We start from the raw sequence: 112,650 nt of genomic DNA on the forward strand, positions 1-112,650 counted from the left end.
TGAACAACTCGCCGAACAACACCGGGCTGACCAACCTGCCGCCGGCGATCCCGGCCACCGTCGACTACGACTACAGCGGTAACCCGCTCTTCCCGGAGATCGGCGGCGGCGGCGCCCCGATGGGCGGGCCGGTCTACCGGTACGACCCGGAGAACCCGTCGGAGAGCAAGTGGCCGGCGTACTACGACGGCAAGGCGATGTTCGGTGAGTGGAACCAGAACAAGATGTACGCCTTCCAGGTCACCGAGGACGGCCGGTCGCTGGTGGACATCAACCAGCTGCTCACCGGGATGACCTTCATCCGGCCGATGGACTTCGAGTTCGGCCCCGACGGCGCGCTCTACCTCATCGAGTGGGGCAGCGGCTTCGGCGGCAACAACGACAACTCGGGTGTCTACCGGATCGACTACGTCGCCGGTGACCGGGCGCCGATCGCGGTCGCCAGCGCCGAACCGACCTCCGGCGCCGCCCCGCTGACCGTGACCTTCTCCAGCGAGGGCTCCCGGGACCCGGACGGCGGTCCGATCACGTACGCCTGGACCTTCGGCGACGGCGGCACCTCGACCGCGCCGAACCCGACGCACACCTACGCCGCCGCCGGCAACTACACCGCCCAGCTCACCGTCACCGGTGACACCGGCCGGACGGCGGTGGCGAACGTGCCGGTGACGGTCGGCAACACCGCACCGACGGTGACCATCGAGTTCCCGCCGGACGGCGGCTTCTTCGACTGGGGCGACCAGGTGAAATACACGGTCACCGTCACCGACCCGGAGGACGGGGAGATCGACTGTGACCGGGTGGTCCTGCAGTACTACCTGGGCCACGACGAGCACGCCCACCCGCTGGACGACCAGACCGGGTGCAGCGGCACCGTGCAGACCTCGCTCGACGCCGGGCACGGCGCCGACGCGAACGTCTTCGCGGTCTTCGAGGCCAGCTACACCGACGGCGGCGGGGCCGGCGGCGCCAACCCGCTGACCGGCCGGGCGATCGAGCAGTTGCAGCCGAAGCGGAAGCAGGCGGAATACTACGCGGCCACCGGCCGGGCGGCGGACGGCGTCGGCGGCGGTGACCCGGGCGTGCAGACCCAGGCCACCGAGGACGTCGAGGGCGGCTTCGAGAACATCGGCTGGATCGAGGACGGTGACTACTGGACCTTCGACCCGACCAACCTGACCGGGATCACCGGGGTCCGGTTCCGGGCCTCCTCGGCCGGCGGCGGCGCCCGGATCGAGGTACGGTCCGGCGCGGCCGACGGGCCGGTGCTGGCCACCGCCAGCGTGCCGGACACCGGCGGCTGGCAGACCTTCACCAACGCGTCGGCAGAGCTCAGCACGCCGAGCACGTCAACGGGTCCGCTGTTCTTCGTGGCGCGCAACCCGGTCGGCGCCACCGGCACGGGTGCGATCCTCAACGTCAACTGGGTCGACTTCATCGGCCGGGGCGTCACCGACAACGCGCCGCCGACGGTCTCCGTCACCGCCACCCCGACCAGCGGCACCGCGCCGGTCACGGTGAGCTTCGACGGCACCGCCAGCGACGCCGAGGGCGACGACCCGCTGACGTACGCCTGGGACTTCGGGGACGGCGGCACGGCGACCACCCTGGACGCCGAGCACACCTACACCGCCCCGGGGACCTTCACCGCCACCCTGACCGTCACCGACGCGCGCGGAGCCGCCGCGTACGCCGCCGTGACGGTGAAGGTGCAGGCGCCGAACACCTCGTGCTTCGGGGCCCGCTCGGACGACTTCACCGGCGCCGAGCTGGACAAGTCGCGTTGGTCGACGGTGGTCCGGGAAAACCAGTTGTACGCGGTCCGGGACGGCTCGCTCGTGCTGCCCACCTCGGTCGGCGACCTCTACGGCACCCGCAACGACGCCACGAACATCGTCCTGCAACCGGCGCCGGACGGGAGCTGGCAGGCCACCACCCGGCTCAGCCTGGCGGTGACCGAGAACTACCAGCAGGCCGGCCTGATCGTCTACGGCGACGACGACAACTACGCCAAGCTGGACCTGCTGTACTCCGGGGCACCCCGGATCGAGTTCATCCGGGAGACCGCCGGCACCCCGCGCAACGAGGGGGGCGACTCGACGGCCGCACCGGCCGGCAGCACGATCCACCTGCGGCTGACAAGTGACGGGACGAACCTGACGGCGGCGTACTCGGCCGACGGGCAGGACTTCACCCCGATCGGCCGGCCGGCGGCGCTCGCCGGGATCGAGAACCCGAAGGTCGGGCTCTTCGCGCTCAACGGCGGCAGCACCGCGCCGGTGGTGGACGCCAGCTTCGACTGGTTCCAGATCACCCCCGACGAGCCCGCCGGTGAGGTGACCCCGAACGACGAGTTCACCGGGACCACCCTGGACAAGTGCCGCTGGGACGGGATCGTCCGGGAGGACCCGGCGGCGTACCGGGTCGCCGACGGCGCACTGCACGTCGACGTGCCGAACGGCGACATCTACACCGGCAACAACACCGATCCGACGAACTTCATCCTGCAGGGCGCACCGGAGGGCGACTGGACGATCCGGACGAAGGTCGACGGCAGCCGGCTGGACGAGCAGTACCAGCAGGCCGGGCTGCTCGTCTACGGCGACGACGACAACTACCTGAAGCTCGACTTCGTCGTCGACAACCAGGTGGGCCAGCCGGTGACGCGGCGGATCGAGTTCCGCAGCGAGATCGGCGCGACCGTGCAGGACCCGCAACCACAGGCCGGGAACCTCACCGAGTCGGTGTGGCACCTGCGGCTCTCCAGGGCCGGTGACACCTACACGGCGGCGTACTCGGCCGACGGGACGACCTGGACGGAGCTTCCGCCGCTGACGAACGCCGCCGTGGGTAGCACGCCGCGGATCGGCCTGTTCAGCCTCGGCGCCGCGCAGACCGCCTCGAAGACCGTCTCGTTCGACTACTTCCGGCTCGGCACCGGGCCGGTGGAAGAGGAGGACGAGACGGCGCCGGTGACCACCGCCACCGTGTCGGGGACCCCGACGGCCGGCTGGCACACCGGTCCGGTGACCGTGACCCTCGCCGCCACCGACAACGCCGGTGGGAGCGGAGTGGCCCGCACCGAATACCAGCTCGACGACGCCACGGAGTGGACCGGCTACACCGAGCCGGTGCTGGTCGCCGGGGACGGCACGCACACCCTGCGGTTCCGTTCCGCCGACGAGGCGGGCAACGTCGAGGCGACGAGGTCGGTCGAGGTGAAGATCGACGCCACCGCGCCGGTCAGCACCGCGGCGTTCGCGCCGCCGACCGACGACGGCTGGCACAGCGGCACCATCCCGGTGACGCTGACCTCCACCGACGCCGGTTCCGGGGTCGCCACACTGGAGTGGTCGCTCGACGGCGGCGACTGGGCGGCGTACACCGAGCCGGTGAACGTGACCGGGGACGGGCAGCACGAACTGCTCTACCGGGCCACCGACGCGGCCGGCAACGCCGAGACGCTGAAGTCGGCGATTCTGAAGATCGACGGCACCAAGCCGACGGTGCTGGTCTCCGGGATCGCCGACGGCCAGCTCTACGGCGACAGCCAGGACGTCCGGGTGACCTGGTCGGCCGTCGACCCCACCTCCGGGATCAAGGCGACGGTCGGCACCCTGGACGGTCGCCCCTACCAGTCGAACACCCTGCAGGCGATGTACGAGCTACCGCTCGGCCTGCACGAGTTGACCGTGACCGCGACGGACCGGGCCGGCAACACGACGACCTCGACCGTGCGGTTCTTCGTCACCACCTCGTTCCGGGACATGCAGATGCTGCTGGACCGGTTCAGGGCGACGGGCCGGCTCTCCGCCAAGGCGCACAAGCAGCTGTCGAAGAAACTCGACACGATCCGGGACGCCGAGGCGGACGGCAACGACAACCGGGCGATCAAGCAGCTCGGCGCCTTCAAGGAGCTGGCCTCGGATGCCACGCTGATCGGCGAGGCGGAGATCCGGGACGTGCTGGTGCGGGACGCCGACGCGATGATCGTGCGGCTCGGCGGCACCGCGAGCACCTCCGGGGTCGAGGCCAACGACGGCAGGTCGGTGCAGGGCACCGGCCGGCTGGCCGAGGATCCGACCCGGGTGAGGCGGGGCGGCCGGCTCTAGCCCGGCTCGTGCCGACAGTCAGGTAAGCGCGGGGGCGGTCAACGGCGACCGCCCCCGCACCCGTCCGGCGCTGATCCGCCGGGAAGGAGTCCTCCGATGCGACGTCGACACCGACGCACACCGGTCCGGTCCACTCCGCGTACCGCGGCGGGCCGGCCGCTGGCGCCGCTGCTCACCGCACTCTCCCCCGCCTCCCCTGCCTCCCCTGCCTTCCCCGCCTCCCCTGCCTTCCCCGCCTCGCCCGCCTCCTCCGCCTCCCCTGCCTTCCCCGCCTCGCCCGCCTCCTCCGCCTCCCCTGCCTTCCCCGCCTCGCCCGCCTCCTCCGCCTCCCCTGCCTTCCCCGCCTCGCCCGCCTCCTCCGCCTCCTTCGGGGCCCCGCTGCTCGCGCTGTTCCTCGCCGCCCTTCTCGGCGTCCTGCTCGGCGCCGCGCTCGCCGTCGGGCTGGCACCGGCGGCGCCGGCCGCCGCGCACGGCGAAAAAATCAAGCTCGCGGTCGCCGGCGACGGCGCCACGGGGGTGACCGTGCAGGCCAGCTACGCGGACGGCCATCCGGTCGACAACGGCCTCCGGCTGGTGCTGACCGCCACCGCCGAGGGTGGCCGGACGGTCGGCCCGATCCAGCTCGCCCCGGCCGGCGAGGGTGAGGGCTTCTACAGCACCGGGCCGGTCCTCACACCCGGCCCCTGGCAGGTCACGGTCACCGCGCCAAAGCCGAACCCCGCCGAGGTGCAGGTGGTGGTGCAGGCCCGCACCGCCCAGGCCGCCCCGCCGGTGGTCCCGGTGGCCGCGCCGGACCGCGACGGCGGCACGCCGGTCACCCAACTGTGGTGGGTGGCCGGGGCCGCCCTGACACTCGCCGCCGTCGCCACGCTCGGTGCCCTGCTGGTACGCGCCCGCCGCCGCCCCTGACCCCCGGGGCCACCACCCACCCACCCACGCACCCACCCACCACCCGCCACCACCGCCACCACCACCACCGCCACCACCGCCACCGCCACCACCGCCGCCACCACCGCCACCACCACCACCGCCACCGCCGACGCCGACGCCGCCGACGCCGACGCCGACGCGGGCCGCAGCGTGACCTGTACATCAGAGGCGTTAACCGCCCCGAATAACGCCTCTGATGTACAGGTCGCGGGAGATGATCCGGTGGGCGCGAGCAGGGTTGCACGCGGTAACCCGACATTTAGGAAATCCACCCTGGTGGAACGTCGGCCGGCGGGGCGTCAGTCCGGGGCAGCGGGGGCACGGGTCGGTGCGGCAGGCTGGTCCGATGTCCCGCCCGGCCCGTGTCCCGTCCCGACTGGCGTTCCTACCGTTCTCCGCCCGTGCCGCCGTCGCCGAGGGCCTGATCAGCCGGAGCATGCTGCGCGGGCCGGCCTGGCGCCGACTGCTTCCCGACGTCTACGTGCACCGCGACGGCTACCGGGCGGACGACCACCGGATGTGGTGCGACGCCGTCGGGCTCACCCTTCCGCCGGGCGCGGTCGTCGGCGGGCTCAGCGCCGCCTACCTGTGGGGCGTCCAGCTGGTCGCCCGGGACTCGCCGGTCACGGTGCTGATCCCCGGCAACTCACGACCCCGTGCGCGCCCCCGGGTCCGTTACACCCTCGCCACGCTCTCCGCCGGTGACGTGACCCGGTTCGGTGGGCTACCGGTCACCACACCGCTGCGTACCGCCTTCGACCTCGGCCGGAAGGCGCCACGCACCGAGGCGGTGGTGGCGGTGGACGCGCTGCTCAACCGGCGGCTGGTGAAGCCGGCCGCGCTCAGCGACTATCTCGCCGAGCATCCCGGCTGGCCGGGGGTCGCCCTGTTGCGCGAGGTGCTCGGTCTGGCGGAGCCGCTCAGCGAGTCGCCGATGGAGACCCGCCTGCGGCTTCTCCTCGTCGACGCCGGTTTCCCCGGCCCGACCGTGCAACACGACGTCTGCGACGCACGGGGCCACTTCATCGGACGGGTGGATCTGGCCTATCCACGGCTCCGGATCGCGCTGGAGTACGAGGGCGACCACCACCGTGAGCGGGCCCACTTCCGTCAGGATGTCGCCCGGCTGAACGCCCTGCGCGCCGCCGGCTGGCTCGTCCTCCGTTTCACCGCCGACGATGTCCTGCTCCACCCCGCCCGCACCCTCGCCCTGATCGCCCACGCCATTCAGGAACGGCGCACTCACCTGGACATCAGAGGCGTTACTCGGCGCGCATGACGCCTCTGATGTCCAGGTGACGCGAGGGAGCCTGCGCGACAGTGCAGCCGCGCAGGCGGCGGGGCGGCGGCGGCGGGCGGGTGGGGCGGGGCGGAGTGGGTAGCGGGCGGGGCGGGGTGGGTAGCGGGCGGGGCGGAGTGGGTAGCGGGCGGGGCGGGGCGGGTAGCGGGCGGGGCGGAGTGGGTAGCGGGTGGGGCGGAGTGGGTAGCGGGTGGGGCGGGGCGGAATGGGTAGCGGGCGGGGCGGAGTGGGTAGGGCGGGACGGGCGGAGGTAGGGCGGCGGCGGTCAGAGGATGGCGCGGAGGGCGGCGAGGTCGTCGGGCGCGGGTTGCCACTGCCCCGCCCGTGCGTTGGCGCGTACCTGGTCGGGAGTGGTCGCTCCGGCGATCACCGAGGTCACCGCCGGTTGGGCGGCCAGGCCGCCGATCGCCACCTCCAGCAGGGACAGACCGCGCTCGGCCGCGTACTTCTCCAGGGCCTCGATGGTGTCCCAGGGTGCGGAGGCGAGGCGGGCGGCGTACCGGGGGCTGCTGCCGGCGAGCCGGCTGTCCGACGGCGGTTCCGCACCCCGCTTGTACTTGCCGGTGAGCAGCCCGTCGGCGAGGGGAAAGAACGGCAGCAGGCCGAGGCCGAAGTGCTCGGCGGCCGGCACCACCTCCGCCTCCACGTCGCGGTGCAGCAGGCTGTACTGGTTCTGGGCACTGACGAACGGTGTCAGGCCCCGGGTACGTGCCGTCCAGGCCGCGTCGGCGATCTGCCAGCCGGTGAAGTTGGAGTTGCCGAGGTAGCGGACCGTGCCGGCCCGGACGAGGTCGTCGAGCGCGCTCAGGGTCTCCTCGATCGGCGTACCCGGGTCGGGCTCGTGCATCTGGTAGAGGTCGAGATGGTCGGTGCCGAGCCGGCGCAGGGACGCCTCGACCGCCCGGACGACGTAGCGCCGGGCGCCCCGGGCGCCGTGGTCCGGCCCGTTCATCCCGGACATGCTCATGCCGAACTTGGACGCCAGCACGACGTCGTCCCGCCGGCCGCGCAGTGCGGCGCCGAGCAGTTCCTCGGAGCCACCGTGCGGCTCCCCGTAGATGTCCGCGGTGTCGAAGAAGTTGATGCCGGCGTCGAGGGCCGCGTCGACCACGGCCCGGGTGCCGGCGGCGTCGACCTTCCGGCCGAAGTTGTTGCACCCGATCCCGACGACGGAGACCACGAGTCCGGAGTCGCCCAACCGGCGATAGTTCATCTCAGTCACGAGATCAACCCTATGTCCTCGACACCGACCCGAGACATCCGTTCGAGAAATTGTTTCGGCGTCGATTCACGTACGCCAAACTGATTGGCCGCATGGCGCGTCGCGTGCGTACGTCCCAAACTGCTATATCGTGTCCACGAATACGACGACCGCTGTAATGTTCCCTGCCGTTCACGGTCGCCGAGCAGCTCGTGCCGGAAGGCGGTCCACATGGCGGTTAACAGCCGGTTCGACCGGCCCGGCACCGACGTTTCCGTCGTCCCCGCCCAGGTCAGCAGGGACAGCAACGCACCCGTCGAGGTGACGGTGGTCCTGCCGTGTTACAACGAGCAGGCACACGTGCTGGCGGAGATCGAGCGCATCTGCACGGCAATGGACACCAGCGGCCTGCAATACGAATTACTGGCTATCGACGACGCGTCCACCGATCACACGTTGGAGATCCTGCGTGGGGCCGCCGGACGTTTTCCCCGACTTCGGGTGCTCGCCTTTCATCGCAACGGTGGCTCCGGCACCGCACGCCGGATCGGCACCGAACAGGCGCGCGGCAGGATCGTGGTCTGGACAGACGCGGACATGACCTATCCCAACGAACGGATCCCGGAGTTCGTGCAGCTCCTGCTCCAGGATCCGCACGTCGACCAGGTCGTCGGCGCGCGCACGAGCGAGCAGGGCAGCCACAAGTTCCTCCGGGTCCCGGCGAAGTGGCTCATCCGCAAGATCGCCGAGCGGCTGGCGGGCACCCGCATCCCCGACCTGAACTCCGGGTTGCGTGCCTTCCGCCGGGACGTGTCACTGCCCTACCTCCGGCTGTTGCCCCCCGGGTTCTCCTGTGTCACCACGATCACGATGGCCTTCCTGCACAACCAGCACGACGTGCACTACCTGCCGATCGCCTATGCCCGCCGCTCGGGTTCGTCGAAGTTCCACTTCGTCCGTGACGCCTACCGGTACTTCCTCCAGGTGCTCCGGATGGTGATGTACTTCAACCCGCTCAAGGTGTTGATGCCGCCGTCGCTGCTGCTGCTGACCGTCGGCTCCGGGAAGGTGGTCTACGACCTGGTCGCGCACCCGGTCCGGATCGCCACCAACACCGTGCTGCTGCTCTGTGCCGGGCTGATCGTCGGCGCGGTGGCCCTGCTCGCCGACCTGATCGTCCGGTCCAGGATCGACTGGCCGCCCGGAAACCGCTCGTGACCGAAGCGGTGCCGACCACTGCCACGGGACCGGACACGCCAGCCGGTGCCCGTCCCGCCGGCGCCCGTCCCGCCGTTGCCCTGCCACCCGGTGCCCCGCCGGTTCGAAATCGCGCGCGTGTCGAGCGGGTGGAGCGGAGCGAGCGGCGGGGTCGGGCGGCGGTCGCCATCCTCACCGGCATCGTCGCGGTGACCTGGATCCCGCAGCTCGCCGAGCCGTTCGGCGACAACCACCTGGGCCGGATCATCGGCCGGTACGCGTTGCACCTGCGCAATCTCCAGGAGCACGGCATCCTCGGCTCGCACTTCGGCGCCGACTGGGCACCGTACGCCGCGACACCATACGCACACCATCCGCCGCTGCTCAACCTGCTCACCGCGCTGACCGGTCTGCTTCCCGGCGACGGGGAGTACCAGGTGTGGCTGCCGCCGTACCTGCTCGCCCTCCTCATCGTCCCCGCCGCCGCCGCCCTGCTGCGCGCGATCGGCCTGCGCTGGTCGGCGACGCTGCTGGCGGTCGGCCTGATGGTGGCCACCACCTTCTACTGGGTCTTCAGCCCGCTGATGTTCGACCTGGGGCCGATCCTGGCGCTCTCCGCCACGGTGGTACGCCTGCGCGCCCGTCCGGAGCCGTCCCGCCGCCTCGTCCTCGCCGCCTGCGCCTCCGCGCTGCTCTGCACCCTGGTCTCCTGGCCCGGCGTCGGCCTCGCCGCCATACTCGGGCTGTGGCTGTTCGCCGCCCGCCGGTTCGACCGGGTGACGATCCTGGTCGGCACGAGCATGCTGCTCGGAGTCGCGATCAGTCTGGCCTACGTGGTCGGGGTGACCGGGATGGCCCTGCTCGGCGGGCAGGCCGAGCTGCGCAGTAGCGGTGGCGGCCACACCCTTCGGCAGATCCTGCGCCGGCAGTGGTTCTTCGTCTCCGGCCTGTTGCCGGTCTGGTACCTCGGCGCCCTACCGCTCGGCACGGTCGCCGGACTGCTGGACCGGCGAAGCCGGAGCTACCTGGCGATCGCCGCCGGGTTCACCGCCGTCTGGATCTTCGGGCTGCGCAACGCCGCCTATGTCCACTCGTACTGGTCGTATCCGCTCCTCGTGGTCGGGCTCGTCGGGATGGGCGTGCTGCTGGACCGGGTCATGGACGGGATCGCCCCGCCGCCCGCCCCGCACAGCAAGCTGCTCAGCGACCGGCTCGTGAGCCGGGGCGAGGACCGGGGCGAGGACCGGGGCGAGGGCCGGCGGCGGGTCGGGGTGGCGACGGCCGTGCTGGTGGGGGCGGCGCTCGCGACGTACCTCGGGGTGCTCGTCGCCGGCCCGGACCGACACCGCCTGCTGAGCGAGCCGGCCCAGGCCGGCCGGCTCGTTGCCGGGCATCCGCCGCCACCCGGTCAGCGGTACGCCTGGGTGGCCGGTGACGGCGCGAGCAGTCCCCGCTGGCTCGCCTACTACTGGAACCTGCCGCCACGGCTGCTCACCGCCGCGACGCTGACGAGCGAACCGACCCGCCCGGAGGATCTCGTCCTGGTCGACCTGCGACGGCCCCCGGAGTGGCTGTCCGGGCCGGTCGAGGCCGGTGCCGTGGCGCGGGCCGGGCCGTACGTGCTCGTTCCGGTCTCCGTGCTCGGCGGCGGCCCCACCGGGTCCTGAGCCCGACCGGCCCGCGCCACCGATCCGCAGGTGACGGGCGCGTCGCCGAGCCGGTCAGCGTGTCGCGACGGCGATCAGACCCGGCCCGCGGTCGGGGCGCGCGCGTTGCAGTACGGCGAATGGCGACACCGCCAGCCGGATCGCGCCACCGGCGAGCATTCCGCTCGGTTGCAGGATCCGGCCCGAGAAGGCGGTCCGCTCCCGCGCCGTTTCCGCTCCCATGTCAGGGCCGCCCGATCCGCCGTCGTCACCGGCTTCGGCCCCGCCGCCCGCTCCGGCGTTCCGGTCGGCCCGGTGGCCGGCCCACCGGTCCCGGACGGAATCGAGCAGATAGCCGAGCGGCCAGCCGTAGTGCACGAGGCGCACGGCGGTCGCCCCGGCGCCGAACAGCCGCTCCCGGAGCTGTTCGGCGGAATACCGCCGGTAGTGGCCGACCAGGCTGTCCCAGGCGCCGAACCGCTCTGGACCGGCCGGTACCGAGAGCAGCAGATGACCGCCGGGCCTGACCAGCGCCAGCCACTCGGCCAGCACCGGTTCGTCGTCGGCGATGTGTTCCAGCACCTCGAACGCGCAGACCAGGTCGTAGCCGTCGACCGTCGGCACCTGCCGGTGATCTCCGTTCAGCACCGTCCCGCCCAGCGGGGTGATCCGGGCATGCGCGGTCCGGTAGCTGCGCGCGTCCGGTTCGGCCGCGGTGTAGGTGGCCAGTCGAGCCAGCCGGGCTCCGACCGCACCGAGTCCACAGCCGAGTTCCAGGATGGTGTCCGGCCGGCACTCCGCCACGATCCGGCGTACGACGTGCCAGCGCAGGGCCGCCCGGGGCGGCAGCGGTGGATCGGCCACGGGCGCGGTCATCCGATCCACCAGCCCGGTACGTCTGCCGCCTCGCTCCGGGCGCCACGCGGGTCAGGCGCTGCGCCACGCGCGTCAGGCGCTGCGCCACGCGGTCCGGCTGGGACGCCGGGCGGTTCGGTGGGGGTGCCGGGCGGTTCGGTGGGGGTGCCGGGCGGTTCGGTGGGGGTGCCGGGCGGTTCGGTGGGGGTGCCGGGCGGTTCGGTGGGGGTGCCGGGCGGTTCGGTGGGGGTGCCGGGCGGTTCGGTGGGGGTGCCGGGCGGTTCGGTGGGGGTGCCGGGCGGTTCGGTGGGGGTGCCGGGCGTGGGGATGGCGCCGACACGGTGCCGGACCGGTTCGACGACCGTGGCCGGCCAGAAGTACGCGACCGCCCGGCGCCGGGCGGCCCTGCGAAGACCGGCGACCCGCTCCGGGTCTCCGGCCAACTCGCGCAGCGCGGCGGCAAGCGCGGACGGATCGCCGGCCGGAACGTAGACCGCCGCGTCGCCGAGCGCGCGCCGCTGTGGTCCGGTGTCGGAGGTGACGATCGCACAGCCGGCGGCGGCGCCCTGGAACACCTTTGTCGGGACCACCCGGCCGGCCTTCACCGTCTCGCCGAAGATGCCCAGCGACACCTGGTGCCGGGCGACGAGCGCCGGTAGCTCGACTGCGGGTATCCAGTCGTACCAGGTGACTCTCGGGTTGGCGGCGGCGGCCCGGCGGCAGGCCGCGTGGTCCTGGCCGGTGCCTACCACGGTCACCTCGATCGACTCGTCGGCGGCCAGCGCCGCCAGCGCGGCACCCAGGGTCCCGGTGCCGTGCAGCGGAGTGAAGAGTCCGACGAAGACGACCCGCAGCCGGCGCCGTCCGCCACCGTCGGTCTCGCCGCGGCACTCCGGCTGCCCGGCAGAGCCCGCCGGCCTCTCACCAGAGCGCTCTGACCTCTCGCCCGACCAGCGCTGTCGGGCGGTGCGGGCGCCGGCCGCGAACCACTCCGGTCCGGCGCCGACGGGCACCACCATCCCCCGCTCCCGCGCCGGTGCCGGCAGCACTGCGAGGTGTTCGGCGGTGTCCACGAGCACGACGTCGGCCCGCCGCAGCGCGGTGTCGTCGATCGCCCGCAGCAGCCGTCCCCGGAGCCCTCCGCTCCCACCGCTCCCGGCGAGTCCTCGGTCCCGGGCCGTCCCGGCGGCGGAGACGAGATGGTCGAGCACGATCGGCGTACGCCGGAAGAGCCACCGGGCCAGATGGACGTCGAAGTGCCCGAGATAGCCGACGAGTACGGCGTCGACGGCTCCGGCTCCCGGGCCGGCCCCCGCAGCACCCCGCCCGTGTCGGCGAGTCCGCAACACGAGCAGGGCCCAGCACCGGGCCAACTTGCCGGCGAGCAGCGGAAGCCGCCACGGTTGCCGGAGCATCGCTATCCGGCCGGCGGTGTCCAGGGTCAGCGGCTCGTTCAGCTCGGTCACCTCGTCACCGGCGGACCGAAGCCCCTCGACGAGCACGCCGACCCGGGGATGTCGGCGTGCGTCGTAGCTGCCGAACACCAGCCAGCGCACGCCCAGCAGAGTAACCTGTCGTACGCCTTCGACCACGTTCCGTCGTCACTGCTGGCGCGTCGCGCCACCCGTCGCGTTGCCGGTCACGCTCGACGGCGTACCCTCCGACGGTCGGCGCTCCGCTGCCTCCACCCTCTCCGCTGCCTCCACCCTCTCCGGCGTCGGCTGCCGGGGCACCCGACGGGCGGATCGGGGCAGCCGCCGTGCCGCCCAGTCCGCCGAGATCGCGACGACCGGCAGGAGGAGGTCCACCAGGGTCAGCAGCAGCCGGGACACCACGGTGGCGACCAGCGCGACCGGCTGGGCGACCGCCGGAGCGAGCAGCAGGGGCAGCGCCACCTCCCGGGGGCCGACTCCGGCCGGCGCGACGGCCAGCAGGAACCCGACGGACCAGGAGCCGGCAAAGGCGCCGACCGAGACGAGCAGCAACTCGGGCCCGCCGACGACACCACCACCGCCGCCGCCGACAGCGCCGCCGACACCAACGTCTGCCAGGAGCAGCCAGAGGTGCGTACCGTAGCCGAGCCAGGTCGCTGCCGACCAGCCGACGGCCCCGCCGATGCCGCGCAGGGAGAGCGGCCGGGGCATCGGTTCCCGGCGGGCGAGCCGGAGCAACCCGGCGAGGATGCGATTGAGCAGCGGCGGCCAGAGCAGCAGAAGCAGCGGCGGGATGGCCGGCAGGATCCACCAGTACTGGGTGGTGGCCCGGCCGCCGAGTACCGGCAGGGTGGCGGCGGTGAGCAGCAGGCCGGTGCCGAGGGTGATGAGCATGGCCAGTAGCGCCGCCACCGCCGAGGCCCGCGCCGGGACCCCGTACGCCCGACCGAGCCGGGCCTGGACCAGGATCGGCCAGACCTTGCCGGGCAGGTATTTGGCCAACTGCCCGACGAAAAAGATCCGCGCCGCGCCGAGCGGCGGAAGGTCGGCACCGAAGTCCCGCAGGACCGCCCGCCACCCCAGGCAGCCGCAGAGGCCGCTGGCGGCGGCGGCGAGTCCGGCAAGAAGCAGCCCCAGCGCCGACAACTCGCCCAGTACGGCCGGGAGCTCCTCCCACCGCCCCGCCAACGCCCAGCCGACCAGGGCGAGGAATGCCCCGGTGACCGCGACCTGTGCGGCGCTGCGTGCCAGGCGCGACCGCCCGGACCTCGACAGCCGCCCGGACTTCTGCGACACCACGACACGGACGATACTCGCCGTGACATCATGACCCCGGAAAGCCACGCGGCCGGGCTGCGCCACCTCCGCCGCCACCGTCCCGTCCGCCCCTCCGCCCGCCGGTCCGGCCCCAGGCCGCCTCCCGGACGGGGTCCCGCGTCAGGCCACCTCCCCCAGCCCGGTCCCCTTCGAATCTCCCCAGACCGGTCCCGCTTCAGGCCACGTCCCAGACCGGTTGCGCCGTCTCGACCACCTCGCCGTCGCCCCGGAAGAGCAGGAACCGGTCGAACGACCGCGTGAACCACCGGTCGTGGGTGACCGCGAGCACCGTCCCCTCGAATGCCCGCAGCCCTGCCTCCAGGGCCTCGGCCGAGGCCAGGTCCAGGTTGTCGGTCGGCTCGTCGAGCAGCAGCAGCGTCGCACCGGAGAGTTCCAGCAGCAGCACCAGGAAGCGCGCCTGCTGTCCGCCGGAGAGCGTGCCGAATCGCTGGTCACCCTGCCCGGCCAACTCGTACCGGTTCAGCGCCTTCATCGCGGCGTGCCGGTCCATTCCGGCCCGGTGGTCGTCGCCCCGCCACAGCACCTCGACGAGTGTCCGGTCGAGCAACTCGGGCCGGTCATGGGTCTGCGAGAAGTGGCCGGGCCGGACCCGGGCACCGAGCCGGGCCACACCGCCGTGCCGGACCGGTGCCAGGGCCGACCCACCGTCCACCGGACCGTTGGCGGGATCCGGATCGGTGCCGCCCCGGGCCAGCAGCCGGAGGAAGTGCGACTTTCCCGTGCCGTTCGCGCCGAGGACGGCGACCCGGTCGCCGTACCAGACCTCCAGGTCGAACGGGAAGGTGAGATCCTCCAGCTCGACCTGTTCGCAGACGACGGCCCGCTTGCCGGTGCGCCCGCCGCCCAGCCGCATCCGGATGTCCTGGTCCTTCGGCGGTACGGGTGGCGGCCCGGCCTCCTCGAACTTGCGCAGCCGGGTCTGCGCCGCCTGGTAGCGGGAGGCCATCCCGTCGTTGTACGCCGCCTTCTGCTTGTACATCAGCATCAGCTCGCGGAGCTTCTGGTGCTCCTCGTCCCAGCGGCGGCGCTGCTCCTCCAGCCGGTCGTGCCGGGCGACCCGCGCCTCGTGCCAACTGTCGAAACCACCCGGGTGCACCCAGGCACTGCCACCCTCCACCGCCACCACCCGGTCGGCGGTGCGGGCCAACAGCTCCCGGTCGTGCGAGACGTAGAGCACCGACTTCGCCGACTCCCGCAGCCGCCCCTCCAGCCAGCGCTTGCCCGGCACGTCGAGGAAATTGTCCGGCTCGTCGAGCAGCAGCACCTCGTCGACGCCGCGCAGCAGCAACTCCAGGGCGAACCGCTTCTGCTGGCCGCCGGAGAGGGTCCGCACCGGTCGGGTGCGGGCCTTTTCCCAGGGCAGGTCGAGCACGATCGTCGAGACGGTGTCGAAGAGCACTTCGGCGTCGTATCCCCCGCCCACCTCGCCCCATTCGGTGAGCGCCTCGGCGTACGCCAGTTGCGCCCTGCCGGCCACGCTGCTGAACTTGCCGCGCACCTCGGCGGCGTGCAGCGCCGCCTCGGCCGCCGCCAGCCGCTCCCCCGCCGCGCGCAACTCCGGCGACGAGAGCGAGAGTACGAGGTCGTGCAGCGTCGACTCGTCGCCGATCATGCCGATGAACTGCCGCATCACGCCCAGGCCACCGGATCGGGCGATGGCACCGGTCCGGGTGGGCAGGTCGCCGGCCACCATCTTCAGCAGGGTGGTCTTGCCGGCGCCGTTCGGCCCGACCAGGGCGACCTTGGCACCTTCGCCGACCCGGAACGAGACGTCGGCGAACAACTGCCGGCCGTCCGGCAGGATGTGCCCGACTCCGGCGACGTCCACATAACCCACGTCGGCATCCTGCCGCAGCCACCCCCTCCGGCGACACCGGGTTTCGGCGGCGGCGCACGACAACGGGTTGGCTCTCCGGGCAGGGAAGGACGGCGGGCCGACACCGGGCATGGCGGACGCCGGGGCATGGCGCCTGCGGGGCATGGCGCCTGCGGGCGGGCGCTGCCCGACGCGGGGGCGGCGGGCGGGTCAGCGGGTGACCCGGAGCACCCGGTACCCCTTCTGGCTGGCGCGTCGCTCGACCTGCCAACCGCTCTCGGCGAGCCAGCGCTGGAGCGAGTCGCCGCCGAGATGGCGGGCCACCACCAGCCACGCCACGCCTCCCGGCGCGAGCCTGGGTAGCCAGCGCCGCAGCATGCCGTGCAGTTCCTCCTTGCCGATCCGGATCGGCGGGTTCGACCACAGTTGAGCGAAGGAGAGGTCGTCCGGGACCTCGTCGGGAGCGACCACCCGTACCCGATCGGCGAGGCCGAGACGTCCGGCGTTCTCGGCGGTGAGTGCGCGGGCCCGTGCGTTCACGTCGACCGCCCAGACCGTCGCCGCGCCCGCCCGGTTGGCCAGTACGCAGGTGATCGGACCGTAACCACAACCCAGGTCGAGCAGTACGCCGGAGATGTCCGATTCGGGCAGCTCGGCCTTACGCAGTAGTACGGCAGTTCCCGGATCTAGCCGATCGGCGGAGAAGACCCCGGCCGAAGAGGTCAGCGAGTAGTCGCGCCCGCCGGCGGAGAACACCACCGTACGCCGGTCGGCGCTGGCCACGGGCTCGGTACTGAAGTAGTGGTCTCCGCTCACGGCACGCATTCTCGCCTACCGCGACGGCGCGCCCGGCACCGGCCGCGAAATGGACCCTGCCCGGTTCCGGGCAAATGCCCAGTCTCGCATGAACTCTGGTTCATCTACGGCGGCGCGCCGATGCGGATTTCCGTTACCCTGTGCGACATGGTTTATGGGCGTGGACCTGGACCGGGCGGTGGACCGCCACGGTCCCGACGAGATCCCGCCGATCAGCCTTCGGTCGATCCGGATGTGGCGGCCGGTCCACCTTCGAGGGGGGCCGGCCGACGCCGGTCTGGGGCCGACCGCGCGGAGGCGTCCCCTACGGCGGCGTCCCGGTTCGACGCGTCCAATGCGGAGCTGACCGGCTCTGGCTCGGCGCACGGCTGGCGGGCGGAGGGGCCGGGGCGCTCCACAGACCGTCCGGCTCGCTCGGCCACCACTCCGGACCGCTACCCGGAGTCACCGGGCCGTTATCCCGACGCACCCGGCCGTTATCCCGACGCACCGGAGCGGCACCGGGACGAGCCGGGTGGCCGGCACCTCGAGGGGCCGGCGGGCCGATATGCGGACGGGCCGACCGGTCGATACCCCGGGGCGCCGACCGGTCGCCGGACGGATCGTTCCGGGCACTCCGCACCAGATTCCGACCCGCCCCGTCGGGCCCGACACGGCGCGCCCGAGCCGGACGACGTCGGGCCGGTCTCCGGTTATCCACCGCCGGGCCGGCCGGTCCACGACCGTCCGTCACGGGACCGTAGCAGCCTTGATCGCCTTCCTCCGGCTGGCCGCCCCCATCCGACACGCCCGGCCGAAGGCGGACGCCACCTGGCCCCACCGTCGGACGTTCCGCCCGCCGGTGGCCGCCCCGTGTCCGGGACCGGCGGCAGGCCGGGCATCGGCGAGGGGGCCGTGCCGGGCGACCGGACAGGCCCCGGCGAACGGATGGTTCCGGGCAGCCGGCTGGGCCCCGACGACCGGCCTGGCCCCGACCGCAGACCCGGCCCCGGCGGCCGATCGGGCCCGGACAGCAGGACTGCCCCCGAGATCAGGCCCGGCCCCGGCGGCCGCCCGCCCCGGGCGGGCGGACGATCTGTCGACGGACCACCGCAGCCCGGTACCGAGCCGTTCGGGCCCGTCCGCAACGTGTCGGGCCCGGCATCGCCCGGCATCGCCGATCTCCGCGAGCGGCCCCCGGCCGGCCGGCGTCGCGCCGAACCCGATCCGTCCCCGCCCGACGGCCGCTACCGGCCAGGTTCCGGCGAGGTTCCACTCGCTGGCCCACGGTCGGCCCCGGCACCACGGCAGCGCCGGGCTCCCTCCAGCGATCAGGAGGCCACCCACCCCGATCCGGCCGCGCCCGGCATGCCGCCGCCCACCGGACGGCGCAGGGCGGCCGAGCCGGCCGAGCATCGACCTGACCGAGGCGTCCCGGGCCGGGCGGCGCCGGACCGCACCGGCCCTCGTCGGGGCGACGAGGACCCGGCGGTACGACGCTCGGCCCTTGCCGGCCGCTCCGAAGCCTCCCCCGGCCGCCCCGGCCCCTCCGCCCCTCGGACCGCCGGTGCCCCCGTGCCCCGCAGCGCCGTGCCCGCACCCGCACCTCGCAGCGGCGTCCCCGCACCCCGGACCGGTGTCCGTGGACCCGCCGGAGTCCCCCGCTCCGGTCCACCCTCCGGTCCGGCCTCCGGGCCTGGCGAAGCGCCGATAATGCCGCCGAGGGGCCGACCGGTGGGTCCGGGGCCTGGACGGGATGCCGGCCCTCGGCCTGACGACGAGCCGCGTAGGCCGTCCCAGGCCGGCCCTGCGGCGCAGCGCGCTCCCCTGCCACACGCCGACGCTCCGTCGGGGCCACGCCGCCCCCGGGACGCCGGCAGCCCACCGGATTCGCCAACCGCACCACGTTCCCGACCGGCACCCGGTTCGCCGATCGCACCGCGCCCCGGACCTGCAGCCGGTCCCGCGCGTCCCGGAGCGGCACCCGGTTCGCCGATCGCACCGCGCCCCGGACCTGCAGCCGGTCCCGCGCGTCCCGGAGCGGCACCCGGTTCGCCGATCGCACCACGCTCCGGACCGGCAGCCGCCGCACCACGCTCCGGACCGGCGGCGGGCGCACCGGCCGCGCCGCGCTCCGGACCGGCAGCCGGTCCCGCGCGTCCCGGAGCGGCACCGGGCTCACCGGCCGCGCCGCGTACCGGGCCGGCACAGGACCGGGCACTGCGGCCACCTGCCGGGCCCCGGCCCGGACCCCCCGCCGGCGACCGTCGGTCCGGGCCGCCCGGACCCGCTACGCGTACCGGCCCGGCCCCGGTCTCCCCGGGCCGCACGTCGGCCCCGGACCGGAATCCCGCGCCCGGCGGGACCGCCCCGCCCGCTCCGGCGCCGGCCGCCCCGTCGGCGAAACCGCCCGCGAAATCGCCCGGCGGTTCCGCCACCACCGGCACACCGCCGCCCGGCGATGCCAGCACGCCACTCCGGAGTACGAAACGCACCTGGCAGCTGGTCATCGGCTCGCTCGGCGTACTGCTCATGCTCGGCATCTGCGGGCTCAGTTCCTATTTCTTCGTCGTCGACGAACCGGTGGGGCGGGACGCCCGCCCCGCCGACGGGCTGGGCGCGGCCGCCGCGCCCCGGGACATCAGCTCCCGGGCCGCCGATCCGGCCCCGCTGACGGTCAGGGAACTCTTCCCGTCCGCCAAGGAGGTGCAGGTCGACACCGATCAGTCGGCGTACGAGCTGCTCAAGACCCAGGAATCGGCGGACTGCGACCTGGTCGCCGAGGGCGACATCGCCACGGTCCTGGCGGACGCCGGCTGCAGCCAGTTCGTCCGGGGCACCTTACGGTCCCCGACGGGCCTGTACCTCGCGACCGCCGGGATCGTCAACCTCGCCGACGAGGCGGGAGCGACAGCCGCGCGAGAGAAGATCAAGACGATCGTCGACGCTGGAGAGGGGCGCTTCCGCGGGCTGGCCGCCGGGCGCGGCACCGAGGCCGTCACGCTCGCCTCGGCCCAGGCCGGGTGGCACGTGCGAGGGCACTTCCTGATCTACTGCGTCGTCGCCAAGACCGACGGCAAGACGATCGGGGCCGACGACCTCTTCGCCCGGCAGATCCTCTCCGACATGATCGAGGTGTATCTGCGCGGCAAGGTGCTCGACAAGCGGGCCATCTCCGCCTCGACCACGCCCGGTCCGTCCAGCCCCGCCCAGCCCGGCTGAACACCGGCCGGGCAGGGCCACCCGCGCCTGAGACCGGCCCGATCCCGGCCTCAGGCCGAGGCGGTGAGCCGGAGCCGGCGGGTCCGTAGCGCCCGGCCGGCGTACTCGGCGGGATCGTCGGGATAGCCGACCGCGACCAGGATCAGCCCGTGCGGCGGCGCCACGCTCACCTCGCTGGCCCGCTCCCGGCGCCCGAGCAGGCTGCCCGGCCAGTCGACCGGTCGACGCCCGTCGCCGGCCACCAGCATCGCCCCGACCAGGCTGCGCACCATCGACTGGCAGAACGCGTCGGCCTGCACGGTCGCCACCAGGACGCCGTCCGGGTCGCGCCGCCAGTCCAGCCGGGTCAGCTCCCGCACCGTCGTGGCGTTCTCCTTGCGCCGGCAGTACGCCGCGAAGTCGTGCTCGCCGACCAGCCCGGCGGCGGCCCGGTTCAGCGCCGCCAGGTCGAGCGGGCGTGGCCAGGCGAGCACCTCGTGCCGGCGCAGCGGCTCCGCGCCGTACGGCGCGTCGGTGACCCGGTATTCGTAACGTCGCCAGGTGGCCGAGAACCGGGCGTCGAACCCGGCCGGCACCTCGGCGACGGCCCGGACCCGCACGTCGGGCGGAAGCACCCCGGAGAGCCGGCGCGGCAGCGTCTCCGCCCACTGCCGCCACACCCCGGTCGGCAGGTCGAGGTGGCAGACCTGCCCGCTGGCGTGCACCCCGGCGTCGGTCCGCCCCGCCACGGTCAACCCGGTGACCCGGCCCGACCCGACGATCCTGGTCAGCGCCTCGACCAGCACCCCCGCGACGGTACGCCGCCCCGGCTGGGCGGCCCAGCCGGAGAAGTCGCCGCCGTCGTAGCTGACCTCCAGGCGTACCCGGGTCAGATCCTCATCCACCTCGTGCTCCACGGCCAGCTCCAGATACGCCGCGGCCCGACACCCCCACGGGGATGCCGGGCCCGGCGCCGATCGTCGGTGCTACTTGGTGTCCGCCTCGTCGCTGTCCTCCCGGGCCGCCGGGGTGTCGCCGGAGCGCGACTCCGGCGCCTCGGCGTCCTGGTCGGTGGAGGAGGATGCCTGCGGGGTCTCCTCGTCGGGGGCGAGCGCCTCGACCTTGTCCTGCTGCGCCGCCTTGCGGGCGGCGGCCTTCTTCGCCGGCGCCGCCGGGGCGACGACCAGCTCCTCGACCAGCTCGATGATGGCCATCGGCGCGTTGTCGCCCTTGCGCGGGACGGTCTTCACGATCCGGGTGTAGCCACCGTTGCGGTTGGCGAACCGCGGGGCGATCTGGTCGAAGAGGGTGAAGACCACGTCCTTGTCCCGTACGACGGTCAGCACCCGCCGGCGGGACGCCAGGTCCCCCCGCTTGGCCTTGGTGATGAGCTGCTCCGCGAGCGGGCGGAGCCGCTTGGCCTTGGTCTGGGTGGTGGTGATGCGGCCGTGCTGGAACAGCGCGGTGGCCAGGTTGGCCAGGATCATCCGCTCGTGCGCGGGGCTACCGCCGAGGCGGGGGCCCTTGGTGGGCGTGGGCATTCTTGGTGCTCCTCAGTAGTGGGTGGCCGGATCTCCAGTGGGTGGCCGGAAATCCGGCTAGCCCCGGATCAAAGCTGCTCGGTCTCGCGGTAGTCGTCGGTGTCGTAGTCGGCCTCGCCGAAGGAGTCGACGACGTGCGCCGGGTCGAAGTTGGGCGCCGAGTCCTTCAGCCCCAGCCCCATGCCGGCGAGCTTCATCTTGACCTCGTCGATCGACTTCTGACCGAAGTTGCGGATGTCGAGCAGATCGGCCTCGGTACGCCCGATCAGCTCGCCAACCGTGTTGATGCCCTCGCGCTTGAGGCAGTTGTAGGAGCGGACGGTGAGGTCCAGCTCCTCGATCGGCAGCGCCAGGTCGGCGGCGAGCTGCGCGTCCTGCGGCGACGGGCCGATGTCGATGCCCTCGGCGCTCTCGTCCAGCTCCCGGGCCAGGCCGAAGAGCTCGACCAGGGTGGAGCCGGCGGAGGCGAGCGCCGTCCGCGGCCCGATCGAGGCCTTGGTCTCGACGTCGATGATCAGCCGGTCGAAGTCGGTACGCTGCTCGACCCGGGTCGCCTCGACCCGGTACGTCACCTTGAGCACCGGCGAGTAGATCGAGTCGACCGGGATCCGGCCGATCTCGGCGCCGGCCTGCTTGTTCTGTGCGGCGGTGACGTAGCCGCGGCCCCGCTCGACGGTCAGCTCCATGTCGAGCCGGCCCTTGCCGTTGAGGGTGGCGAGCTTGAGGTCGGCGTTGTGCACGGAGACACCGGCCGGGGGCTGGATGTCACCGGCGGTGACGTCGCCGGGGCCCTGCTTGCGCAGGTACATGCTGACCGGCTCGTCGTGGTCGGAGCTGACGCAGAGCTCCTTGACGTTCATGACGAGCTCGACCACGTCCTCCTTGACGCCGGGGATGGTGGTGAACTCGTGCAGCACGCCGTCGACCTTGATCGAGGTGACCGCCGCGCCCGGGATGGACGACAGCAGGGTCCGCCGGAGCGAGTTGCCCAGGGTGTAGCCGAAACCGGGCTCGAGCGGCTCGATGGTGAACCGGGACCGGGTCTCGCTGATCGACTCCTCGGTGAGGGTCGGCCGCTGGGTGATGAGCATGTTGTTTCCTTTTCGTTCGGGGCACCCGCTATTTGATGCCCAAACTTTCTCCGGTGCCCCGCGCCGGCTCCCGGGCGGTGCGCCCGGAGCCGGCGCGGCAGCGCCGGAAACGCTACTTCGAGTAGAGCTCGACGATCAGCTGCTCCTGGACCTGGGTGTCGATGACGCCCCGGGCCGGAAGCGTGTGGATCAGCACCTTCATCTGGCTGGGGATCGCCTCCAGCCAGGCCGGCACCGTCTTCGAGCCGGCCTCGGCCTGCGCCACGATGAACGGCGTCAGCTCCTTGGACTTGCCCCGGACCTCGACGATGTCGTGCTCCTTGACCCGGTAGGACGGGATGTCGACCTTGCGGCCGTTCACCGTCAGGTGGCCGTGCTTGACGAGCTGCCGCGCGTGGTCACGCGACTTCGCCAGGCCGGCCCGGTAGACGACGTTGTCGAGCCGGGACTCGAGGATCTGCAGGAGGATCTCGCCGGTCTTGCCCTTCTTGGCGACGGCCTCCTCGTAGTAGCCCCGGAACTGCTTCTCCAGCACGCCGTAGACCCGGCGGGCCTTCTGCTTCTCGCGGAGCTGGAGCAGGTATTCGGTCTCCTTGGTGCGGCCCCGGCCGTGCTGCCCGGGCGGGAACGGCCGGGACTCGAACGGGCACTTCGGGCCATCGCACTTGCTGCCCTTGAGGAACAGCTTCATCTTCTCCCGACGGCAACGGCGGCAGTCGGGACCGGTGTAACGAGCCATCTCTTTCGTCTACCTCTCAGACCCGACGACGCTTCGGCGGACGGCACCCGTTGTGCGGCTGCGGCGTGACGTCGGCGATCTGGCCGACCTCCAGGCCGACGGCCTGCAGCGAACGGATGGCGGTCTCCCGGCCGGAGCCGGGACCCTTGACGAACACGTCGACCTTGCGCATGCCGTGCTCCATGGCCCGGCGCGCGGCGGCCTCGGCGGCCAACTGGGCGGCGAACGGAGTCGACTTGCGGGAGCCCTTGAAGCCGACCTGGCCGGCGGAGGCCCACGAGATGACCGCTCCGGTCGGGTCGGTGATGGAGACGATGGTGTTGTTGAACGTGCTCTTGATGTGCGCCTGCCCGTGGGCGACGTTCTTGCGTTCCTTGCGCCGGACCTTCTTGACGGCGGCCCCGGCGCGAGCCTTCGGTGGCATGAGTCTGTGCGCTCCTAGTTGACTTTCCCGGACCGGGGCACGGCTCTGCTTGCAGAACCGGCCGGTCGCCGGACAACTCTCCGGTGCGGGTTGGAGTCCGGCCCATCTCGGCGGGCTCCGACCCGGATTCCGATTGAGTTCCTACTTCTTGCCGGGCTTCTTCTTGCCGGCGACGGTCCGCTTCGGGCCCTTCCGGGTCCGGGCGTTGGTACGGGTCCGCTGGCCACGGACGGGCAGACCCCGGCGGTGCCGGATGCCCTCGTAGCAGCCGATCTCGACCTTGCGGCGGATGTCAGCGGCGACCTCGCGGCGCAGGTCGCCTTCTACCTTGTAGTTGGCCTCGATGTGGTTCCGGAGCTGCAGCAGCTCGTCGTCCGTGAGGTCCTTGGCGCGCTTGTCGGGGGAGATGCCGGTGGCGGCGAGCGTCTCGACCGCCCGGGTCCGACCGACCCCGAAAATGTAGGTGAGCGCGATCTCCAGCCGCTTGTCGCGGGGAAGATCGACGCCGACTAGCCGTGCCATGTGCGGGCGACTCCTCGGATTGCTTCACGGAGGTCTGGACCCGTCCCACCCCGCCTGCCCTGACCTGCGGGCCCCGGCCTCCGACCGGGGGTCGGCCACGACTGCGATCTCGCTGGGCGATCTCGCCGCTCGCGGCTGGGACGAGCTTGTGTTGTTGTACGGGATCTGCGACCCGGACCGGCCGTCGGCGCCACCCGCACGTCACCGGCCGGCGGGCGTGGATCAGCCCTGGCGCTGCTTGTGGCGCGGGTCGGTGCAGATGACCATGACCCGGCCGTGCCGGCGGATCATCCGGCACTTGTTGCAGATCCTCTTGACGCTCGGCTTGACCTTCACGGTTGCCTTACTTCCCATCTCTGCCCGGCAGCGCACTGACGCCGTCGAGTCGTGAGGACGGACACGGACACCCGGCCGTCGTCAGATAGTTCACGTCCTGCCGGACCGGTGGCCGGGCCGGCGACGTTCACTTGTAGCGGTAGACGATGCGCCCTCGGGTCAGGTCGTACGGCGAGAGTTCGACGACGACCCGGTCCTCGGGCAGGATGCGGATGTAGTGCTGCCGCATCTTGCCGCTGATGTGAGCCAGCACCTTGTGACCGTTCGCGAGTTCCACCCGGAACATGGCATTCGGAAGTGGCTCGATCACTCGGCCCTCGATCTCGATGGCTCCGTCTTTTTTCGGCATGTCCTCCGCTGTCCTGACGTCGGTTACTCCGGACGGCTCACAACGCCTTTCCCGGACGGAGACCATCCGAGCCAGCCGCGGCTCCGGCCCCACCGAAGCGCGGGTGGGCATGCCGGAGTGGACGCTGTGCGCCGATCAGCCAGTGTACGCGCGCCCGCACGCCAGCGCCAACCCGGGGACTCCCGGGTTGGCGGATCGGACGAAGGCGACTATATCAGGCGGGCTCCTCCTGGCTGCCCTGCTCGCCCCGGTGACGATCCCGCGTCTCGATCTCGGCCCGCCGCCTCTTCTCGATCTTGGCCTGCCGCTGCTTCTCGATCCTGGCCTGCTGCTTCGCGGCACGCTTGGCGGCCCAACGTTGCGGCTCCCCTGTCGCCAGCCCGCCCACGGTGGAGACCAGCAGCACCGCGCCCCACGGCCCGGCCACCCAGACCGGCCAGAAATAGAGCCAGTCGGTGGCGACGAGCGAAGAGACCGCCCAGATCACCACCACGACCGTGACCACCCCGAAATAGCCGTCCCAGGTGTCGGCCAGCCACCCGCGGGTCGCGCCCGGATACCGCCCGTCCGGGCCGGGTCGGGGCACCGGGGTGCCCGCCTCCGTCGCGGGGACGAGCTCGGACCGGTCGACCGGCACCGTACCCGGCAGGTCGTCGAGGAGCCCGGCGAAGTCCCCGTACGTCTTGGCGGCGTACGCCCGCTGCAGCCGATCCTCGTATTCGGCGAGGTCGAGTCGGCCCTCCTGCACCGCCCGCAACAGCTGCTCGGCCACCGCCGCCCGATCCGAGTCCGCGGCGCGCATCTGGTCCCGCCGGTCCATGCCTACGAGGATGCCACCCCCGCGCCACCAGCCACCAACCGGCTCCGCCGGGGTGCAAGGAAGGGCCCCCGGTTATCGCTTTTTGTATAAGAAGGGCCCCCGCCTAACAACTCTCGTCGGGGAGGGCTAGGAAGAGCGGGCCGGTTCCCGGGCGGTCACCAGGTCGCCGAGCCGGGACCGGCCGCCGTCCGGGGCGGTCAGCACCCAGACGCCGTCGTCCAGCAGCGCCATCGTGTGCTCGACGTGCGCGGCGATCGAGCCGTCCCGGGTGACCACCGTCCAGCCGTCGTCCAGCTCCGTCGTGCGGGGCGAGCCCATGGTGAGCATCGGCTCGATGGCCAGCGCCATCCCCGGCACCAGCCGGGGGCCGCGCCCGGGGCGGCCGTGGTTGAGCACGTGCGGGTCCTGGTGCATCTCGGTGCCGATGCCGTGTCCGCCGTACCCCTCGACGATCCCGTAGCGGCCGGCGGCCCGGACGGCGCGCTCCACCGCGTACGAGATGTCGGTCAGCCGGCCGCGCCCGCTGAGCATGCCGCGGGCCGCGGCCCGGATCCCCGCCCACATCGCGTCCTCGGTGGCCTCCGCCATCCGGAGCAGCTCCGGGCGGACCTCGCCGACCCCGACGGTGATCGCGGCGTCGCCGTGCCAGCCGTCCAGGATCGCGCCGCAGTCGATCGAGATCAGGTCGCCCTCCCGGAGCACCTGGGTCGGCGCCGGGATGGCGTGCACGACCTGCTCGTTGACCGAGGAACAGATCGACGCGGGATAGCCGTGGTAGCCCTTGAACGACGGCGTCCCGCCGGCCTCCCGGATCACCGACTCGGCGATCGCGTCGAGATCGGCGGTGGAGACTCCCGGCGCCACGGCGGCGCGCATCCGCTCCAGAGCCGCCGCGACGACGAGCCCGGCGGCACGCATCAGCTCGACCTGCTCCGGGCTCTTCAGCTGGATGTCCAGCTGGGGACGGCGCATGGTGCCAGCCTATCCGCCGTACGAGCGCAGGGCGTCGATAGCCCGCACCGTGACGTCCTCCACCGGTCCGGTGGCGTCGATGCCGACGAGCTTGCCCTGTGCACCGTAGTAGTCGATCAACGGCGCGGTCTTGCTGGCGTACTCGCGCAGCCGCTCGGCGATCGTCTCCGCCTTGTCGTCGTCCCGCTGGAACAGCTCCCCGCCGCACCGGTCGCAGAGTCCTTCCACCGAGGCGGGGTCGAACTCGATGTGCCAGACCTTGCCGCATCCCCGGCAGGTACGCCTCCCGGAGAGCCGCCGGATCACCTCGTCGTCGTCGACCACCAGCTCCAGCACCAGGTCGAGCGCGGTGCCGAGGTCGGCCAGCAACTTGTCGAGCGCGGCAGCCTGCGGGGTGGTCCGGGGGAAGCCGTCGAGCAGGAACCCCTCGGCCGCGTCCGGCTCGGCGAGCCGGTCCCGGACCATGTTGATCGTCACCTCGTCCGGCACCAGCTTGCCGGCGTCCATGTAGCGCTTGGCCTCGACGCCCAGCGGCGTGCCCTGCGAGACGTTGGCCCGGAAGATGTCACCCGTCGAGATCTTGGGCACGGCGAGGTGGGCGGCGATGAACTCGGCCTGGGTCCCCTTGCCCGCCCCGGGGGGACCGACCAGAACGAGTCGCATCTACCGCAGGAACCCTTCGTAGTTCCGCTGCATGAGCTGGCTCTCGATCTGCTTCACCGTCTCCAGCCCGACGCCGACCATGATCAGCACGGCGGTGCCGCCGAACGGGAAGTTCTGGAACTGCTGGTTGTCCAGCCAGATGAAGAAGAAGTTCGGCAGGACCGCGACAGCACCGAGGTAGAGCGACCCGGGAAGCGTGATCCGGCTCAGGATGAAGTCCAGGTAGTCGGCGGTCGGCTTGCCCGGCCGGATGCCGGGGACGAACCCGCCGTACTTCTTCATGTTGTCCGCTACCTCGGTCGGGTTGAACGTGATCGAGACGTAGAAGTACGTGAAGAAGATGATCAGCAGGAAGTAGATGCTGATGTAGGTGGGGCTGTCCGGCTGGACGAGGTGGTTCTGCACCCAGGTCTGCCAGCTGTTGAGATTGTTCTGGTCGAAGAACTGGAGCAACAGCGACGGCAGGTAGAGCAGCGAGGAGCCGAAGATGACCGGGATCACACCCGCCTGGTTGACCTTCAGCGGGATGTAGGTGGAGGTGCCGCCGTACATCCGCCGGCCGATCATGCGCTTGGCGTACTGCACCGGGATCCGGCGCTGCGCCTGCTCGATGAAGACCACCGCGGTGATGACCACCAGAACCAGCACCAGGACCAGGGTGAACATCGCCCAGCCCTTGTTGTTCTTGATCGTCCAGCCCTCGCTGGGAAGCCGGGCCGCGATCGAGGTGAAGATCAGCACCGACATGCCGTTACCGACGCCCCGGTCGGTGATCAGCTCACCGAGCCACATCACCACGCCGGTGCCGGCGGTCATGGTCAGCACCAGGACGCTCACCGTCAGCCAGGTCGGCAGGCCGGTGCCCTCCGGGATGATCGGGAACTCCTGGCACATCCCGTTGAAGAGCTGACCGGAGCGGGCCAGGGCCACGAACGCCGACGCCTGCAGCACGCCGAGGCCGAGGGTCAGGTAGCGGGTGTACTGCGTGATCTTCGCCTGACCGGCCTGGCCCTCCTTGCGGAGCTGCTCCAGTCGCGGAATGACCACGGTGAGCAGCTGCAGGATGATCGAGGCGGTGATGTAGGGCATGATGCCCAGCGCGAAGACCGAGAGCGAGAGCAGCGCGCCGCCGGAGAAGAGGTTGAGCAGGTTGAAGACCCCGTTGCCCTCACCCGACTCCATGGTCCTGATGCACTGCTGCACGTTGCCGTAGGAGACGCCGGGGCTGGGTAGCGTCGCGCCGAGCCGGTAGACCGCGATGATGCCTAAGGTGAACAGCAGCTTCTTGCGCAGGTCAGGCGTGCGGAACGCACTGAGAAAGGCGGAGAGCAACTTCTTCCTCCTGCGCGAGGCGGGCCGCCGCTGGTGCGTGGCGGGACGGGGTGGTTGTCGGGCGAGTGACCCGAACCCATGGCTGGGTTCGGACTCTAACAGTCCGGCGGGCTTCCGGGCAGATCCACCCCGGAGAGCATTCACCGGTTCCGATATTAACGGGAGGTCCCGGCCCCGCTGGGCCTGGCCCCCCTTGGTAGGTCGTGGCGCCCGCCAGTCTCCTGGACTGAGCGAGCGCCCCGACCACCGTCTCCTACAGCTCGGTCACCGAGCCGCCGGCAGCGGTGATCTTCTCCTTGGCCGACGCGCTGAACGCGTGCGCCGACACCTGGAGGGCGACCCCGCCCAGCTCCCCGGTACCGAGGACCTTCACCGGCTGCCCCTTGCGGACGGCACCGGCCGCGACCAGCTCGGCCGGGCCGACCTGACCGCCCTCCGGGAACAGCTCGGCGAGCCGGTCCAGGTTGACCACCTGGAACACGACCTTGAACTTGTTCTTGAAGCCCTTCAGCTTCGGCAGCCGCATGTGGATGGGCATCTGCCCACCCTCGAACGCCGCCGAGATGTTCTTCCGGGCCTTGGACCCCTTGGTGCCTCGACCGGCGGTCTTCCCCTTCGAGCCCTCACCGCGACCCACCCGGGTCTTCTCGGTCTTGGCTCCGGGTGCCGGACGCAGATGGTGGACCTTGATCGTCATTACTCGACCTCCTCGACCTTCACGAGGTGGCTCACGGTGAAGATCATGCCCCGAATCTCGGGGCGGTCCTCCTTGACCACCACGTCGTTGATCCGCTTGAGACCGAGCGACCGCAGCGACTCGCGCTGGTTGTGCTTGGTCCCGATGCCGGACCGGACCTGGGTCACCTTCAGGCGTGCCATCAGGCCGTCACCCCCGCCTGGGCCGCCAGCATGGCGGCCGGGGCGACGTCCTCGACCGGTAGACCCCGACGCTTCGCGACCGCCTCCGGCGACTCCAGCCCCTTCAGGGCCGCCACCGTGGCGTGCACGATGTTGATCGGGTTGGACGAGCCGAGGCTCTTGGAGAGCACGTCGTGGATGCCGGCGCACTCCAGCACGGCACGCACCGGACCACCGGCGATGACGCCCGTACCGGCGCTGGCCGGCTTGAGCAGCACCACGCCGGCGGCGTCCTCGCCCTGCACCGGGTGCGGGATCGAGGCACCGATCCGCGGCACCTTGAAGAAGTGCTTCTTGGCCTCCTCGACGCCCTTGGCGATCGCCGCGGGCACCTCCTTGGCCTTTCCGTAGCCGACCCCGACCGTGCCGTCGCCGTCGCCGACGATCACCAGGGCGGTGAAGCTGAACCGACGTCCGCCCTTCACGACCTTGGCAACCCGGTTGATCGCGACGACCCGCTCCAGATGCGGCGTCTTCTCGGCGGGCGCGTTTCCGCGGCCGCCCTCACGGCGGTTGTCGCGGCGACCACCCTCGTTGCCACCGGACCCGCCGCCACGGCGCTGTTGACCTGGCATCAGCAGCCTTCCTCTCTTCTCGTGACGGGGTTCAGAACTCGAGCCCGGCTTCGCGGGCCGCGTCGGCCAACGCCGCGATCCGCCCGGCGTACTTGTTGCCACCGCGGTCGAAGACGACCTTGGCGATCCCGGCCGCCCGGGCGCGCTCGGCCACGAGCGCGCCGACCTTGCCGGCCAGGGCGCTCTTGTCGCCCTCGCTGCCCCGGATCGACTCGTCCAGGGTCGACGCGGAGACCAGGGTGTGCCCCTTGCCGTCGTCGACGATCTGCGCGGTGATGTGCCGCAGCGATCGGGTGACCACGAGACGCGGCCGCTCGGCGGTGCCGACGACGGTCTTGCGCACCCGGAAGTGCCGACGCGCCCGCCCGACGGCGCGCTGAGCGGCAACGCCGCGCCGGCGCTTGAGCAGTGTGGCGGTCACTTCTTACCTGCCTTTCTCCCGGCCTCACGGCCGGCGAATGACTTCGCCCTGGCGGTGGCAATCACTTCTTGCCTGCCTTCCCGGCCTTACGGCGAATCACTTCGCCCTGGTACTTGACGCCCTTGCCCTTGTACGGCTCCGGCGGGCGGATCTTCCGGATGTTGGCGGCCACCTCGCCGACCTGCTGCTTGTCGATGCCGGCCACGTGGAACAGGGTGGGCCGCTCGACCGTGAAGGTGATCCCGGTCGGGGCCTTCACCTGCACCGGGTGCGAGAAGCCGAGCGCGAACTCCAGATCGCTGCCCTTGGCGGTGACCCGGTAACCGGTGCCGGCGATCTCCAGGGTCTTGCGGTAGCCCTGCGTCACCCCGACGATCATGTTCGCCACCAGGGTACGGCTCAGGCCGTGCAACTCCTTGGCCTTGCGCTCGTCGTTCGGCCGGTTGACGTGCAGCTGGCCGTCCTCGCCCCGCTCCGCCGTGATCGGCTCGGCCAGGGTGTGCGACAGCTCGCCCTTGGGGCCCTTGACCTTGACGGTCGAGCCGTCGATCGTCACCTCGACACCGGACGGCACCGGGATCGACTTACGTCCAATACGCGACATTATCGATCATTTCCTTCGTTCGCGACTGCGGGGCTCCGCTTCGCTGCACTCCTCGCGCTCACGGCAGTCTCCCGTTACCAGACGAAGGCGAGGACTTCCCCGCCAACGCTCCGCTTGCGAGCCTGCCGGTCGGTCAGCAGTCCCTGGGACGTCGAGATGATCGCCACACCCAGCCCGCCGAGCACCCGCGGGAGCCCGTCCGACTTGGCGTACACCCGGAGACCGGGCTTGGAGACGCGCTTGATGCCGGCCAGGCTCCGCTCCCGGTTCTGGCCGTACTTCAGGTCGACGACCAGTCGCTTGCCGACGGCGCCCTCCTCGGGCTCCTCGACCGACCAGGTCGCGATGTAGCCCTCGGACTTGAGGACCTCGGCGATGTTCGCCTTGATCTTCGAGTAGGGCATCGTCACCCGGTCGTGGTACGCCTGGTTGGCGTTACGCAGACGCGTCAGCATGTCTGCGATCGGGTCGGTCATCGTCATGGATCTCGTCAGCCTTTCTCGCCGGGGTTCCCGGGGCAGTGGCCCGGGCCTACGGCGTTGCGATCCTCGCCCCGGACATCGGCCGGGACGTGGCTGGGCCCAAAGCAGGTGGCGTCGCGGTGCTCGCTCCGCCACCGGCGGATGGGGCGCAGTGTCACCAGGAAGCCTTCGACACGCCGGGCAGCTCGCCCCGGTGGGCCATCTCCCGGATGCACACCCGGCAGAGGCCGAACTTGCGGTAGACCGCCTTCGGCCGACCACACCGCTGGCAGCGGGTGTACGCGCGAACCGAGAACTTCGGCTTCGCGGCGGCCTTGAGAATCAGCGCCTTCTTCGCCATCTCAGTTCTCCTCGTTTCGATCCGTCACGCGGCTCAGCTCTCCTTGAACGGGAAGCCCAGGAGCTTGAGCAGCGCCCGGCCCTCGTCGTCGGTCGTCGCGCTGGTCACCACCGTGATGTCCATGCCCCGTACGCGATCGATCCGGTCCTGGTCGATCTCGTGGAACACCGACTGCTCGGTGAGCCCGAACGTGTAGTTGCCGTGCCCGTCGAGCTTGCGCCCGTCCAGGCCACGGAAGTCGCGGATCCGGGGCAGCGCGATCGAGAGCAGCCGGTCCAGGAACTCCCACATCCGGTCGCCGCGCAGGGTGACCTTGGCGCCGATCGGCATCCCCTCGCGGAGCTTGAACTGCGCGATGGACTTGCGGGCCCGGCGCACCTGCGGCTTCTGGCCGGAGATGGTGGCCAGGTCACGCACGGCGCCGTCGATCAGCTTCGCGTCGCGGGCCGCCTCGCCGACACCCATGTTGACGACGATCTTGACCAGCCCGGGCACCTGCATCGGGTTGCCGTACTGGAACTGCTCGCGCAGCTGCCCCACGATCTCGTCGCGGTAGCGCTGCTTGAGCCGGGGCAGCGTCTTGGTCTCGGTTGCCGTCATCACAGGTCCTTACCGGTGCTGCGCGCGATGCGGATCTTCTGGCCGCCCTCGTCGATCCGGTACCCGACCCGGGTCGGGTTGCCGTCGGAGTCCACGACCATCACGTTCGAGACGTGGATCGGGGCCTCCTGGGTGACGATGCCGCCGGTCTTGGCACCGCGCTGGGTGGTCTGGATGCGGGTGTGCTTCTTGACCCGGTTCACGCCCTCGACCAGGACCTTGTCCTGCCGCGGGTAGGCCGCGATGACCTTGCCCTTGGCACCCTTGTCCTTGCCGGCGATGACGATCACCGTGTCGCCCTTCTTCACCTTCACGGTTACAACACCTCCGGCGCGAGCGAGATGATCTTCATGAACCGCTTGTCCCGCAGCTCCCGGCCGACCGGGCCGAAGATGCGGGTACCCCGCGGGTCGCCACCGTCCTTGATGATCACGGCCGCGTTCTCGTCGAATCGGATGTACGAGCCGTCCGGCCGCCGCTTCTCCTTCGCGGTGCGGACGACGACCGCCTTGACGACGTCGCCCTTCTTCACACCGGCACCGGGGATGGCGTCCTTGACCGTGGCCACGATGACGTCGCCGATGCCCGCGTAGCGCCGACCGGAGCCGCCGAGCACCCGGATGCACAGAATCTCCCGTGCACCCGTGTTGTCGGCGACACGCAGTCGCGACTCCTGCTGAATCACGTCTATCTCCTATGTCTGCCAGTTCTCAGCCGGTGGTCGCTCCGGTCTGCCTTCCCGACCGGAGTCCCGTGCCGGCTGAGCTTGGCGGAACCCTGAGCCTGCGGTACGGCTCCTACTTGGCCTTCTCGAGGATCTCCACGACCCGCCACCGCTTGGTGGCGGAGAGCGGACGGGTCTCCATGAGCAGCACCCGGTCGCCCACGCCGCACGCGTTCTGCTCGTCGTGCGCCTTCAGCTTGCTGGTGCGGCGCATGACCTTGCCGTACAGCGCGTGCTTGACCCGGTCCTCCACCTCGACGACCACGGTCTTTTCCATCTTGTCGCTGACCACGAGGCCCTCGCGGACCTTGCGCTGCGGCCGGGCCTGGGCGGTGGTCGTGTTCTCGTCACTCATGATGCAGTCACCTCAGTCGGCGCGGCCGAAAGCCCAAGCTCGCGCTCACGCATGATCGTGTAGATCCGGGCGATCTCCCGGCGGATGACCTGGAGCCGGCGGTTGTTGTCCAGCTGCCCGGTCGCCCCCTGGACACGGAGGTTGAACAGCTCGGCCTTGGCCTCCCGGAGCCGGCTGACCAGCTCCTCCTCGGAGAGCTCACGCAGCTCGCTGGCCTTCACGCCCGCGGCCATCAGCTTTCACCCACTTCGCGCGTCACAATGCGGCACTTCATCGGGAGCTTGTGGATCGCGCGACGCATCGCCTCTCGCGCGATCTGCTCGTTGGGGAAGGACATCTCGAAGAGCACCCGCCCCGGCTTCACGTTGGCGACCCACCACTCCGGCGAACCCTTACCGGAACCCATCCGGGTCTCGGCCGGCTTCTTGGTCAGGGCCTGGTCCGGAAAGACCGTGATCCAGACCTTGCCGCCACGCTTGATGTGCCGGGTCATCGCGATACGCGCCGACTCGATCTGCCGGTTGGTCACGTACGCGGGCTCGAGCGCCTGGATTCCGAACTCGCCGAACACCACCCGGTTGCCGCCCTTCGACGCGCCGTGGCGGTCGGGGTGGTGCGGCTTGCGGAAGCCCTTCGGGGGCTTGCGCGGCATCAGCATCTGTCAGCCCTCCTGCGCTGAGCTGTCCGTTCCGGCGGAAGCCGCCGGAGTCGCCGCGGCGGAAGCCGGCGCGGCGCTGTCCTTCGTCGCCTCGGCGGGCGTACCGGAGATCTCCGCCTGCGCGGCCCGGCCCGCCTCGGTGCCCCCGGCGGTGGTGCCGGAGGAGCCGGAGCGGCCACGGCGCGGGCGCTCGGGACGGTCGCCCCGCTCCCGGCGCGGACGGGCCGGACCCGTCTCGGCCGGAGCCTCCCGGCCCGGCACGGCGTCACCCTTGTAGATCCAGACCTTCACGCCGATCCGGCCGAAGGTGGTCCGGGCCTCGAAGAAGCCGTACTCGATGTTGGCCCGCAGCGTGTGCAGCGGCACCCGACCCTCGCGGTAGAACTCGGTGCGGCTCATTTCTGCGCCGCCGAGCCGGCCGGAGACCTGCACCCGGATGCCCCGCACGATCGGGTTCTTCATCGCGGACTGCATGGCCTTGCGCATCGCCCGCCGGAAGCTGACCCGGCTGGAGAGCTGCTCCGCCACGCCCTGCGCGACGAGCTGCGCGTCCGACTCCGGGCTCTTCACCTCGAGGATGTTGAGCTGCACCTGCTTGCCGGTGAGCTTCTCCAGCCTGCCGCGGATCTTGTCGGCCTCCGCGCCCTTGCGGCCGATGACGATGCCCGGCCGGGCGGTGTGGATGTCGACCCGCACCCGGTCCCGGGTCCGCTCGATGTCGACCTTGGAGATGCCGGCCCGCTCCAGGCCGCTGGACATCATCCGCCGGATCTTGACGTCCTCGGCGATGTAGTCCTTGTAGAGCTTGTCCGCGTACCAGCGGGACTTCCAGTCGGTCGAGATGCCGAGCCGGAACCCGTGCGGGTGAACCTTCTGACCCATTACTCGGCACCCTCCGTCTTGCTCTGCTTCTCCGCGCCCTCGGTCGTCGGCTCGGCCTCGGTCGGCTCGGCCGACGCCGTCGCCCCGGCCGGAGCCGCCTTCCTGGCCGGTGCGGCCTTCTTCGCCGCGCCCCGCCCGGCCGGCGCCGCCGGCGTCACGGCCTCGACCACGATGGTGATGTGGCAGGTCCGCTTGCGGATCCGGTACGCCCGACCCTGCGCCCGCGGCTGGAACCGCTTCATCGTCGGGCCCTCGTCCACGAACGCCTCGCTGACGAGCAGCGCGTCGGGGTCCAGCCGCTCGTTGTTCTCCGCGTTGGCGATCGCGCTGGCGAGCACCTTGTAAACCTGCTCGCTCGCCGCCTGCGGCGCGAACTGCAGCACCGTGAGCGCCTCCTTCGCGGGCAGACCGCGGACGAGGTTGACCACCCGGCGCGCCTTGGTCGGCGAGATGCGCACGTGTCGCGCAACCGCCCGCGCGCCCGGAAGCACCGGAGCGTCGCCCTTTACTGGCATCGCTGAAACCCCTTGATCCTTAATCCGTGGTCGGCGCTCAGCGCCGGCGGCTCTTCCGGTCGTCCTTCTCGTGACCCTTGAACGTGCGGGTCAGCGCAAACTCACCGAGCTTGTGCCCGACCATCGCCTCGGTGACGAACACCGGGACGTGCTTGCGCCCGTCGTGCACGGCGATCGTGTGCCCGAGCATGTCCGGGATGATCGTCGAGCGGCGCGACCAGGTCTTGATGACGTTCTTCGAGCCCTTCTCGTTCTGCGTCTCCACCTTCTTGAGCAGGTGGTCGTCGATGAACGGGCCCTTCTTCAGGCTGCGAGGCACTTCGTCTCCCTTTCACTCGCGACTGCGGGGCTCGCTGCGCTCACTCCTCGCGCTCGCATGATCTGCCTATTCCCCTCAGCCGCGCTTACGGGTGGCGTAGCGGCGGCGGACGATGAGGCGGTCGCTCGCCTTGCCCTTCTGCCGGGTACGTCCCTCGGGCTTACCCTGCGGGTTCACCGGGTGACGACCGCCGGAGGTCTTGCCCTCACCACCACCGTGCGGGTGGTCGACCGGGTTCATCGCCACACCCCGGACGGTGGGGCGCCGGCCCTTCCAGCGCATCCGGCCGGCCTTGCCCCAGTTGATGTTTGACTGGTCGGCGTTGCCGATCTCGCCGATGGTGGCCCGGCAGCGCACGTCCACCCGCCGGATCTCGCCGGAGGGCATCCGCAGCGTGGCGTACGCCCCCTCCCGGCCCAGCAGCTGGATGCCGACACCGGCCGAGCGGGCCAGCTTGGCGCCACCGCCGGGCCGCAGCTCCACCCCGTGCACGGTCGAACCGACCGGGATGTTGCGCAGCGGCAGGTTGTTGCCCGGCTTGATGTCGGCGCCCGGACCGGACTCGACCCGGTCGCCCTGCTTCAGGTCCTTCGGCGCGATGATGTAGCGCTTCTCGCCGTCGGCGTAGTGCAGCAGCGCGATCCGCGCGGTGCGGTTGGGGTCGTACTCGATGTGCGCGACCTTCGCCGGCACGCCGTCCTTGTCGACCCGCTTGAAGTCGATGAGCCGGTACTGCCGCTTGTGCCCGCCGCCGTGGTGCCGGGTGGTGATCCGGCCGTGGGCGTTGCGCCCGCCCTTCTTCGGCAGCGGGGCCAGCAGCGACTTCTCCGGGGTCGACCGGGTGATCTCGGCGAAGTCGGCGACGCTGGCGCCACGCCGGCCCGGCGTCGTCGGCTTGTACTTACGGATAGCCATTGTCTACACCCCTCAGCTGACCGGGCCGCCGAAGGCCTCGATGCGGTCGCCCTCGGCCAGCTTCACCATCGCCCGCTTGGTGTTCTTGCGCTTGCCGTACCCGGTGCGGGTGCGCTTGCGCTTCCCCTCGCGGTTGGCCGTGTTGACGGTCAGCACGCGGACGTTGAAGATCTGCTGGATAGCGATCTTGATCTGCGTCTTGTTGGCGTCCGGATGCACCAGGAACGTGTACCAGTTCTGGTCGAGAACGCTGTAGCTCTTCTCCGAGACGACCGGCGCGAAGATGATGTCCCGCGGGTCGGCGATGGTGCTCACTTCTCGCTCTCCTCACCCTGCGTCCCACCACGGCCGCCCAGGAACTCGTCCAGGGCCTCCCTGGTGAAGACCACGTCGTCGGCGACCAGCACGTCGTACGTGTTGAGCTGGCCCGCCTCCAGCAGGTGCACCCGGGGCTCGTTGCGCAGCGAGAGCCAGTTCTGCTCGTCGGTGCTGCTGAGCACGACCAGTACCCGCTTGGCCTCGGTCACCCTGCGCAGCACCGCCAGCGCCGCCTTGGTGGACGGCTGTTCGCCGGTGACGAAGGTCTCGACCACGTGGACCCGGCCACCGCGGGCCCGGTCCGACAGGGCACCGCGCAGCGCGGCGGCCTTCATCTTCTTCGGGGTCCGCTGGCGGTAGTCGCGCGGGACCGGCCCGTGCACGACGCCACCGCCGGCGAACTGCGGCGCGCGGATCGAGCCCTGCCGGGCCCGACCGGTGCCCTTCTGCTTGTACGGCTTCTTGCCGCCGCCGGCGACCTCGCCCCGGGTCTTCGTCTTGTGCGTGCCCTGGCGGGCGGCGGCGAGCTGCGCGACCACGACCTGGTGCATCAGCGCGATGTTCGCCTGCACGTCGAAGATCTCGGCGGGCAGCTCGACGGAGCCGGTCTTGGCGCCCTCGGCGTCCAGCACGTCAACGGTGGTCATCAGGCGGCACCACCCTTCGTCGCCTCGGCCTTCGCGGCAGAACGGACCAGCACCAGCGCGCCCTTGGGGCCGGGGATGGCGCCGCGGACCAGCAGCAGGTTGTTCTCCGGGTCCACCGCCTGGACGGTGAGGTTCTGCACCGTGTAGCGCGCCCCACCCATCCGGCCGGCCATCCGGACGCCCTTGAAGACGCGGCCCGGGGTGGCGCAGGCGCCGATCGAGCCCGGCGAGCGGTGCTTGCGCTCGACACCGTGGCTGGCGCGCAGGCCGTGGAAGCCGTGCCGCTTCATGACACCGGCGAAGCCCTTGCCCTTGGTCCGGCCGGTCACGTCGACCCTGACCCCGGGGGCGAAGGTCTCGACGCTGACCTCCTGGCCCAGCTCGTAGTCGGCGGCGTCGGTGGTGCGCAGCTCGACGATGTGCCGGCGCGGCGCCACGTTGGCCTTGGCGTAGTGGCCGGTGATCGGCTTCTTGACCTTCCGGGGGTCGATCGCGCCGTACGCCAGCTGGACCGCGGAGTAGCCGTCCCTGCCAGCGGTGCGGACCTGGGTGACCACGCACGGTCCGGCCTGCACCACGGTCACCGGGACAACCCTGTTGTTGTCCCAGACCTGGGTCATGCCGAGCTTGGCGCCCAGGATGCCCTTCACTTGCCTGTCCATTAGTCCGGTCCCTACAGCTTGATCTCGATGTCGACGCCAGCCGGCAGGTCGAGGCGCATGAGCGAGTCGACCGTCTTGGGGGTCGGGTCGATGATGTCGATCAGACGCTTGTGCGTGCGCATCTCGAAGTGCTCACGCGAGTCCTTGTACTTGTGCGGCGAACGGATCACGCAGAAGCGGTTGATCTCCGTGGGCAGCGGCACCGGGCCCGCGACCTGAGCCCCGGTACGCGTCACCGTCTCAACGATCTTGCGCGCCGAGGAGTCGACCACCTCGTGGTCGTACGCCTTGAGCCGGATGCGGATCTTCTGTCCCGCCATGGTGGCCTCTGTTCCTTCTCTCGCCTTGTCCGTCCCGCCCCGCCCGCTCCAGCGGAGCCGCTCTCCCGGAGGGGAGCGGGATGTGCCATGCCGGGCTCGGGCGCTGCCCAGTTCCCGTGCTGTCCGACCCCCGCGGTCGGGCGTGTCGCACCCCGGGGCCGGACTCCACCCCGGAAGGTCCGAGGCGGTCCCGCCCGTGCGGGAAGTATCGGGGCGCCGAACGTAGATCAACTACCTCCGGACGCCCAGCAAGGGTGGCTGACTGCCGGGCAGCCAGCCACCCTGCCGGTACGCAACCTGACCAGTATGCCGTACTACCGCACGGCAATGCCAATCGGGGTTACCTGAATTACTTGACGATCTTCGTGACGAACCCGGCGCCGACCGTACGGCCACCCTCGCGGATCGCGAACTTGAGGTTCTCCTCCATCGCGATCGGCTGGATGAGCTTGACCGACATCGTGGTGTTGTCACCCGGCATGACCATCTCGGTGCCCTCGGGCAGCGTGACGACGCCGGTGACGTCCGTGGTCCGGAAGTAGAACTGCGGACGGTAGTTCTGGAAGAACGGGGTGTGCCGGCCACCCTCCTCCTTGGAGAGGATGTAGACGGTCGCCTCGAACTCCGTGTGCGGAGTGGTGGTGCCGGGCTTGACGACCACCATGCCGCGCTCGACGTCCTCGCGCTTGATGCCCCGGAGCAGCAGGCCGACGTTCTCGCCCGCGCGGGCCTCGTCGAGCAGCTTGCGGAACATCTCGATGCCGGTGCAGACCGTCTTCTGCGACTTCTCGCGGATGCCGACGAGCTCCACCTCCTCGTTCGGCTTGAGGATGCCGCGCTCGGCGCGACCGGTCACCACGGTGCCCCGGCCGGTGATCGTGAAGACGTCCTCGATCGGCATCAGGAACGGCTTCTCGGTCTCCCGCTCCGGCTGCGGAATGGCGGTGTCGACGGCGCTCATCAGGTCCATGAGCTTGTCGGTCCACTCCGGGTCGCCCTCGAGGGCCTTCAGCGCCGAGACCCGCACGACCGGCAGGTCGTCGCCGGGGTACTCCTGCGCCGAGAGCAGCTCGCGGACCTCGAGCTCGACGAGCTCGAGCAGCTCCTCGTCGTCGACCATGTCGCTCTTGTTCAGCGCCACGACGATGTAGGGAACGCCGACCTGGCGGGCCAGCAGCACGTGCTCGCGGGTCTGCGGCATCGGGCCGTCGGTCGCCGCGACCACCAGGATCGCGCCGTCCATCTGCGCGGCACCGGTGATCATGTTCTTGATGTAGTCGGCGTGACCGGGGCAGTCGACGTGTGCGTAGTGCCGCGCCTCGGTCTGGTACTCGACGTGTGCGATCGAGATCGTGATGCCCCGGGCCTTCTCCTCCGGCGCCTTGTCGATCTCGTCGAACGGCGTGTACGGGTTCAGGTCCGGCATCCTGTCGTGCAGGACCTTGGTAATGGCCGCCGTCAGCGTCGTCTTACCGTGGTCGATGTGACCAATGGTGCCGATGTTGACGTGCGGCTTAGTCCGCTCGAACTTCGCCTTCGCCACTGGTGTCCTCCTGTGGACTTCTTGGTTCGTACGCCCGGCACGCCATGCGGCGCTCAGGACTCTGTCGACAGCCTTTCCGACCGATAACTTCCGGCCGGAAGGTCATGTGGGTCTTGCGGCGGTGAAACCTTCAGGCCCGGTCTCGCAGCCCGGCCCGTGAACGCCGCGGGCGAGATTACCCGCCCACGGCCCTCGCGGTATCACCGGCCCGGCACCGGGTGAGCTCGGCGTTCCCGCCTACTCACCCGTCGCCTTCGCGATGATCTCCTTCGCCACGTTCGCGGGAACCTCGGCGTAGGAGTCGAACTGCATGCTGTAGCTAGCCCGGCCCTGGGTCTTCGACCGCAGGTCGCCGACATAGCCGAACATCTCCGACAGCGGCACCAGGGCGCGGACGACGCGGGCTCCCCCGCGCTCCTCCATCGCCTGGATGATGCCCCGACGGGAGTTGAGGTCGCCGATCACGTCACCCATGTTCTCCTCGGGAGTGGTGACCTCGACCGACATCATCGGTTCGAGCAGCGCCGGGTCGGCCCTGCGGGCCGCGTCCTTGAGCACCATCGAACCGGCGATCTTGAATGCCATCTCGGACGAGTCGACCTCGTGCGCCTGACCGTCGAGCAGCGTGAGCTTCAGACCCACCAGCGGGTAGCCGGCGAGCACGCCGTACTGCATGGCGTCCTGGGCACCGGCGTCGACCGACGGGATGAACTCCTTCGGCACCCGGCCACCGGTGACCGCGTTGGCGAACTCGTAGGTCGGCGAGTCGTTGGTCAGCGGCAGCGGCTCGACGCTCACGATCACCCGGGCGTACTGGCCCGAGCCACCGGTCTGCTTCTTGTGGGTGTACTCGATCTTGTCCACCTTGCGGCGGATGGTCTCGCGGTACGCCACCTGCGGCTTGCCGATGTTCGCCTCGACGTTGAACTCGCGGCGCATCCGGTCGACCAGGATGTCCAGGTGCAGCTCACCCATGCCGGCGATGACCGTCTGGCCGGTCTCCTCGTCGAGGCTGACCCGGAAGGTCGGGTCCTCCTCGGCGAGCCGCTGGATGGCGGTGCCGAGCTTCTCCTGGTCGGACTTGGTCTTCGGCTCGATCGCGACCTGGATGACCGGCTCCGGGAAGGTCATCGACTCCAGGATGACCGGGTTGGCCGGGTCGCAGAGGGTGTCGCCGGTGGTGGTCTGCTTCAGACCCTGCACGGCGATGATGTCGCCAGCCTGGGCGGAGCTGCGCTCCTCCCGCTTGTTGGCGTGCATCTGGTAGATCTTGCCGATCCGCTCCTTGCGGTCCTTGGTGGAGTTGATCACCTGCGAACCGGAGTCGACCTTGCCCGAGTAGACCCGCACGTAGGTCAGCTTGCCCAGGTGCTTGTCCGTCTGGATCTTGAACGCCAGGCCCGAGAACGGCTCGCTGCTGTCCGGCTTGCGCAGCAGCGGGGTCTCGCCGTCGGTGGCGGTGCCCTCGATCGCCGGAATGTCCAGCGGCGACGGCAGGTAGTCCACCACGGCGTCGAGCATCGGCTGGATGCCCTTGTTCTTGAAGGCCGAGCCGCAGAGCACCGGGTTGGCCCGGCCACCGATGGTGGCCCGCCGGATGGCGGCCTTGATCTGGTCGACCGAGAGCTCCCCGCCGTCCAGCGACTCGAGGTAGATCTCGGTGAACTCGTCGTCGACGCTGGAGAGCGTGTCGAGCAGCGTCTCGCGGCCGGCGGCGGCGGCGTCGGCGAGGTCGGCCGGGATCTCCTCGACCGCGTAGTCCTCGCCCTTCTGGGTCTCACCGCGCCAGGTCAGCGCGCGCATCCCGATCAGGTCCACGACACCGATGTGGTCGGCCTCCAGGCCGATCGGGATCTGCAGCACCAGCGGGGTCGCGTTGAGCCGGTCGACCATCATCTGCACGCAGCGGTCGAAGTCCGCCCCGGTCCGGTCGAGCTTGTTGACGAAGCACATCCGGGGGACGTTGTACTTGTCGGCCTGCCGCCAGACGTTCTCGGTCTGCGGCTCCACGCCGGCGACGCCGTCGTAGACGGCGACGGCACCGTCGAGCACCCGCAGCGACCGCTCGACCTCGACCGTGAAGTCGACGTGGCCGGGCGTGTCGATGATCTGGATCGTGTGGCCCTTCCACTCACACTTGGTGGCGGCGGAGGTGATGGTGATCCCCCGCTCCTGTTCCTGCTCCATCCAGTCCATGACGGCGGCGCCCTCGTGGACCTCACCGATCTTGTAGGTGATGCCGGTGTAGAACAGGATCCGCTCGGTGGTAGTGGTCTTACCGGCATCGATGTGCGCCATGATGCCGATGTTGCGTACGTTGGCGAGCGCGTCTGCGGCGGCCACTTCAATCCCTACTTGTCGTCTCGTCGTCTCGATCGGCGTAATCGCGACCGTTGCCGGGTCCCGGTGCGGCGGACCGCACCGGAACCCGAAGGCCGTTACCAGCGGTAGTGCGCGAAGGCCTTGTTGGACTCGGCCATCTTGTGGGTGTCCTCGCGCCGCTTGACGGCGGCGCCGAGACCGTTGCTCGCGTCGAGCAGCTCGTTCATCAGCCGCTCGACCATCGTCTTCTCCCGGCGGGCGCGGGCGTAGGTGACCAGCCAGCGCAGCCCGAGGGTGGTGGCCCGGGGCGGACGGACCTCGACCGGCACCTGGTAGGTGGCGCCACCGACCCGGCGGCTGCGCACCTCCAGCGTCGGCTTCACGTTGTCCATCGCCCGCTTGAGGGTGACCACCGGGTCGGTGCCGGACTTCTCCCGGCAGCCCTCCAGGGCCTCGTAGACGATGCGCTCGGCGAGCTGCCGCTTGCCGCGGAGCAGGATCTTGTTCACCAGCTGGGTGACCAGCGGGGAGTTGTACACCGGGTCCGCGACCAGCGGGCGGCGCGGAGCGGGGCCCTTACGCGGCATGTCAGCTCTTCTCCTTCTTCGCGCCGTAACGGCTGCGGGCCTGCTTGCGGTTGCGGACACCCTGGGTGTCCAGCGAACCGCGGACGATCTTGTAACGCACGCCCGGAAGGTCCTTCACCCGGCCGCCACGGACCAGCACGAGCGAGTGCTCCTGCAGGTTGTGCCCGACGCCGGGGATGTACGCGGTCACCTCGATCTGGCTGCTGAGCTTCACCCGAGCGACCTTGCGCAGCGCGGAGTTCGGCTTCTTGGGGGTGGTGGTGTACACGCGCGTGCACACGCCGCGCCGCTGGGGACTCCCCTTCAGCGCCGGCGTCTTGGTCTTGCTCGTCTTCGCCTGGCGGCCCTTGCGGACCAACTGCTGGATCGTGGGCACCGGGTTTTTCGCTCCCTCCGGCCGCCTGCTCGCGACCGCGCCGTGTGTCTTCAGCCGCCCGCGCGGGCGACTCTCTTACCTTCCGACCAGGGCCGCCTGGCGGCGGTCCCGGCACCCGCGGTCGGGCGTGTCGCTCGATCGCGGTTTCCGCCGTCGTCTCGTCGACGCCGGATTCCAGCTCGCCGGCACGCCGTGGCGTGGCCGACTCGTTTCGACTGTGTCGTGACGGTGCTCGGTTGCCACCCGTGGACTTGCCACCACGCGGACTCGGGCACACGCACGAGTTGCCCGGGCATGCCCGGGCACGAGAGGAAAGAGTACCTACCGTGAGTGGGCACGTCAAAACAGGACTCCGGGATGTCGTCACCGCCCCCGGCCAGGCCCCACATCTCCGCGTCGCTCACGACATGCACTGCCGACATCCAGTGTACCGGCTGATTTCGCAATCGCACGCGTGGCCCCGACAACCGGCAGCCCGCCCCACCCCGGACGCGGGCCCGGCACCCGCCCTGAACAGGACCGACCGCCGCCCCTGGCCACAGGCCGCCCCGCCGGGCACGTCCAGCCCACGCCGCCCATCGCCCCCTGCACGGGGCCGCCGCCCGGCTGCCCGCCGCCGCCGTTCAGACCAGTTGCAGCAGCACCGCCACGGCGAGGGCCAGCACGGTCACCGCCAGCCCGACGGCGGAGCAGGTGATCCCCGCGATCGCCAGGCCACGGCCGGTGAACCGGACCGGCGGCGCGGCACCACCCGGGCCGGTGTCGCCGGCCGCCCGGCGGCTGAACCAGGAGGGCAGCCGCGCCGGGCCGGTCTGCCGGCGGCCCAGCTCGCCGAGGAGCAGACCGGCCAGGCCGAGCACACCGGCCAGCACCGCGAAGGCACCCGCCACCCAGCCGCCCCAGTCCGGCGAACCGAGCAGCCCCAGGCAACCGGCGACGAAGGCGACGAGCACGGAGCCGCTTCCGGCGACCAGCGACGTCACGGCCGGCCCCGAGGTGACCGGGGCCACGTCGAGATAGACCAGGCCGAACGGCGTACCCGGCACCGGGGCCACCCGGGTGGGCGCCCGCAGCGACTCCCGGGGCGGCGCCGGCACCCGGGCCGGGAGACCACCGCCGGCAGCCCCCGGCCCACCCACCGGTCCGGGCATTCCCGGGTACGCGGCCGCCGGCGCCGACGGCACACCCGGCGCTGCGGTCCGCAGCCCGGTCGGCAGCGCGCCTCCGGCGCCGGTGGACACCGCGGCAGGTGCCGGTCCGGCGGCCGGCCCCGCACCGGAAGTCGCACTCACCGGCACCGCAGCACCACCCGGGCTGGCCGGGACGGCAGCCGAACCACTCGGAACGGCACCCGGACCGCCCGGGACGGCACCAGAGCCGCCCGGGACAGCACCCGGACCGCCCGGGACGGAGTCCCGGTGACCGGGCTCGGGGCCGGCCTGCGTGGGCCGGGCCCACTCGCTGGCGGGTCCCCGCGGCTGCGCCGGACCGCTTGCCCAGGGCATCTGCGGGGTGGCTGTCGGCAGCGTGTACGACGGCTCGTGGTAGCGCGGCTCGTGCTCGGCGGGTGGCTCCGGCGTCCGGTCCGCCGCGCGCTCCGCCCCGTCCGGCTGCGCCTGCTCCGTCACGCACTCCCCCTGACGTAACCACCGGGCCGGCATGCCCGGTGGCGGAACCGATCATCGGCCGACCGGGGAATCGCCCGATCGGGGCCCGACACGTCGCGCCAAGGTCAGGTTACCGCCGCGGGGCCGCGCAGCACCGGCCCGGTTACGTCCGGGGGCCACCTCCGGGCTCGCCGACCGGAGCGGCCGGCCACCCTACCGTCGGCCGATCCCCGGGTGTGCCGGACCCGCCACCGGTCGGGCTCAGTCCACCCCCGGCGCGAAGTCCCGGCCGACCGAGCCGTCGGCCAGGGTGACCACCCCGATCACTGTCACCACCACCGCCGCCGTCGCCGCGAGGACGACAGCGGCCCAGGCCATCCACTCGCCACGATCCAACCAGGCGGCGCCGGTCAGGTAGCCGCCCGAGGCGTACGCCTCGCGCCGGGCCTGCCGGGCCAGCAGCATCGCCACGGTCGCCGGCACGACGCCGCCGACCAGTGGACCGGTGAGCAGTGCCACCAGGCCGAGGGCGAAGACGGCCCGCGCCTTGGTGGAGCGCACCGGATCCGGGTCGAGCGGATGGCGCCCGGCCGGACCGGCGACCGGCGTCGTCGTCACGCCGCCAGCCTATCGAACCCGGCGCCCGACGCCGGAAAGGCTGCGGCGCCCCGCCCTCGTCGTCACCGACGGGAGCGGGGCGCCGCGGATGTCGCCTAGCGGTACGACCCGAAGTCGAAGTCGTCCAGCGGCACCGCCTGCCCGCTGGCCGGCCCGAACCCGTAGTCGGTCTCCGGGTAGCCGGTCATCGAGTAGACCTTGGCCTTCGCCTCCTCGGTCGGCTCGACCCGGATGTTGCGGTACTTGCTGATGCCCGTACCGGCCGGGATGAGCTTACCGATGATGACGTTCTCCTTCAGACCGATCAGCGAGTCGCTCCGGGCGTGGATCGCCGCGTCCGTGAGCACCCGGGTGGTCTCCTGGAAGGAGGCCGCCGAGAGCCACGAGTCGGTGGCCAGCGACGCCTTGGTGATGCCCATCAGCACCGGCCGGCCCGCCGCGGGCTCGCCGCCCTCGGAGACGAGCCGGCGGTTCTCCGACTCGAAGAGCGCCCGGTCGACAAGCACGCCCGGCAGGAACTCGGTCGAGCCGGAGTCGATCACCGTCACCCGCTTGAGCATCTGGCGGATGATGATCTCGATGTGCTTGTCGTGGATGAGCACACCCTGCGACCGGTAGACCTCCTGGACCTCCTGGGTCAGGTGGACCTGGACCGCCCGCGGGCCGAGGATCCGCAGCAGCTCGTGCGGGTCGATGGTGCCCTTCGTCAGCTTCTGGCCGACGTCGACGTGCCCACCCTCCTGCACCTGCAGCGGAACCCGCTTGGAGATCTTGTCGTACACGATCTCGTCGCTGCCGTCGTCCGGCACGACGATGATCTTGCGCGACCGCTCGCCGTCCTCGATCCGGACCCGGCCCGGGGTGTCGGCGATCGGCGCCTTGCCCTTCGGGACCCGGGCCTCGAAGATCTCCTGGACCCGGGGCAGACCCTGGGTGATGTCCTCACCCGCGACACCACCGGTGTGGAAGGTCCGCATCGTGAGCTGCGTGCCCGGCTCACCGATCGACTGGGCGGCGATGATGCCGACCGCCTCGCCGACGTCCACGGTCTTGCCCGTCGGCAGCGAACGGCCGTAGCACGCACCGCAGACGCCGAGCTTCGACTCGCAGGTGAGCACGCTGCGCACCCGCACGGTGTCCACCCCGGCCGCCACGATCCGGTCGACCAGGATCGAGTTGAGGTCGGCACCCCGCTCGGCGACCAGGTTGCCGTCCGGCCCCTTGATGTCGTCGGCGAGGGTACGGGCGTGCACGCCGGTCTCGACGTGCTCGTGCGCCATCAGCTTGCCGTCGAACTGGACGGCGATCTGCATCGAGATGGCGCGGTCCGTCCCGCAGTCCTCCTCGCGGATGATCACGTCCTGCGAGACGTCCACCAGACGGCGGGTCAGGTAACCCGAGTCGGCGGTACGCAGCGCGGTGTCCGCCAGACCCTTCCGGGCACCGTGCGTGGAGATGAAGTATTCCAGGACGGAGAGACCCTCCCGGTAGCTGGCCTTGATCGGCCGCGGGATGATCTCACCCTTCGGGTTGGCCACCAGACCACGGATCGCGGCGATCTGGCGGAGCTGGAGCAGGTTACCGCGGGCACCCGAGTTGATCATCTTCCAGAGCGGGTTCTCCTGCGGCAGCGCGGTCTCCATCTCCTTGGCGACCTCGTTGGTCGCCTTGGTCCAGATCTCGATGAGCTCGCCGCGACGCTCCTCGGCGGTCATCAGACCCCGCTGGTACTGCTTGTCGATCTGCTCGGCTTCCTTCTCGTACCGCTCCAGGATGTCCCGCTTGCGCGGCGGCGCGATGACGTCCTCCATGCCGATCGTCACACCGGACCAGGTGGCCCAGTGGAAGCCGGCCTCCTTGAGCCCGTCGAGCGTCGCGGCCAGGGCCACCTTCGGGAACCGCTCGGCGAGATCGTTCACGATCGCGGAGAGCTGCCCCTTGCGGATCTCGTAGTTCACGAACCGGTAGCCCAGCGGCAGGGTCTCGTTGAAGAGCACCCGCCCCAGCGTGGTGTCCACGGTCAGCGGCTCGCCCGGCGTCCAGCCCTCCGGCGCCGTCCACGGCGTCGCACCCGGCCCGTTGTCGACCTCGACGACGCTCCGCAGCCGGATCTTCACCGGGGTCTGCAGGTGCAGCTCGCCGCTGTCGAAGGCCATCCGCGCCTCGGCGTCCGAGCTGAACACCCGGCCCTCACCCTTCTCACCGGGGGTGAGGTGGGTCAGGTGGTAGAGGCCGATGACCATGTCCTGGGTGGGCATGGTGACCGGCTTGCCGTCGGCCGGCTTGAGGATGTTGTTCGACGAGAGCATCAGGATCCGGGCCTCGGCCTGCGCCTCGGCCGACAGCGGCACGTGCACCGCCATCTGGTCGCCGTCGAAGTCCGCGTTGAACGCGGTGCAGACGAGCGGGTGGATCTGGATCGCCTTGCCCTCGACGAGCTGCGGCTCGAACGCCTGGATGCCGAGCCGGTGCAGGGTCGGCGCCCGGTTCAGCAGCACCGGGTGCTCGCCGATGACCTCTTCCAGCACGTCCCAGACGACCGGCCGCTGCCGCTCGACCATCCGCTTCGCGGACTTGATGTTCTGTGCGTGGTTGAGGTCGACAAGCCGCTTCATCACGAAGGGCTTGAACAGCTCCAGCGCCATCTGCTTGGGCAGGCCGCACTGGTGCAGCTTGAGCTGCGGACCCACCACGATCACGGAACGACCGGAGTAGTCGACCCGCTTGCCCAGCAGGTTCTGCCGGAACCGGCCCTGCTTGCCCTTGAGCATGTCCGAGAGCGACTTCAACGGCCGGTTACCCGGCCCGGTGACCGGCCGGCCACGCCGCCCGTTGTCGAAGAGCGCGTCGACGGCCTCCTGGAGCATCCGCTTCTCGTTGTTGACGATGATCTCGGGGGCACCGAGGTCGATCAGTCGCTTGAGGCGGTTGTTCCGGTTGATCACACGGCGGTAGAGGTCGTTCAGGTCCGAGGTCGCGAACCGGCCACCGTCGAGCTGCACCATCGGGCGCAGGTCCGGCGGGATCACCGGTACGCAGTCCAGCACCATGCCGAGCGGCGAGTTGCGGGTGTTCAGGAACGCCGCCACGACCTTGAGCCGCTTGAGCGCCCGGATCTTCCGCTGTCCCTTACCGGTCCGGATGATCTCGCGGAGGTTGTCGGCCTCGGCGTCCAGGTCCATGTTCTGGACCAGCGCCTTGATCGCCTCGGCGCCCATCCCACCGGTGAAGTACTCGCCGAACCGGTCCCGCAGCTCGCGGTAGAGCAGCTCGTCGGTGACGAGCTGCTTCGGCTCCAGCTTGCGGAAGGTGTCCAGCACCTCGTCGAGGCGGTCGATCTCGCGCTGCGCCCGGTCGCGGATCTGGCGCATCTCGCGCTCTCCGCCCTCCTTGACCTTGCGCCGCACGTCCGCCTTGGCACCCTCGGCCTCCAGCTCGGCCAGGTCGGCCTCGAGCTTGGCGGCCCGCTTCTCGATCTCCGAGTCGCGGCTGTTCTCGGCCTGCCGCTTCTCGGCCAGGATCTCGTTCTCCACCGTCGACAGGTCACGGTGCCGCGCCTCGGTGTCCACGCTGGTGACCACGTACGACGCGAAGTAGATGATCTTTTCGAGATCCTTCGGGGCCAGGTCGAGCAGGTAGCCGAGCCGGCTCGGCACACCCTTGAAGTACCAGATGTGCGTCACCGAGGCGGCCAGCTCGATGTGGCCCATCCGCTCGCGCCGCACCTTGGAGCGGGTCACCTCGACACCGCAGCGCTCGCAGATGATGCCCTTGAACCGGACCCGCTTGTACTTACCGCAGTAGCACTCCCAGTCCCGCTGCGGACCGAAGATCTTCTCGCAGAAGAGCCCGTCCTTTTCCGGCTTCAGGGTGCGGTAGTTGATCGTTTCAGGCTTCTTGACCTCGCCGTGCGACCACTGACGGATGTCGTCGGCGGTGGCCAGGCCAATCCGCAACTCGTCGAAGAAGTTGACGTCGAGCACGTTATACGTCCCTCGTGTCGTGTCGTTTTACCACTAGCTCACTGGCCTGGGGGTTCGGGACGGCCCGAGCCGCCCCGAACCCACCACGCACCCTCACACCTCTTCGACCGAGCTCGGCTCGCGCCGGGACAGGTCGATGCCGAGTTCCTCCGCGGCCCGGAAGACCTCGTCGTCGGTCTCGCGCATCTCCAGGGCCACACCGTCGCTGGAGAGCACCTCGACGTTGAGGCACAGCGACTGAAGCTCCTTGAGCAGCACCTTGAAGGACTCCGGGATGCCCGGTTCGGGGATGTTCTCGCCCTTGACGATCGCCTCGTAGACCTTGACCCGGCCGAGGACGTCGTCGGACTTGATCGTCAGCAGCTCCTGCAGGGCGTACGCGGCGCCGTACGCCTGCATCGCCCAGCACTCCATCTCGCCGAACCGCTGGCCACCGAACTGCGCCTTACCACCCAGCGGCTGCTGCGTGATCATCGAGTACGGGCCGGTCGACCGAGCGTGGATCTTGTCGTCGACCAGGTGGTTCAGCTTGAGGATGTAGAGGTAGCCGACCGCGATCGGGTCGGGCAGCGGCTCGCCGGAACGCCCGTCGAAGAGCTGCGCCTTGCCACTCGCGCCGATCAGCTGGTTGCCGTCCCGGTTGGGCAGGGTCGACGAGAGCAGACCGGAGATCTCCTCCTCCTTGACGCCGTCGAAGACCGGCGTCGCCACGTTGGTGTCCGGCTCGGACTCGTGCGCGTCGATCGCCCGCAGCGCCCGCTTCCAGTCGATGTCGTCGCCGTCGACCTGCCAGCCGGTCTTGGCGACCCACCCGAGGTGGGTCTCCAGCACCTGGCCGATGTTCATCCGGCTCGGCACGCCGAGCGGGTTGAGCACGATGTCGACAGGCGTGCCGTCCTCCAGGAACGGCATGTCCTCGACCGGCAGGATCTTGGAGATGACGCCCTTGTTGCCGTGCCGGCCGGCGAGCTTGTCACCGTCCTGGATCTTCCGCTTCTGCGCCACGTAGACCCGGACCAGCTCGTTGACGCCCGGCGGCAGCTCGTCGCCGTCCTCGCGGCTGAAGGTGCGTACGCCGATGACCGTGCCGGTCTCGCCGTGCGGCACCTTCAGCGAGGTGTCCCGGACCTCGCGCGCCTTCTCGCCGAAGATCGCGCGGAGCAGCCGCTCCTCCGGGGTCAGCTCGGTCTCGCCCTTCGGCGTGACCTTGCCGACCAGGATGTCCCCGGTGACGACCTCGGCACCGATCCGGATGATCCCCCGCTCGTCGAGGTCGGCGAGCATCTCCTCGCTGACGTTCGGGATGTCGCGGGTGATCTCCTCCGGACCCAGCTTGGTGTCCCGGGCGTCGACCTCGTGCTCCTCGATGTGGATCGAGGTGAGGACGTCCTGCTGCACGAGGCGCTGCGACAGGATGATCGCGTCCTCGTAGTTGTGGCCCTCCCACGACATGAACGCGACCAGCAGGTTGCGGCCGAGCGCCATCTCACCGTCGTCGGTGCACGGGCCGTCCGCGATGACCTGGCCGGCCTCCACCCGGTCGCCCTCGAAGACGACGGGCTTCTGGTTGACGCAGGAGCCCGCGTTGGAGCGGCGGAACTTGTGCAGCAGGTAGGTGCGCCGGTGGCCGTCGTCCTGGTGCACCGTCACGTAGTCGGCGCAGAGGTCCTCGACCACACCGCCGACCTCGGCGACGACCACGTCACCGGCGTCGACGGCGGCCCGGTACTCCATGCCGGTGCCGACCAGCGGCGACTCGGCCTTGACCAGCGGCACCGCCTGGCGCTGCATGTTCGCGCCCATCAGTGCCCGGTTGGCGTCGTCGTGCTCGAGGAACGGGATCATGGCGGTCGCCACCGACACCATCTGGCGCGGCGAGACGTCCATGTAGTCGACCGCGGTGGGCGCGACGAAGTCGACCTCACCGCCCTTCCGGCGGACCAGGACCCGGCCCTCGGCGAAGGTGCCGTCGCCGCGCAGCGCCGTGTTGGCCTGCGCCTTGACGAACCGGTCCTCCTCGTCGGCGGTCAGGTAGTCGATCTGGTCGGTGACCCGGCCCTCGACCACCTTCCGGTACGGCGTCTCGATGAAGCCGAACGGGTTGACCCGGCCGAAGGTCGACAGGGCGCCGATCAGGCCGATGTTCGGGCCTTCCGGCGTCTCGATCGGGCACATCCGGCCGTAGTGGGACGGGTGCACGTCCCGGACCTCGAAGCCGGCCCGCTCCCGGGACAGACCGCCCGGGCCGAGCGCGCTCAGCCGGCGCCGGTGGGTGAGCCCCGCCAGCGGGTTGGTCTGGTCCATGAACTGGGACAGCTGCGACGTGCCGAAGAACTCCTTGATCGCCGCCACCACCGGGCGGATGTTGATCAGGGTCTGCGGGGTGATCGCCTCGACGTCCTGGGTGGTCATCCGCTCCCGGACCACCCGCTCCATCCGGGAGAGGCCGACCCGAACCTGGTTCTGGATCAGCTCGCCCACCGTACGGAGCCGGCGGTTGCCGAAGTGGTCGATGTCGTCGGCCTCGTAGCCCTCCTCACCGGCGTGCAGCCGGCAGAGGTATTCGACGGTGGCGACGATGTCGTCCTCGGTCAGCGTGCCCCTGTTCATCGGCACGTCGACTTCGAGCTTCTTGTTGAACTTGTATCGGCCGACCTTGGCGACGTCGTACCGCTTCGGGTTGAAGAAGAGGTTGTCGAGCAGGGTCTGGGCGTTCTCCCGGGTGGGGGGCTCGCCCGGCCGGAGCTTGCGGTAGATGTCGAGCAGCGCCTCGTCCACCCCGGCGATGTGGTCCTTCTCCAGGGTGGTCATCATCAGCTCGGACCAGCCGAACCGCTCGCGGATCTGCTCGTTGGTCCAGCCGATCGCCTTGAGCAGGACGGTGACGGCCTGCCGGCGCTTGCGGTCGATGCGGACACCCACGGTGTCGCGCTTGTCGATGTCGAACTCCAGCCAGGCACCCCGGCTCGGGATGACCTTGACGCTGGAGAGGTCGCGGTCGGAGGTCTTGTCCGGCTGCTTGTCGAAGTAGACGCCCGGGGACCGGACGAGCTGACTGACCACCACGCGCTCGGTGCCGTTGATGATGAAGGTGCCCTTCGGCGTCATCATCGGGAAGTCACCCATGAACACCGTCTGGCTCTTGATCTCGCCGGTGGTGTTGTTGGTGAACTCCGCGGTCACGAAGAGCGGTGCGCAGTAGGTCAGGTCCTTCTCCTTGCACTCCTCAATCGAGGCCTTGACCTCGTCGAAGCGGGGCGCGGAGAAGGAGAGCGACATGGTGCCGGAGAAGTCCTCAATGGGACTGATCTCGTCGAGGATTTCAGCGAGACCCGATCGAGCGTGCGGGTCGTCGGCCGACCGGCCCTGCCAAGCCTCGTTGCCGACCAGCCAGTCGAACGACTCGTTCTGGATGGCAAGGAGGTTGGGGACCTCGAGGTGTTCGGTAATCCTGCCGAAGGAGATTCGGCGGGGCGCGAAAGCGCTCGACGTACGGCTGGTCTTCGCAGGGCGGGAAGCTGCCAAGATGCGTCCTTCCGAGGACCGGTGCTGCTAGATGCGGCTGTCACGCGTGCACTCCAATGGCCCCACTCCAAACGCCCAAAACTGGACATTCCGAGCAGGGGTCAAGTCGGAAGGCAGCGCAAACTAGCAGTGTAGCCGAGCGGCTAACCGCTGTCCAGCCCACCACGGCAGGGCGTTGCAGAACGTGTCGCCGGCAGGCTGGCCGGCGCGCGTCGAACGCGCTCACACGTCCCGCACGCATCCCGCTAGGCCTCGTGGTCACCAGCGGCTCGTGGTGCTGCCGCCGCTCTTACCCAGGTGTCGGCCGTCGCAAGCGCGGAAGGTCTCGCTGATGTCAGCGTGCCTGCCGCTTCGTGCCGCGTCAAGGGCTGATGCCCGGGTCGGGCCACGTCTTTGCCCGGCCCGCCATCCGGAGCTGGCCACCCGGACGGGTCCGCGAGGGCCGTCCGAGCCACCAAAGCCCTGATCATCGACGGTCGCAGCCAGTCAGCGAACGGAGACGGGCGGCGATCCGGCGCCGGATCGCCGCCCGTCGACGACGCTGCTGTGCGTCAGCTCACTCGGCCGACGCGGGGAACTACTTGAGGGTGACCTTGGCGCCTTCGCCCTCGAGCTTGGCCTTGGCCTTGTCGGCGGTCTCCTTGTTGGCCTTCTCCAGGACCGCCTTCGGCGCGCCCTCGACGAGGTCCTTGGCCTCCTTCAGGCCCAGGCCGGTCAGCTCGCGCACGACCTTGATGACCTGGATCTTCTTGCCGCCGTCGGCCTCCAGGATGACGTCGAACTCGTCCTGCTCCGGCTCGGCCTCGGCGGCCGGGGCGGCGGGGCCACCGGCGGCGACGGCCACCGGCGCGGCGGCGGTCACGTCGAAGGTGGTCTCGAACTGCTTCACGAACTCGGAGAGCTCGATCAGCGTCATCTCCTTGAACGCGTCGAGCAGCTCTTCGGTGCTGAGCTTCGCCATGATCGGCATTCCTCTCTAAATGATCTTTCGGCAGGGCTCAGCCCTGCGACTCCTTCTCACGCTTGTCCTGCAGGGCAGCCGCCAGGCGGGCGGTCTGCGCCAGCGGCGCCTGGAACAGGGCAGCGGCCTTGCTCAGGCTGCCCTTCATCGCGCCGGCCATCTTGGCCAGCAGCACCTCGCGGGACTCCAGGTCGGCGAGCTTGTTGACCTCGTCGGCGCTGATCGCCCGGCCCTCGAAGACGCCGCCCTTGACGACGAGCTTCGGGTTGACCTTCGCGAACTCCCGCAGACCCTTCGCCGCCTCGACCACGTCACCGGAGACGAAGGTCAGCGCGGTAGGACCGGTGAACAGCTCGTCGAGGCCGGCGATGCCAGCGTCCGCCGCGGCACGCTTGGCCAGCGTGTTCTTCGCCACCTCGTAGGTCGTGTCCCGACCGAGCGAGCGGCGCAGCTGGGTCAGCTGGGCGACCGTCAGACCGCGGTACTCGGTCAGCACGGTGGCTCCGGCGTTGCGGAAGTGCTCGGTGAGCTCGGCGACGGCGGTGGCCTTGTCGGCCCGAACCGGCTTGTCCGCCATGTCCCTCCTCTCTCGTTGCTCCAGGCTGGCCACGGCCGACCGGCCGGCGGGCGCGATCGGACCCCGGGACGGAGATCGGAAGCTCACACCGCAACGAGAAAGCCCCGGCGCAGGGCGCACGGGGCGGGAAAGGGTCATGTGTGCGACACGACCTGCACGCTCACCGTCTCCCCCTGCGCGGGCCGCCCGTCGAGCGGGACCTTCGACCGTGCCGGGGCACGGTGACCAGCGGTCTCTGGGTTATAACGTCGGTCGCACGAACACGACCGCAGTCAAGACTACGCGACCGCGCGGGTGACGACCAAATCACCCCTGGTGTCCCGGGTCACGTCCGGCGGCGGCGCAGCCAGGCGTACCCGGCCAGGGCGGCGGCGCTCCAGAGCAGGGCGTGCCCGGTCAGCAGCGCCACCGACCAGCCGGTCGGGCCGGCGGTGCTGGCCCGGGCGGTGGCGAGTACCGGTGGCGCGATCCAGGGCAGCACCGAGTCCTTCAGCCCGAGGACGTAGCCGCCGACCACCCCACCGACCAGGGCGGCCAGCCCGTGGAGCGGTCTGACCGTCGCGGCCCGGCTGGCCAGCGCGCCCAGCCCGACGGCCACCGGCAGGACCAGCAGGTGCGCCCAGAGCCCGACCGTCAGCCCCAGCCCGAGCGGCAGGTCCCCGGCCCGGTCCGGCCCGGTCACCCCGCCGACCAGCCAGGGCAGGACGAGCGCGACCGGCACCAGGGCCAGCCCGGCCACCCCGGCCGCGAGCAGCCCGCCGGCGAGTTCCGCGCGCCGGCCGGCGGCGACCACGGCGAGCCGGCGCTGGACGTCCGGCTCGGTGTCCAGCAGCAGCTTGGTCTGCCAGGCCAGGACCGGGAAGAGCACCACGGCGGAGACCCCGTACGCCTCGGCCGCCTGCGCCCCGGCGCCACCGTGCAGCACCGTCAACGCCACCAGCCCGGCGATCAGCGGCGGCAGTGCCCGGGCGGTCCGGACGAACCCGGCCAGCCGCATCCGGGCCAGGGCGGTCACGGCGTCCTCCCGTCGACGGCCTCCCCGGCGGCGTCGGGGGCGAGGGCGGGCCTGGGATCGGGATCGGGATCGGGGTCGGGGTCGGGGTCGGCGGGGCGTACCCGGAGCACCTGGTGACCGGCGGCGCGCAGGGCGGCGACGGTCTCCGGGGCCCGGGCGGCCGGCACCGCGATCTCCACCACGGAGGTCCCGGGCCCGGCGGCCGACCGCTCGGCCCCGGCCGACGGCCCGACCGAGACGGTGCCGTCCGCCACCGTCCACCGGGCGGCGTACGGCAGCCGCACCGTCTCACCCCGGTGGTCGCTGACCAGCACGGCGCCGCCGCCGTCGAGCACCTCGGCGACCAGCTCCGGGACGAGTCCCCGGGTCGGCCCGTCCAGCCCCTCCCACGGCTCGTCGAGGACGAGCAGCCCCGGCGGCCGGAGCAGGGCCTGGGCCAGCCCGACCTTCTGGGCCGTGCCCTTGGAGAGCGCGGGCAGCCGCACGTCACGGTAGGGAGCCAGCCCGAGGCGTTCGGTCCAGCCGTCGACCGTACGGGCTGCGGCGGCGGCCGTCAGGCCCCGGACCCGACCCATCCCGGTCAGGTACTGGTCGACGGTGTACGGCTGGTCCGCCGGGAAGCGCTCCGGCACCCAGCCGACCGTGCCGGGCCGGTCCCGTACCGCGCCCCGGGTGGGGGCCAGCACGCCGACGGCCACCTGGAGCAGCGTCGACTTGCCCACACCGTTGCGGCCGAGCACCACCGCGCTCCGGCCGGGGCCGATCTCCAACTCGACGCCCCGGAGCACCCAGGGTGCGCGCGCGCCGTACCGCAGCCAGACCTGATCCAGTCGCACGGATAGGAGGGTGCCACAGCGCCGCTCGGGACGCGGGCAGCCCACCTCGGCCGGGGGCCGGAGATGGACCGGAGCGGGGCGGCGGAAACGCCGACGCGGGGCACCCGGCGGACGGGCGCCCCGCGAACGGACGGGACTGTCGGGTCGGTCGGGGCTCAGGCCGCGTCGGACTCCCGCAGGTTCTTCACCGCGTTGGGGTCGACCGGAACGCCCGGCCCCATGGTGGTGGTGAGGGTGATCTTCTTGAGGTACTTGCCCTTCGCCGCGGACGGCTTGGAGCGGAGCACCTCGTCGAGGACCGCGGCGTAGTTGTCGACCAACTGGGTCTCGGAGAACGAGGCCTTGCCGATGATCAGGTGCAGGTTGGAGTGCTTGTCCACCCGGAAGGTGATCTTGCCGCCCTTGATGTCCGAGACGGCCTTGGTGACGTCCATGGTCACCGTGCCGGTCTTCGGGTTCGGCATGAGACCGCGCGGGCCCAGGATCCGCGCGATCCGGCCGATCTTGGCCATCTGGTCCGGCGTGGCGATCGCCGCGTCGAAGTCGAGCCAGCCCTCCTGGATCCGGGCCACCAGCTCGTCGGTGCCGACCACGTCCGCACCGGCGGCGGTCGCCTCCTCGGCCTTGGCGCCGGCCGCGAAGACGATCACCCGGGCGGTCTTGCCGGTGCCGTGCGGCAGGTTGACCGTGCCCCGGACCATCTGGTCGGCCTTCCGGGGGTCGACACCGAGGCGCATCGCGACCTCGACCGTGGCGTCGAACTTGACCGTGCTGCTCCCCTTGGCCAGGCGTACGGCGTCGACCGGGGTGTAGAGCTTGTCCCGGTCGATGGCCTCGGCGGCCTTACGGTAGTTCTTGCTGCGCTGCATGTCTGGTTACTCCTGTGGTGTCTGGCGGGCCACGGCGCTCCGCGGCCCTCCCACGAACTGGTCGATCGGGGGGTGGGGACCTATTCCTTGACCGTGATGCCCATCGACCGGGCGGTGCCGGCGATGATCTTCTCGGCCTGGTCGAGGTCGTTGGCGTTGAGGTCGGCCATCTTCTTCTCGGCGATCTCACGCAGCTGGGCGCGGGTGACCGAGCCGACCTTCTGGCTCTGCGGGACGCCGGAACCCTTCGGCACGCCGGCGGCCTTGATCAGCAGTCGGGCGGCGGGCGGGGTCTTCAGCACGAAGGTGAAGGTCCGGTCCTCGTACACGCTGATCTCGGCCGGCACGATGTCACCGCGCTGCGACTCGGTCTGCGCGTTGTAGGACTTGCAGAACTCCATGATGTTGACGCCGTGCTGACCCAGCGCCGGACCGACCGGCGGTGCCGGGGTGGCCTGGCCCGCCGGGAGCTGAAGCGTGAACGTCTTGACGAGCTTCTTCTTCGGAGGCATGTCTCTTCCTGGGCTTGAAACTGGGGAACGTGCACCTGACGTCGCCGGTGGGCGCGCACGGTCAAGCGCGCCCACGGTGCGGGCGACGTTCAAGAGTAGCGCAGCGCCGGACCGGGCCGCGCGCCGAGGTGGGCCGGGGGCCACACCGGGCGCGGATCACCGCCGAGGTGGGCCGGGGGCCACACCGGGCGCGGATCACCGCCGAGATGGTGCCGGCGCCGGCTTCGGTCAGATCTTGGCGACCTGGTTGAAGTTCAGCTCGACCGGGGTCTCCCGGCCGAAGATCGACACCAGCACCTTGAGCTTCTGCTGGTCGGCATTGATCTCGCTGATCGTTGCCGGCAGCGACGCGAAGGCGCCGTCGGTCACCGTGACCGAGTCGCCGACCTCGAAGTCGAGCACCTTGACCTCGGGCTTCGCCTTCTTGGTCTCGGTCTCCACCGCCGGGGCGAGCCACTTGAGCACCTCGTCGAGCGAGAGTGGCGCCGGCCGGTCGGCCCGGTCGGTGGAGCCGACGAAGCCGGTGACCCCCGGGGTGTTGCGGACGCAGGAGTATGACTCCGGGGTCAGCTCCATCCGGACCAGGATGTAGCCCGGGAAGACCTTGTTCTGGACCTGGAGGCGCTTGCCGTTCTTGACCTCGACCTCTTCCCGGGTCGGCACCTCGACCTGGTAGATGAACTCCTCCATGTCGAGGCTGGTGATCCGGGTCTCCAGGTTGGTCTTGACCTTGTTCTCGTAGCCGGCGTACGAGTGCACCACATACCAGTCGCCGGGGGCGTAGCGCAGCTTCTGCCGCAGCTCGGCCACCGGGTCGTACTCCACGTCCGGTTCCACGTCCGGCGCCTGGTCGGCACCGAACTCCGGCTCGTTGGCGGCCTCGACCGACTCGTTACCGCTCGCCGTCGCCACCGCGGACTGCTCGTCCGGGGTCTCGGCGGTCTCGTCGTACTCAGGCACGCTCGCTCACTTCCGTCACTATCAGGTGGGGCAGGTGGTCAGCTGGAGCCGCCGAAGACCCACAGCACGCCGCGGGCGAAGGCGTAGTCCAGCCCGGCCACGATCGTCAGCACCACGGCGACGAAGACGACCACCACGGCGGTGTAGGTCAGCAACTCCTTGCGGGTCGGCCAGATGACCTTACGCAGCTCTGCCACGACCTCGCGGATGAACCGGGCGATCCGGCCGAATATTCCGACCCGGCCCTCGGTCCTGGTCTTGGGCCTGCTGTCCGCCGAGTCGGTCCTGGTGCGCTCCCGGGTGGCGGTGCCGCCACGACCGACCGGCTCGTCCGCCTCGTCAGCGTCATCGTCGACAACGTCGTCGATCATCTCGTCGTCGAGACGGCCGTTGTCGTCCTCGTCGCGCCGGTTCTTCTCGGCCACTTCGCCCTCCGTCGCCGGGTGGTTGGTACGCGCGTCGGGGTGGACGCGCGCTGCGCTGGTCACGCCGGCCGGACCCGGGTTTCCGCCCGGGGCGCCGACCGCCTCGACCGGACCCCCGGACGACCGTCCCCCGGAACGGCCCGCGGCCGGCGGAGCGGCCGGGGACGGACCGGGCGGATGCACCACCTCGGCTCGACCCCGCCGATGCCACCAACACGAGCCGGTCGCCACAGGTGATGGCGACGCCGATCCCGGGACCGGTCAGGCCGTAGGCGCAGGGGTGACAGGACTTGAACCTGCAGCCTGCGGTTTTGGAGACCGCTGCTCTGCCAATTGAGCTACACCCCTGTGCGGGCGGCGGACCCACTCAGGCACGCATGCCTGAGCAGAGGCCACTTGCCCCACGGCGGACCAGTGTACGGGTAGAGGCACGACTTTCCCAACCGGTCTCTGTCGGCGTGCGCGTCGCAGCCGGTCCACCCGCGCCGCCGCCGGCACCGCCGGGGCGGGCCGGCAGCCGCTCAGGCCGGGGTACGGATCACGGCCCGGGCCTGCGCCAGCACCTTCTCGCCCTGGCAGGTGGCGGTCAGGTCGAGCCGGGTCAACCCCTCCTCGGGTACGCCCCGGACGGCCGCGCTCACCTCGATCTCGGTCCCCTCGTCGTCGTCCGGCACCACCACCGGCCGGGTGAACCGGACGCTGAACTCGACCACCGCGTCCGGCGCACCGGCCCAGTCGGTGACGGCCCGGCCGACCAGCGCCATGGTGAACATGCCGTGCGCGATCACCCCGGGCAGGCCGACTCCGGTGGCGAACCGGTCGCTCCAGTGGATGGGGTTGAAGTCGCCCGAGGCACCGGCGTAGCGGACCAGGTTCGCGCGGGTGACCCGGAATGTCCGCGGCGTCAGCTCCAGCCCGGCCCGCTCCGCCGTCCCGGCCCGCTCCGCCGTCTCGGTCGTCTCCACCATCTCAGCCCTCTCCGCGTACGACGAGCTTGGTCCAGACGGTGACCACCGGCTCCCCGGCGGCGGTGGTCACCTCGGTGCGGGTGGTCAGGAAGGCGTGCCCGCCCCGGCTGACGATCTCCTCGATGGTGTTGACGCAGACCAGCTCGTCGCCGGCGACCACCGGGCGGGTGTACCGGAACCGCTGGTCGCCGTGGACCACCCGGCTGTAGTCGATGCCGAGGTCGGGATCCTCGACGATCTGCCGGCTGGCGGCCATGGTGATCGTGAACGGATACGTCGGCGGCGCCACCACGTCGCCGTGCCCGAGCGCCCGGGCGGCCTCCGGGTCGTGGTATGCCGGATCGGCGGCACCGATCGCCGTGGCGAACTCTCGGAGCTTCTCGCGCCCCACCTGATAGGGGGCGGTCGGCGGGTAGCTGCGGCCGACGAAGGACGGGTCCAGGGACATGCCGCCGAACCTACACGGCCGGTGCGAGCCGGAGCCGTCGCCGGGAATCGAAGACCGTCCGGGAATCGAAGACCGTCCGGGAATCGAAGACCGTCCGGAAAACGGCGGATCGCCGCCCCGGCGTCGGCGCGGCGGGCTCGAAGCGCGCTCACCCGGGGGCCGGAACGGCGATCTGCGATGTCGTGGGACGTGGTGGAGGTCTGACTCGCGTCGACCCGGATCAGCGGGTCTCGCGGTGCAGGGTGTGCTTGCCGTCCCGGGGGCAGAACTTCTTCAGCTCGATGCGGTCCGGGTCGTTGCGGCGGTTCTTACGCGTGACGTAGTTGCGCTCCTTGCACTCCACACACGCCAAAGTGATCTTGGGACGGACATCGGTCGCCTTGGCCACGGCGGGGCGCCTTCCTCGTTAGCGGGACTCAACTACGACGTACCAGCGTAGACGCCTGCCACGCGGACACGCAAAGTGGGCGCCGATGGCGCCCTGTGTTTCCGGTCTCCGGGTGGGCCCGGTGGCCGAGAGTAGCGGTGGCCGGACTTGAACCGGCGACACAGCGATTATGAGCCGCTTGCTCTGCCATCTGAGCTACACCGCCGTGGTGGGTCCAGCTGAACCCGCTGAGCCCCCTTACGGAATCGAACCGTAGACCTTCTCCTTACCATGGAGACGCTCTGCCGACTGAGCTAAGGGGGCGCGCACGCGATCTTTCCCGGTGGGCGCGCAGGGGTAAGAGTACACGGCGGCGGGCACGAGGTGAAATCAGATCCCCGGTGGTCGTACCGGGACATCCGTCCCGGGCCGTCGGAGCAGCTCAGGGCACCGCCCGCAGCCGGCGTACGTCGGCCGGGCCGGTCTGCAGGTCGGACTCCGTCTGTGCCGCGAACCAGGCCTCCAGGCGCTCGTACGGCAGCGGGCGGCTGAACAGGAAGCCCTGCCCGATCTGGCAGCCGATGTCCTGGAGGAGCTCGAGGGTCAGCTCGCTCTCCACCCCCTCGGCGACGACCGCCAGGCCGAACTGCTGGGAGAGGGTCACCACGGCGTTGACGATCGCCAGGTCCACCGGGTCGGTCGCCATCCCCTGCACGAAGGACCGGTCGACCTTGACCTCGTTGACGGGCAGTCGGCGCAGGTAGGAGAGGGAGGAGTGGCCGGTGCCGAAGTCGTCGACGGAGAGGCGTACCCCGAGGTCGCGGAGCCGGCGCAGCGCGGGCACGGCGCGCTCGGTGCCGTCCAGCACGCCGGCCTCCGGGATCTCCAGGGTGAGCAGTTCCGGGGCGACGCCGTACTCGGCGAGCATCTCCTGCACCTGGGCCGGAAACCGCTGGTCGGCGAGGGTACGCGGGGAGATGTTCACCGAGACCGCGAGCGTGTTGCCGCCGCTGGTCCAGTCGCGGCTGCGCCGCAGCGCCTCGCCGAGCACCAGCCGGGTCAGCTCGGAGAGCTGGCCGGTGTGCTCCGCCACCGCCACGAAGTCCTCCGGGGCCACCGTGCCGTGCGCCGGGTGCACCCACCGGGCCAGGCACTCGACCCCGACGAAGCGCCGGTCGGTCAGCGCGACCTTGGGTTGGTAGTAGACCTCGACCTCGGCGTGGTCGAGCGCCCGTCGCAGGTCCCCGGCGAGGCCGAGCCGACGCGACGAGCGGGACTCCAGCCCGGGGCTGAAGAGCTGGACGCCCTCCGGAGTCGTCTTGGCCCTCGTCACCGCCAGGTCGGCACGTTGCAGCAGGGTCGCCGGGTCGTCGCCGTGGTCGGGATGCACCGCCACCCCGACGACGGTGTCGACGTCGAGGACCAGCGGGTCGAAGAGCATCCGGTCACGGATCTGCTCGCGCAGCTCGGCGGCGAGCTCGAGTGCCGCGTCGACGCTCTCCATCCGCAGGGTCACCACGAACTCGTCGCTGCCGGCCCGGCCCACCAGCGCGGCGGAGGGGGCGGAGGTGCGCAGCCGGTTGGCCACCTCGACGAGCACCCGGTCACCGGCGGCGTGCCCGACGGACTCGTTGACCTGGCGGAGCCCTGCCACGTCGAAGAGGAGCAGCGCGACGACCTCGTTGGGGGCGCGCACCCGGACCGCCTCCTCCAGCGCGCCGGTCACCCGCCGCCGGTTGGGCAGGTTGGTCAACCCGTCGTGGTACGCGTCGTGCCGCAGCCGGTCCACCAGCCGCGAGTTCTCCAGGGCCACCCCCGCGTGCGCCGCGATCGTCTCGAAGATCGGGAGGTCGGCCTCGGCGAAGTGGCCGATGTCGCCGAGCCGGTTCACCACCTCCAGGGTGCCGATGACCGCCTGGCCGGAGCGCAGCGGTGTGACGATGACGTCCTTGAGGCCGGCTTCGCGCAGCGCCTCCCGGATGTCCCGGTCTCCACCCACCCGACCACCGGCGGCGACCGTACGTCCTTCGTCGACCGCCCGCTGCCGGGCGATGACCGGGGTCCGGGAGATGTCGAGCAGCCCGCGCTCGTCGACCCGCGCGGTCAGCAGCACCTCCGGATGCCGGCCCTGGGCCGGAAGCCAGAGGGTGGCGGTCTCGGCCCGCATGATGTCCCGGACCCGGCCGAGCAGCGAGTCGGCCAGGGTGCCGTCCTGGCCGCGCTCGCTCATCGCCTTGGTCAGCTCGTAGACGTCGGCCAGGGTGCGGTGCTGCCGGAAGAACTGCGAGTACGACCGGTAGAGCACCGCCATCGCGGCCGCGAGCGCCAGCAGCAGCAGGGCGGACCACCAGGTGGCCCGGATGCAGAGCATGATGACCAGGCCCACCGCGACGTTGATCGCCGCGGTGATCAGGCCCGGTCCGGAGGAGCGGATCATCTCCCAGCCGGCCGGGCTGCCGTGGATCACGGCGATCAGCGCCGCCACGGCGAAGAGCGTCACCAGGGTGTGGCTGCCGACGGCGGCGAAGAGGATGAACCAGGTCCCCGGCCCGAACCCGCGCATGTCCGGCAGGGCCAGCAGGACCAGGCTGGCCAGCGAACTGGCCGCCGCCGCCTTGGCGACGTTGAACCAGACCTTGGGCGGGGCGAACCGGCGACGCAACTGGGCGATCAACGAACCCAGGGTGAAGACCAGGACGACCGTCAGTGGCGGCAGCAGGAAGAGCGCGAAGAGCAGCGGGATCTCGGTGATGGTGAAGGACATCGACTGGCGCCGGACGACGAAGTAGAGCATCGGCATCTCGGAGAGCAGGACCAGCCCGAGGATCAGGGCGGCCACTCCCCACTCGCCGGCGGGTTCCCTGCTGAGGACACCGAGCGCGACCGTCATGACGACGGCGAAGATTCCGAGCGGGCCGGTGACGAGCCAGGCATGCTCGGGGGACCGACGTGTCGCGGAAGAACCCCTTGGCATACCACTCCCCATCTACGGGAGATCGCTCGTCAACTCCGGGAGGTTGCTCCTTGGCTCCGGGAAACCGCTCCTTGGCCGGGGAGGATCTCCACGGCCTACCGGGGTGATCCCGCTACGACCACTCGAAGCCGAAGGTCTGGAAGGCGCTCCCGGGCGGAAGCTGCTCGCCTTCGTCGGAGTCGCCGTCGTCGGAGTCGCCGTCCTCGGACCAGCCTTCGTCGGACGTCTCGGAGGCGATCACACCGCTGCGCTCCGACCAACCGACCAGGCCCGTGCTCGCGGCAACAGCGCCGACGGCGAGCACGGCGAGCACAAGAAGAGAGCCTACGTAGCGGCCCAGCCTCCATGCAGGCATTGGTTGCTCCCGTCGAGATGGCGAGGTGAAAGCTAGATGTTCCATGATGGTGCCACAGTCCAGGGAACCGGCAAAGCCATCGGAGGGGCGACCAGCCGGGGATCGGCAAAGTCTAACCGTTCGGTAGGTACAACTCCGCCGCCCGGTTGCAAGCGCCCGGCGGGCAAATGACCGACACGATTCACTCAGCGCTCAATACGACTCACCGAACGTACGCGGGCAGGCGCATCAAATGCCGCCGTCGGTAGATATTGCCTAAATCGCTTCAACCGCTGAACAGTGACCATTCCGGACGGATACGGCGGCGGTTGGGCCGCCGAAGGCGCCGGCACGGGCGGCAGCGGCGACATCCCGGGCCGCCTCCGTGGCCAGCCGCGGGTCGGCGGGCGACCGCAGCAGCACCAGCTCGTGGTAGAGCGGCGCGGTGGCGGCGACGAGCAACCTGCGCGGCTCGGCTCCGGCCGGAACCTCGCCCCGCCGCACGGCACGCTCGACGACGACGGCGCAGCGGTCGTACCGGTCGGCCCAGAAGGAGCGGAGCGCCCCGGCCGCGGGCGCCGACCGGAACGACGCCGCGATCAGCGCGGCCGTGACCGGAGGGTGCTCGGTCAACGCGGCGTAGACCTCGGCGTTGAGCGCGCGCAGGTCCCCCTCCAGCGAGCCGGTGTCCGGCGGGCGCCAGTCGTCGGCGGTGGCCTCGGCGAGTACGTCGGCGAGCAGCCCGCCCACGTCGCGCCAGCGCCGGTAGACCGTGGTGCGGTGCACGCCGGAGCGCTCCGCGACGGCGTCGATGCCGAGCCCGTCGTAGCCGTACTCGACGAGCTGGGCCCGGACCGCGTCGAGCACCCGGCGTCGGACCACGGCACTGCGCCCGCCCGGCCGGCGGATCGGCCCGGATCCGGAATCGGTTGTCGAGCCGGGTGACGTCATGGCAGCATGTTACTGCTACATCCGTTGACTTAGTCGTTGGCCCGTGAGGGTCACCGCGGACATGACCGCACGGCACGTCCGCCAGAGCAGAGGCAGGTGCCCGTTCCGATGCTCCGCTGAGCGCCCCGTGTCCGAGAGCCGTCGCCCGACCGACGGCGGCCGACCCGTCGACGCCCGGAGTTGCACCCATGCCCACCCAGCTCAGCCTGCACGCCGTCACCAAGCGCTACGCCGACCGGACCGTGCTCGACGCGGTCAGCTGCGCCCTGGCCGCCGACGAACGCACCGCGATCGTCGGCGAGAACGGCTCCGGAAAATCCACCCTGCTGCGCCTGCTCGCCGGCCGGGAGCGGCCCGACGAGGGACGGGTCACCGTCGTCACCACCGGGGGCCTCGGCTATCTGGGACAGGACGCGCCACTGCCCGGGCACCTGACCGTGCGGCAGGCGATCGACGAGGCCCTGGCCGAGCTGCGCCGGATCGAGGCCCGGCTGCGGGAGCTGGAGCCGCGGCTCGGCGGCGGGGACGAGCGGCTGCTCACCGAGTACGGCGACCTGAGCACCGTCTTCGAGCTGCGCGGCGGGTACGACGCCGACGCCCGGGTCGAGCGGACGCTGCACGCCCTCGGCGTGGCCGGGATCGACCGGAGCCGGCGGCTCGGCGAGCTCTCCGGCGGGGAACAGGCCCGGCTGCACCTGGCGGCGGTGCTGGCCGCCGGCCCGGAGGTGCTGCTGCTGGACGAGCCGACAAACCATCTCGACGACGACTCGCTGACCTGGCTGGAGGAGCACCTGCGCGGACGGCGCGGCAGCACGGTGGTGGTCTCGCACGACCGGGTCTTCCTCGACCGGGTCGCCGACACCCTGGTCGAAGTGGACGGTGACCGGCACACCCTGGTCCGCTACGGCGACGGATACCCCGGATTCCTCGCCGCCAGGGCGGCGGCCCGGCAGCGCCGGGTGCAGGCGCACCTGGACTGGCAGGCCGAGGTCGCCCGGCTGCGGGAGGCGGTGGCGACCACGGCCCGGCAGGTCGCGCCCGGCCGGGAGATGAAGGATCGGAACAAGGCGGCGTACGACCGCAACGGCGGCCGGGTGCAGCAGTCCGTCGCCAGCCGGGTACGCAACGCCGGGCAGCGACTGCGCCGGCTGGCGGAGCGACCCGTGCCGGCGCCGCCGGAGCCGCTCCGCTTCACTCCTCCGCTGGCGGGTGCAGGCGGGTTCGCTCCTCCTCCGGTGGCCGGCGGGTCCGCCTCTCCTCCGGTGGCCGGCGGGTTCGCTCCTCCGGTGGCCGGCGGTCGTGCCGACGGCTCCGGTCGGGTGCTGCTGGCGGCCGACGGGGTGGCGGTCGACGGCCGGCTGCGCCGGACCACGCTGGTGCTGCGGGACGGGGAGCGGCTGCTGGTCAGCGGGGCCAACGGCGCGGGCAAGAGCACCCTGCTGCGGGTGCTCGCCGGTGACCTCGCGCCGGAGTCGGGTCGGGTGGTGCGGCGGGGACGGGTCGGTTACCTGCCCCAGGAGGTCGGCGTCGAGCGGGCCGGGGAGACGCTGCTCGCCGCCTTCGGGCGGGACCGTCCCGGGCCGGTGGAGGAACACGTGGAGCGGTTGGTCGCGCTGGGACTCTTCGACCGGGCGCAGTTCGGCGTACCCGTGGGAGAGCTCTCCACCGGACAGCGGCGACGGCTCGCCCTGGCCCGGCTGGTCGACACGCCGGCCGACGTACTGCTGCTGGACGAGCCGACAAACCACCTGTCGCCGGGCCTGGTCGAGGAGCTGGAGGCGGCCCTCGCGGTGTACCCGGGCGCGGTGGTCGCGGTCAGCCACGACCGCCGGCTGCGCGGGCGGTGGCGCGGCGAGCGGCGGACGATGACCGCCGGAATCCTCGACCCGGCCCCGGTCGGCGTCACGGTCGGCGGCTGATTCCGTCGTGACTTCGTCCGGGGCGGCTTTGGCGCGGCGCGGTGTCGTTCCGGCCGGTCCGCCATTCGACATCTCGGGAAGGGAAAATGACATGACATCGTCGTCTCAGCCGTCGGTCAGGGAGTTTCCGATAGCCGATTCCGCTGCCGGGCCGTACGGAATCGCGGTCGGACCGGACGGGGCGATCTGGGTCACTCTGGTGCATGCCGGCGGAATAGTTCGGATGGCGCCGGACGGGGAAAACCGGCGTTTCCCACTCGACGATTCGGCGAGTGGTCCCTCCGTCATCACGGCGGGCTCGGACGGCGCGCTCTGGTTCACCCGCTTCCGGGACCACCGGATCGGCCGGATCACGCCCTCGGGGCAGGTCACCTCGTATCCGATCCCGTCGCGCGAGGGCGGCCCGTACGGCATCACGGCCGGGTCGGACGGCGCGCTCTGGTTCACCGAGATGAACGCGGACCGGATCGGCAGAATCGGCACCGACGGCAGCATCGAGGAGTACCCGCTGCCGGAGGCCGGGGCGTACCCGTCGGGGATCGTCGCCGGGCCGGACGGCGCGCTCTGGTTCACCCTCAACCAGGCCAACGCGATCGGCCGGCTCGACCTCGGCGGTGAGCTCGCGCTGCACCCACTGCCGACCGCCGGCGCCGGGCCGGTCGGCATCGCGGCCGGCGCCGACGGCGCGGCCTGGTTCGTCGAGATCGCCGCCGGGCAGCTCGGCCGGATCACCCCGGACGGGAAGGTCACCGAGCTGCCGTTGCCGGACCGGGCCGCGCGGCCGCACGCCATCGCCGCTGGGACGGACGGCAGCTACTGGTTCACGGAGTGGGGTGCCAACCGCGTCGGGAGGCTCGGCGCGGACGGCACGATCCGGGAGTACGACCTGCCGACCCCGGCGTCCGAGCCGCACGGGATCACGGTCGGTCCGGACGGGACGGTCTGGGTCGCCCTGGAGACGGGAGCGGTGGCGCGGGTTGCCGGGTGAGGTTGGAGGTGTGTCACGCCGGCTGCCCGGTGCCGGGCGGGCGGTCCGGTGGGGTCAGCGGCGTTGGCTCGCCCGGCGGCGGTCGGCGTCCTCGATCGCGTGCCGCACGGCCAGGCGGACGACCCAGTACAGCGCTCCGAACAGCACCACCGTGACGGCGAGGTAGAGGGTCAACGCGAAGATCAGGGTGGGGAGTTGACCGGTGGAGAACATGCCGAGACGCTAAGCCACCCGGGCCGCCGGCGCCGTCCCGTACCTGTGCGGGCGATGGACGCCACGGCCTACCCTGGCCCGAGTGGCCGGCCGATCGGTGCCGGCGGCGACGTGCCGGTCCGGCGGCGAGCTGGTGGCGAGCGGCCGGTGGCGAGCGGCGCGACGCCGGGGACACGAAGCTTGGTGACGGCACCGCGAGCGCCAGGAGAGAACATCGATGGCAGGTAGGTCGCATCCGATCTTTGCCCGGATGTACGAGCGGATGAGCGTGGCGATGGACCGTGCCGGCGTCGCGGAGCACCGGCAGGCCGTGGTGGCGGGACTGAGCGGCAGGGTCATCGAGGTGGGCGCGGGAAACGGCCGGATGTTCGCGCACTATCCGGGCACGGTCGCCGAGGTGCTGGCGGTCGAGCCGGAGCCACGGCTGCGCGCCTCCGCGACGGACGCGGCGACGGCTGCCGGCGTACCGGTGCGGGTGGTGGACGGGACCGCGGACGCCCTGCCGGGCGCGGACGGTGAGTTCGACGCGGCGGTGGTCGCCCTGGTGCTCTGCACGGTGCCGGACCAGGCCAGTGCGCTGGCGGAGATCCGGCGTGTGCTGCGCCCCGGTGGCGAGCTGCGGTTCTACGAGCACGTGGCGGCCGAGCAGCCCGGCGCGCTGCGCCGGACGCAGCGGATCCTCGACGCGACGGTGTGGCCGTGGGTCTGCGGCGGCTGTCACAGCGGTCGTGACACCGCCGCCGCGATCGCCGAGGCCGGATTCCGGGTGGACGAGCTGCGGCGCTTCCGGTTCCCGGACGGAGGCGTGATCACTCCGGCCACGCCGCACATCCTGGGCAGGGCGACCCGCCCGAGCGAGGAGGCGACCCGATGACCAGCGGCGACGCGGCAACCGGCGGCAGTGCGGCGGGCGGCGGCAGCGCGGCGGGCGGGCAGGTGCCGGTCACCCTCTACACCCGGCCCGGCTGCCCGTACTGCTTCCGGCTGCGGTTCGGGCTGCGGCGGCGCCGGATCGCGTTCAGCGAGGTCAACATCTGGACCGATCCGGAGGCCGCGGCGGCGGTACGGGCGGTGGCCGACGGCAACGAGACGGTGCCGACGGTGCACGTGGCCGGAGAGTGGCTGGTCAACCCGGGAGCCGCGACCGTGGCCCGACTCGCCCGCCGCTGACGCCCGGATCGTTCCTCGCCCCCGGGTGTCCTTCGGTCCGGCACGTCGTCGGCGGGCGGGGCTCCAGCGGCGCGTGACCGCTATCGGTTGCGGGACATCGCCGGGGTCTTGGCGCCGATGAACTCCATGATCGCCTTGTTCACCTCGTCCGCGTGGGTCCACGCGATCCCGTGCGGCGCACCCTTCAGGGTGACGAGTTGGCTGCCCGGCACCATCGGCGCCAGCCGCTGCCCCGTGGCCGGGAAGGGCAGGACGGCGTCCTTGTCACCCTGGATGATCAGCAGCGGTACGTCGATGCGGGGCAGGTCCGGACGGAAGTCGGTGAGCCAGGCGTCGATGCAGTCCAGGGTCGCGATGCCCGACGCGCGGGCGCCGACGTCCCAGTGCGCCCGGAACGCCTCCTCGCTGACCCGCTTACCCTTGTTCTCGTCCCAGTTGAAGAACGACGTCACGAAGCTGGTCAGGTAGGCGAACCGGTCCTCGACAACGGCCTTCTTGAAGCCGTCGAAAAGGCTCTGATCCACCCCTTCGGGGTTGTCCGAGGTCTTGAGCAGGAACGGCGCGAGCGGACTCATCACCACCGCCCGGCTGACCCGTTCCGAGCCGAAGCTGCCGAGGTAGTGGATCACTTCGCCGGTCCCCATCGAGTGACCGATCAGGATGGCGTCCCGCAGGTCCAGCTCGCGCATCAGCACGTCGAGGTCGGCCGCGAAGGTGTCGTAGTCGTACCCGCTGGCGGGCTGGCTGGAGTTGGCGAAACCCCGTCGGTCGTAGGTGATCGTCCGGTACCCGGCGGAGAGCAACGGGCGCAGCTGCTTGTCCCAGGACGATCCCCCGTACGGGTAGCCGGAGATCAACACCACCGGCTGGCCCGACCCGTGGTCCTCGTAGTAGAGGTCGATGGGGGCGGAGTTCTCGTTCCCTACCGTCACGTATGGCATGGTCTCTCCGAATCTTGTCAGGCGAACGCGGCCGCACCGGCTCCATTGAGCGTGTGACAGCGCAGGGGTCGCCCGCAGCCATATCGACCGTCGCGACGGAGGTGGAGTCCCCGGCTCTGGCGTCGGGGGCGCCGACTGTTGTTGAGTGGGAGCTGCTCTCGGGCGTACGCCTGAGCACGCTCGTCGGCCGGGACGAGCCGACCGGAGGGGGTCAGGTGGAGACGTGGCGTCTGCTGGCGGGTGCCGCCATGAGCCTGGTCATGAGCCCTGTTGGCGTCGCCCTGGCCACCAACTTTCGCGGTGTGGCGGAGTGGCATGTGCGGAGATCGATGGGCGCCGCCCTGCCGCTGCGCCGGGTCCCGCCGTGGCGCTGGCTGCCGGAGGTGCCGTACGACAGGCGTCTGGCGCGCTTCGTGCTGCTGGAGCGGGCGATTGGCGTGGCTTTCGCCGTGGTCGGCATCACGATCCTGATCGTCGTCGCCTACAGCGTCCTGGCCGGCCAGCCGTTGCGTGCGGTGAAGTAGTCCGTCTGCCCTCAACCCGCCGTCAGAGCTCTAGCGGGCAGCTCGGGGGCGAGCTTCGGGTCCGCGTTCCACGTCCGGTACAGCTTGAGCTTCCCTTCGTTCAGGCTGAGCACCTCCTCCCAGTCGTCGCGGGCGGCCGGCGCTCTAGCGCGGCGGACGGTGTCCTACCGGGCAAAGGGGATCAAGATCGCGACCGCCTTCACCTTGGGGTCGTCCGCGTCCGTGTACTCACCGCGGTCCCCGCGAGCGAGGAACTCATCGCCCGATATGCCGAGCAGCTTCCGCGCCTGGCGGTCGAACAGCTCGCGACCTAGTGTTCATCGTCCGGTCCGAGTGTCGTGTGCCTTCCCCGAAGAGGGCATCCCCAAGCGGCCGCTGAGCATCGACCACCGTTCATCCTTTGCTCGATGAAGATCACCCAGCGAGCTGCGATGCGGGCATGACGGCGCCGCCGTCCCGGTGAGCAGCGGCACCAGCCATGAGGGGAACCGGCGAGGCTTCAACACGCGGCCAGCTTGACCCGCGCCGGCCGGGCCGGGTCAGGACCATCGTGATCGAGGTCAGCGCCTCCACGATGGATCGCCGGGTCTTGGCCGCCGCCCTGGGCCATTTCATCTTGATGTACGAGCGGCTGTGCGCGTACCAGGTGGTGGCGTTCCTGGATTTGGTCTCCCGCATGGGCCGACCGGTGTCAGTGTCGAACGGCTCCCCCGCGTTGGACGCCTTGACCAACTCCGACCGGAAGGAGTCCGCCAGCGCCTAGCTCTGAACGAGCCACACGGTCCGCCGGCTAAGCCTCGATCCACCGACGCGGTGGCTGGCCCCTTGCCCGGGGCGGCGGTCGGGTCGGAATCGGTCGCTCCGCGGCGGATGACAGCGCTCCGCGGCGGATGACAGCGCATCTTCCGTGAGCCCCAGCCGGTCGCGTGCTCGATGTCGCCATCCTGCGAATCCGCTCAGCGGAAGGCGTCGGCGTTGCGTTCGCACCACGTGCGGAAGGTCGCCGGGGGCCGGCCCGTCAGGTTCTGCACGTCGTCGGAGATGTAGGCGGCCCGGCCCTTGCTGAAGACCGTGTTCAGGTACTCCAGCGCCTGCGCCTGCCCGGCGGGGACGTCGGCGGCGATCTGCGCCTGGGCGAACTCGTGCGGGGTGACGTCCTCGACGTCGACCGAGCGGCCGGTCACCTCGGCGATCGTGGCCAACTGTTCGCGGGCGGTGAGCGCCTCCGGGCCTGTCAGGGTGTAGCCCTTGCCCGCATGCCCGTTCTCGGTGAGGGTGACGGCGGCACACCGGGCGATGTCCTCGGGGTCGATGACCGCTTGGCGGCCGTCCCCGGTGGGAACGACGACCTTGCCGGCGCGGATGCCGTCCAGCCACCACAGGGCGTTCGAGGCGAAGCCGTTGGGGCGCAGGTAGGTGACGTCCAGCCCAGACTCGCGCATGAGATCCTCGCGGGCCGCGAGGGCGCCACCGATGATCGGGTTGTCGCTGATCGGCATCAGCCGTGCGCCGACCGAGGAGAGCAGGATGATGCGGCTGCCACCGGCGTCGCGTACGGCGTCGATCATGATCTGGGTCTGGTCTGTTCCGCCGCCCACCTGCATCAGGAAGACCGCGTCCACGCCCTTGACGGCGTGGGCCACGTCGTCGGGGTTGCTCAGGTCGCCGGCGACGCGCTCGATCGCGACGGGGAGATCTGCCGCCCGGGCCGGGTCGCGGACGAGTACCCGGACGGGGTGGCCCTGGTCGTGCAGCTGGCGTGCGAGCAGGCCGCCGACATTGCCCGTGGCTCCGGTGATCAGATACATGTGAGTCTCCTTCGTATTCGTGGTCTTACCAGGACAGGTCGCCGGCGCGATCGGCGAAGGCGCCGGTCGGGCCGCCGGGCGCGCTCAGCGCGAAGGCGACGATGGCGTCGGTACCGTCGTGCACCGAGTGGCCCGTGTCGCCGCTGAGATCGGTCGCCGTCAGTCCGGGGTCTGCGGCGTTGACGCGGATGTGCGGTAGCAGCCGGGCGAACCGAACGGTCAGCATGTTGATCGCCGCCTTCGACGCCGCGTAGAGCGGTGTGCCCGCCCGCGACTCGATGCGGTCCGGATCGTGGAAGAGCGCGAACGATCCGAGGCCGCTGCTGACGTTGACGATCCGGGGGTCGCCACTCTTGTCGAGCAGCGGCAGGAAGGCGTGGATGAGGCGGACGTAGCCGACGACGTTCGTCTGGACCACATCGCTCATGTCGTCGGCCGTGTAGTCGTGCGGGTCGCGCACCGGGCCGGTGATGCCGGCATTGTTGACCAGCACGTCGAGGTGTCCGTCGGCCTGCTCGACCAGCTCGGCCGCACGCCGGACAGACGCGTCGGAGGTCACGTCGAGCTCCAGGAAATGCGCACCCACGGCGTCGGCCGCGGCCCGACCCCGTTGCTTGTCACGGGCGCCCAGATGGACGCGGAAGCCGGCTTCGACCAGACGCCTGACCGTCTCCAGACCGATGCCCTTGTTGGCGCCGGTGACCAGCGCGACAGGCTGCGTGCTCATTGCGGTCCTTTCTCGTGAAAGCGGCTACGCATTCGAGCCTGGCACGGGTGGGTGGCGGCAGCCTGGCCCACATCGGGCCAGGCAGACAACGCGTTTGGACGCCCACAATGGGTTCATGAGCGAGGCACCTGATCTGGCGGCGCTGCTGCGCTCGTGGCGCGGCCGCCTGCAGCCGACCGATGTCGGGCTGCCCTTCGGGCCGGGCACTCGGCGAACGGCGGGGCTGCGCCGGGAGGAGGTCGCCTGGCTCGCCGGCGTCTCACCGGACTACCTGCAACGCCTCGAACAGGGCCGGGCGCATCCCAGCCTCGTCATCGTGCGGGCGCTGGCCCGGACGCTGCGCCTGTCCGACGCAGAGTACGAGCTGGCCTGCCGGCTGGCCGGGCATGCCGCCGAGTCGGGCACTACGGTGCCGCAGCACATCGGTCCCAGCGTGCGGCGCCTGCTCGACCGGCTCGCCGGCACCCCGATCGCTGTCTTCGACGCGGCCTGGACCCTCATCGAGCACAACGAGCTGTGGGCCGCGCTGACCGGGGACGACTGGCGCGGTCATGACCGCCGGTCGGCCAACATCGTGTGGCGGACGTTCCGCGACGACGAGGGGCGGGTGCGGCACCCGCGCATCGAGGAACACCGGGCGTCGCTCGTGGCCGACCTGCGCACCGTGGCGACGCGCTACCCGGCCGACCGCGAGGTCGGCGACCTGATCGGCGCGCTGCGGAAATCGAGCCCGGACTTCGCGCGCCTGTGGGCGGACTCCACGGTCGCGCACCACCGGAGCGAACGAAAGACCGTCGACCATCCCGATGTCGGCGAGATCGAGGTCGACTGCGACGTGCTGACGGCGCACGGCGCCGACGTACGCATCGTGGTCTACACCGCGGCACCCGGCAGCGAGGCAGCCGAAAAGCTACGGCTCCTCTCCGTCGTCGGCACCGAGACGATGACCCCGCCGACCGGGTGACGATCGCTCGGCCCGGCCATTCAGGCGTCTCGGCCCTCCAGTTCCACGCGCAGCGTCGCGAGCACGGCGTCGATGATGTCGCACAACCGGTGATCGTCGTCGGAGTCGAGCCATTCGGTGACCGACACGTACCTCAGGGTCACCCGTCGTCTCGGCGAGCAGGCTGGCCCGAAGCGGGCCGAGACCGCGGGTGGGAAGCCGTGCCGCACCGCCTGGGCCGGCGTCGCGCGCTTGTGCTGGTCGCGTTCGCGTAGTCCCGGGTCGGATGCCACCATTGCGTGCCGTTGCCGTAGGGCATCCTTGCGGCCTTCGAAGTGCGTGACGAGCTGGTCCGGCGCCGAATCGAGGCGGCGTTGTGGCCCGACCACGACCAGCGAGACGGGCCCCTGAGTCTCTGGAAACCTCTCCGCGCATTCTCCGTGGATGCCCGTTCACCGCCGGACAGCGCCGTTGACGGCTGGACAGACGAAAGCAGCCCTTGACCGGCATTTCGCCTGGTCAAGACCTACTTTCGCACGTGGTGGCGGGTAGAGGATTCGAACCTCTGTAGCTTTCGCGACGGATTTACAGTCCGCTCCCATTGGCCGCTCGGGCAACCCGCCAAGGCGTGCCGCCACGCGTGGCGCGGCAGCGGAAGCAAGGATAGCGGCTACGTTGGGGGATCGTGCAACCGGGTACCGTCGGCATGTCGTACCACCGCCGGGTGCGGCCCGGCACACCTACAGTCGCATACAGCAGGAGCGGAATCATGGCAGCCAACCCGTCGTTCGACATCGTCAGCAAGGTCGACCGGCAGGAGATCGACAACGCCCTCCGGCAGACGGAGAAGGAGCTCTCCACCCGCTTCGACTTCCGGGGCACCGGTGCCGAGATCTCCTGGTCGGGCGAGGAGGGGATCAGCCTCCAGGCCGAGACGGAGGAGCGGGTCAGGGCGGCTCTGGACGTCTTCAAGGAGAAGCTGGTCAAGCGGAACATCTCGCTCAAGTCGCTGGATGCCGGCGAGCCGCGCCAGTCCGGCAAGGCGTACAAGGTCGACTGCAAGGTCATCCAGGGCATCGACTCGGACAAGGCCAAGGCGATCAGCAAGAAGATCCGCGACGAGGGGCCGAAGGGCGTACAGGCGCAGATCCAGGGGGACCAGCTCCGGGTGACGGGCAAGAAGAAGGACGACCTACAGAGCGTGATCTCCCTGCTCAAGGGTGAGGACTTCGGCGTCGCGCTCCAGTTCACCAACTACCGCTGAGACTGGCCGTTTCCCGAACGGACCGCCACAACGCGAGGTTCCCAACCCTCCGGGGTGGTGGCTTCGCCGGCTTCCGGCAGACCTGACGCGGTCCCGGCCATCCCTCTTACGAGGCGGCCGGGGCCGCATCACTCGGCATCGGGCAGCAGCATGGCTACCTGCGTGACCCTCGGGTCGGCATCGTCGCGGTACTCCCCCGCGTACCACCGTCGGGCGAACTCATCGAGATCCATCCCGAGCAGGCGGGTGCACTCGGAGCGGATGCGGTCGTGCTCTTCCTCCGGAATCATCTCCACGACTTCGATGTCGCGGGGATCGCTGACCATGATCGCGTCTCTACTCCTTCTCTGTCGGCGCCACGGCATCCGGGGCCGGCGACACTCTTCTGCACGGTGTGCGGACGGCTGCCTGCCCTGGGTCGTTGCCGCGACGCCAGGGCAGGCAGTCGGGCTGGGGATAACCGGACGCTCTGGGGACAAACACCTGATCACGCGCGCCGCGCGGTAGCGGCCCGCTTCCGCAGGTCCGCCACCCGGCGCAGCCCGGCGACCTGCACGTAGACCTCACGCCGTTCCGTCGCCTCGCCGTTCCGATTCAGGACGTAGCCGGTCAGCCAGCACCAGCCGTAGTACGTCGGCCGGCGGTCCACGCGCAGTACCCGCAGCAGCAGTGCCCGATCCCCCGCGAACTGGACCGAAGCCCGCCCGTCGATCCGAACCAGATCCCCGACGCGCGGCAGCGCGGTCATGGTCTCCGACGCTCCAACGCCGCCCGTACGTCTCCGACCGTGACCGCCGCCGGCAACGTCCCGCCCAGCAACACCCTGACGGCGTGCTCCCGCCGGTGGACCTCGATCGCCCACGACCAGAGCGGGCAGCCGTCCGGCCCGCACCTGCCACACTCCCGCAGCGCGTGACAGCCGAGGACGAGTCGCGCGAAGGCACACTCGACCGGAACCGGCCACTCCACCGCCAGCCAGCGCCGCACCATCCGAACTACCACAGCCGTTCCAGCCCGGGTCGGACGCCGGTCTCCTCCCGCTCGACCCGTCGGCGGACTGCGGCGAGCAGCACGATGCACCCGCCCCTGGGCGCGCACTCCGCGCACCGCCCGCCATCCGCGTGCGCCTCGAAGATCCGCTGGTCCGCCACCTGCTGGTCTGAATCAGTCACCTCACGCCCCTTTCGGCCGTGGCGCCCCGGATCACCGATCACGGAGCGCCACTCTCTACTCCCACCGGTGCCGGCCGAGCCCGCCCTCGCAGGACCAGGCGTCGACCGACCGGACGTGGCTGCGCTCCTCGATCAGATTCCGGCGAGGGAATCAGCCCGTCCCGGACTACAGCGTCGTCCGGACAAAGGCGTGGACAACAGGAGGCGGTCGTCAGCAGACACGTTTGCTGACGGCGCTGACGCCGACCGGTTCAGAGACCGAGCCGGCGTTCCAGCTCCGCCGCCCGGCGGGCCAGCCGTACCGAATGGGTGGCCTCGGCGATGCTCGCCGCCTCGATCACGGCAGCGCCGGCATGGTCGCGGTCTCCGGTCGCCTCGTGTGCCAGTCCCAGGTGTACGAGATAGTCGCCGACCCACTCCGCCCGGCGAGAACCGGGGTCCAGTCCGTCCAGCCCACCCCGCAGGTGCTCGCGCGCCTCGTCGTGTCGACCACCGACCTGGAGCGCCAGGCCGCGTTCCAGCCGAAAGAAGGCAGCGGTGCGGTAGTAGTGCCAGGCGGGAACCGGGCCACGGTACTCGACCGCCTCCTCCGCCAGGTCAGCAGCGATCCGCAACGCCTCGTCGGCGGCCCGGTTCTCGCCGGCCAGCGCAAGACCGCGCGAAAGCTGGTAGTGGTCGTACGCGCGCTGCCCGACGTAGGCCCGGCGGTCCCGCAGTGCGGCCCGGGTGAGCCCGACCAGCGCACCGACGTCGCCGACCAACCATGCTCGGTGTCCCTGATAGCTGAGCAGGGTCGTCAGCATCTCGTAGTCGTCGGTCTCGATCGCCCACCCGCACGCCTGGTCGAGCAGTCGACCGGCCGGCTCCAGCGACCCGGCTGCCAGGTGCAGCCAGGCGGCGAACTGTGCCCACTGCGCGGCCAGGTCGAGTACGTCGTCACGCAGTTCGCCCCGGACCTGACCGAGGGCTGCTCGGACGATGTCGAGATGGCACGTGGTCGGGTCGATGAGTGGGACAGCGCCGATCGCGTCGTCGAGGCGGCGCTGCTGGTCGAGGATGGCGTGCAGGGCGTCGACCGCCGGGGCGTCGATGGTGCGCGGCCTGGCGGCCATCCAGTCGAGGCGCCCGGCGGTGTCCGGGTCCAACGCAGTATCGGTGACCAGCGCCGCCAGGGTGCCACCACTGTGCAGGGCGGCGTCGAGGCGCTCGGCGACGTCGACCCCGCCCGGCTGCTTCCGGCCGCTCTCCAGCTCCCACAGGTAGGTGTGCGAGTAGCACGTGGCGTCCGCCAACTGACGCAGCGACAGGCCGCGCTGTCCGCGCAGGCGGCGCAGTTCGGCACCGAATCTCGGGTCGACGGCCACGGGTCGCGGCATGCGTGCTCCCGGCTAGCAAAGTGGGCTGCGCTCCGCCGGCTGCCAATCCGGTAGGCGCCTCTTTACCACTTCGGACAGTACACGCAACATCCCGGCGAGTGTTCGTACCGTACGGCCGCCGTTACCCCTCGGTGGCGAGGGCCTGCTCCAGGCGTACCTCGGCGTTGGCCTCGGCGCGGGCGATCGAGCCGGTCGGCAGGGCCGCGACCACGGCGGCGGCCGCGACCGCCGCACCGGCGAAGACGAACGCCCACGGTACGCCGACCTGGTCGGCCAGCACTCCGGCCACCGCGCCGCCGGCCGCGCTCGCCGCGACGGCCACGGTGACCACCCAGGTGTACGACTCGTTCAGCATGCTCACCGGGGAGATCCGGCCGACCATGGTGTTCTCCACGGTCAGCGCGGGGCCGATGGTCGCGCCGCCGAGCACCAGGGCGACGCCGAGCGCGATCGGGCCGGGCATCACCGCGAAGACGGCGAAGGTCGCCGCGAGCAGGCCGAGGAACTGTGCGAACTGGCGGGCGGCGTTCCGGGCCGGCTTGCGGGTGCCGAACCAGAGGCCGCCGATTGCGCTGCCCGTCCCCCACATGGCGAGCAGGACGCCGGCCACGCTCTCCGCGTTGGCCGGATCGTGCGCGGAGGCGTACGCCGGCACGGCCACCCCGGCGGCGCCGAACGCGATGCCGAGCCCGGCGACGCAGAAGAGCAGGGCGGGGAAGCCTCCCACCCGCAGCGGGCCGAGGCCCCTGGCGTGGCTCTCCCGCGGATGTGGCCGCCAGCCGCGCATCACCGGGCCGAGTGCCACGACCGTGGTGCCGGCCAGGGTCACCACGGCGGCGCCGAGCAGGGCGGCCCCGGCGTCGGCGAGCAGGACGAAGGCTGCGACCAGCAGCGGGCCGACCACGAAGACGATTTCGAAGAGGGTGGTCTCGGCGGCGAGCGCGGTGTTGCGCAGGGCGTACCGGCCGGAGGCGGGGTCGGTGAGGTCGTTCCAGGCGCCCCGGATGGCGGCGGTCAGCGGCGGGAACGTCGCCCCGGCCACCGCCGCGGCGGTGAGGATCAGTGCCAGGGCGTGGGAGCCGGCGCGGCTGGCGAGCAGCAGGCCGACCAGCGCCACCGGGTGGGCGACGGCGGTGACCAGCAGCACCGGGCTCGGCCCGATCCGGTCGGCGATCCGGCCGGCGACCGGGCTGAGCGCGGCACCGGAGAGCGCGTAGACCCCGCCGGCCACGGCGGCCAGCGAATACCGGCCGGTGACCTGCTCGACGACGAGCAGCAGCGCCAGCGGGGTCATGCCGATGCCGAGCCGGCCGACCAGGCCGGCGACGAGCAGCATCGGTGCACCCGGGATCCGCCACACTCCCAGGTACTGGCGCAGCGCGGTCACGGTCGGAGCTCCCTCACGGGTCGGTGGTGGTGTGTAACGGGTGGACAGCCATCCGACCCTAACCCGGGCCCGGCATCCCGCAGTACCGGATTACCACCGTGCGCCCCCGGTCACGTCCCGCCGCAACACGAGCGCGAGCACACATCACACACAGCAGAGAACCTGCGCCCGATCGGCGTCGATGCCGTGGGCGCAGGTTCTCGGTCAGAGGTGTTAGGAGGGGGCCCTTCTACAACAGAAAGCGATAAGCGGGGGCCCTTCCTTGCACTGCCCTTCCTTGCAGTTACCTGTACTGGACGGGGCCGACGTTGCGGGTGGCCATCTGCTCCAGGCGGCGTACCCGCTCCGCCATGTTCGGGTGGGTGGAGAAGAGGTTCGCCATGCCGCCGCCCTTGAACGGGTTGTCGATCATCAGGTGGGCGGTGCTGGTCAGCCGGTTGTCGGCCGGCAGCGGCATCCGTTGCGTGCCGGCGTGGATCTTCTTGAGCGCGCTGGCCAGTGCCAGCGGGTCCCGGGTCAGCGCGGCACCCGAGGCGTCCGCCTGGAACTCGCGGTTACGGCTGATCGCGAGCTGGATCAGCGAGGCCGCGATCGGGCCGAGCACGATCGTCAGCAGCAGGACCAGCGGGTTCGGCGAGTCCTCGTCGTCCCCGCCGCCCAGCGGGATGAACCAGGCGAAGTACGCCAGCATGGTGATGATGCCGGCGAGGCCGGCCGCCACGCTGGAGATCAGGATGTCCCGGTTGTAGACGTGGGACAGCTCGTGGCCGATGACGCCCCGCAGCTCCCGGTAGTCCAGGATCTGGGTGATCCCCTGGGTCACCGCGACCGCGGCGTTCTTCGGGTTGCGACCGGTGGCGAACGCGTTGGGCTGCATGGTCGGGCTGACGTAGAGCCGGGGCATCGGCTGCCCGGCCTCGGTCGCCAGCTCCCGGACCATCTGGTAGAGCGCGGGGAACTCGGCCTCGCTTACCGGCTTCGCCCGCATGGCGCGCAGCGCGAGCTTGTCGGACCAGAAGTAGCTGACGGCGTTCATGACCAGCGAGAGCAGCACGGCGATCACCAGACCGCCGCTGCCGCCGAGCCAGTAGCCGACGCCGATGATCAGAGCGGTGAGCAGGCCAAGAAGCGCGGCTGTTTTGAGCCCGTTGTGATGGCTATGCACGTTAACTCCTTCGGTGCTACGGGCGGGTTGGGCCCGCTGACCGGTACAACACCGGGGTACCCCGCCAACAATCCGGATATGACTGTGAGTTGGCTGGGAAAGCACCTCAACCCGGTGCGGTAGGCCCCAACCAGCTGCTGGAGCGGTCAACGTCACAGTGCGGCGACGTCCAGGATGAGTTGTGGGGCGAAGCCGACGACGATCGCGACGGCGGTGGCGAGGGCCAGCGCGGCGACAACCGCCCAGGCGGGCCGGATCGGGCCGGGTTCCGGCACCGGGGCCGTGGCGGGGGCGGCCGGGGCACCCGGCTCGGTCGGGGCGACGGGAGCGGCGGCGGCGTCACCGGCCCGGTCGGCGGCCGGCTCCGGGGCGTAGAGGGTGGCGGCGACCCGTACGTAGTAGGCGAGCCCGACCACCGCGTTCAGCGCCACCACCACGGCGAGCCAGCCGGCGCCACCGGCCAGCAGCGACCGGACGACGGTGACCTTGGCGAAGAGCCCGGCCAGTCCGGGTGGCAGCCCGGCCAGCCCGACCAGCGCCAGCACGAACGCCGCACCGACCCACGGCCGGCGCCGGGCCGCGCCCCGGTAGTCGGCGATCTCGCCGCCGTCGGCCGCCGCCGGGCGCAGCGCCACCACCGACCCGAAGGCGGCCAGCTCCAGCACCACGAAGAAGACCGTGTACGCCACCGCGGCGGCGACCGCCGTCCCCAGCGCCTCGGCGCCTCGGCCGGAGGAGAGGGCCAGCGCGCCGAGCGGGGCGACGATGTAGCCGGCCTGGGCCACCGACGACCAGGCCAGCAGCCGCACCATCCGGCGCTGCCGGAGCGCCACCAGGTTGCCGACGGTCATCGTCAGCACCGCCACCGTGGCCAGCAGCGGGCCGGTGATCCGGGCCGGCAGCGCGGTCGCGGTGACCGCCAGCAGCGCGATCACGCCGCCGAGCTTGGAGGCGGTCGACAGGTACGCCGCCACCGGCACCGGCGCGCCGTCGTAGGTGGCCGGCGCCCAGGCGTGGAACGGCACCGCCGCCACCTTGAAGGCGAGCCCGAGCACGACCAGGGCGACCGCGACCACGGTCAGCGGCAGGTTCAGCAGCGCCGGGCCGGCCGGGAAGCCGCCGCCGACCGGGACCGGCCGGGCCGCCTCGGCGGTGAAGACCGCGTCGAGCCGGCTCAGGTGCACCGCCCCGGTGACCGCGTAGAGCAGCGCCGCGCCGAGCAGCGTGATCGCGGTGGCGACCACGCTGACCACGAAGAAGGTCAGCGCCGCCTCGGCACCGGCCACGCTGCGCTGCCTGAGCCCGACCAGGACGTAGAGCGGCAGGGTCAGCGTCTCCAGCGCGACGACCAGGGTGATCAGGTCGCCGGCCGCGCCGAGCACGACGCCGCCGGTCATCGAGCAGGCGAGCAGGAAGCAGTATTCCCCCGGCGGCACCTGCCCGGAGCGCAGCAGCGGCGCGGAGAGCCCCAGCACCCCGAGGGTGAGCAGCGCGAAGAGGCAGCCGACCAGCGCCGCCCTTCCGTTCGCGAGATAGGAGCAGTCGTTGCCGGCGCAGAAGGTCGACCGGGGGCCGGCGGCGCCGACCAGCACCGCGCCGAGGGCGGTGGCGGCGGCGCCGGCCGCGAAGACGGCGACCGTGGCGCCGCGCCGGCCGACCAGCAGGTCGGCCAGGAGCACGAGTACGGCGGTGCCGGCCGCCAGGTACGCCGGCAGCAGCGCCACGTTGTCCACACTCTGGATCACGACGCCCGCCCGTCCACGAGGGTGCCCTTCACCGGATCGCCTCCAGGAGTGCCCCGACCGGCACCTCGGCGAAGTCGAGCACCAGGGTCGGGGCGAGCCCGAGCGCGAGGGCGAGCAGCACCAGGGGCCCCCAGGCGAGCAGCTCGGCACCGGCCAGTCCCGGAGTCAGGGTCAGCACCCGCGGGCTCGCCGGCCCGTGCGTGACCCGGCGCAGCAGCCGCAGCAGGTACGCGGCGGTCAGCGCCCCGCCGAACGCGGCGAGCACCGCCAGCGTGATCCAGAGCGGGCCGCCGACCCGCCAGGCGGCGACTATGGCGAATGACTCGCCCCAGAAGCCGGCGAGGCCGGGGAGTCCGAGCGAGGCGATCGCGGCGAAGCCGAGCAGGCCGGCGAGGCGCGGGGTGCTCTCCCGCAGCCCGCCCAGCTCGGCCAGGGCCCCGGTGTGCGCCCGGTCCTTGACCGCCCCGGCGAGGAAGAAGAGCAGGCCGGTGATGACGCCGTGCGCGATGTTGCCGATCAGCGCCGCCTGGATGCCGGTGGCGGTGAGCGTGGCGATGCCGAGCAGCACGAAACCCATGTGCCCGACGCTGGAATAGGCGATGAGTCGCTTCAGCTCGCTCTGCGCCAGGCAGACCAGCGAGCCGACGATGATCGCCGTCACCGCCAGTGTCCCGAGCACCGGGGCGGCCCACCGGGCGCCCTCCGGCGCCACCCCGACCGCCACCCGGATCAGCCCGTACGTGCCCATCTTCAGCAGCACCCCGGCCAGGATCACGCTGCCGACCGTCGGCGCCTGGGTGTGCGCGTCCGGCAGCCAGGTGTGCAACGGCCAGAGCGGGCTCTTCACCGCGAACGCGATCGCCAGCAGGGTGAAGGCGGCGAGCTGGGTGCCCCGGGACAGCTCCGTGCCGCCGGTCAGCTCGGTCAGGTCGGCGGTGCCGGCGGCGGTGACCACGGTGAAGACGCCGACCAGCAGCAGCACCGAGCCGAAGAGGGTGTAGAGGGCGAACTTCCGGGCCGCGTGCCGCCGCTCCCCGCCGCCCCAGACGGCGATGATCGCGTACATCGGCAGCAGGACGACCTCGAAGAAGAGGAAGAAGAGGACCAGGTCGAGGGCGAGGAAGGTGCCGAGGATGCCGACCTCGACCACCAGCAGCAGGGCGACCAGGGTACGGCCCCGGCCCGGCGCCGGCACCCGCCACCAGGTGTACGCGCAGCAGAGCAGCGTCAGCAGCGCGGTCAGCACCACAAGCGGGTAGGAGACCCCGTCGACGCCGAGCTGGAACCGCAGGTCGAGACCGGGCACCCAGGGCAGGTCGACCTCGTGCCACGGCCAGACCCCGGGCGTGCCGGTCCCGGAGGCCCCGGCGGGGTCGGGCTCGTAGACCACCCAACTGTCGGTGGCGCCGACCGTCAGCAGTGCGGCCACCACCAGGGTCGCCGCCGCGAACGCCGTACCGGTGATCCGGGCGGCCAGGTCGAGGCGGCCCGGCAGCAGGGCGAGCACCGCCGCGCCGACCGCCGGCAGCGCCAGGGTGGCGACCAGACCCGCCCCGCCGAGGGTCACGTCGTCCCCCCGAGGGCCAGGGCGGCGGCGAGACCGAGCAGCAGGGCGCCGCCGAGCACCGCCACCACCGCCCGGGGCACCCCGGCCCGGTGCAGCAGCTCCAGCCCGCCGCCGAGCCCGCCGGTGCCCCGGCCGGTCCCCTCGACCGCCCCGTCCACGACCGTCTCGTCGGCGCGCCGGGCGAGCCGGCCGAGCGCCCGCACCGGGCGTACCACGATGGCGTGCTGGAGATCGTCGAGCCAGAAGGCGCGGGCGAAGGCCGGGCGCAGCGGACCCAGCGCGGTCGCCGGGTCGGCGGCCGGGTCGGCCCGCCAGCGCCACCAGGCGAGCCCGGCCCCGGCCAGCAGCAGCGCGACCGGGATCACCACGAAGCTGTCCAGGTGCGTCTCGTCCAGGGCCAGCGCGGCGCGGAACGGTGCGGCGAGGAGCGCGAGACCGAGCGCGGCGCTCGGCACCGCGAGCAGCAGGATCGGCCAGCGCAGCAGGCCGGGCGGGTCGTGCGGGGCCCCGGCCGGGGTGTGCGCGGGCGAGCCGGCCGGCGCGTCGATCGCGGACGTGCCCCGCTCGGCGGGCGACGAGGGCGAGCCGGCCCGCGCGTCGATCGCGGACGTGCCCCGCTCGGCGGGCGACGGGTCCGGGCTCGCCGGGCTGGCGTGCGCGGCCGGGGTGTCGACCGGGTGCGGCTGGGCGCGGGCGGTGCCGAGGAAGGTGCGCAGCAGCAGCCGGGTGGCGTACCAGGCGGTCAGCCCGACCCCGGCCAGGCCGGCGAGCCAGACCAGCCAGCCGACCCAGGCGGCGGCCGGGCCGGTGTGGTGCCGGGCGGCCTGCTCGGCGACGACCAGGATGCCGTCCTTGCTCCAGAACCCGGCCAGCGGCGGCACCCCGGCCAGCGCGGCGAGCCCGATCGCGGTGCACCAGAAGGTCACCGGCATCGGCCGGCGCAGCCCGCCCATCGCGGACATCAGGTTGCTGCCGACCGCGTGGATCACCGCACCGGCGGCGAGGAAGAGCAGCGCCTTGAAGGCGGCGTGGCTGAGCAGGTGGAAGAGCGCGGCCGGCGGCGAGCCGACCGCCAGCGCCCCGGCCATGTAACCGAGCTGGGAGACCGTCGACCAGGCCAGTACCCGCTTGATGTCGTCCTGTGCGGTGGCGGCGAGCGCGCCGAGCAGCAGGGTCACCGCCGCCATCACGCCGAGCACGGCGAGCGCGGCCGGCGCCCGCTCGAAGAGCGGGAAGAGCCGGGTCACCGCGTAGATCCCGGCCGCCACCATGGTCGCGGCGTGGATCAGCGCGGAGATCGGGGTCGGGCCGGCCATCGCGTCCGGCAGCCAGGTGTGCAGCGGGAACTGGGCGCTCTTCCCGGCCACCCCGGCGAGCAGCAGCAGGCAGGCGGCGGTGAGCGTACCGGGGGTGGAGTCGTGGGCGAGCACGTCGGAGATCCGGAAGCTGCCGGCCCCGACGCCGAGGATCACGATGCCGAGCAGGAAACCGACGTCGCCGACCCGGGTCACCAGGAACGCCTTCACGGCGGCGGCCGGCGCCTCCGGCAGTCGCCGGTCGTGGCCGATGAGGAGATAGGAGCAGATGCCCATCACCTCCCAGCCGACCAGCAGCATGATCAGGTCGCCGGCCACCACCACCAGCAGCATCGCGGCGGTGAAGAGGCTGATCTGGGCGGCGTAGGGGGCGTACCGGTCGTCGTCGTGCAGGTAGCCGACCGAGTAGACCTGCACGGCCAGCGCCACCGCCGCGACCGCGACCGCGACGAGCGCGGCGGCCGGGTCCAGCCGGAGGGTGAGGGTGACGGACAGCCCGCCGACGTCGACCCACTCGGCGGCGGCCTCGGTGCTCCGGCCGTCGAGGGCGACGACCAGCCCGACCGCCGCCGCCAGCGCCACCGCCGCGCCGCCGATGCCGAGCAGCGCCGCGCCGGCCCGGGACCGCTGCGGCAGCAGCAGCCCGACCAGGGCCAACCCGAACGGTACGGCCGGCAGCAGCGCGCCGAGCGTGACAGCGCCGGTCATCGGGGCGCTCCCGGTGCGTCAGGGGCGTCCGGTGCCGGTGGTGCGTCCGGTGCCGGTCGTGCCTCCGGAGTCGCCGCTGCCCGCGTCGCCCGCCCCGGCGCACCCGACCCGACGCGGGCCGGTGCCGCCAGGATCGCCACCGGTCCGGCGTCCGGCACGTGCGAGTCGAGGCGTACGTCGTCGACGGTGACCGTGCCGCGCAGCCGGTAGAGCTGGAGCACGATCGCCAGCCCCACCCCCACCTCGGCGGCGGCGATCACGATGACGAAGAGGGTGAAGACCTGCCCGGTCAGCGGCAGCCCGTCGGCGCTGCCGACGACCGGGGGCGGCTGGCCGAGCGCGGCGTGCAGCGGGGCGGCGTCGGCGGTGACCAGCAGCAGGTTGACCGCGTTCAGCATCAGCTCGACGGCCATCAGCACCAGTACGGCGTTGCGGCGGCGCAGCACCCCGTAGACGCCCAGGCCGAAGAGGAGGGCGGCGACGACGTACGGGATGGCGGGCCTCACAGCCGCCGCCCCGGGAGCCGTACGCTCACCGCGATCGCCCCGACCAGGGCGGAGAGGAGCAGCACCGAGAGCACCTCGAAGGGGAGCACCCAGGAGCGGAAGATCTCCGTGCCGATCCGTTCGGCGGTGCCGGGCGCCGGCAGCTCCACCCTGGACCAGCGGTACGCGTCGACAAGCAGCGCGGCCAGCCCCAGGCCGGTCCCGCCGCCGATCAGCGCGGCCGGCCAGCCGGGCCGGTCGAGGTCGTCGGCGGCGCCGATTGGTGCCCGGGTCAGCATCACCGCGAAGAGCAGCAGCACGACGACCGCCCCGACGTAGATCAGCAACTGCACCCAGGCCACCAGCTCGGCGGTGAGCACCAGATAGAGCCCGGCGACCGCGCCGAGGCAGACCACCAGATAGAGGCCGGCCCGGACGAGGTGCCGGGTGGAGACCACCAGCACACCGGAGCCGACCGCCACCGCCCCGAGGGCCAGCATCAGCACGTCGGCCCCGCTCACGTCGACTCCTCCCCGGTGGCTGGCCGGTCCTCCTCCGTGGCGGGCCGGGTGGGGCGGCGGGTGCGTACCGCCGGACCGGCCGACCGCTCCCCGGCCGGGCCCGCCTCGGCGGCCCTGCGGGCGGCGGTCTCCTCCTTGGCCGGCTCACCCCGCGGGTCGTGCGCGGGCGGTGGCGGCACGGTCGCCATCCACTCCCCGAGGTGCTCCTTGTCGTGCAGCAGGTCCCGGATGTCGTACTCGGCGTATTCGAACTCGGGCGACCAGTAGAGCGCGTCGAAGGGGCAGACCTCGATGCAGATGCCGCAGTACATGCAGAGCGAGAAGTCGATGTCGAAGCGGTCCAGGACGTTGCGCTGGCGCGGCCGGGCCGCCCCCGGCATCGCCACCTCCTCCTTGTGGGAGTCGATGTAGATGCACCAGTCCGGGCACTCCCGGGCGCAGAGCATGCAGACCGTGCAGTTCTCCTCCAGCAGCGCGATCACACCCCGGGATCGCGGCGGCAGCTCCGGGGCGACGTCCGGGTACTGCTGGGTGTGCGAGCGGCGGGTCATGGTCTTGAGGGTGACGGCGAGTCCCTTCGCCAACCCTTCGCCCGGGATGCTCATGCCGGCACTCCGCTGCGCGCACTCATGCGCCATATCCTGCCGTGTCGGCGGTTCCGGCGCGACCACCCCCGGCCAGATGGGCGGTATGGTGGCGTGGGGTGACGCATGCCCGCCATCCGCGAGAGGGAAGCCATGACCGCGGCCTTGAACGATCCGTACCCGCCGGCCGGCGGGTGGACGACGGACGACCTCGACGCCATGCCCGACGACGGCCACCGCCGCGAACTGCTCGACGGAGTCCTGATCATGTCGCCCTCCCCCACCGCCGCGCACCAGACCATCGCCTGGCGGCTCGCCGCCGCGTTGGACGAGGACTGCCCCGAGCAGTACGACGTCACCCAGGCCGTCGAGGTGCGGCTCGACCAGCGCCGGTCGTTCATCCCGGACGTGCTGGTCACCACCGCGCAGGCGGCGGCCCGGCGGACCGCGAGGTATGAGCCGCACGAGGTGGTGCTCGCCATCGAGATCGTCTCGGAGAGCTCGGAGAGCATGGACCGCTTCACCAAGCCCGCCCTCTACGCCAGGGCCGGCATCCCCCACTACTGGCGGATCGAGACCAGGGGCGGGCTGGTCGTGCACACCCACCGGCTGGAGCCGGTCGAGGAGATCTACGTCGAGACGGGCCGGTGGACGACGTTCGTCGACACCGGCGAGCCCTGGCCGATCAATCTCGCGGTGAGCCGCCTGACCCCGCGCCACCTCTAGCAGAGGTCGACGTCACTCGATCGACAATGTCGACACCGGTCGACGTCTCGTCCGGTCGACGTTCCTCTCGGCGCAACGGTCCAGCCGGCTCGGATGATCGGCGAGGTGTGTCGTTCGGGTGTCGGACGGGCCGGCCCGGAGGGCGGGTGCGGCAAAGGCGCGATAGCGGGTGGAATGGTGCCTGTCCCCTCCGCTCCCGGCCCCGTTTCCGGCCCCTTCGCCTCCCGGCCCGGTGGAGTCGGACCGTCGCGGCAACGACGGCCCGACTCCAGCGCGCCGGACGTGCCAGGGTCCGCCGGCCGGGCGGTCAGGCGATCGCCAGCCTGACCCCGGCGGTCAGCACGAGCTGGCCGAGCGCCACCGGCACCAGCACCAGCCAGCAGAGCCGCTGCAACTGGTCCTCCCGTAGCCGGGGATAGGTCACCCGGAACCAGATGATCACGAACGAGACGGCGAATACCTTGAGCAGCGTCCAGAGCCAGCCGAGGTACTCGTCGCCGAACGGCCCCTGCCAGCCGCCGAGGAAGAGCACCGTGGTCAGGGCGGCGATCACCACGATGCCGACGTACTCGGCGAGGAGGAAGAAGGCGAACCGGAGCCCGGTGTACTCCGTCAAGTAGCCGAAGACCAGCTCCGAGTCGGCGATCGGCATGTCGAACGGCGGGCGGCGGATCTCGGCGAGCCCGGCGACGAAGAAGACCACCATCGCCGGTGCCTGCCACGCCAGCCACCACGGCTGCCAGGCTGCCACGATGCCGGGCAGGCTCAGCGTGCCGGCCGCCATCGCCACGCTCGCCGCCGCCAGCACCAGCGGCAGCTCGTAGCCGAGCAACTGGGCCGCGCCCCGGATCCCGCCGAGCAGGCTGTACTTGTTGGCCGACGCCCACGCCGACATCAGCACCGCGACCACGCCGACACCGACCACCGCGAGCACGAAGAACAACCCGATGTCGAGCGGCTGCCCGACCAGGTCGTTCGGGCCGAGCGGGATGACCAGCAGGGCCAGCAGGTACGGCACCAGCGCCACCACCGGGGCGAGCCGGAACACCGCCCGGTCCGCCTCGCGCGGTGTCACGTCCTCCTTCTGCACGAACTTGACGCCGTCGGCGACGAGCTGTGCCCAGCCGTGGAAGGCGCCCGCGTACATCGGGCCGAGCCGGCCCTGCATGTGCGCCATCACCTTGTGCTCGGCCTGGCCGACGATGAGCGGCAGCAGCAGGAACGCGGCGACCACCCCGCCGATCCGGATCAGCAGTTCCAGCCAGAGCGGCATCAGGAACCCCCGCCGTCGCCGCCGTCGTCGGTCGCCTCGGAGTCCGGGGCCGGCGGTGGCCCGGACCCGGGGGCGGCGCGCCGGGCCGGTCGCCCGGACGCCGGAGCCGTACGCCGGGCCGGCGGCCCGGACGCGGGCGCGGCGGAGACCGGTACGGCGGCGGCCACCCCCCATTCTCCCGGTGCCGGTACGCCCGGCGGGCGCATCGGCTGTCGCCGCGCCGTGCCGGCCTCGGACTCGCCCGGCTCCTTCGCCCCCGGCCACGCCTTCGCCACCCGGGAGGCGAGCACGAACTCCTTGCGCAGCGGATGCCCCTCGAACTCCGGCGGCAGCAGCAGCGGCGCCAGGCCGGGATGGCCGGCGAAGTCGATGCCGAACATCTCGTGCGTCTCCCGCTCGTGCCAGGCCGCGCCGGGGAAGACGTCCACCACCGTCCCGACGGTCGCGTCGTCCCGGGGCACCCGGGTGCGGAGCAGCACCCCGTGCCGCCGCGTCGTCGACCAGAGGTGCGCCACCACGTCGAACCCGTCGGCCAGCTCGTCGACGGCGGAGAGCCAGTCGAAGAAGTCGCAGGCCAGCTCGGTGTCGTCCCGGGCGGCGCGGACCGCCTCCCGCCACCTGCCGACCGGCACGTCCACGGTCGCCCGGGCGTACGCCTGGCCACCGGACTGCCCGACGGTCACCCCGGCCCCCGTCGCGGTCTCGGACCCGGAGTCGGACCCGGTCTCGGACCCGGAGTCCGGGTCTCTCTCCGTCGCCGCCTCCACGAGCAGGGTGCGCAACCGGTCGCCGACCTGTTCCGGGGTCATGTCCGCGATCCTAGGGCCATCCCCGGCCGGCCAGGCGGGTCGCCGACCGGTTAATCGGCTTAATCGGCGACTCCCGGCTTATCGCGCACGTCGCGGGGAAGAATCACCGGATGCGTGCGATCACCGTGACCCCGGGCCGGGCGGACTCCCTGCGACTGGTCGAGGACTTCCCGGAGCCGAGCCCCGACGAGGGTTCCGTGCTGGTGGAGGCCGTCGCGGCCGGCATCTGCGGCACCGATCAGGAGATCATCGCCGGCGACTACGGTGAGGCGCCGCCCGGCGCGACCGACCTGGTGATCGGGCACGAGTCCCTCGGCCGGGTCCTCGACGACCCGTCCGGGTCCCTCTCCCCCGGCGACCTGGTGGCCGGGATCGTCCGGCATCCCGACCCGGTGCCCTGCACCAACTGCGCGGTCGGCGAGTGGGACATGTGCCGCAACGGCCGGTACACCGAGCACGGCATCAAGTGCCTGCAGGGCTTCGCCCGGGACCGCTGGCGGGTCTCGCCGAAGTTCGCCGTACGCCTCGACCCGTCCCTGGCCGAGTTGGGCATGCTGCTCGAACCGGCCAGCGTGCTGGCGAAGGCGTGGGAGCACATCGAGCGGATCGGTGCCCGGGCGGCCTGGGAGCCGAAGCGCGTCCTGGTCACCGGGGCCGGGCCGATCGGCCTGCTCGCCTCGCTGCTCGCCGCCCAGCGTGGCTACGAACTGCACGTGCTGAACCGTACGGCCAGTGGCGAGAAGCCCGGCCTGGTGGAGGCGCTCGGCGGCACGTTCCACACCAGCACCGTTCCGGAACTCGGGATGGAGTTCGACATCGTGCTGGAGTGCACCGGTGCCCCCACGGTGGTGCTGGACGCGATGTGCCAGGCGGCACCGAACGGCATCGTCTGCCTGACCGGCGTCTCCTCCGGCCGGCGGATCGACTTCGACGCGGGCGCGCTCAACCGGGAGCTGGTGCTGGAGAACAACGTCGTCTTCGGCACGGTCAACGCCAACCGGCGGCACTGGGAACTCGCCGCCGAGGCGCTGGCCGCCGCCGACCGGGACTGGCTGGCCCGGATGATCACGCGGCGGGTGCCGGTCGACCGGTACGCCGAGGCGTACCACCCGGAGCCCGACGACATCAAGGTGGTGCTGGAGTTCCCGCACTGACCTGCGGGGCGGGTCGGGGCAGCGGAGTTCCGCGGGACGTCGGTCAGCGGCCGGCGGGTGGTGGCGGCACCGGCGGTGCGGTCAGCGACTCGACCGAGCGCCCGGCCGCCGGCACGCCGGCCCGGTCGACCGGCGACGCCAGCTCGTCGGGGCGGGAGACCCCGCCGATGCCGGACTGCTCGGCGGCGATCCTGTCCTGCAACCGCAGGATGCCGTGCAGCAGCGCCTCCGGGCGGGGCGGGCAGCCCGGCACGTAGACGTCGACCGGGATGATCTGGTCGACGCCCTTGGTCACCGAGTAGGAGTCCCAGTACGGCCCGCCGCAGTTGGAGCAGGCGCCGAACGAGATGACGTACTTCGGCTCCGGCATCTGGTCGTAGAGCCGCTTGATCGCCGGGGCCATCTTGTCGGTGACCGTGCCGGAGACCACCATCAGGTCGGCCTGGCGCGGACCGTGCGCGAACGGGATCACGCCGAGCCGGATGAAGTCGTGCCGTCCCATGCTGGTGGCGATGAATTCGATCGCGCAGCAGGCCAGCCCGAAGTTGAAGACCCAGAGCGAGTAGCGCCGGCCCCAGTTGAGCACGAACCGGATCGGCTCACCGAGCACCGCCGGCAACTGCACGACCGCTCCCCTCTCCGGGTGTCCCACCGACAGTGAACCACAGCCCGCGCCGGTCCCAGACGAAGACGTCCTCCCGCTCGTTGCTGTCCCCGGGAACGATGTTGGAGGCGTACGACGAGAAGACGACGTGCTGGCCGTCCCCGCTGACCTGGCCCGGGACGACGCTGCCGTTGCCCTCGACGCCATCGCTGGAGGTGCTGACCCGGATCGTGCGGCGGGTCAGGCGATCGTGCAGGAACATGTCGATATCCCGGTTGGTGTCCCCCGGGACCAGGTTGGTCGCCTCCGAGCTGAACGCGACGTACCGGCCGTCGGCGCTGATGGACGGTTGTCGGCTGGCCGCGTCGGCAGGGGTGCCCGCGAAGGAGACGCTGACCATCCGGGTCGTGCCGGCCCGGCGATCCCGGACGAAGACGTCCGGGAGGTCGTTGACGTCGCCGGGCACCAGGTTCCCGCCGAAGGAGCTGAAGGTCACGTACCGGCCGTCCGCGCTGATCGCCGCGCCGCTGCTGCCAAGCCCGGCCACCGGTCCGATCGCCTCGCGCTCGTCGTCGGTGACGCTGACCCGGCTCGTCGTCCCGGTCCACCGGTCGCGGACGAAGACGTCCGGTGACTCGTTGGTGTCGCCGGGAACGAGGTTCGAGGCGTCCGATTCGAAGACCACGTACCGGCCGTCGGCCGAGAGCGCGCCGCCCCCGCTGGCGTGGTTGCCCTCCGCACCGAGACTCGACACGCTGACCCGGCTCGTGACGCCTCGCCACAGGTCGCGGACGAAGGTGTCCCCGACGCCGTTCGTGTCGCCGGGGACCAGGTTGGAAGCCCAGGAGAGGAAGCTGACGAACCGGCCGGTCGGGCTGATGCTCGAACCGATGGACTCGCCGTCGGCCCGGACGCCCTCGGTGGAGACGTTGACGATCGTGGTGGTGCCGGTCCGCCTGTCGTGCAGGAAGGCGTCGGGTTCGTCGTTGACGTCGCCGGGAACGAGGTTGGAGGCTCTGGAGTTGAAGAGCACGAACCGGCCGTCGGCGCTGAGGACGGGGAGAGTGCTCCAGGCGTTGCCCGCTGTCCCGTCGCTGGCGACGCTCACCAGGCTGGTGGTCGCCGACACCCGGTCGCGTACGAAGACGTCGGTTGTTCCGTTGGTGTCTCCCGGCACCAGGTTCGAGGCCGCCGACGCGAAGGCCACGTATCGGCCGTCTCCGCTGATCACGCCGTCGGATGACGGGCCAACGCCCTGCGCGCCGGGGTCGGTGACGCTGACCCGGCTCGTCGTCGGATGGCCCACCCTGGGGGTCTCCCCGGTGACCACGGGTTGACCGGCCACCACCGCCGCCATGACGAGCGACACCGCGGTATTGATCATTGGACCCGCACCTCCGGCCGATCCACGGCTTTATCTACGTCGATCGCCCAGGCTATGCCGACCGGTCAACCCGCGCACCGGATCACCCCGACGGGGGCAGCATCTTCAACATCTGGTCGATCTGGGCGGTCCGGGACAGCTCGATCCGCCGGGCGAGCTCCCGTACCTCGGGGTGGACGCCGGACGCCTTCTCCATCCGGGCCAGCTCGACGGCGTTGTGCTGGTGCCCGATCAGCAGGTTGAGGAAGTCGGTCTCGAACGCCGCCCCGCTGGTGCGGGAGAGCGTCGAGAGCTGCGCCGGGTCGAGCAGCGGCAACCCGCCGTGGTCGGCGTGCAGGTCGTCGTCCGGATCCGCCGTGGTGGCCCGGTCCCAGCCGCGCAGCCAGGCCCGCATGGTCTGCTGTTCGTCCTCCTGGGTGACGTCGATCGCGGCGGCCAGGATCTTGACCTGCTCGCGCTCCGCCCGCTCGGGCACCAGCCGGACCAGCGCCAGCCCCTGACCGTGCGCGGTCACCATCATCTGCAGGAACATCACGTCGGTCTCGTTGAACGCACCGCTCAGGGTGTCCTGCGCCGGTGTGGCCCGGGGCGACACCGATCCGGTCGGGGCCGGCGCGGGCGCCGCGACCGGGGCGCCGGTCCCGGTCGACCCGGGACCGCAGCCGCCGAGCAGCACCAGGCTCGCGACGATCAGGGTACGGCGATAGCGGCTCATGCCTCCCTCTCCAGGTGCGAGCGGCGCGGGGCGGATCGTCGGCGGATACGACCGGCGGCGGATACGGACCCGCAGGGGGTACGGGTCCGTATCCGCGACGGAGGTGCGTGCCGTCGGAAGTGGGCGGCTGTGCCCACCGGAGCGTCGGTCAGACGCGCTGCCAGAGCGCTGGGACGTTCGGCGGCTCCCAGCCGGCGATGGCGGTGTGCGCCTGGATGCAGCGGTACGTCGCTCCGCCGTAGGTCACCTGGCTGCCGATCTGGTACGTCGTACCGGCCCGCCAGGTGCCGCCGGCCGGGGGCGGCGGGGGCGGGGGCGGCGGCGGGGCGGTGGTGGGCGGCGGGGGCGGCGGCGGGGGCGGCGGCGGGTTGCCTCCCCCGCCACCGATCTGGAGGTCGACGCAGACGTAGAAGGCGTTGGCGGTGTCCGCGATGTTCCAGATGGCCAGCAGCTTCTGCCGGCCACTCCGGCCACCCATGTTGACGTTGTGCGAGACGGTGGCGCCCGGTTGCCGGCCGCCGTCGTTGAAGACGGCGATCCGGGAGCCGCCGATGTAGTACTCCCAGGTGCTGGTGGCGTGCCGGGCGGTCAGCACCCAGTTGAAGTTGACCGACTGTCCGACCGAGGTGGCCGGCCACGGCCGACTGTCGTCGTTGAGGATCGCGAAGTGCCCGATGTTGGCGTGGCAGTTGCGCAGCCCCTTCGGACCCTCCACGCTCTGCGGCTCCCACTGGATCTGGCCGCAGTCGAAGGAGACCGCCCGCTGGGCGCAGAGCGCCTGCCGGCTCGGGGGTGAGGAGATGTAGCCATGTGCCTGGGCGGCCTGCGGGGCCACGAGGAGGGCGGAGACGACGGTCGCCACCGTCGTGACCGCCAGGACCACGGTTCTTCGCATCGTGGGCTCCTTACTTCATCGGGAAGGTCTCCTCAACATAAAGGTAAGATTGTTAACAGTAAATAGGAGACGGCAACATTCGTCGATGGATGCGAGGATCCGGGCAACTCTCGCCGGGCGCGCCCGCCCCGGGTTCGACGGCGGGCGGGCCCGGCGGCGCGGTTACCAGCGGCCAATCACCAGGCGGGGCGCTGGAGCAGGCCGAGAAACTCGCTGAGCAGCCGTTCCCGGAGCGGGACCGGCGCCGCCTCCAGCAGGGTGTTGACCAGCGCCATCCGCTCCAGCGGTCGGCCGGCGGCGGCCGGGTCCAGGCCCAACCCGGCGGCCAGCCCGGCAACCAGGTCCGGGGTGAGCTGCTCCGGTGCCAGCGCGTCGAGGGTGCCCAGCAGCTCGGCCGGCAGCCGCACCGGGCCGGCGAGCCGGGCATCCGTCACCGCCGCCCGCAGGTCGGCGGCGAAGTCCGCCACCCTCGGCGCCACCGAGGCGGTCACCGACAGGTGGATGGTGGCCGGCAGGCCGGCGTACGAGAGCTGGGGCTGGGTGTGCCAGCCGCGCCGGGTCAGCTCGTCGGCGAGGACGAAGAGGTCGAGCCCCGGCTCGGTGCTGGTGAAGCAGACCACCGTCGACTCCGCCTCGGCGACCAGCCGCAGCCCCGGCACGTCGGAGACGGCGGCGGCGAGCCCGCGTACCGCCGACAGGGTCCGCTCGGCCAGGGCGAGGTAACCGGCGTCGCCGAGGTGCCGCAGCGTGGCGTACGCGGCGGCGATCGGCCCACCCGACCGGGTCGAGGAGAGCACCGGGTTCACCAGCGTGTACCCGGGCCAGCCGGCGAAGGCGTAGTACTGCGACCGGCGCAGCCCGGCATCCCGGTGCAGCAGCACCGAGACCCCCTTCGGGGCGTACGCGTACTTGTGCAGGTCCACCGAGATCGAGGTGACCCCCGGCAGCGCGAAGTCGAACGGCGGCACCGGCACACCGAGCCGGCGCAGGTAGGGCAGGGTCCAGCCGCCGAAACAGGCGTCCACGTGGCAGCGCACCCCGGCGGTGGCGGCGACCTCGGCGATCTCGGCGACCGGATCCACCACCCCGTGCGGGTACGACGGCGCCGAACAGGCGACCAGGACCGTCTCCGGGCCGATCGCCGCCGCCACCTCCTCCGGCGCCGGCCGGAACGTCTCCGGTGAGACCGGCACCTGGTCGAGGGCGAGCCCGAGATAGTGGGCCGCCTTGGCGAAGGCGGCGTGCCCGGTGGCCGGCACCACCAGCCGGGGCCGGCCCACCTCGGGCCGGGCGTCCCGGGCCGCCTTGACGGCCAGGATCAGCGACTCGGTACCGCCGCCGGTGACACTGCCGACGACCTCCGGCGCCGCCGTGCCCGGCCCGGCACCGAGCAGCCGGGCGGCCGCACCGACCAGCGCGTTCTCCAGCGCCAGCAGCGAGGGGAAGGCGGTCGGGTCGAGCCCGTTGACGTGCGCCGCCAGCGCGTACGCCGAATTCGCCAGCTCGTCCAGGCCCGGCACCGCCGGGTCGTAGACGTAGGCGAAGAGCCGGCCGCCGTGCGTCGGCAGGTCCGCGGCGCGCAGGTCGCCGAGCTCGGCCAGCACCTTGTCCGCGGGTACGCCCACCGGCGGCAACGCGTCGATCATGGCGGCCACCGTAACAGCCGGAACCGCCCCGTCGACCCCCTCGCGACCTGCCACCACGGCACGATTCCCTGCCGTGGTGCCGGGATCAGCGCTCCCGGACGTAGACGCCGACGCCGGGCAGCGTCTCCGTGATCCCCTTGGCGCGGAGGTTCTGCATGGCCCGGTCGATCACGGGCTCCGTCACGCCGTAGTGCTCGATCAGCTCCCGCCGGCTCGGCAACCTGGCGCCGGGTGAAAACTCGCCCGCCTCGATCCGTTTCTCCAGGTCATCGGCTATTTCCTCATAGCGGTAGCGCGGTGGCACGGTGATCCCTCCGGTCGGCACCTACAGGAAAACACCAAAGGGAAGCCATTGACTACCCAACGCTAGCTATGGGGGCTTCGACAGCAGGCCCCTCCGGTCGGCAAGCCAGGTGGGGCGGAAGGCGGTCCGGCTGCGTGACCAAGGGCTCCGTGGCCGGACCTGCCGTCTCCGACGAAGGGGGACGCATGTGTTCGGCGACGACCTGCCACAGCAGCCCGTACCCCGGTCCGACCCCGGACCCCGGCCCGTGCCGGAGGCCGTCGAGCGGGCCGAGATGCGCAGCGTGCTGCTGCGGCACCTGAGCAACGGCGGCACCTGCCGGTCGTGCGGCAACCCACCGGACCACACCGGGATGTGCTGGGCGGCCAGGGTGGCGTACGAACGACTCAGCAGCGACTGGGGACTGCGGGGCGCGGCGGACCGCGTACCCCCGGCCGGGCCGGCGGAGGTCAGCCGGCCGGCGCCGGGCCGCGCTCCGGATCGCCCGCGGAGGCCGCCGCCAGCCGCTCCGGGGTGAGGTCGTAGCCGCGCATGCTCAGCAGGGCCAGCCCGACCAGCAGGGCGGGGAGCACGCTGAAGCCGACCAGCACCCCGAGCCGGGCGGTGCCGGACTGCGCCGCCGCCGTACCGGTCGACGACGAGACGTAGCCGGAGAGTTGCAGCACCAGGCCGTAGATGCCCGGCCCGAGCGCCAGCCCGAAGGTCTCACCGGCCGTCCAGACCCCGGTGAAGACCCCGGCCTGGCGCCGGCCGGTGCGGGCCGTGTCGTAGGCGATGCAGTCCGGCAGCATCGCCATCCCGAAGACCTGCTGGCCGGCGTAGCCGCAGCCGATCGCCGCGACCACCAGGTAGACCGCCGGGGCCGGCAGCACCGGCGCCGCCACCAGCGCCAGCGCGCCACCGGCGAAGAGCAGCGACGCGTACCCGAAGGCCCGGGGCTTGCCGAGCCGGGCGCCGGCCCGGCTCCAGAGCGGCATCACCAGCAACGCCGGCCCGACGAAGCAGGCGAAGAGCAGCGTCGGCCCGGTCTGCCGGTCCCGCAGCACGTGCTCGGCGAAGTAGTTGACCCCGGCCAGCACGGTCGCGATGCCGGCGGCCTGGACGACGAAGCAGACAAGCAGCAGCCGGAACGGCCGGTTCGCCGCCACCACGGCGAACTGGCGCCGCAGGCTCGGCTCGCTCTCCACCACACCGCCGGTCGGCGCGGCGCGGGTGCCGAGGAAGCTGCCGACCGCGCCGACCGCGATCAGTACCGCCACGAAGAGCCCCAGCCAGCGGTGCCCGGCCACCCCGTCGCCGCCGGCCCGGACCACCATCGGGGCCAGCGCACCGGAGACCAGGATGGCGAGCGCCAGCACCGCGACCCGCCAGGTCATCAGGCGGGTCCGCTCGGCGTAGTCGTCGGTCAGCTCGGCCGGCATCGCGACGTACGGCACCTGGAAGAAGGCGAACGCGGTAGCGGTGAGCAGGAAGGCCAGCGCGACGTATCCGGCGGCGGCCGGGCCGGCCGGGAAGGGCGCGGCGAAGATCGCGGCGAAGAGCACGGCCAGGCCGAGCCCACCACCGAGCAGGTACGGCCGGCGGGCACCCCAGCGCGAACGGGTCCGGTCGGAGATCCGGCCGGCGACCGGGTTCACCAGCACGTCCCAGGCTTTCGGCAGCAGCACCAGCAGCGCAGCCACCCCGGCGGCCACCCCCAGGGTGTCGGTCAGGTACGGCAGCAGCACCAGGCCGGGCACCGTGCCGAAGGCGCCGGTGGCGAGCGAGCCGAGCGCGTAGCCGGCGTGCACCCGGCGCGGCAGCACCGACCCGGACGGCGCTGTGGCGGAATCCGCCGGGAGAGGGGATCCGGCGGGCCTGTCGGCGCGGGTGCCGGGCACGGCGTCCATGCGCTGGGATGGTAGCGGTCCCGATCTTGTCTCTGGGCTCCCGCTTTCGTGCGCTACCTGCCACCGATCGGCCCACCGCCACGCCGGTGCGAATTTGCGGCAATCTTGAGGATCCTGGCATTCCGCACCGCTGGGTCCGGTGGCGCCGATGCGGGATGATCGCACCGGCCGCCTACGACAGACGAGGAGCGGGGCCGGCATGCGCATCCTGTTGGTCGAGGACGACGCCCGGGTGGCCGGCGCGATGGCCGCCGCCCTCTCCCGGCGCGGCTACGACGTGGAGCGGGCCGGCACCGCCGCCGCGGCACTCGCCGCCGCCCCCTGCGACCTCGTGCTGCTCGACCTCACCCTGCCGGACGGCGACGGGGTCGAGGTCTGCCGCGCCCTGCGGCAGCGCAGCGCACAGCTCGGCATCATCGCGGTCACCGCCCGGGGCGAGGAACGCGACCGGGTCATCGGGCTGCGGATGGGCGCCGACGACTACGTGGTGAAGCCCTTCTCCATGGCCGAGCTGGAGGCCCGGATCGTCGCGGTGCTGCGCCGGGCCCGGGTCGGCGCGCCCCGCCCCGAGTTCGTCGAGGTCGGTCCGATCTGGATCGACGTCGCCGCCCGGCTGGTCACGGTGCGCGGTGCCGAGATCCCGTTGACCCGCAAGGAGTTCGACATCCTGGTCTCGCTGGCCCGGCAGGTCGGGGTGGTGGTGCCGCACGAGCGGATCGTCCTCGACGTCTGGCCGACCACCGGCGCCGCCCGGCACACCGTCGAGGTGCACGTCGGCTCGCTGCGCGGCAAGCTCGGCGACCCCGACCTGGTGCAGACGGTACGCGGCATCGGCTACCGGCTCCGGGCCGAGTAGAGCCGGAGACCCGCCGTGCGCCGCCGCCTGGTGTTCAGCTACTCGCTGCTCATGATCCTGGTCCTGCTCGCCCTGGAAACCCCGCTGGCGGTCACCCTCGCCAACCGGGAGACCGAGCGGATCCGGGCGGACCGGCTCGCCGACGCCAACCGGTTCGCCTCGCTCTCCGGGCCCGCGCTGCGTACCGGCGCGGTCAGCGCGATCACCGACGAACTGCGCCGCTACCACGAGCTGTACGGGATCGGCGCGGCGGTGATCGACCGGGAACGGCGCCCGGTGGTCGCCCCGGCCAGCCCAGCGCTGGACTCCGAGCCCACCGCCGCCGCGATCTTCGGCGCCCTCGCCGGCCGGCAGATGACCGTGCCGGAGGTGCTCTGGCCCTGGCAGACCGGCCCGCTCGTGGTGGCGGTGCCGGTGAACGACGGCGGCGAGGTGATCGGTGCCGTCGTCACGGTCTCGGCCACCTCCCGGGTGCGCCGCACCGTCACCGTCTGGTGGGTGGCGCTGGCCGCCATCGGGCTGCTCGCCGTCTCCGCCGGGGTGATGACGGCGTTCCGGCTCGCCGGCTGGGTGCTGCGCCCGGTCACCGTACTCGACGTGGTGACCCACGACATCGCGGCCGGCGACGGCAAGGCCCGGGTGCCGACCCGGCAGGGGCCGCCCGAGTTGCGCCGGCTCGCCACCAGCTTCAACGAGATGGCCGACGCGGTCGCCGACGCCCTGGACCGGCAGCGGGCCTTCGTCGCACACGCCAGCCACCAGCTTCGCAACCCGCTGACCGCGCTGCGGCTGCGGGTCGAGGAACTCGGGCCGAGCCTCACCGACTCCGCCGGCCGCGACGAGCACCGGCTGGCGCTGGAGGAGACCGACCGGCTGGCCCAGGTACTCGACGGCCTGCTCACCCTGGCCCGCACCGAGCGGGCCCGGCACACGATGGTGCGGGTGGACGCGGCGGCGGTGGCCGCCTCCCGGGTCGCCGCCTGGCAGCCGCTGGCGAACCACCGGGGTATCACCCTGACCCTGGCCCCGACCACCGGCCCGGCGTACGCGCACGCGGTCCGTACCGCGATCGACCAGGTCCTCGACGCGCTCGTCGACAACGCGATCAAGTTCGGCCACCCGGGCGGCCGGGTCGAGGTCTCGGTGCACCGCCTCGACGGCGGCGTCGCCGTGCGGGTCACCGACGACGGCCCGGGGATGACCGGCGCGCAGCTCGAGTCGTCGACCGAACGCTTCTGGCGGGCGCCGGACACCCAGAACATCGACGGTGCCGGGCTGGGCCTGACCATCGTCGCGGTCCTGGTCGACGCCTCCGGCGGCCGGCTCACCATGCACCCGGCCGCCCCGACCGGCCTCACCGCCGAAGCCTGGTTCCGCGCCGCCGATGTGTAAGGAAGGGCCCCCGCTTATCGCTTTCTGTTGTAGAAGGGCCCCCGCCTTGCACCTGAACCTGGCGGGTCAGGGCTTGTGGGTCCGGTAGTAGCGGGCGGCGCCGGGGTGCAGGGCGAGTGGGGTGGTGGTGATCGCCGACTGGGGGTTCAGCCGGGCGGCGGCCGGATGCGCGCCGCTGAGCTCGTCGCGGCGCTGCATCAGCAGCCGGGTCACGTCGTAGACCAGCTGCTCCGGCATGCTCGTCGCCACCACCAGATAGTTGGGCACCGCCACCGTGGTCACCGGCTCCGTCCCGTACGCCGAGGCCGGGATGTCCCGGGCGACGTACACCTCCTCATGGGACCGGCGCAGCGGCTCGACCCACTGTCCCAGGTCGACGAAGCGGGCCGGGGTCTCGGCCGCGAAGTCCGCGACCGCCTTCACCGGCAGGCCGCCGGAGAAGAAGAACGCGTCGATCGTGCCGGCCCGCAGTGCGGCCACCGAGTCGTCGATGCCGAGTGGGAGCGGCTCGGCCAGGTCGTCGTCGACCTCGGCCACCTTGAGCAGGCGTTCCGCCGTGATCGCCGTCCCCGACCCCGGGGCGCCGATCGCCACCCGCCGGCCCTTCAGGTCCGCCAGTTGGCGGATCGGTCCCTGCGCCCGGGTCACCAGGTGCAGCAGGTCGTCGTAGACCCGGGCGATCGCGCTCAGCCCCTCGCCGGGCGCCGGCTCGGTGGCCAGGATGTCGGCCTGGGTGAAGGCCAGCTCGGCCCCGCCGGTGCGGATCAGCCTGACGTTCTCCGCGGAGGCGGCGGTCACCACGACGCTGGCCGTCACGTCCGGCAACTCGCGGTTGAGGATGGTGGCCAGGGACTGACCGACGGCGTAGTAGACCGCGGTCGCGCTGCCGGTCGCGATGCGCAGTCTGGTCGGCTCGGCAGACGTCGGGGTGCAGCCGGCGGCGACCGGCACCGCGGCGGCGACCGCGACCAGCGCCACGGTGAGCACGCCGAACGGCCGGCGGGCTCCTCTCCAGCCGGGTCCGCTCCGGCCCGGCGCTCTCCCGGCCACCCCGTCACCACCCCGGCGATGATCGACACCCAACGCAAATTTTGCTCAAGCCTTCGAGCGATGTCTACCGTCCCGCAGCGCCAACGGCCACCGTTGACGGTAGTTGGTTGTCGCGAGTACGGGGGGCGACAGATGGTCTGGAGCACCGGGGCGTACGCCTTGACGCCACCGCCCCCACGGCCGTCCGGCAGAACCAGCCTGCTGGACCGGGCCTCGCTGGCGGACGCCTTCGAGGCGGCGTGCCTGGTCAGGTGCATCCGCGCGGAGGAGGTGCGGCAGCCGACCACTCTGGTGGCCGAGTTCAGCTCGGAGGCTGCCGCGACCCGCCTCGCGGAGCTGCTGGCCCGGCTCGGCACACCCGCCCGGTCGGAGCGGGTCACCGCCGGTGTCCGGCGCCGCTACGAGCTGCACCGCCTGCACGTCGCCGAGCCGGGGCAGCCGGGCGTGCTGTCGATGGGCTGGCGGCAGGGGCGTACCGCCCTGCTCGACCCGGCCGCCGTCGGCGCCTCGGCGCCCCGGCACGCCCGCCGGCAGGCGCTGGCCGCCGCCGCCTGGCGCGCCGCGCTGCTCGCCGCCGGCCGGCACGTCCGCACCACCATTCTCGGGGTACGGATCCGCGACACCGAACTCGCCGCCGTGCTGGTGCGCAGCGCCAACCTGCTCGGCTCGGCGGCCTCGGTCGCGCCGCGCTCGGGCTGCCTGCTGGTGACCGTGCCGGGCGGCCCGGACCGGGAGCGCATCCTGCGGCGCAGCGCCGAGCGGTTTCCGCTGCCGACCTGACCACACCCCTCCGGCACGGCCGTCGGGCGCGCGATGCGTCAGTCGGTTTGTGGCGGGCGTGGGTCGCGGTGCGCCGCAAACCGGCACGGCTGTCGGGCGCTCGGCGGGTCAGTCGGCCGGACGCCAGTCGGCGGTCGCCATGTCGACGCCGGTCCTGCCCAACGGGGTGCCCTCGGCGCGCAGCCGGGCCCGCGCCTCGGTCTCGTGTCCGGGTGGCAGCCGGCCGGCCGAGTTGACCACCCGGTACCAGGGCACCCCGCCACCGTGCCGGGCCATGATCGAGCCGATCAGCCGGGCCGACGACCGGCCGGAGCGGTCGGCGAGATGGTCGGCGATCGAGCCGTACGACATCACCCGGCCGGGCGGGATCCGCTCGACCAGCGCGAGCACCTCTTCGACGTACTCCTCGGGTGTCATCAGCTGCCACGATATGGGAGTACGGGGCGGCACGGCGGGGCAACCCGGCCGGGCGAGCAGAATGGGCGGGTGCGGGAAGCAGTCACCACAGCACGCCGGATCGTGGTCAAGGTCGGCTCGTCGTCGCTGACCACCGCCGCCGGTGGACTCGACGCGGAGCGGGTCGACGCGCTGGGCGACGTACTCGCCGGCTGGCTGGCGGGTGGTCCGGTCGCCGGCCCCGCCGCGGAGCCCGGCCGGCGGCCGTCCGGGGCGGGGCGCCGGCGGAGCGGCGGAGCGGCGGAGCGGCGGGAGCTGGTGCTGGTCTCGTCCGGGGCGATCGCCGCCGGGCTGGCCCCGCTCGGGTTGCCGGCCCGGCCCCGCGACCTCGCCACCCAGCAGGCCGCCGCCAGCGTCGGGCAGGGGCTGCTGATCGGGCGCTACTCGGCCGGGTTCGCCCGGCACGGCCGCACCGTCGGCCAGGTGCTGCTGACCGTGGACGACGTGACCCGGCGGGCGCACTACCGCAACGCCTACCGGACGCTGCGGAAGCTGCTCGACCTCGGCGCGGTGCCGATCGTCAACGAGAACGACACGGTCGCCACCGACGAGATCCGGTTCGGCGACAACGACCGGCTGGCCGCCCTGGTGGCCGCGCTGGTCCACGCCGACCTGCTGGTGCTCCTCTCCGACGTGGACGCCCTCTACACCGGTGATCCGGCCCGGCCCGGCACCGTACGGATCGAGGAGGTCCGCGAGGAGGAGGACCTGGCCAACGTGGCGATCGGTCGCGCGGGCCGGGCCGGGGTCGGCACCGGCGGCATGGTCACCAAGGTCGAGGCGGCCCGGATCGCGACCGGGTTCGGCATCCCGGTGGTGCTGACCGCCACCCCGCTGGCCCCGGCGGCGCTGGCCGGCGAGCCGGTCGGCACGCTCTTCCACCGGGTACGGCAGCGGCCGGCGGCCCGGCTCTTCTGGCTGGCCCACGCCACCTCGCCCCGGGGGCGGCTGCACCTCGACCCCGGCGCGGTGCAGGCGGTGGTGGCCCGGCGCAAGTCCCTGCTGCCGGCCGGGATCACCGCCGTCGACGGCACGTTCACCGCCGGTGATCCGGTGGACCTGGTGGACGGCGCGGGGGCGGCGGTCGCCCGTGGACTTGTCAACTACGACGCGGTGGAGCTGCCCGGCCTGCTCGGCCGCTCCACGTCGGAACTCGCCGCCGCCCTCGGTCCCGGCTACGAGCGGGAGGTCGTGCACCGCGACGACCTGGTCCTGCTTGTCTGATCCCGACGGCACCCACGCGCATCCCGTCCCGGCTGGCGCGCTCAGGCGCTGGCGCGCTCAGGCGCTGGCGCGCTCAGGCGCTGGCGCGCTCAGACGCTGGCGCGCTCAGACGCTGGCGCGCTCAGACGCTGGCGCGTTGCGGGGCGCCGATCCGGGGGAAGGGCTCGGTGGAGAAGACGACCTCCACCGAGACCTCGAAGTACCGCGCGATCCGCAGCGCCAGGTGCAGGCTCGGGTTGTATTCGCCCCGCTCCAGGTAACCGACCGTCTGGTAGTGCACCCCGAGCGCGTCGGCGAGCTCCCGCCGGGAGATCCCGCGTTCCGCCCGCAGCACCGCGATGCGGTTGTAGATTGCCTCGCTCATCAGGTGACCCTCTGCATCGCCTTCTCCTTCCGGGCGGCGACGCTCGACCCGGACTCGCGGCGGGCCATCCGGCGCAGGACGATCGGTGCCACCACCAGACCCAGTAGTGCCCAGCCGGCCAGCATGCCGAACGTCTCCAGATGCTGCCAGGAGCCGCCGATCTCCACCGCCGCCAGTTCGTCCGGCAGGAGTGCCGAGCGCGTGCCCAGACCCAGCCAGTAGATCGGGAACGCCTGGCCGACCCACTGCAACCAGACCGGGAAGGTGGTGATCGGATAGAAGATCCCCGAGGTCGCGACGAGGCCCATGATGGGCAGCATGATGATGCCGATGTTGCGGGGGTTGTCGAAGATCGAGCCGAAGATCGCGCCGAGCGGCAGGCAGGCGAAGAGGCCCAGCGGCACCACCCAGGCCAGGGTCAGCCAGGAGCGGGCACCGTCCACCTCCACGCCGTCCACCAGAAGCGACCCGGGCACCACCAGGATGGCGGCGCCGATCAGGCTCATCCCGGCGACCTGCACCACCTTGCCGACCAGATAGCCGAGCATGCCGTTCGGGATCGCCTTGGCCCGCAGCAGCGTGCCGTCCTCCCGCTCGACCGTCAGGGTCATCATCATGGTGGTCAGGGCTCCGAACGCCATGCCGCCACCGAGCACGCTGGGCAGCGTACGGGCGCCGAGCGAGAAGTCCGTGCCGGGCACCGTGGCGTCACGCATGAAGAAGAGCACGAGCAGGAACGCGAGGTTGGGGAAGAGATAGTTCCACAGGTCCTGCGGATTGGTCAGGGTCTGCCGCACCTCGATCCCGCCCCGCCGCAGGCCGGCCCGCATCGCCATCATGATCGGGTTCACCGGCTCGCCTCCTCGAACTCGCGGAGCGTGGCCAGGCTCCGGCCGGACTCGGACTCCCGGACCAGCGCCATGTAGGTCTCCTCCAGGCTGGCCCGCCGCACCTCCAGGTCGGCGATGCCGTCGCCGTACTGCTGGAACAACTCCCGGACGAAGCCGGTGGCATCGGCGGTGGCGTGCACGAAGCGCTGGCCGTCCCGGCTCCACCTGACCTCGGCCTCCCCGGACATCCGCCGGGAGAGCTCGTCGGCCGAGCCGTCGGCGATGATCGACCCGCCGGCCAGGATCAGGATCCGGTCGGCGAGCTTCTCGGCCTCGTCCAGGTCGTGGGTGGTCAGCAGGATCGTGGTCTGCTCCAGGTCGGTGAGCCGGTGCACCAGGTCGTGGAACTCGCGCCGGGCCTCCGGGTCGAAGCCGGCGGTGGGCTCGTCGAGGAAGAGCACCTCGGGGCGGCCGACGATGCCGATCGCGACGTCCAGCCGCCGCCGCTGCCCGCCGGAGAGCTGGCCGACCCGCTTGCCGGCGTGCGGATTGAGCCCTACGGCGTCGATCAGGTCGCCGGTGTCCCAGGGGCGCCGGATCCGGTCGGTGGAGTAGGACCGGTAGTAGGAGCCGAGATGTTCGAGCAGCTCGCGGACCCGCCACTTGGCGTGGTCGCGCCAGGACTGCAACACCACACCGAGCCGGGCGCGCCACCGCTCGTCAGCGTGCGCCGGATCCACCCCGAGCACGGCCACCTCGCCGGCCGAGCGCATCCGGAACCCCTCCAAAATCTCGATGGTGGTCGTCTTGCCGGCACCGTTGGGGCCGAGCAGTGCCAGCACCTCGCCGGCCCGGGCCGTGAAGTTGACGCCGGTCAGCACGTCGGTGCTGCCGTAGCGCATCCGCAGATCACGGACCTCCAGCACCGGCCGCTCGACCGGCGGTCCGGCGGGCTCGGAAGTCCGGCCCGGGGTCTCGGCGACGGTCATAGATCTACACCCCCTCGTCTAATTCCTGCGCGAGCAGATAGTACATCTACTACATCACGCTCGCGCAAGGACGATCACCGGGCGATGACGGTGCGCCGGAGACGCGGCGCGGGGCGGCTCCGGAGTGGAGCCGCCCCGCGCCGGGAGACCGGGTCGGAGTGGGCGTCGACGTGGGGTCGACCCGGGGATCAGTAGGCGGGCAGGGACGGGTCGATCTGCTTGATCCAGGAGAGCACGCCGCCCTGCACGTGCACCGCGTCACGGAAGCCGGCGGCCTTCACCGCCGCCAGCGCCTCGGCGGAGCGTACGCCGGACTTGCAGTGCAGCACGATCTGCCTGTCCTGCGGCAGCGAGGCGAGCGCCGCGCCGGAGAGAATGTCACCCTTCGGGATCAGCGTCGCCCCGGGGATGCGGACGATCTCGTACTCGGCCGGCTCCCGGACGTCGACCAGGAAGATGTCCTTGCCGGCGTCCTGCCACTCCTTCAGCTCGCGGGCCGTGATGGTGGCGTCCGCCACCGCCGCCTCCGCCTCCGGCGAGACGGCGCCGCAGAAGTCCTCGTAGTCCTCCAGCAGCTCCGTGACGGTCGGGTTCTCCCCGCAGAGCGCGCAGTTCGGATCCTTACGGACCTTGATCTTCCGGTACGACATCTCCAGCGCGTCGTAGACCGTCAGCCGCCCGACCAGCGGCTCGCCGATCCCGGTGAGCAGCTTGATCGCCTCGGTGACCTGGATCGAGCCGATCGACGCGCAGAGCACGCCGAGCACGCCGCCCTCGGCGCAGGACGGCACCATGCCGGGCGGCGGCGGCTCCGGGTAGAGGCAGCGGTAGCAGGGGCCGTGCTCGGCCCAGAAGACCGACGCCTGCCCGTCGAACCGGTAGATCGACCCCCAGACGTACGGCTTGCCGAGCAGCACCGCCGCGTCGTTGACCATGTAGCGGGTGGCGAAGTTGTCCGTACCGTCGACGATCAGGTCGTACTGGCCGAAGATCTCCAGCACGTTGTCCCGGTCCAGCGCGGTGTTGTGGATCTCCACCTGCACCAGCGGGTTGATCTCGCGGATGCTCGACGCCGCGGACTCGGCCTTCGACCGGCCGACGTCCGACTGGCCGTGGATGATCTGGCGCTGGAGGTTGGACTCGTCGACGGTGTCGAAGTCGATGATGCCGAGCGTCCCGACCCCGGCCGCGGCGAGGTACATCAGCGCGGGCGAGCCGAGACCGCCGGCACCGACGCAGAGCACCCGGGCGTTCTTCAGCCGTTTCTGCCCCTCCACCCCGACGTCCGGGATGATCAGGTGGCGCGAGTAGCGGCGAATCTCGTCAACGGAGAGCTCGGCGGCGGGTTCGACGAGCGGGGGCAGTGACACGGTGGACTCCCCGGTTCCGATCACCGCTCAGCCGGTGGCTGAGCGCATCGACAATGGCATGTCCGGCCATTGTTCCTCGCCGGAGCCGTGCTCGACCATGAGGTGGAACACCTGCCCGACATGCGGGAGTGGGAATAACCGCCGGAGACGGAACGGCACGGCTCCGGGGACGCGGTGGGGTGTGCCGTACGGGTGCGGGTCCCGGCCGGCTACGGGATCGGCGGGCCGGTGTACCGGCGCCCGTCAACGTACGGCCAGCCGTTCGGCGCGCAGCCACGCAGCCCGTACGTCTGCTGGAGCATCACCGGCGCCGGTGCGCCGGGCCGGGGGCAGCCCTGGTGCGACTCGCCCAGCTCGTGCCCGACCTCGTGGTTGAGCGCGAAGGCCTGGTAGACCTCCAGTGCGGCACCGTACTCCGGCACCCCGGTCAGCCAGCGGGCGACGTTGAGGATCACCTGTCCCGGCAACCGGCACGAGCCGTACCGCCCGGTGTGCAGCCCGGCGGTGCCGCACAGCCGCTCCGAGGTGCCCGGGGTGGCCAGGAAGACGGTGAACTGTGCCTTCGTCGCCTTCGCGACCCGCTGGAGGCGGAGCTTCCCCGACGCCGTCCAGCCCCGGGGGTCGCCGAGCACCGCGTCCACTGCGGCGGCGAAGGGCGCCACCTCCTGGCCCATGCCCTGCTCCACGGCGACGTGGTAGCGGCGCAGCGTACCGGCCCTGCCGAGCACCCGGCCGCCGGTGGCGTACCCGAAGGTGCCCGGACCGGTGGTCGGGTAGTCGGCGCCCGGATCGGTCGCCGGACCGCTCCGCCCGGCCGCCGTGCTCGCCGCCCCGGCGACCGCACCGCCCCCGCCGGACGCCGCCGCCACGCCCGACCCGGACGGGCGGGTGTGCACCAGCCCGACCGTGAGCAGGACGGCGGCGACCGCCAGCAGCGCGAGCGCGACGGCCCGCCGTCGCCGCCGCCGGGCCTGGGCGGCGGCGACCCACTGCCGTTCGAGCCGGCCCCCGGAGCGGACGCCGGCCCCCCTACCCGGCTGCGCGGCGGCCCGCCCACCAGGGTGCGCGGCGGCCCGCCGGCCGGGGCGCGCGGCGGCCCGGCCGGCGGTCGTCGTCTCGGGGGCCAGACCATCCGGCGGCGCGGGGAAACGACCGTGGTCGGGAGGGTTTGCCGGATTCGCCATGGCGGGCTCAGCCTTCCATGCCGGCGGGCCATCGTCCAGGATCAACGCCGCGCCGCCGCCCGCCGGACGGCCGCGACGACGGAAGCTATCGGGCCGGGCCGGCGTAGCGCTTCCCGCCCAGGTACGGCCACGGGTTCGCGACGCAGCCGTCCAGGAAGAGCGTCTGCTGCATCATCACCGGGGCGGGCCGGTCGTCCCGGGGACACCGCTCGTGGCCGTGGCCGAGCTCGTGCCCCACCTCGTGGTTGACCACGTACGTCCGGTAGCGGTCCAGCGGCACCTTGCCCGCCACGTAGTGCGGCACCGAGAACATCCAGCGGTCCAGATTGATGATCACCCGGCCGAAGCCCCGGCAGGAGGTGTACGGCTTGCCGTCGACCCGGATGTCCACTCCGGAGGCCGCGCACATCGTGCGGGCCGTACCGGCGGTCACCAGGTAGATCGTGAAGTCGTGGCCGGCGCGGTCCGGGACCCGCTGCAGCCGCAACCGTCCGCTGCCGGTCCAACTCCGGGAGTCGGCCAGCGCGGCGTCGACCTCGGCGACGAAATCCGGGAGGTGCTCGTCGACGTTCCGCTCCACCGCCACCCGGTAGCGTCGTACCGCTCCGGCCCGGCCCGCCACCTCGCCCCGGCCGCTCGCGTAGGTGAAACTACCCGGCCCGGTCGACGGCACCGGCCCCGCCAGCCGCAGCACGGGTGCGGGCGGCCGGCTCGGTGTGGGGGCGGAGGTGGGTGTGGCGGGGGTCGGCGTCGCGACGGTCGCCGGAGTCGTCGGTCCGGCCGCCCGGCCGCCGACCGACTGCTCCGCCGCCAACCGGTCGGCGGGCGGCACCAGCAACCCGATCACCGCCACCGCGCCGGCCACGCTCAACAGCAGCACCGCCAGCGTCGGAAGGCGCCGCCACGGCCGCCGCCGGGGCAGCGTGTCGGGCTCCGGAGAGTCGGAACCGTTTGCGGGACGTTGGCGCTTCCTGTTGATCTGCACGCCTACTTGGTACGCCCGACCCGATCATTTGGTTGCATCCGCTCCTCAGGTCACCCGCAGGTGTCGCCGCCGCACCCGGCCGGCGCCCACAAAAGGGCCGGCTACGAGATCAGCAGGCAACGCGTGTGCAGAGGGCGGGCTAGGAGATCAGCCGGACGGCCGGCCGCGGGCTGGTCTCGTCCAGCAGGGCGAGCGCCGCCCGGGCGACGGTCCGGGGCACCTCCAACTGCGGGACGTGCCCGACGCCGGCCAGCAGCAGGAGCCGGCTGTCCGGCACCAACCGGGCCACCTGGGCCGGCACCCGGATGTCGACCAGCCGGTCCAGCCCGCCGCCGATCACCAGCGTCGGCGCGGTGATCTGCCCGGCGATCCGCCACAGCGAACCGGAGCCCGGCAGGTAGGCCCGGACGAAGCTGCCGACCAGGCCGCGCAGCGTACGCACGTAGGCCGCCGCGTAGTGCTCGGCGGTGTACCTGATCCGGATCTCCTCGATCGCCTCCATCCGCCGCTGGTCACAGATCCGGCGGGTGTCGGCCACGCACGCCTCCATCACCTGCCGGGCCATCTCCTCCGGCGGCAACTGGGTCAGCCAGCGGGCGGCCAGGCGTTCCGCCCGGGGCACCGCGAGCAGCGGCAGCACCCGGCCCTGCAGCGAGCGGCGCGGATCGAGGAACGGCATCGCCGGGGAGATGAGGGTGAGCGTACGGACCAGGTCGGGGCGGAGACCGGCCACCCGCACCGAGATCGCTCCGCCGAGGGAGTTGCCGAACAGGTGCACCGGACCCCGACCGGAGTGCTCGATGTACCGGACGACCCGGTCGGCGAAGGCCGCGATCGTGTACTTCCGCCCCGGATCGCTGAGCCCGAATCCGGGCAGGTCGATCGCGTGCCCGTCGAGCCGGTCGGCCAGCAGGCCGGCCAGGTCGGTCCAGTTCTGCGCCGAGCCGCCCAGCCCGTGTACGTACAGCGCCGGTTCGGCGCCCTCGCGGGTGGCCGGGGTACGCCGGACGTGGGTGATCGAGCCATCGATCCGCACGCCCTGGCCAGGCCAGGGTGATGGGATCTCGCCCAGGACGATCGACTCGTCCGCCGCCAGCAGCGCACGCCTCATGCACCAAGTGTGCCGGCAGCGCGGTGATCACGCCGCCGGGCCGGTGAAGCCGGCACGGCGTCCGGCACGGCGGACAGCACGTCCGCACCCCTCCGCCCCGGTTCGTACGGATTGGCACCGCCGCCCGGGCGGCCCGGCCGACCGAATCAGGTGAGCAACGCCTCAAGCCGGCGGTTGACGGCGGCCAGCGTGGCCCGGACCACCGCCTGGCGCGGGTCGCCGGAGACCAGCGCCGAGCCGGCGAGCTGCTCGACCCAGCCGTCGCAGACCAGCAGCACCACCACGGTGGCCACCTCGCATCTGCCGAACGGCACCACCGCCGCGTGCTCGACGAAGCACCGGCCGCGCTCGGTGACCCGGGTGGATGCGCTGAGCAGCTCGTCGATGGCCGCCGCCGCCGCCACGGCGCAGAGCCGCAGGACGTACCCGTCGACGGCGGGACCGGTGGCCAGCCCGGTCGCCGGCTGCTTGCCGGCGGCGAGTCGTACCTCGACGGTGGCGTCCAGGCCGA

116 protein-coding genes, 4 tRNA genes and 1 pseudogene (2 of these 121 only partly in view) are annotated in these 112,650 nt (G+C 71.8%); 20 read left to right on the forward strand and 101 right to left on the reverse strand.

What is annotated here, in order from left to right:
- The 3 genes from ACN27G_RS25535 to ACN27G_RS25545 form a co-directional block, all read left to right on the forward strand.
- Positions 1-4,112, forward strand: the 3' portion of a protein-coding gene (locus ACN27G_RS25535) for a ThuA domain-containing protein (protein ID WP_421497458.1). 1,696 nt of this gene lie to the left of the window's left edge; only the last 4,112 of its 5,808 coding nucleotides appear in the window; its start codon lies beyond the left edge, outside the window; the stop codon is at positions 4,110-4,112.
- Positions 4,113-4,208: 96 nt separating this feature from the next.
- The gene (locus tag ACN27G_RS25540) at positions 4,209-5,021 is read left to right on the forward strand and encodes a hypothetical protein (protein WP_421495295.1); all 813 of its coding nucleotides are present in this window, start codon (positions 4,209-4,211) and stop codon (positions 5,019-5,021) included.
- Positions 5,022-5,388: 367 nt separating this feature from the next.
- Complete coding sequence (locus ACN27G_RS25545) at positions 5,389-6,321, forward strand: DUF559 domain-containing protein (RefSeq protein ID WP_421495296.1); 933 nt, start codon at positions 5,389-5,391, stop codon at positions 6,319-6,321.
- Between the two features lie 286 nt (positions 6,322-6,607).
- Here ACN27G_RS25545 and ACN27G_RS25550 read toward each other — a convergent pair whose 3' ends face one another.
- Positions 6,608-7,555, reverse strand: a complete 948-nt coding sequence (locus ACN27G_RS25550) for an aldo/keto reductase (protein WP_421497459.1) — start codon at positions 7,553-7,555, stop codon at positions 6,608-6,610.
- A 219-nt stretch (positions 7,556-7,774) separates the two neighbouring features.
- Between ACN27G_RS25550 and ACN27G_RS25555 the strand changes: the two genes are divergently transcribed.
- Both ACN27G_RS25555 and ACN27G_RS25560 read left to right on the forward strand, forming a co-directional pair.
- A complete protein-coding gene (locus tag ACN27G_RS25555; protein WP_421495297.1) occupies positions 7,775-8,761 on the forward strand; it encodes a glycosyltransferase family 2 protein in 987 nt (328 codons plus the stop codon).
- 128 nt (positions 8,762-8,889) lie between these two features.
- Positions 8,890-10,407, forward strand: a complete 1,518-nt coding sequence (locus ACN27G_RS25560; protein WP_421495298.1) for an ArnT family glycosyltransferase — start codon at positions 8,890-8,892, stop codon at positions 10,405-10,407.
- Positions 10,408-10,461: 54 nt separating this feature from the next.
- On the opposite strand, the gene ACN27G_RS25565 is transcribed toward ACN27G_RS25560, so the two are convergent.
- The 5 genes from ACN27G_RS25565 to ACN27G_RS25585 form a co-directional block, all read right to left on the reverse strand.
- Positions 10,462-11,262, reverse strand: a complete 801-nt coding sequence (locus ACN27G_RS25565) for a class I SAM-dependent methyltransferase (RefSeq protein ID WP_421495299.1) — start codon at positions 11,260-11,262, stop codon at positions 10,462-10,464.
- A complete protein-coding gene (locus ACN27G_RS25570) occupies positions 11,259-12,797 on the reverse strand; it encodes a glycosyltransferase (protein ID WP_421495300.1) in 1,539 nt (512 codons plus the stop codon). The genes ACN27G_RS25565 and ACN27G_RS25570 overlap by 4 nt, the downstream gene beginning before the upstream one ends.
- Positions 12,798-12,842: 45 nt before the next feature.
- Positions 12,843-13,973, reverse strand: a complete 1,131-nt coding sequence (locus ACN27G_RS25575) for a lysylphosphatidylglycerol synthase domain-containing protein (RefSeq protein WP_421495301.1) — start codon at positions 13,971-13,973, stop codon at positions 12,843-12,845.
- A 193-nt stretch (positions 13,974-14,166) separates the two neighbouring features.
- Entirely contained in the window at positions 14,167-15,849 is a 1,683-nt protein-coding gene (locus ACN27G_RS25580) for an ABC-F family ATP-binding cassette domain-containing protein (RefSeq protein WP_421495302.1), read from the reverse strand.
- A 189-nt stretch (positions 15,850-16,038) separates the two neighbouring features.
- Complete coding sequence (locus ACN27G_RS25585; protein WP_421495303.1) at positions 16,039-16,644, reverse strand: class I SAM-dependent methyltransferase; 606 nt, start codon at positions 16,642-16,644, stop codon at positions 16,039-16,041.
- A 2,511-nt stretch (positions 16,645-19,155) separates the two neighbouring features.
- On the opposite strand from ACN27G_RS25585, the gene ACN27G_RS25590 reads away from it, so the two are divergent.
- Entirely contained in the window at positions 19,156-19,845 is a 690-nt protein-coding gene (locus ACN27G_RS25590) for a hypothetical protein (protein ID WP_421495304.1), read from the forward strand.
- A gap of 50 nt (positions 19,846-19,895) precedes the next feature.
- On the opposite strand, the gene truA is transcribed toward ACN27G_RS25590, so the two are convergent.
- The 58 genes from truA to ACN27G_RS25880 all read right to left on the reverse strand — a co-directional run bounded on the left by truA (position 19,896) and on the right by ACN27G_RS25880 (position 65,542).
- The gene (gene truA / locus ACN27G_RS25595) at positions 19,896-20,729 is read right to left on the reverse strand and encodes a tRNA pseudouridine(38-40) synthase TruA (protein ID WP_421495305.1); all 834 of its coding nucleotides are present in this window, start codon (positions 20,727-20,729) and stop codon (positions 19,896-19,898) included.
- 81 nt (positions 20,730-20,810) lie between these two features.
- Positions 20,811-21,365, reverse strand: coding sequence for a 50S ribosomal protein L17 (gene rplQ / locus ACN27G_RS25600; protein ID WP_421495306.1), 555 nt, complete (start codon positions 21,363-21,365; stop codon positions 20,811-20,813).
- Positions 21,366-21,433: 68 nt separating this feature from the next.
- Positions 21,434-22,456: a DNA-directed RNA polymerase subunit alpha gene (locus tag ACN27G_RS25605; RefSeq protein ID WP_101368124.1), complete on the reverse strand. Its 1,023-nt coding sequence runs from the start codon at positions 22,454-22,456 to the stop codon at positions 21,434-21,436.
- Positions 22,457-22,568: 112 nt separating this feature from the next.
- Positions 22,569-23,195, reverse strand: coding sequence for a 30S ribosomal protein S4 (gene rpsD, locus ACN27G_RS25610; RefSeq protein ID WP_421495307.1), 627 nt, complete (start codon positions 23,193-23,195; stop codon positions 22,569-22,571).
- Positions 23,196-23,211: 16 nt separating this feature from the next.
- Positions 23,212-23,619: a 30S ribosomal protein S11 gene (gene rpsK, locus ACN27G_RS25615; protein WP_030329919.1), complete on the reverse strand. Its 408-nt coding sequence runs from the start codon at positions 23,617-23,619 to the stop codon at positions 23,212-23,214.
- A gap of 141 nt (positions 23,620-23,760) precedes the next feature.
- Positions 23,761-24,141, reverse strand: a complete 381-nt coding sequence (gene rpsM / locus ACN27G_RS25620) for a 30S ribosomal protein S13 (protein WP_421495308.1) — start codon at positions 24,139-24,141, stop codon at positions 23,761-23,763.
- A 222-nt stretch (positions 24,142-24,363) separates the two neighbouring features.
- Entirely contained in the window at positions 24,364-24,477 is a 114-nt protein-coding gene (gene rpmJ / locus ACN27G_RS25625; RefSeq protein ID WP_421497460.1) for a 50S ribosomal protein L36, read from the reverse strand.
- A gap of 127 nt (positions 24,478-24,604) precedes the next feature.
- A complete protein-coding gene (gene infA, locus ACN27G_RS25630; protein WP_007073013.1) occupies positions 24,605-24,826 on the reverse strand; it encodes a translation initiation factor IF-1 in 222 nt (73 codons plus the stop codon).
- Between the two features lie 214 nt (positions 24,827-25,040).
- Positions 25,041-25,646, reverse strand: a complete 606-nt coding sequence (locus ACN27G_RS25635; RefSeq protein ID WP_421495309.1) for a DUF1707 SHOCT-like domain-containing protein — start codon at positions 25,644-25,646, stop codon at positions 25,041-25,043.
- A 126-nt stretch (positions 25,647-25,772) separates the two neighbouring features.
- Positions 25,773-26,618, reverse strand: coding sequence for a type I methionyl aminopeptidase (gene map / locus ACN27G_RS25640; protein WP_421495310.1), 846 nt, complete (start codon positions 26,616-26,618; stop codon positions 25,773-25,775).
- A 9-nt stretch (positions 26,619-26,627) separates the two neighbouring features.
- Complete coding sequence (locus tag ACN27G_RS25645) at positions 26,628-27,281, reverse strand: adenylate kinase (RefSeq protein ID WP_421495311.1); 654 nt, start codon at positions 27,279-27,281, stop codon at positions 26,628-26,630.
- Positions 27,282-28,613, reverse strand: a complete 1,332-nt coding sequence (gene secY, locus ACN27G_RS25650) for a preprotein translocase subunit SecY (protein ID WP_421495312.1) — start codon at positions 28,611-28,613, stop codon at positions 27,282-27,284. It lies immediately after the preceding gene.
- Between the two features lie 253 nt (positions 28,614-28,866).
- Entirely contained in the window at positions 28,867-29,310 is a 444-nt protein-coding gene (rplO, locus tag ACN27G_RS25655) for a 50S ribosomal protein L15 (protein ID WP_421495313.1), read from the reverse strand.
- Positions 29,310-29,492 (reverse strand): 50S ribosomal protein L30, encoded by a 183-nt coding sequence (gene rpmD / locus ACN27G_RS25660; RefSeq protein ID WP_013735939.1) that lies wholly within the window; start codon positions 29,490-29,492, stop codon positions 29,310-29,312. The genes rplO and rpmD overlap by 1 nt, the downstream gene beginning before the upstream one ends.
- On the reverse strand, positions 29,492-30,106 hold the full coding sequence (gene rpsE, locus ACN27G_RS25665) for a 30S ribosomal protein S5 (protein ID WP_421495314.1): 615 nt from the start codon (positions 30,104-30,106) through the stop codon (positions 29,492-29,494). The genes rpmD and rpsE overlap by 1 nt, the downstream gene beginning before the upstream one ends.
- A gap of 31 nt (positions 30,107-30,137) precedes the next feature.
- Positions 30,138-30,515, reverse strand: a complete 378-nt coding sequence (gene rplR / locus ACN27G_RS25670; protein WP_421497461.1) for a 50S ribosomal protein L18 — start codon at positions 30,513-30,515, stop codon at positions 30,138-30,140.
- A 73-nt stretch (positions 30,516-30,588) separates the two neighbouring features.
- Entirely contained in the window at positions 30,589-31,131 is a 543-nt protein-coding gene (rplF, locus tag ACN27G_RS25675) for a 50S ribosomal protein L6 (RefSeq protein ID WP_421495315.1), read from the reverse strand.
- Positions 31,132-31,205: 74 nt separating this feature from the next.
- On the reverse strand, positions 31,206-31,613 hold the full coding sequence (gene rpsH / locus ACN27G_RS25680) for a 30S ribosomal protein S8 (protein ID WP_421495316.1): 408 nt from the start codon (positions 31,611-31,613) through the stop codon (positions 31,206-31,208).
- A 154-nt stretch (positions 31,614-31,767) separates the two neighbouring features.
- On the reverse strand, positions 31,768-31,953 hold the full coding sequence (locus tag ACN27G_RS25685) for a type Z 30S ribosomal protein S14 (protein ID WP_007073023.1): 186 nt from the start codon (positions 31,951-31,953) through the stop codon (positions 31,768-31,770).
- A 33-nt stretch (positions 31,954-31,986) separates the two neighbouring features.
- Positions 31,987-32,556 (reverse strand): 50S ribosomal protein L5, encoded by a 570-nt coding sequence (rplE, locus tag ACN27G_RS25690; protein WP_421495317.1) that lies wholly within the window; start codon positions 32,554-32,556, stop codon positions 31,987-31,989.
- Complete coding sequence (rplX, locus tag ACN27G_RS25695; protein ID WP_421495318.1) at positions 32,553-32,867, reverse strand: 50S ribosomal protein L24; 315 nt, start codon at positions 32,865-32,867, stop codon at positions 32,553-32,555. Before rplX ends, rplE begins: the two co-directional genes overlap by 4 nt.
- Before the next feature lie 2 nt (positions 32,868-32,869).
- Positions 32,870-33,238 (reverse strand): 50S ribosomal protein L14, encoded by a 369-nt coding sequence (rplN, locus tag ACN27G_RS25700; protein WP_089244879.1) that lies wholly within the window; start codon positions 33,236-33,238, stop codon positions 32,870-32,872.
- Between the two features lie 112 nt (positions 33,239-33,350).
- The gene (rpsQ, locus tag ACN27G_RS25705; protein WP_421495319.1) at positions 33,351-33,632 is read right to left on the reverse strand and encodes a 30S ribosomal protein S17; all 282 of its coding nucleotides are present in this window, start codon (positions 33,630-33,632) and stop codon (positions 33,351-33,353) included.
- The gene (rpmC, locus tag ACN27G_RS25710) at positions 33,629-33,865 is read right to left on the reverse strand and encodes a 50S ribosomal protein L29 (RefSeq protein ID WP_278064266.1); all 237 of its coding nucleotides are present in this window, start codon (positions 33,863-33,865) and stop codon (positions 33,629-33,631) included. The genes rpsQ and rpmC overlap by 4 nt, the downstream gene beginning before the upstream one ends.
- Positions 33,865-34,290: a 50S ribosomal protein L16 gene (gene rplP / locus ACN27G_RS25715; RefSeq protein WP_088647000.1), complete on the reverse strand. Its 426-nt coding sequence runs from the start codon at positions 34,288-34,290 to the stop codon at positions 33,865-33,867. The genes rpmC and rplP overlap by 1 nt, the downstream gene beginning before the upstream one ends.
- Positions 34,291-34,293: 3 nt before the next feature.
- Entirely contained in the window at positions 34,294-35,172 is an 879-nt protein-coding gene (gene rpsC / locus ACN27G_RS25720) for a 30S ribosomal protein S3 (protein WP_421495320.1), read from the reverse strand.
- Positions 35,172-35,687, reverse strand: coding sequence for a 50S ribosomal protein L22 (gene rplV / locus ACN27G_RS25725; protein ID WP_421495321.1), 516 nt, complete (start codon positions 35,685-35,687; stop codon positions 35,172-35,174). Before rplV ends, rpsC begins: the two co-directional genes overlap by 1 nt.
- A 37-nt stretch (positions 35,688-35,724) precedes the next feature.
- Positions 35,725-36,006, reverse strand: coding sequence for a 30S ribosomal protein S19 (rpsS, locus tag ACN27G_RS25730; protein WP_067359615.1), 282 nt, complete (start codon positions 36,004-36,006; stop codon positions 35,725-35,727).
- A gap of 75 nt (positions 36,007-36,081) precedes the next feature.
- The gene (gene rplB / locus ACN27G_RS25735) at positions 36,082-36,921 is read right to left on the reverse strand and encodes a 50S ribosomal protein L2 (RefSeq protein ID WP_421495322.1); all 840 of its coding nucleotides are present in this window, start codon (positions 36,919-36,921) and stop codon (positions 36,082-36,084) included.
- A 12-nt stretch (positions 36,922-36,933) separates the two neighbouring features.
- Positions 36,934-37,236 (reverse strand): 50S ribosomal protein L23, encoded by a 303-nt coding sequence (gene rplW / locus ACN27G_RS25740; RefSeq protein WP_421495323.1) that lies wholly within the window; start codon positions 37,234-37,236, stop codon positions 36,934-36,936.
- On the reverse strand, positions 37,233-37,886 hold the full coding sequence (gene rplD, locus ACN27G_RS25745; RefSeq protein ID WP_421495324.1) for a 50S ribosomal protein L4: 654 nt from the start codon (positions 37,884-37,886) through the stop codon (positions 37,233-37,235). The genes rplW and rplD overlap by 4 nt, the downstream gene beginning before the upstream one ends.
- A complete protein-coding gene (gene rplC / locus ACN27G_RS25750) occupies positions 37,886-38,548 on the reverse strand; it encodes a 50S ribosomal protein L3 (RefSeq protein WP_421495325.1) in 663 nt (220 codons plus the stop codon). The genes rplD and rplC overlap by 1 nt, the downstream gene beginning before the upstream one ends.
- Positions 38,549-38,559: 11 nt before the next feature.
- Entirely contained in the window at positions 38,560-38,868 is a 309-nt protein-coding gene (gene rpsJ, locus ACN27G_RS25755; RefSeq protein ID WP_007073037.1) for a 30S ribosomal protein S10, read from the reverse strand.
- Between the two features lie 349 nt (positions 38,869-39,217).
- Positions 39,218-40,411, reverse strand: a complete 1,194-nt coding sequence (gene tuf / locus ACN27G_RS25760) for an elongation factor Tu (protein ID WP_101368147.1) — start codon at positions 40,409-40,411, stop codon at positions 39,218-39,220.
- Between the two features lie 237 nt (positions 40,412-40,648).
- The gene (gene fusA / locus ACN27G_RS25765; protein ID WP_421495326.1) at positions 40,649-42,754 is read right to left on the reverse strand and encodes an elongation factor G; all 2,106 of its coding nucleotides are present in this window, start codon (positions 42,752-42,754) and stop codon (positions 40,649-40,651) included.
- A 95-nt stretch (positions 42,755-42,849) separates the two neighbouring features.
- Positions 42,850-43,320, reverse strand: a complete 471-nt coding sequence (gene rpsG / locus ACN27G_RS25770; protein WP_421495327.1) for a 30S ribosomal protein S7 — start codon at positions 43,318-43,320, stop codon at positions 42,850-42,852.
- Position 43,321: 1 nt separating this feature from the next.
- Complete coding sequence (rpsL, locus tag ACN27G_RS25775; protein WP_101368150.1) at positions 43,322-43,696, reverse strand: 30S ribosomal protein S12; 375 nt, start codon at positions 43,694-43,696, stop codon at positions 43,322-43,324.
- A 623-nt stretch (positions 43,697-44,319) separates the two neighbouring features.
- On the reverse strand, positions 44,320-44,988 hold the full coding sequence (locus ACN27G_RS25780) for a hypothetical protein (RefSeq protein ID WP_421495328.1): 669 nt from the start codon (positions 44,986-44,988) through the stop codon (positions 44,320-44,322).
- Positions 44,989-45,564: 576 nt separating this feature from the next.
- Complete coding sequence (locus ACN27G_RS25785; protein WP_421495329.1) at positions 45,565-45,921, reverse strand: hypothetical protein; 357 nt, start codon at positions 45,919-45,921, stop codon at positions 45,565-45,567.
- 95 nt (positions 45,922-46,016) lie between these two features.
- Positions 46,017-49,904, reverse strand: a complete 3,888-nt coding sequence (locus ACN27G_RS25790) for a DNA-directed RNA polymerase subunit beta' (RefSeq protein WP_421495330.1) — start codon at positions 49,902-49,904, stop codon at positions 46,017-46,019.
- A gap of 93 nt (positions 49,905-49,997) precedes the next feature.
- Positions 49,998-53,429, reverse strand: a complete 3,432-nt coding sequence (locus ACN27G_RS25795; protein WP_421495331.1) for a DNA-directed RNA polymerase subunit beta — start codon at positions 53,427-53,429, stop codon at positions 49,998-50,000.
- Between the two features lie 577 nt (positions 53,430-54,006).
- Entirely contained in the window at positions 54,007-54,390 is a 384-nt protein-coding gene (rplL, locus tag ACN27G_RS25800) for a 50S ribosomal protein L7/L12 (RefSeq protein WP_421497462.1), read from the reverse strand.
- Positions 54,391-54,427: 37 nt separating this feature from the next.
- The gene (gene rplJ / locus ACN27G_RS25805; RefSeq protein WP_421495332.1) at positions 54,428-54,967 is read right to left on the reverse strand and encodes a 50S ribosomal protein L10; all 540 of its coding nucleotides are present in this window, start codon (positions 54,965-54,967) and stop codon (positions 54,428-54,430) included.
- Positions 54,968-55,292: 325 nt separating this feature from the next.
- A complete protein-coding gene (locus ACN27G_RS25810) occupies positions 55,293-55,982 on the reverse strand; it encodes a hypothetical protein (RefSeq protein WP_421495333.1) in 690 nt (229 codons plus the stop codon).
- Positions 55,979-56,818, reverse strand: coding sequence for an ATP-binding cassette domain-containing protein (locus ACN27G_RS25815; RefSeq protein WP_421495334.1), 840 nt, complete (start codon positions 56,816-56,818; stop codon positions 55,979-55,981). Before ACN27G_RS25815 ends, ACN27G_RS25810 begins: the two co-directional genes overlap by 4 nt.
- Before the next feature lie 155 nt (positions 56,819-56,973).
- Entirely contained in the window at positions 56,974-57,687 is a 714-nt protein-coding gene (rplA, locus tag ACN27G_RS25820; protein ID WP_421495335.1) for a 50S ribosomal protein L1, read from the reverse strand.
- An 80-nt stretch (positions 57,688-57,767) separates the two neighbouring features.
- Positions 57,768-58,199 carry a 50S ribosomal protein L11 gene (gene rplK, locus ACN27G_RS25825; RefSeq protein WP_421495336.1) on the reverse strand — a complete coding sequence of 144 codons (432 nt, stop codon included), beginning with the start codon at positions 58,197-58,199 and terminating at the stop codon, positions 57,768-57,770.
- A gap of 228 nt (positions 58,200-58,427) precedes the next feature.
- A complete protein-coding gene (gene nusG, locus ACN27G_RS25830) occupies positions 58,428-59,159 on the reverse strand; it encodes a transcription termination/antitermination protein NusG (protein ID WP_421495337.1) in 732 nt (243 codons plus the stop codon).
- 38 nt (positions 59,160-59,197) lie between these two features.
- Complete coding sequence (gene secE / locus ACN27G_RS25835; protein ID WP_421495338.1) at positions 59,198-59,584, reverse strand: preprotein translocase subunit SecE; 387 nt, start codon at positions 59,582-59,584, stop codon at positions 59,198-59,200.
- A gap of 275 nt (positions 59,585-59,859) precedes the next feature.
- Positions 59,860-59,932, reverse strand: a tRNA-Trp gene (locus ACN27G_RS25840).
- A 173-nt stretch (positions 59,933-60,105) separates the two neighbouring features.
- Positions 60,106-60,498 (reverse strand): MaoC family dehydratase, encoded by a 393-nt coding sequence (locus tag ACN27G_RS25845; protein ID WP_421497463.1) that lies wholly within the window; start codon positions 60,496-60,498, stop codon positions 60,106-60,108.
- Between the two features lie 55 nt (positions 60,499-60,553).
- Positions 60,554-61,000 (reverse strand): FAS1-like dehydratase domain-containing protein, encoded by a 447-nt coding sequence (locus ACN27G_RS25850; protein WP_421495339.1) that lies wholly within the window; start codon positions 60,998-61,000, stop codon positions 60,554-60,556.
- A gap of 220 nt (positions 61,001-61,220) precedes the next feature.
- Positions 61,221-61,388 (reverse strand): 50S ribosomal protein L33, encoded by a 168-nt coding sequence (rpmG, locus tag ACN27G_RS25855; protein ID WP_421495340.1) that lies wholly within the window; start codon positions 61,386-61,388, stop codon positions 61,221-61,223.
- A gap of 132 nt (positions 61,389-61,520) precedes the next feature.
- Positions 61,521-61,593 (reverse strand) — tRNA-Met (locus ACN27G_RS25860).
- Positions 61,594-61,618: 25 nt separating this feature from the next.
- Positions 61,619-61,691, reverse strand: a tRNA-Thr gene (locus ACN27G_RS25865).
- 118 nt (positions 61,692-61,809) lie between these two features.
- Positions 61,810-64,341, reverse strand: a complete 2,532-nt coding sequence (locus ACN27G_RS25870; protein WP_421495341.1) for a putative bifunctional diguanylate cyclase/phosphodiesterase — start codon at positions 64,339-64,341, stop codon at positions 61,810-61,812.
- Between the two features lie 112 nt (positions 64,342-64,453).
- Positions 64,454-64,654 carry a hypothetical protein gene (locus ACN27G_RS25875; protein ID WP_421495342.1) on the reverse strand — a complete coding sequence of 67 codons (201 nt, stop codon included), beginning with the start codon at positions 64,652-64,654 and terminating at the stop codon, positions 64,454-64,456.
- A gap of 297 nt (positions 64,655-64,951) precedes the next feature.
- Positions 64,952-65,542, reverse strand: coding sequence for a TetR/AcrR family transcriptional regulator (locus tag ACN27G_RS25880; RefSeq protein ID WP_421497464.1), 591 nt, complete (start codon positions 65,540-65,542; stop codon positions 64,952-64,954).
- A gap of 272 nt (positions 65,543-65,814) precedes the next feature.
- On the opposite strand from ACN27G_RS25880, the gene ACN27G_RS25885 reads away from it, so the two are divergent.
- Both ACN27G_RS25885 and ACN27G_RS25890 read left to right on the forward strand, forming a co-directional pair.
- Positions 65,815-67,545: an ABC-F family ATP-binding cassette domain-containing protein gene (locus ACN27G_RS25885; protein WP_421495343.1), complete on the forward strand. Its 1,731-nt coding sequence runs from the start codon at positions 65,815-65,817 to the stop codon at positions 67,543-67,545.
- A gap of 91 nt (positions 67,546-67,636) precedes the next feature.
- Positions 67,637-68,533, forward strand: a complete 897-nt coding sequence (locus ACN27G_RS25890) for a virginiamycin B lyase family protein (RefSeq protein WP_421495344.1) — start codon at positions 67,637-67,639, stop codon at positions 68,531-68,533.
- Positions 68,534-68,587: 54 nt separating this feature from the next.
- On the opposite strand, the gene ACN27G_RS25895 is transcribed toward ACN27G_RS25890, so the two are convergent.
- Positions 68,588-68,746 carry a hypothetical protein gene (locus tag ACN27G_RS25895; RefSeq protein ID WP_421495345.1) on the reverse strand — a complete coding sequence of 53 codons (159 nt, stop codon included), beginning with the start codon at positions 68,744-68,746 and terminating at the stop codon, positions 68,588-68,590.
- A 217-nt stretch (positions 68,747-68,963) separates the two neighbouring features.
- Between ACN27G_RS25895 and ACN27G_RS25900 the strand changes: the two genes are divergently transcribed.
- Both ACN27G_RS25900 and ACN27G_RS25905 read left to right on the forward strand, forming a co-directional pair.
- A complete protein-coding gene (locus tag ACN27G_RS25900) occupies positions 68,964-69,620 on the forward strand; it encodes a class I SAM-dependent methyltransferase (RefSeq protein WP_421495346.1) in 657 nt (218 codons plus the stop codon).
- Positions 69,617-69,916 (forward strand): glutaredoxin domain-containing protein, encoded by a 300-nt coding sequence (locus ACN27G_RS25905; RefSeq protein ID WP_421495347.1) that lies wholly within the window; start codon positions 69,617-69,619, stop codon positions 69,914-69,916. Before ACN27G_RS25900 ends, ACN27G_RS25905 begins: the two co-directional genes overlap by 4 nt.
- Before the next feature lie 80 nt (positions 69,917-69,996).
- On the opposite strand, the gene ACN27G_RS25910 is transcribed toward ACN27G_RS25905, so the two are convergent.
- Entirely contained in the window at positions 69,997-70,857 is an 861-nt protein-coding gene (locus tag ACN27G_RS25910; protein WP_421495348.1) for an alpha/beta fold hydrolase, read from the reverse strand.
- Positions 70,858-70,958: 101 nt separating this feature from the next.
- On the opposite strand from ACN27G_RS25910, the gene ACN27G_RS25915 reads away from it, so the two are divergent.
- Together ACN27G_RS25915 and ACN27G_RS25920 are read left to right on the forward strand one after the other, a co-directional pair.
- On the forward strand, positions 70,959-71,381 hold the full coding sequence (locus tag ACN27G_RS25915; protein WP_421495349.1) for a hypothetical protein: 423 nt from the start codon (positions 70,959-70,961) through the stop codon (positions 71,379-71,381).
- A 550-nt stretch (positions 71,382-71,931) separates the two neighbouring features.
- Positions 71,932-72,144: a hypothetical protein gene (locus ACN27G_RS25920; RefSeq protein WP_421495350.1), complete on the forward strand. Its 213-nt coding sequence runs from the start codon at positions 71,932-71,934 to the stop codon at positions 72,142-72,144.
- 193 nt (positions 72,145-72,337) lie between these two features.
- Here ACN27G_RS25920 and ACN27G_RS25925 read toward each other — a convergent pair whose 3' ends face one another.
- Positions 72,338-73,189: an NAD(P)H-binding protein gene (locus ACN27G_RS25925; protein WP_421495351.1), complete on the reverse strand. Its 852-nt coding sequence runs from the start codon at positions 73,187-73,189 to the stop codon at positions 72,338-72,340.
- A 25-nt stretch (positions 73,190-73,214) separates the two neighbouring features.
- Complete coding sequence (locus tag ACN27G_RS25930; RefSeq protein WP_421495352.1) at positions 73,215-73,916, reverse strand: SDR family NAD(P)-dependent oxidoreductase; 702 nt, start codon at positions 73,914-73,916, stop codon at positions 73,215-73,217.
- A gap of 115 nt (positions 73,917-74,031) precedes the next feature.
- On the opposite strand from ACN27G_RS25930, the gene ACN27G_RS25935 reads away from it, so the two are divergent.
- Positions 74,032-74,880, forward strand: coding sequence for a helix-turn-helix domain-containing protein (locus tag ACN27G_RS25935; protein ID WP_421495353.1), 849 nt, complete (start codon positions 74,032-74,034; stop codon positions 74,878-74,880).
- 518 nt (positions 74,881-75,398) lie between these two features.
- Here the strand turns inward: ACN27G_RS25935 and ACN27G_RS25940 are convergent.
- Positions 75,399-75,482, reverse strand: a tRNA-Tyr gene (locus ACN27G_RS25940).
- Between the two features lie 146 nt (positions 75,483-75,628).
- Here ACN27G_RS25940 and ACN27G_RS25945 point away from each other — a divergent pair.
- A complete protein-coding gene (locus ACN27G_RS25945) occupies positions 75,629-76,123 on the forward strand; it encodes a YajQ family cyclic di-GMP-binding protein (RefSeq protein WP_421495354.1) in 495 nt (164 codons plus the stop codon).
- A gap of 128 nt (positions 76,124-76,251) precedes the next feature.
- On the opposite strand, the gene ACN27G_RS25950 is transcribed toward ACN27G_RS25945, so the two are convergent.
- The 13 genes from ACN27G_RS25950 to ACN27G_RS26010 form a co-directional block, all read right to left on the reverse strand.
- Positions 76,252-76,449, reverse strand: a complete 198-nt coding sequence (locus ACN27G_RS25950; RefSeq protein WP_421495355.1) for a hypothetical protein — start codon at positions 76,447-76,449, stop codon at positions 76,252-76,254.
- 161 nt (positions 76,450-76,610) lie between these two features.
- Positions 76,611-76,871: a hypothetical protein gene (locus tag ACN27G_RS25955; RefSeq protein WP_421495356.1), complete on the reverse strand. Its 261-nt coding sequence runs from the start codon at positions 76,869-76,871 to the stop codon at positions 76,611-76,613.
- Positions 76,868-77,113: a hypothetical protein gene (locus ACN27G_RS25960; protein ID WP_421495357.1), complete on the reverse strand. Its 246-nt coding sequence runs from the start codon at positions 77,111-77,113 to the stop codon at positions 76,868-76,870. The genes ACN27G_RS25955 and ACN27G_RS25960 overlap by 4 nt, the downstream gene beginning before the upstream one ends.
- Positions 77,114-77,118: 5 nt before the next feature.
- Positions 77,119-77,295, reverse strand: coding sequence for a hypothetical protein (locus ACN27G_RS25965; RefSeq protein ID WP_421495358.1), 177 nt, complete (start codon positions 77,293-77,295; stop codon positions 77,119-77,121).
- A 251-nt stretch (positions 77,296-77,546) separates the two neighbouring features.
- On the reverse strand, positions 77,547-78,671 hold the full coding sequence (locus tag ACN27G_RS25970; protein ID WP_421495359.1) for a helix-turn-helix domain-containing protein: 1,125 nt from the start codon (positions 78,669-78,671) through the stop codon (positions 77,547-77,549).
- Positions 78,672-78,792: 121 nt separating this feature from the next.
- On the reverse strand, positions 78,793-80,058 hold the full coding sequence (locus tag ACN27G_RS25975; RefSeq protein ID WP_421495360.1) for an MFS transporter: 1,266 nt from the start codon (positions 80,056-80,058) through the stop codon (positions 78,793-78,795).
- A 283-nt stretch (positions 80,059-80,341) separates the two neighbouring features.
- Positions 80,342-81,223 (reverse strand): zinc metalloprotease HtpX, encoded by an 882-nt coding sequence (gene htpX, locus ACN27G_RS25980; protein ID WP_421495361.1) that lies wholly within the window; start codon positions 81,221-81,223, stop codon positions 80,342-80,344.
- 152 nt (positions 81,224-81,375) lie between these two features.
- Positions 81,376-82,968: an NADH-quinone oxidoreductase subunit N gene (locus tag ACN27G_RS25985; protein WP_421495362.1), complete on the reverse strand. Its 1,593-nt coding sequence runs from the start codon at positions 82,966-82,968 to the stop codon at positions 81,376-81,378.
- Between the two features lie 28 nt (positions 82,969-82,996).
- Positions 82,997-84,535 (reverse strand): complex I subunit 4 family protein, encoded by a 1,539-nt coding sequence (locus tag ACN27G_RS25990; RefSeq protein WP_421495363.1) that lies wholly within the window; start codon positions 84,533-84,535, stop codon positions 82,997-82,999.
- Positions 84,532-86,559 (reverse strand): NADH-quinone oxidoreductase subunit L, encoded by a 2,028-nt coding sequence (locus ACN27G_RS25995; protein ID WP_421495364.1) that lies wholly within the window; start codon positions 86,557-86,559, stop codon positions 84,532-84,534. Before ACN27G_RS25995 ends, ACN27G_RS25990 begins: the two co-directional genes overlap by 4 nt.
- Positions 86,556-87,065 carry an NADH-quinone oxidoreductase subunit NuoK gene (gene nuoK / locus ACN27G_RS26000; RefSeq protein ID WP_421495365.1) on the reverse strand — a complete coding sequence of 170 codons (510 nt, stop codon included), beginning with the start codon at positions 87,063-87,065 and terminating at the stop codon, positions 86,556-86,558. The genes ACN27G_RS25995 and nuoK overlap by 4 nt, the downstream gene beginning before the upstream one ends.
- The gene (locus ACN27G_RS26005) at positions 87,062-87,565 is read right to left on the reverse strand and encodes an NADH-quinone oxidoreductase subunit J (RefSeq protein WP_421495366.1); all 504 of its coding nucleotides are present in this window, start codon (positions 87,563-87,565) and stop codon (positions 87,062-87,064) included. Before ACN27G_RS26005 ends, nuoK begins: the two co-directional genes overlap by 4 nt.
- Positions 87,562-88,170, reverse strand: a complete 609-nt coding sequence (locus ACN27G_RS26010) for a NuoI/complex I 23 kDa subunit family protein (protein WP_421495367.1) — start codon at positions 88,168-88,170, stop codon at positions 87,562-87,564. The genes ACN27G_RS26005 and ACN27G_RS26010 overlap by 4 nt, the downstream gene beginning before the upstream one ends.
- Before the next feature lie 132 nt (positions 88,171-88,302).
- Between ACN27G_RS26010 and ACN27G_RS26015 the strand changes: the two genes are divergently transcribed.
- Positions 88,303-88,875 (forward strand): Uma2 family endonuclease, encoded by a 573-nt coding sequence (locus tag ACN27G_RS26015; RefSeq protein ID WP_421495368.1) that lies wholly within the window; start codon positions 88,303-88,305, stop codon positions 88,873-88,875.
- 307 nt (positions 88,876-89,182) lie between these two features.
- Here ACN27G_RS26015 and ACN27G_RS26020 read toward each other — a convergent pair whose 3' ends face one another.
- Both ACN27G_RS26020 and ACN27G_RS26025 read right to left on the reverse strand, forming a co-directional pair.
- Positions 89,183-90,148 (reverse strand): complex I subunit 1/NuoH family protein, encoded by a 966-nt coding sequence (locus tag ACN27G_RS26020; RefSeq protein ID WP_421495369.1) that lies wholly within the window; start codon positions 90,146-90,148, stop codon positions 89,183-89,185.
- Positions 90,148-90,957 (reverse strand): NADH-quinone oxidoreductase subunit C, encoded by an 810-nt coding sequence (locus ACN27G_RS26025; RefSeq protein ID WP_421495370.1) that lies wholly within the window; start codon positions 90,955-90,957, stop codon positions 90,148-90,150. The genes ACN27G_RS26020 and ACN27G_RS26025 overlap by 1 nt, the downstream gene beginning before the upstream one ends.
- A 110-nt stretch (positions 90,958-91,067) precedes the next feature.
- On the opposite strand from ACN27G_RS26025, the gene ACN27G_RS26030 reads away from it, so the two are divergent.
- Positions 91,068-92,111, forward strand: coding sequence for a glucose 1-dehydrogenase (locus ACN27G_RS26030; RefSeq protein WP_421495371.1), 1,044 nt, complete (start codon positions 91,068-91,070; stop codon positions 92,109-92,111).
- A 43-nt stretch (positions 92,112-92,154) separates the two neighbouring features.
- Here the strand turns inward: ACN27G_RS26030 and ACN27G_RS26035 are convergent, their stop codons facing one another.
- The 7 genes from ACN27G_RS26035 to ACN27G_RS26065 form a co-directional block, all read right to left on the reverse strand.
- The gene (locus ACN27G_RS26035; RefSeq protein ID WP_421495372.1) at positions 92,155-92,736 is read right to left on the reverse strand and encodes an NADH-quinone oxidoreductase subunit B; all 582 of its coding nucleotides are present in this window, start codon (positions 92,734-92,736) and stop codon (positions 92,155-92,157) included.
- Positions 92,711-94,099 carry a TolB family protein gene (locus ACN27G_RS26040; protein WP_421495373.1) on the reverse strand — a complete coding sequence of 463 codons (1,389 nt, stop codon included), beginning with the start codon at positions 94,097-94,099 and terminating at the stop codon, positions 92,711-92,713. The genes ACN27G_RS26035 and ACN27G_RS26040 overlap by 26 nt, the downstream gene beginning before the upstream one ends.
- 82 nt (positions 94,100-94,181) lie before the next feature.
- On the reverse strand, positions 94,182-94,814 hold the full coding sequence (locus ACN27G_RS26045; protein ID WP_421495374.1) for a DUF305 domain-containing protein: 633 nt from the start codon (positions 94,812-94,814) through the stop codon (positions 94,182-94,184).
- 148 nt (positions 94,815-94,962) lie between these two features.
- Positions 94,963-95,709: a lytic polysaccharide monooxygenase gene (locus ACN27G_RS26050; RefSeq protein ID WP_421495375.1), complete on the reverse strand. Its 747-nt coding sequence runs from the start codon at positions 95,707-95,709 to the stop codon at positions 94,963-94,965.
- 176 nt (positions 95,710-95,885) lie between these two features.
- Positions 95,886-97,355: a pyridoxal phosphate-dependent decarboxylase family protein gene (locus ACN27G_RS26055; RefSeq protein WP_421495376.1), complete on the reverse strand. Its 1,470-nt coding sequence runs from the start codon at positions 97,353-97,355 to the stop codon at positions 95,886-95,888.
- An 85-nt stretch (positions 97,356-97,440) separates the two neighbouring features.
- The gene (locus tag ACN27G_RS26060) at positions 97,441-97,680 is read right to left on the reverse strand and encodes a winged helix-turn-helix domain-containing protein (RefSeq protein WP_421495377.1); all 240 of its coding nucleotides are present in this window, start codon (positions 97,678-97,680) and stop codon (positions 97,441-97,443) included.
- A gap of 428 nt (positions 97,681-98,108) precedes the next feature.
- On the reverse strand, positions 98,109-99,548 hold the full coding sequence (locus ACN27G_RS26065) for an MFS transporter (protein WP_421495378.1): 1,440 nt from the start codon (positions 99,546-99,548) through the stop codon (positions 98,109-98,111).
- Between the two features lie 199 nt (positions 99,549-99,747).
- Between ACN27G_RS26065 and ACN27G_RS26070 the strand changes: the two genes are divergently transcribed.
- Both ACN27G_RS26070 and ACN27G_RS26075 read left to right on the forward strand, forming a co-directional pair.
- Positions 99,748-100,404 (forward strand): response regulator transcription factor, encoded by a 657-nt coding sequence (locus ACN27G_RS26070; RefSeq protein ID WP_421495379.1) that lies wholly within the window; start codon positions 99,748-99,750, stop codon positions 100,402-100,404.
- Positions 100,405-100,419: 15 nt separating this feature from the next.
- A complete protein-coding gene (locus ACN27G_RS26075; protein WP_421495380.1) occupies positions 100,420-101,796 on the forward strand; it encodes an ATP-binding protein in 1,377 nt (458 codons plus the stop codon).
- Between the two features lie 66 nt (positions 101,797-101,862).
- On the opposite strand, the gene ACN27G_RS26080 is transcribed toward ACN27G_RS26075, so the two are convergent.
- Positions 101,863-102,846, reverse strand: a complete 984-nt coding sequence (locus ACN27G_RS26080) for a TAXI family TRAP transporter solute-binding subunit (RefSeq protein WP_421495381.1) — start codon at positions 102,844-102,846, stop codon at positions 101,863-101,865.
- A gap of 132 nt (positions 102,847-102,978) precedes the next feature.
- Here ACN27G_RS26080 and ACN27G_RS26085 point away from each other — a divergent pair, with 132 nt between their 5' ends.
- On the forward strand, positions 102,979-103,626 hold the full coding sequence (locus ACN27G_RS26085; protein WP_421495382.1) for a hypothetical protein: 648 nt from the start codon (positions 102,979-102,981) through the stop codon (positions 103,624-103,626).
- A 108-nt stretch (positions 103,627-103,734) separates the two neighbouring features.
- Here the strand turns inward: ACN27G_RS26085 and ACN27G_RS26090 are convergent, their stop codons facing one another.
- Positions 103,735-104,043 (reverse strand): MGMT family protein, encoded by a 309-nt coding sequence (locus ACN27G_RS26090; RefSeq protein WP_421495383.1) that lies wholly within the window; start codon positions 104,041-104,043, stop codon positions 103,735-103,737.
- 69 nt (positions 104,044-104,112) lie between these two features.
- On the opposite strand from ACN27G_RS26090, the gene proB reads away from it, so the two are divergent.
- On the forward strand, positions 104,113-105,306 hold the full coding sequence (proB, locus tag ACN27G_RS26095; protein WP_421495384.1) for a glutamate 5-kinase: 1,194 nt from the start codon (positions 104,113-104,115) through the stop codon (positions 105,304-105,306).
- A gap of 121 nt (positions 105,307-105,427) precedes the next feature.
- On the opposite strand, the gene ACN27G_RS26100 is transcribed toward proB, so the two are convergent.
- From ACN27G_RS26100 to ACN27G_RS26135, 8 genes and pseudogenes are all read right to left on the reverse strand, one after another.
- Positions 105,428-105,670: a helix-turn-helix transcriptional regulator gene (locus ACN27G_RS26100; protein ID WP_421495385.1), complete on the reverse strand. Its 243-nt coding sequence runs from the start codon at positions 105,668-105,670 to the stop codon at positions 105,428-105,430.
- A complete protein-coding gene (locus ACN27G_RS26105; RefSeq protein WP_421495386.1) occupies positions 105,670-106,521 on the reverse strand; it encodes an ABC transporter permease in 852 nt (283 codons plus the stop codon). The genes ACN27G_RS26100 and ACN27G_RS26105 overlap by 1 nt, the downstream gene beginning before the upstream one ends.
- On the reverse strand, positions 106,518-107,489 hold the full coding sequence (locus tag ACN27G_RS26110) for an ABC transporter ATP-binding protein (protein WP_421495387.1): 972 nt from the start codon (positions 107,487-107,489) through the stop codon (positions 106,518-106,520). Before ACN27G_RS26110 ends, ACN27G_RS26105 begins: the two co-directional genes overlap by 4 nt.
- A 188-nt stretch (positions 107,490-107,677) precedes the next feature.
- Positions 107,678-108,883 carry an adenylyltransferase/sulfurtransferase MoeZ gene (gene moeZ / locus ACN27G_RS26115; protein ID WP_421495388.1) on the reverse strand — a complete coding sequence of 402 codons (1,206 nt, stop codon included), beginning with the start codon at positions 108,881-108,883 and terminating at the stop codon, positions 107,678-107,680.
- Positions 108,884-109,068: 185 nt separating this feature from the next.
- The gene (locus tag ACN27G_RS26120; protein ID WP_421495389.1) at positions 109,069-110,043 is read right to left on the reverse strand and encodes a DUF3152 domain-containing protein; all 975 of its coding nucleotides are present in this window, start codon (positions 110,041-110,043) and stop codon (positions 109,069-109,071) included.
- Between the two features lie 85 nt (positions 110,044-110,128).
- Entirely contained in the window at positions 110,129-111,028 is a 900-nt protein-coding gene (locus tag ACN27G_RS26125) for a DUF3152 domain-containing protein (protein ID WP_421495390.1), read from the reverse strand.
- Positions 111,029-111,167: 139 nt separating this feature from the next.
- Positions 111,168-112,139 carry an alpha/beta fold hydrolase gene (locus ACN27G_RS26130; RefSeq protein WP_421495391.1) on the reverse strand — a complete coding sequence of 324 codons (972 nt, stop codon included), beginning with the start codon at positions 112,137-112,139 and terminating at the stop codon, positions 111,168-111,170.
- A 146-nt stretch (positions 112,140-112,285) separates the two neighbouring features.
- Positions 112,286-112,650 (reverse strand): annotated as a pseudogene (locus ACN27G_RS26135) (hypothetical protein) (its annotated part continues 1,009 nt past the right edge of the window); the annotation flags it as partial.

It is taken from the genome of Plantactinospora sp. WMMB334, from assembly GCF_049179095.1.
Classification (GTDB): domain Bacteria; phylum Actinomycetota; class Actinomycetes; order Mycobacteriales; family Micromonosporaceae; genus Plantactinospora.

Coding starts and splice junctions, on each gene's coding strand:
- ACN27G_RS25540 (WP_421495295.1), top strand. CDS start 4,209: ATGCGACGTCGACACCGACGCACACCGGTCCGGTCCACTCCGCGTACC.
- ACN27G_RS25545 (WP_421495296.1), top strand. CDS start 5,389: ATGTCCCGCCCGGCCCGTGTCCCGTCCCGACTGGCGTTCCTACCGTTC.
- ACN27G_RS25550 (WP_421497459.1), bottom strand. CDS start 7,555: ATGAACTATCGCCGGTTGGGCGACTCCGGACTCGTGGTCTCCGTCGTC.
- ACN27G_RS25555 (WP_421495297.1), top strand. CDS start 7,775: ATGGCGGTTAACAGCCGGTTCGACCGGCCCGGCACCGACGTTTCCGTC.
- ACN27G_RS25565 (WP_421495299.1), bottom strand. CDS start 11,262: ATGACCGCGCCCGTGGCCGATCCACCGCTGCCGCCCCGGGCGGCCCTG.
- ACN27G_RS25590 (WP_421495304.1), top strand. CDS start 19,156: ATGCTCGGCATCTGCGGGCTCAGTTCCTATTTCTTCGTCGTCGACGAA.
- rplQ (WP_421495306.1), bottom strand. CDS start 21,365: ATGCCCACGCCCACCAAGGGCCCCCGCCTCGGCGGTAGCCCCGCGCAC.
- ACN27G_RS25605 (WP_101368124.1), bottom strand. CDS start 22,456: ATGCTCATCACCCAGCGGCCGACCCTCACCGAGGAGTCGATCAGCGAG.
- rpsD (WP_421495307.1), bottom strand. CDS start 23,195: ATGGCTCGTTACACCGGTCCCGACTGCCGCCGTTGCCGTCGGGAGAAG.
- rpsK (WP_030329919.1), bottom strand. CDS start 23,619: ATGCCACCGAAGGCTCGCGCCGGGGCCGCCGTCAAGAAGGTCCGGCGC.
- rpsM (WP_421495308.1), bottom strand. CDS start 24,141: ATGGCACGGCTAGTCGGCGTCGATCTTCCCCGCGACAAGCGGCTGGAG.
- infA (WP_007073013.1), bottom strand. CDS start 24,826: ATGCCGAAAAAAGACGGAGCCATCGAGATCGAGGGCCGAGTGATCGAG.
- ACN27G_RS25635 (WP_421495309.1), bottom strand. CDS start 25,646: ATGGACCGGCGGGACCAGATGCGCGCCGCGGACTCGGATCGGGCGGCG.
- map (WP_421495310.1), bottom strand. CDS start 26,618: ATGCGCCGTCCCCAGCTGGACATCCAGCTGAAGAGCCCGGAGCAGGTC.
- ACN27G_RS25645 (WP_421495311.1), bottom strand. CDS start 27,281: ATGCGACTCGTTCTGGTCGGTCCCCCCGGGGCGGGCAAGGGGACCCAG.
- rplO (WP_421495313.1), bottom strand. CDS start 29,310: ATGACGATCAAGGTCCACCATCTGCGTCCGGCACCCGGAGCCAAGACC.
- rpmD (WP_013735939.1), bottom strand. CDS start 29,492: ATGGCACGCCTGAAGGTGACCCAGGTCCGGTCCGGCATCGGGACCAAG.
- rpsE (WP_421495314.1), bottom strand. CDS start 30,106: ATGCCAGGTCAACAGCGCCGTGGCGGCGGGTCCGGTGGCAACGAGGGT.
- rplF (WP_421495315.1), bottom strand. CDS start 31,131: ATGTCGCGTATTGGACGTAAGTCGATCCCGGTGCCGTCCGGTGTCGAG.
- rpsH (WP_421495316.1), bottom strand. CDS start 31,613: ATGACGATGACCGACCCGATCGCAGACATGCTGACGCGTCTGCGTAAC.
- ACN27G_RS25685 (WP_007073023.1), bottom strand. CDS start 31,953: ATGGCGAAGAAGGCGCTGATTCTCAAGGCCGCCGCGAAGCCGAAGTTC.
- rpsQ (WP_421495319.1), bottom strand. CDS start 33,632: ATGAGTGACGAGAACACGACCACCGCCCAGGCCCGGCCGCAGCGCAAG.
- rpmC (WP_278064266.1), bottom strand. CDS start 33,865: ATGGCCGCGGGCGTGAAGGCCAGCGAGCTGCGTGAGCTCTCCGAGGAG.
- rplP (WP_088647000.1), bottom strand. CDS start 34,290: ATGCTGATGCCGCGCAAGCCCCCGAAGGGCTTCCGCAAGCCGCACCAC.
- rpsC (WP_421495320.1), bottom strand. CDS start 35,172: ATGGGTCAGAAGGTTCACCCGCACGGGTTCCGGCTCGGCATCTCGACC.
- rplV (WP_421495321.1), bottom strand. CDS start 35,687: ATGCCAGTAAAGGGCGACGCTCCGGTGCTTCCGGGCGCGCGGGCGGTT.
- rplB (WP_421495322.1), bottom strand. CDS start 36,921: ATGGCTATCCGTAAGTACAAGCCGACGACGCCGGGCCGGCGTGGCGCC.
- rplD (WP_421495324.1), bottom strand. CDS start 37,886: ATGACCACCGTTGACGTGCTGGACGCCGAGGGCGCCAAGACCGGCTCC.
- rplC (WP_421495325.1), bottom strand. CDS start 38,548: ATGGACAGGCAAGTGAAGGGCATCCTGGGCGCCAAGCTCGGCATGACC.
- rpsJ (WP_007073037.1), bottom strand. CDS start 38,868: ATGGCGGGACAGAAGATCCGCATCCGGCTCAAGGCGTACGACCACGAG.
- rpsG (WP_421495327.1), bottom strand. CDS start 43,320: ATGCCGCGTAAGGGCCCCGCTCCGCGCCGCCCGCTGGTCGCGGACCCG.
- rplL (WP_421497462.1), bottom strand. CDS start 54,390: ATGGCGAAGCTCAGCACCGAAGAGCTGCTCGACGCGTTCAAGGAGATG.
- rplJ (WP_421495332.1), bottom strand. CDS start 54,967: ATGGCGGACAAGCCGGTTCGGGCCGACAAGGCCACCGCCGTCGCCGAG.
- rplA (WP_421495335.1), bottom strand. CDS start 57,687: ATGCAGCGCAGCAAGAACTACCGTAAGGCCGCCGAGGCCATCGACCGG.
- rplK (WP_421495336.1), bottom strand. CDS start 58,199: ATGCCTCCGAAGAAGAAGCTCGTCAAGACGTTCACGCTTCAGCTCCCG.
- ACN27G_RS25850 (WP_421495339.1), bottom strand. CDS start 61,000: ATGTCCCTGGACCCGTCCTTCGTCGGCCGCAGCTACCCGCCGACCGCC.
- ACN27G_RS25870 (WP_421495341.1), bottom strand. CDS start 64,341: ATGCCAAGGGGTTCTTCCGCGACACGTCGGTCCCCCGAGCATGCCTGG.
- ACN27G_RS25885 (WP_421495343.1), top strand. CDS start 65,815: ATGCCCACCCAGCTCAGCCTGCACGCCGTCACCAAGCGCTACGCCGAC.
- ACN27G_RS25890 (WP_421495344.1), top strand. CDS start 67,637: ATGACATCGTCGTCTCAGCCGTCGGTCAGGGAGTTTCCGATAGCCGAT.
- ACN27G_RS25895 (WP_421495345.1), bottom strand. CDS start 68,746: ATGTTCTCCACCGGTCAACTCCCCACCCTGATCTTCGCGTTGACCCTC.
- ACN27G_RS25900 (WP_421495346.1), top strand. CDS start 68,964: ATGGCAGGTAGGTCGCATCCGATCTTTGCCCGGATGTACGAGCGGATG.
- ACN27G_RS25905 (WP_421495347.1), top strand. CDS start 69,617: ATGACCAGCGGCGACGCGGCAACCGGCGGCAGTGCGGCGGGCGGCGGC.
- ACN27G_RS25910 (WP_421495348.1), bottom strand. CDS start 70,857: ATGCCATACGTGACGGTAGGGAACGAGAACTCCGCCCCCATCGACCTC.
- ACN27G_RS25925 (WP_421495351.1), bottom strand. CDS start 73,189: ATGTATCTGATCACCGGAGCCACGGGCAATGTCGGCGGCCTGCTCGCA.
- ACN27G_RS25930 (WP_421495352.1), bottom strand. CDS start 73,916: ATGAGCACGCAGCCTGTCGCGCTGGTCACCGGCGCCAACAAGGGCATC.
- ACN27G_RS25935 (WP_421495353.1), top strand. CDS start 74,032: ATGAGCGAGGCACCTGATCTGGCGGCGCTGCTGCGCTCGTGGCGCGGC.
- ACN27G_RS25945 (WP_421495354.1), top strand. CDS start 75,629: ATGGCAGCCAACCCGTCGTTCGACATCGTCAGCAAGGTCGACCGGCAG.
- ACN27G_RS25950 (WP_421495355.1), bottom strand. CDS start 76,449: ATGGTCAGCGATCCCCGCGACATCGAAGTCGTGGAGATGATTCCGGAG.
- ACN27G_RS25955 (WP_421495356.1), bottom strand. CDS start 76,871: ATGACCGCGCTGCCGCGCGTCGGGGATCTGGTTCGGATCGACGGGCGG.
- ACN27G_RS25960 (WP_421495357.1), bottom strand. CDS start 77,113: ATGGTGCGGCGCTGGCTGGCGGTGGAGTGGCCGGTTCCGGTCGAGTGT.
- ACN27G_RS25970 (WP_421495359.1), bottom strand. CDS start 78,671: ATGCCGCGACCCGTGGCCGTCGACCCGAGATTCGGTGCCGAACTGCGC.
- ACN27G_RS25995 (WP_421495364.1), bottom strand. CDS start 86,559: ATGACCGGCGCTGTCACGCTCGGCGCGCTGCTGCCGGCCGTACCGTTC.
- ACN27G_RS26010 (WP_421495367.1), bottom strand. CDS start 88,170: ATGAGCATCCCGGGCGAAGGGTTGGCGAAGGGACTCGCCGTCACCCTC.
- ACN27G_RS26015 (WP_421495368.1), top strand. CDS start 88,303: ATGACCGCGGCCTTGAACGATCCGTACCCGCCGGCCGGCGGGTGGACG.
- ACN27G_RS26020 (WP_421495369.1), bottom strand. CDS start 90,148: ATGCCGCTCTGGCTGGAACTGCTGATCCGGATCGGCGGGGTGGTCGCC.
- ACN27G_RS26025 (WP_421495370.1), bottom strand. CDS start 90,957: ATGACCCCGGAACAGGTCGGCGACCGGTTGCGCACCCTGCTCGTGGAG.
- ACN27G_RS26030 (WP_421495371.1), top strand. CDS start 91,068: ATGCGTGCGATCACCGTGACCCCGGGCCGGGCGGACTCCCTGCGACTG.
- ACN27G_RS26040 (WP_421495373.1), bottom strand. CDS start 94,099: ATGATCAATACCGCGGTGTCGCTCGTCATGGCGGCGGTGGTGGCCGGT.
- ACN27G_RS26045 (WP_421495374.1), bottom strand. CDS start 94,814: ATGAGCCGCTATCGCCGTACCCTGATCGTCGCGAGCCTGGTGCTGCTC.
- ACN27G_RS26050 (WP_421495375.1), bottom strand. CDS start 95,709: ATGCGAAGAACCGTGGTCCTGGCGGTCACGACGGTGGCGACCGTCGTC.
- ACN27G_RS26055 (WP_421495376.1), bottom strand. CDS start 97,355: ATGATCGACGCGTTGCCGCCGGTGGGCGTACCCGCGGACAAGGTGCTG.
- ACN27G_RS26065 (WP_421495378.1), bottom strand. CDS start 99,548: ATGGACGCCGTGCCCGGCACCCGCGCCGACAGGCCCGCCGGATCCCCT.
- ACN27G_RS26070 (WP_421495379.1), top strand. CDS start 99,748: ATGCGCATCCTGTTGGTCGAGGACGACGCCCGGGTGGCCGGCGCGATG.
- ACN27G_RS26085 (WP_421495382.1), top strand. CDS start 102,979: ATGGTCTGGAGCACCGGGGCGTACGCCTTGACGCCACCGCCCCCACGG.
- ACN27G_RS26090 (WP_421495383.1), bottom strand. CDS start 104,043: ATGACACCCGAGGAGTACGTCGAAGAGGTGCTCGCGCTGGTCGAGCGG.
- ACN27G_RS26100 (WP_421495385.1), bottom strand. CDS start 105,670: ATGAGCGAGGCAATCTACAACCGCATCGCGGTGCTGCGGGCGGAACGC.
- ACN27G_RS26110 (WP_421495387.1), bottom strand. CDS start 107,489: ATGACCGTCGCCGAGACCCCGGGCCGGACTTCCGAGCCCGCCGGACCG.
- ACN27G_RS26120 (WP_421495389.1), bottom strand. CDS start 110,043: ATGGCGAATCCGGCAAACCCTCCCGACCACGGTCGTTTCCCCGCGCCG.
- ACN27G_RS26130 (WP_421495391.1), bottom strand. CDS start 112,139: ATGAGGCGTGCGCTGCTGGCGGCGGACGAGTCGATCGTCCTGGGCGAG.